Annotated in this window: 81 protein-coding genes and 2 tRNA genes (2 of these 83 only partly in view); 49 read left to right on the top strand and 34 right to left on the bottom strand. The window is 44.3% G+C overall.

From position 1 onward, the window contains the following. Positions 1-776: the 5' portion of an Asp-tRNA(Asn)/Glu-tRNA(Gln) amidotransferase subunit GatB gene (gene gatB, locus AC3WJC_RS09975; protein WP_492398936.1), read on the bottom strand. Its footprint begins 697 nt before the window's first position; 776 of the gene's 1,473 nt are visible here — the first part of the coding sequence; its start codon is at positions 774-776; its stop codon lies beyond the left edge, outside the window. Positions 777-889: 113 nt separating this feature from the next. Between gatB and coaD the strand changes: the two genes are divergently transcribed. Next, on the top strand, positions 890-1,351 hold the full coding sequence (gene coaD, locus AC3WJC_RS09970; RefSeq protein WP_492398935.1) for a pantetheine-phosphate adenylyltransferase: 462 nt from the start codon (positions 890-892) through the stop codon (positions 1,349-1,351). On the opposite strand, the gene AC3WJC_RS09965 is transcribed toward coaD, so the two are convergent. Continuing rightward, on the bottom strand, positions 1,326-1,958 hold the full coding sequence (locus AC3WJC_RS09965) for an NUDIX hydrolase (RefSeq protein WP_492398934.1): 633 nt from the start codon (positions 1,956-1,958) through the stop codon (positions 1,326-1,328). The genes coaD and AC3WJC_RS09965 overlap by 26 nt on opposite strands. On the opposite strand from AC3WJC_RS09965, the gene pyrE reads away from it, so the two are divergent. Together pyrE and AC3WJC_RS09955 are read left to right on the top strand one after the other, a co-directional pair. Next, the gene (gene pyrE, locus AC3WJC_RS09960) at positions 1,957-2,601 is read left to right on the top strand and encodes an orotate phosphoribosyltransferase (RefSeq protein WP_492398933.1); all 645 of its coding nucleotides are present in this window, start codon (positions 1,957-1,959) and stop codon (positions 2,599-2,601) included. The two genes, AC3WJC_RS09965 and pyrE, sit on opposite strands and share 2 nt — an antisense overlap. A gap of 12 nt (positions 2,602-2,613) precedes the next feature. Beyond that, positions 2,614-3,009: an SRPBCC family protein gene (locus tag AC3WJC_RS09955; RefSeq protein ID WP_492398932.1), complete on the top strand. Its 396-nt coding sequence runs from the start codon at positions 2,614-2,616 to the stop codon at positions 3,007-3,009. Positions 3,010-3,366: 357 nt separating this feature from the next. Here AC3WJC_RS09955 and AC3WJC_RS09950 read toward each other — a convergent pair whose 3' ends face one another. Beyond that, a complete protein-coding gene (locus AC3WJC_RS09950) occupies positions 3,367-5,214 on the bottom strand; it encodes a PAS domain-containing sensor histidine kinase (RefSeq protein WP_492398931.1) in 1,848 nt (615 codons plus the stop codon). Positions 5,215-5,393: 179 nt separating this feature from the next. On the opposite strand from AC3WJC_RS09950, the gene AC3WJC_RS09945 reads away from it, so the two are divergent. Further along, positions 5,394-7,019 carry an ABC-F family ATP-binding cassette domain-containing protein gene (locus tag AC3WJC_RS09945; protein WP_492398930.1) on the top strand — a complete coding sequence of 542 codons (1,626 nt, stop codon included), beginning with the start codon at positions 5,394-5,396 and terminating at the stop codon, positions 7,017-7,019. 65 nt (positions 7,020-7,084) lie between these two features. Continuing rightward, complete coding sequence (locus AC3WJC_RS09940; protein ID WP_492398929.1) at positions 7,085-8,512, top strand: ATP-dependent DNA helicase; 1,428 nt, start codon at positions 7,085-7,087, stop codon at positions 8,510-8,512. Here the strand turns inward: AC3WJC_RS09940 and AC3WJC_RS09935 are convergent. Next, positions 8,502-9,764 carry a sensor histidine kinase gene (locus AC3WJC_RS09935; RefSeq protein WP_492398928.1) on the bottom strand — a complete coding sequence of 421 codons (1,263 nt, stop codon included), beginning with the start codon at positions 9,762-9,764 and terminating at the stop codon, positions 8,502-8,504. The genes AC3WJC_RS09940 and AC3WJC_RS09935 overlap by 11 nt on opposite strands. 275 nt (positions 9,765-10,039) lie before the next feature. On the opposite strand from AC3WJC_RS09935, the gene clpB reads away from it, so the two are divergent. After that, complete coding sequence (clpB, locus tag AC3WJC_RS09930; protein WP_492398927.1) at positions 10,040-12,652, top strand: ATP-dependent chaperone ClpB; 2,613 nt, start codon at positions 10,040-10,042, stop codon at positions 12,650-12,652. A gap of 150 nt (positions 12,653-12,802) precedes the next feature. Continuing rightward, positions 12,803-13,528, top strand: a complete 726-nt coding sequence (locus AC3WJC_RS09925) for an RluA family pseudouridine synthase (RefSeq protein WP_492398926.1) — start codon at positions 12,803-12,805, stop codon at positions 13,526-13,528. A 140-nt stretch (positions 13,529-13,668) separates the two neighbouring features. Here AC3WJC_RS09925 and AC3WJC_RS09920 read toward each other — a convergent pair whose 3' ends face one another. The 3 genes from AC3WJC_RS09920 to AC3WJC_RS09910 form a co-directional block, all read right to left on the bottom strand. Beyond that, the gene (locus AC3WJC_RS09920) at positions 13,669-14,379 is read right to left on the bottom strand and encodes an SIP domain-containing protein (RefSeq protein ID WP_492398925.1); all 711 of its coding nucleotides are present in this window, start codon (positions 14,377-14,379) and stop codon (positions 13,669-13,671) included. A gap of 77 nt (positions 14,380-14,456) precedes the next feature. Beyond that, positions 14,457-15,317: a helix-turn-helix domain-containing protein gene (locus AC3WJC_RS09915; protein WP_492398924.1), complete on the bottom strand. Its 861-nt coding sequence runs from the start codon at positions 15,315-15,317 to the stop codon at positions 14,457-14,459. A gap of 132 nt (positions 15,318-15,449) precedes the next feature. Further along, positions 15,450-16,844 (bottom strand): arginine decarboxylase, encoded by a 1,395-nt coding sequence (locus AC3WJC_RS09910; protein ID WP_492398923.1) that lies wholly within the window; start codon positions 16,842-16,844, stop codon positions 15,450-15,452. Positions 16,845-17,042: 198 nt separating this feature from the next. On the opposite strand from AC3WJC_RS09910, the gene AC3WJC_RS09905 reads away from it, so the two are divergent. After that, a complete protein-coding gene (locus AC3WJC_RS09905) occupies positions 17,043-18,149 on the top strand; it encodes an SMP-30/gluconolactonase/LRE family protein (RefSeq protein ID WP_492398922.1) in 1,107 nt (368 codons plus the stop codon). 224 nt (positions 18,150-18,373) lie between these two features. Here the strand turns inward: AC3WJC_RS09905 and ctlX are convergent, their stop codons facing one another. Next, a complete protein-coding gene (gene ctlX / locus AC3WJC_RS09900) occupies positions 18,374-19,288 on the bottom strand; it encodes a citrulline utilization hydrolase CtlX (protein WP_492398921.1) in 915 nt (304 codons plus the stop codon). Between the two features lie 125 nt (positions 19,289-19,413). Next, a complete protein-coding gene (locus AC3WJC_RS09895) occupies positions 19,414-20,850 on the bottom strand; it encodes an arginine deiminase family protein (protein ID WP_492398920.1) in 1,437 nt (478 codons plus the stop codon). Positions 20,851-20,951: 101 nt separating this feature from the next. On the opposite strand from AC3WJC_RS09895, the gene argS reads away from it, so the two are divergent. Next, positions 20,952-22,718, top strand: a complete 1,767-nt coding sequence (gene argS, locus AC3WJC_RS09890) for an arginine--tRNA ligase (RefSeq protein WP_492398919.1) — start codon at positions 20,952-20,954, stop codon at positions 22,716-22,718. 30 nt (positions 22,719-22,748) lie between these two features. Here the strand turns inward: argS and AC3WJC_RS09885 are convergent, their stop codons facing one another. Continuing rightward, positions 22,749-24,086, bottom strand: coding sequence for a sigma-54-dependent transcriptional regulator (locus AC3WJC_RS09885; protein WP_492398918.1), 1,338 nt, complete (start codon positions 24,084-24,086; stop codon positions 22,749-22,751). A 31-nt stretch (positions 24,087-24,117) separates the two neighbouring features. Between AC3WJC_RS09885 and AC3WJC_RS09880 the strand changes: the two genes are divergently transcribed. The 10 genes from AC3WJC_RS09880 (at position 24,118) to AC3WJC_RS09835 (ending at position 48,274) form a co-directional block, all read left to right on the top strand. Continuing rightward, a complete protein-coding gene (locus tag AC3WJC_RS09880) occupies positions 24,118-24,261 on the top strand; it encodes a hypothetical protein (RefSeq protein ID WP_492398917.1) in 144 nt (47 codons plus the stop codon). Between the two features lie 91 nt (positions 24,262-24,352). After that, positions 24,353-26,446 carry a phosphate acetyltransferase gene (gene pta, locus AC3WJC_RS09875; protein WP_492398916.1) on the top strand — a complete coding sequence of 698 codons (2,094 nt, stop codon included), beginning with the start codon at positions 24,353-24,355 and terminating at the stop codon, positions 26,444-26,446. Positions 26,447-26,466: 20 nt separating this feature from the next. Beyond that, the gene (locus AC3WJC_RS09870; RefSeq protein WP_492398915.1) at positions 26,467-27,666 is read left to right on the top strand and encodes an acetate/propionate family kinase; all 1,200 of its coding nucleotides are present in this window, start codon (positions 26,467-26,469) and stop codon (positions 27,664-27,666) included. Between the two features lie 265 nt (positions 27,667-27,931). Further along, positions 27,932-30,817 (top strand): sensor histidine kinase, encoded by a 2,886-nt coding sequence (locus tag AC3WJC_RS09865; protein ID WP_492398914.1) that lies wholly within the window; start codon positions 27,932-27,934, stop codon positions 30,815-30,817. 42 nt (positions 30,818-30,859) lie between these two features. After that, a complete protein-coding gene (locus AC3WJC_RS09860) occupies positions 30,860-31,513 on the top strand; it encodes a response regulator (RefSeq protein WP_492398913.1) in 654 nt (217 codons plus the stop codon). Positions 31,514-31,610: 97 nt separating this feature from the next. Next, complete coding sequence (locus AC3WJC_RS09855; protein WP_492398912.1) at positions 31,611-33,314, top strand: hypothetical protein; 1,704 nt, start codon at positions 31,611-31,613, stop codon at positions 33,312-33,314. Positions 33,315-33,320: 6 nt separating this feature from the next. Then, a complete protein-coding gene (locus AC3WJC_RS09850) occupies positions 33,321-40,886 on the top strand; it encodes a carboxypeptidase-like regulatory domain-containing protein (RefSeq protein WP_492398911.1) in 7,566 nt (2,521 codons plus the stop codon). Beyond that, positions 40,874-42,853, top strand: coding sequence for a fibronectin type III domain-containing protein (locus tag AC3WJC_RS09845; RefSeq protein ID WP_492398910.1), 1,980 nt, complete (start codon positions 40,874-40,876; stop codon positions 42,851-42,853). The genes AC3WJC_RS09850 and AC3WJC_RS09845 overlap by 13 nt, the downstream gene beginning before the upstream one ends. Before the next feature lie 155 nt (positions 42,854-43,008). Next, positions 43,009-45,702: an alpha-L-rhamnosidase gene (locus AC3WJC_RS09840; protein ID WP_492398909.1), complete on the top strand. Its 2,694-nt coding sequence runs from the start codon at positions 43,009-43,011 to the stop codon at positions 45,700-45,702. Positions 45,703-45,790: 88 nt separating this feature from the next. Then, positions 45,791-48,274: a phosphocholine-specific phospholipase C gene (locus tag AC3WJC_RS09835; protein ID WP_492398908.1), complete on the top strand. Its 2,484-nt coding sequence runs from the start codon at positions 45,791-45,793 to the stop codon at positions 48,272-48,274. 50 nt (positions 48,275-48,324) lie between these two features. Here AC3WJC_RS09835 and AC3WJC_RS09830 read toward each other — a convergent pair whose 3' ends face one another. The 8 genes from AC3WJC_RS09830 to AC3WJC_RS09795 form a co-directional block, all read right to left on the bottom strand. Then, positions 48,325-49,173, bottom strand: a complete 849-nt coding sequence (locus tag AC3WJC_RS09830) for a polysaccharide deacetylase family protein (protein WP_492398907.1) — start codon at positions 49,171-49,173, stop codon at positions 48,325-48,327. Positions 49,174-49,256: 83 nt separating this feature from the next. Next, positions 49,257-50,342 carry a Gfo/Idh/MocA family protein gene (locus AC3WJC_RS09825; protein ID WP_492398906.1) on the bottom strand — a complete coding sequence of 362 codons (1,086 nt, stop codon included), beginning with the start codon at positions 50,340-50,342 and terminating at the stop codon, positions 49,257-49,259. 22 nt (positions 50,343-50,364) lie between these two features. After that, entirely contained in the window at positions 50,365-51,387 is a 1,023-nt protein-coding gene (gene ruvB / locus AC3WJC_RS09820) for a Holliday junction branch migration DNA helicase RuvB (protein WP_492398905.1), read from the bottom strand. 122 nt (positions 51,388-51,509) lie between these two features. Next, entirely contained in the window at positions 51,510-53,117 is a 1,608-nt protein-coding gene (locus AC3WJC_RS09815; RefSeq protein ID WP_492398904.1) for a Na+/H+ antiporter, read from the bottom strand. 170 nt (positions 53,118-53,287) lie between these two features. Continuing rightward, the gene (locus AC3WJC_RS09810) at positions 53,288-54,106 is read right to left on the bottom strand and encodes an alpha/beta fold hydrolase (RefSeq protein ID WP_492398903.1); all 819 of its coding nucleotides are present in this window, start codon (positions 54,104-54,106) and stop codon (positions 53,288-53,290) included. A 122-nt stretch (positions 54,107-54,228) separates the two neighbouring features. Further along, on the bottom strand, positions 54,229-55,764 hold the full coding sequence (locus AC3WJC_RS09805) for a ComEC/Rec2 family competence protein (protein WP_492398902.1): 1,536 nt from the start codon (positions 55,762-55,764) through the stop codon (positions 54,229-54,231). A 42-nt stretch (positions 55,765-55,806) separates the two neighbouring features. Continuing rightward, the gene (locus AC3WJC_RS09800) at positions 55,807-56,676 is read right to left on the bottom strand and encodes a hypothetical protein (RefSeq protein ID WP_492398901.1); all 870 of its coding nucleotides are present in this window, start codon (positions 56,674-56,676) and stop codon (positions 55,807-55,809) included. Positions 56,677-57,005: 329 nt separating this feature from the next. Next, positions 57,006-57,572, bottom strand: a complete 567-nt coding sequence (locus AC3WJC_RS09795; protein ID WP_492398900.1) for a hypothetical protein — start codon at positions 57,570-57,572, stop codon at positions 57,006-57,008. A gap of 110 nt (positions 57,573-57,682) precedes the next feature. Here AC3WJC_RS09795 and AC3WJC_RS09790 point away from each other — a divergent pair, with 110 nt between their 5' ends. Next, positions 57,683-58,573 carry a winged helix family transcriptional regulator gene (locus AC3WJC_RS09790; RefSeq protein ID WP_492398899.1) on the top strand — a complete coding sequence of 297 codons (891 nt, stop codon included), beginning with the start codon at positions 57,683-57,685 and terminating at the stop codon, positions 58,571-58,573. 61 nt (positions 58,574-58,634) lie between these two features. Here AC3WJC_RS09790 and AC3WJC_RS09785 read toward each other — a convergent pair whose 3' ends face one another. The 5 genes from AC3WJC_RS09785 to AC3WJC_RS09765 all read right to left on the bottom strand — a co-directional run bounded on the left by AC3WJC_RS09785 (position 58,635) and on the right by AC3WJC_RS09765 (position 61,065). Next, complete coding sequence (locus AC3WJC_RS09785) at positions 58,635-59,288, bottom strand: hypothetical protein (RefSeq protein ID WP_492398898.1); 654 nt, start codon at positions 59,286-59,288, stop codon at positions 58,635-58,637. A 97-nt stretch (positions 59,289-59,385) separates the two neighbouring features. Next, positions 59,386-60,087: a toll/interleukin-1 receptor domain-containing protein gene (locus AC3WJC_RS09780; protein WP_492398897.1), complete on the bottom strand. Its 702-nt coding sequence runs from the start codon at positions 60,085-60,087 to the stop codon at positions 59,386-59,388. Between the two features lie 176 nt (positions 60,088-60,263). Further along, positions 60,264-60,348 (bottom strand) — tRNA-Leu (locus AC3WJC_RS09775). 49 nt (positions 60,349-60,397) lie between these two features. Next, positions 60,398-60,473: transfer RNA gene (locus AC3WJC_RS09770), tRNA-Gly, on the bottom strand. A 109-nt stretch (positions 60,474-60,582) separates the two neighbouring features. Next, the gene (locus AC3WJC_RS09765) at positions 60,583-61,065 is read right to left on the bottom strand and encodes a regulatory protein RecX (protein ID WP_492398896.1); all 483 of its coding nucleotides are present in this window, start codon (positions 61,063-61,065) and stop codon (positions 60,583-60,585) included. Positions 61,066-61,129: 64 nt separating this feature from the next. Between AC3WJC_RS09765 and AC3WJC_RS09760 the strand changes: the two genes are divergently transcribed. The 4 genes from AC3WJC_RS09760 (at position 61,130) to AC3WJC_RS09745 (ending at position 66,527) form a co-directional block, all read left to right on the top strand. Then, positions 61,130-63,592: a bifunctional UDP-N-acetylmuramoyl-tripeptide:D-alanyl-D-alanine ligase/alanine racemase gene (locus AC3WJC_RS09760; protein ID WP_492398895.1), complete on the top strand. Its 2,463-nt coding sequence runs from the start codon at positions 61,130-61,132 to the stop codon at positions 63,590-63,592. 21 nt (positions 63,593-63,613) lie between these two features. Continuing rightward, positions 63,614-64,225, top strand: coding sequence for a DUF502 domain-containing protein (locus tag AC3WJC_RS09755; RefSeq protein ID WP_492398894.1), 612 nt, complete (start codon positions 63,614-63,616; stop codon positions 64,223-64,225). A gap of 79 nt (positions 64,226-64,304) precedes the next feature. After that, entirely contained in the window at positions 64,305-65,789 is a 1,485-nt protein-coding gene (locus tag AC3WJC_RS09750) for a sodium:solute symporter (RefSeq protein WP_492398893.1), read from the top strand. A 30-nt stretch (positions 65,790-65,819) separates the two neighbouring features. Beyond that, positions 65,820-66,527: an LOG family protein gene (locus AC3WJC_RS09745; protein ID WP_492398892.1), complete on the top strand. Its 708-nt coding sequence runs from the start codon at positions 65,820-65,822 to the stop codon at positions 66,525-66,527. 58 nt (positions 66,528-66,585) lie between these two features. On the opposite strand, the gene AC3WJC_RS09740 is transcribed toward AC3WJC_RS09745, so the two are convergent. After that, the gene (locus tag AC3WJC_RS09740) at positions 66,586-68,538 is read right to left on the bottom strand and encodes a TlpA family protein disulfide reductase (RefSeq protein WP_492398891.1); all 1,953 of its coding nucleotides are present in this window, start codon (positions 68,536-68,538) and stop codon (positions 66,586-66,588) included. A gap of 79 nt (positions 68,539-68,617) precedes the next feature. Between AC3WJC_RS09740 and AC3WJC_RS09735 the strand changes: the two genes are divergently transcribed. The 3 genes from AC3WJC_RS09735 (at position 68,618) to AC3WJC_RS09725 (ending at position 71,405) form a co-directional block, all read left to right on the top strand. Continuing rightward, positions 68,618-69,877 (top strand): TCR/Tet family MFS transporter, encoded by a 1,260-nt coding sequence (locus AC3WJC_RS09735; RefSeq protein ID WP_492398890.1) that lies wholly within the window; start codon positions 68,618-68,620, stop codon positions 69,875-69,877. A gap of 71 nt (positions 69,878-69,948) precedes the next feature. Continuing rightward, on the top strand, positions 69,949-70,566 hold the full coding sequence (recR, locus tag AC3WJC_RS09730; protein WP_492398889.1) for a recombination mediator RecR: 618 nt from the start codon (positions 69,949-69,951) through the stop codon (positions 70,564-70,566). Between the two features lie 2 nt (positions 70,567-70,568). Beyond that, positions 70,569-71,405 carry a glycosyltransferase family 2 protein gene (locus tag AC3WJC_RS09725; protein ID WP_492398888.1) on the top strand — a complete coding sequence of 279 codons (837 nt, stop codon included), beginning with the start codon at positions 70,569-70,571 and terminating at the stop codon, positions 71,403-71,405. A gap of 49 nt (positions 71,406-71,454) precedes the next feature. On the opposite strand, the gene AC3WJC_RS09720 is transcribed toward AC3WJC_RS09725, so the two are convergent. Further along, on the bottom strand, positions 71,455-72,318 hold the full coding sequence (locus AC3WJC_RS09720) for an SDR family oxidoreductase (protein ID WP_492398887.1): 864 nt from the start codon (positions 72,316-72,318) through the stop codon (positions 71,455-71,457). A 284-nt stretch (positions 72,319-72,602) separates the two neighbouring features. Here AC3WJC_RS09720 and trpD point away from each other — a divergent pair, with 284 nt between their 5' ends. From trpD to trpA, 4 genes are all read left to right on the top strand, one after another. Next, on the top strand, positions 72,603-73,592 hold the full coding sequence (trpD, locus tag AC3WJC_RS09715; protein WP_492398886.1) for an anthranilate phosphoribosyltransferase: 990 nt from the start codon (positions 72,603-72,605) through the stop codon (positions 73,590-73,592). A 2-nt stretch (positions 73,593-73,594) separates the two neighbouring features. Continuing rightward, positions 73,595-74,215 carry a phosphoribosylanthranilate isomerase gene (locus AC3WJC_RS09710; RefSeq protein WP_492398885.1) on the top strand — a complete coding sequence of 207 codons (621 nt, stop codon included), beginning with the start codon at positions 73,595-73,597 and terminating at the stop codon, positions 74,213-74,215. Positions 74,216-74,220: 5 nt separating this feature from the next. Further along, entirely contained in the window at positions 74,221-75,402 is a 1,182-nt protein-coding gene (gene trpB / locus AC3WJC_RS09705; RefSeq protein ID WP_492398884.1) for a tryptophan synthase subunit beta, read from the top strand. A gap of 71 nt (positions 75,403-75,473) precedes the next feature. Further along, a complete protein-coding gene (gene trpA, locus AC3WJC_RS09700; protein ID WP_492398883.1) occupies positions 75,474-76,250 on the top strand; it encodes a tryptophan synthase subunit alpha in 777 nt (258 codons plus the stop codon). On the opposite strand, the gene AC3WJC_RS09695 is transcribed toward trpA, so the two are convergent. Beyond that, positions 76,245-76,865 carry an L-threonylcarbamoyladenylate synthase gene (locus AC3WJC_RS09695; RefSeq protein WP_492398882.1) on the bottom strand — a complete coding sequence of 207 codons (621 nt, stop codon included), beginning with the start codon at positions 76,863-76,865 and terminating at the stop codon, positions 76,245-76,247. The two genes, trpA and AC3WJC_RS09695, sit on opposite strands and share 6 nt — an antisense overlap. 180 nt (positions 76,866-77,045) lie before the next feature. Next, the gene (locus AC3WJC_RS09690; RefSeq protein ID WP_492398881.1) at positions 77,046-77,276 is read right to left on the bottom strand and encodes a helix-turn-helix domain-containing protein; all 231 of its coding nucleotides are present in this window, start codon (positions 77,274-77,276) and stop codon (positions 77,046-77,048) included. Between the two features lie 143 nt (positions 77,277-77,419). On the opposite strand from AC3WJC_RS09690, the gene AC3WJC_RS09685 reads away from it, so the two are divergent. The 5 genes from AC3WJC_RS09685 (at position 77,420) to rsmD (ending at position 81,416) form a co-directional block, all read left to right on the top strand. Beyond that, the gene (locus tag AC3WJC_RS09685; protein WP_492398880.1) at positions 77,420-78,646 is read left to right on the top strand and encodes an MFS transporter; all 1,227 of its coding nucleotides are present in this window, start codon (positions 77,420-77,422) and stop codon (positions 78,644-78,646) included. 67 nt (positions 78,647-78,713) lie between these two features. After that, on the top strand, positions 78,714-79,490 hold the full coding sequence (locus AC3WJC_RS09680) for an SDR family NAD(P)-dependent oxidoreductase (protein WP_492398879.1): 777 nt from the start codon (positions 78,714-78,716) through the stop codon (positions 79,488-79,490). A 31-nt stretch (positions 79,491-79,521) separates the two neighbouring features. After that, entirely contained in the window at positions 79,522-80,064 is a 543-nt protein-coding gene (locus AC3WJC_RS09675; RefSeq protein ID WP_492398878.1) for a GNAT family N-acetyltransferase, read from the top strand. A gap of 30 nt (positions 80,065-80,094) precedes the next feature. After that, positions 80,095-80,895 (top strand): DUF3822 family protein, encoded by an 801-nt coding sequence (locus tag AC3WJC_RS09670; protein ID WP_492398877.1) that lies wholly within the window; start codon positions 80,095-80,097, stop codon positions 80,893-80,895. Further along, a complete protein-coding gene (gene rsmD, locus AC3WJC_RS09665) occupies positions 80,883-81,416 on the top strand; it encodes a 16S rRNA (guanine(966)-N(2))-methyltransferase RsmD (protein ID WP_492398876.1) in 534 nt (177 codons plus the stop codon). The genes AC3WJC_RS09670 and rsmD overlap by 13 nt, the downstream gene beginning before the upstream one ends. Here rsmD and AC3WJC_RS09660 read toward each other — a convergent pair. Both AC3WJC_RS09660 and AC3WJC_RS09655 read right to left on the bottom strand, forming a co-directional pair. Continuing rightward, on the bottom strand, positions 81,399-81,758 hold the full coding sequence (locus tag AC3WJC_RS09660) for a Rieske (2Fe-2S) protein (RefSeq protein WP_492398875.1): 360 nt from the start codon (positions 81,756-81,758) through the stop codon (positions 81,399-81,401). The two genes, rsmD and AC3WJC_RS09660, sit on opposite strands and share 18 nt — an antisense overlap. Before the next feature lie 2 nt (positions 81,759-81,760). After that, the gene (locus AC3WJC_RS09655; protein WP_492398874.1) at positions 81,761-82,525 is read right to left on the bottom strand and encodes a hypothetical protein; all 765 of its coding nucleotides are present in this window, start codon (positions 82,523-82,525) and stop codon (positions 81,761-81,763) included. A 98-nt stretch (positions 82,526-82,623) separates the two neighbouring features. Here AC3WJC_RS09655 and AC3WJC_RS09650 point away from each other — a divergent pair, with 98 nt between their 5' ends. Both AC3WJC_RS09650 and AC3WJC_RS09645 read left to right on the top strand, forming a co-directional pair. After that, a complete protein-coding gene (locus AC3WJC_RS09650; RefSeq protein WP_492398873.1) occupies positions 82,624-83,247 on the top strand; it encodes a 7-carboxy-7-deazaguanine synthase QueE in 624 nt (207 codons plus the stop codon). A gap of 39 nt (positions 83,248-83,286) precedes the next feature. Next, positions 83,287-85,188 (top strand): OmpA family protein, encoded by a 1,902-nt coding sequence (locus AC3WJC_RS09645; RefSeq protein ID WP_492398872.1) that lies wholly within the window; start codon positions 83,287-83,289, stop codon positions 85,186-85,188. Between the two features lie 5 nt (positions 85,189-85,193). On the opposite strand, the gene AC3WJC_RS09640 is transcribed toward AC3WJC_RS09645, so the two are convergent. Next, entirely contained in the window at positions 85,194-87,110 is a 1,917-nt protein-coding gene (locus tag AC3WJC_RS09640; RefSeq protein WP_492398871.1) for an AMP-dependent synthetase/ligase, read from the bottom strand. 761 nt (positions 87,111-87,871) lie between these two features. Here AC3WJC_RS09640 and AC3WJC_RS09635 point away from each other — a divergent pair. The 9 genes from AC3WJC_RS09635 (at position 87,872) to AC3WJC_RS09595 (ending at position 105,927) form a co-directional block, all read left to right on the top strand. After that, entirely contained in the window at positions 87,872-91,036 is a 3,165-nt protein-coding gene (locus AC3WJC_RS09635; protein ID WP_492398870.1) for a SusC/RagA family TonB-linked outer membrane protein, read from the top strand. 5 nt (positions 91,037-91,041) lie between these two features. Beyond that, positions 91,042-92,667 (top strand): SusD/RagB family nutrient-binding outer membrane lipoprotein, encoded by a 1,626-nt coding sequence (locus tag AC3WJC_RS09630; RefSeq protein WP_492398869.1) that lies wholly within the window; start codon positions 91,042-91,044, stop codon positions 92,665-92,667. Between the two features lie 102 nt (positions 92,668-92,769). Further along, positions 92,770-96,051, top strand: a complete 3,282-nt coding sequence (locus tag AC3WJC_RS09625) for a VCBS repeat-containing protein (RefSeq protein WP_492398868.1) — start codon at positions 92,770-92,772, stop codon at positions 96,049-96,051. Beyond that, positions 96,051-97,397: a vanadium-dependent haloperoxidase gene (locus AC3WJC_RS09620; RefSeq protein ID WP_492398867.1), complete on the top strand. Its 1,347-nt coding sequence runs from the start codon at positions 96,051-96,053 to the stop codon at positions 97,395-97,397. The genes AC3WJC_RS09625 and AC3WJC_RS09620 overlap by 1 nt, the downstream gene beginning before the upstream one ends. Before the next feature lie 25 nt (positions 97,398-97,422). Beyond that, complete coding sequence (locus tag AC3WJC_RS09615) at positions 97,423-98,646, top strand: ROK family protein (protein WP_492398866.1); 1,224 nt, start codon at positions 97,423-97,425, stop codon at positions 98,644-98,646. Then, a complete protein-coding gene (locus tag AC3WJC_RS09610) occupies positions 98,636-100,081 on the top strand; it encodes an alpha-L-fucosidase (RefSeq protein ID WP_492398865.1) in 1,446 nt (481 codons plus the stop codon). Before AC3WJC_RS09615 ends, AC3WJC_RS09610 begins: the two co-directional genes overlap by 11 nt. Before the next feature lie 26 nt (positions 100,082-100,107). Next, the gene (locus AC3WJC_RS09605) at positions 100,108-102,777 is read left to right on the top strand and encodes a glycoside hydrolase family 2 protein (RefSeq protein WP_492398864.1); all 2,670 of its coding nucleotides are present in this window, start codon (positions 100,108-100,110) and stop codon (positions 102,775-102,777) included. A gap of 50 nt (positions 102,778-102,827) precedes the next feature. Further along, positions 102,828-105,080 carry a GH92 family glycosyl hydrolase gene (locus tag AC3WJC_RS09600; protein ID WP_492398863.1) on the top strand — a complete coding sequence of 751 codons (2,253 nt, stop codon included), beginning with the start codon at positions 102,828-102,830 and terminating at the stop codon, positions 105,078-105,080. Between the two features lie 13 nt (positions 105,081-105,093). Next, positions 105,094-105,927, top strand: a complete 834-nt coding sequence (locus AC3WJC_RS09595) for a hypothetical protein (protein WP_492398862.1) — start codon at positions 105,094-105,096, stop codon at positions 105,925-105,927. A 3-nt stretch (positions 105,928-105,930) separates the two neighbouring features. On the opposite strand, the gene AC3WJC_RS09590 is transcribed toward AC3WJC_RS09595, so the two are convergent. Together AC3WJC_RS09590 and AC3WJC_RS09585 are read right to left on the bottom strand one after the other, a co-directional pair. Further along, a complete protein-coding gene (locus tag AC3WJC_RS09590; RefSeq protein ID WP_492398861.1) occupies positions 105,931-108,036 on the bottom strand; it encodes an alpha-L-fucosidase in 2,106 nt (701 codons plus the stop codon). A 26-nt stretch (positions 108,037-108,062) separates the two neighbouring features. Next, positions 108,063-110,372, bottom strand: coding sequence for a family 20 glycosylhydrolase (locus tag AC3WJC_RS09585; RefSeq protein WP_492398860.1), 2,310 nt, complete (start codon positions 110,370-110,372; stop codon positions 108,063-108,065). A 217-nt stretch (positions 110,373-110,589) separates the two neighbouring features. On the opposite strand from AC3WJC_RS09585, the gene AC3WJC_RS09580 reads away from it, so the two are divergent. Continuing rightward, positions 110,590-112,755, top strand: a complete 2,166-nt coding sequence (locus AC3WJC_RS09580; RefSeq protein ID WP_492398859.1) for a glycoside hydrolase family 3 protein — start codon at positions 110,590-110,592, stop codon at positions 112,753-112,755. Positions 112,756-112,824: 69 nt separating this feature from the next. On the opposite strand, the gene AC3WJC_RS09575 is transcribed toward AC3WJC_RS09580, so the two are convergent. Next, positions 112,825-113,124: a CHC2 zinc finger domain-containing protein gene (locus AC3WJC_RS09575; protein WP_492398858.1), complete on the bottom strand. Its 300-nt coding sequence runs from the start codon at positions 113,122-113,124 to the stop codon at positions 112,825-112,827. 132 nt (positions 113,125-113,256) lie between these two features. Continuing rightward, complete coding sequence (locus AC3WJC_RS09570; RefSeq protein WP_492398857.1) at positions 113,257-114,312, bottom strand: nucleoid-associated protein; 1,056 nt, start codon at positions 114,310-114,312, stop codon at positions 113,257-113,259. A 96-nt stretch (positions 114,313-114,408) separates the two neighbouring features. Here AC3WJC_RS09570 and mnmE point away from each other — a divergent pair, with 96 nt between their 5' ends. Then, a protein-coding gene (gene mnmE, locus AC3WJC_RS09565; protein WP_492398856.1) for a tRNA uridine-5-carboxymethylaminomethyl(34) synthesis GTPase MnmE crosses the window boundary here: on the top strand, positions 114,409-115,343 show its 5' portion. It continues 427 nt past the right edge of the window; 935 of the gene's 1,362 nt are visible here — the first part of the coding sequence; its start codon is at positions 114,409-114,411; its stop codon lies beyond the right edge, outside the window.

The following is a 115,343-nucleotide window of genomic DNA, read 5'->3' as shown; positions in this document are numbered from 1 at the left end:
TTCAGGGTATTTTGATCGATATGGCCGCCGGCTTCAATTACACGTACCTGGCGTGCATACTCATGCTCAATAGCCCGCTGCACATTACGTATCGAATTTAAGTTTTTTACCTCGCAACGGTTGCCATATTCCCTTTGGCCATACAAGCGTACAGATATATTGGCATCGCAGCGCATACTGCCTTCTTCCATATTACCGTCGCATATATTAAGGTAACGCAGCAATCGGCGAACTTCAGTTAAAAACTGACCGGCTTCTTCGGCACTGCGCAGATCGGGTTGGGTTACAATTTCCAAAAGCGGAACGCCCGCGCGGTTAAGGTCAATAAGTGAATCGGTGTGGTGCCCGTCATGCGAGCTTTTGCCTGCATCCTCTTCCATGTGGATATGGTGAAGCGCTACGTTCTTTACTGATCCGTTGGCAAGCTTTACGGTTACATGGCCACCAAGGCAAATAGGTGCCTGGTCTTGTGATATTTGGTAACCTTTGGGCAAATCGGCATAAAAATAGTTTTTGCGAGCAAAGGAGTTATTTTTATTAATAGCGCAATTGCAGGCCAGCCCCAGTTTAACGGCATATTCAACCGCTGTTTTGTTGGTAAAGGGCAGTGTACCCGGGTGGCCTAATGATACCATGCTGATGTGATGGTTAGGCTCGGCACCAAAGGCTGCTGAATCGGCAGAGAACATTTTACTTTGGGTAGATAGCTGGGCATGTACCTCTAAACCTACTACCAACTCGTACTTGTCGCTCAGGCCGCCTGTATAATTAGTCATATATATTTTAGTATACCGGTTGCAAAAAGCCAAATATATAAAGTTAATATCATACTTGGCCTTAAATGCTTTTTCAATAACCCGTTTCGCATTTTTTTATCATCTTTACTACCATGAATATCGCCTTGTTTCCCGGTTCTTTTGATCCTGTAACTAAAGCCCATGTTGATATTGTTAAGCGCTCGGTAGGGTTGTTTGATAAGGTTTACATCGGCATAGGTGTAAACAGCAGCAAGCAAAGCTTTTTGAGTATTGAAAAACGGCAGGAGATGTTAAGGTCTGTTTTTGATGATGAACCCAAGATCCACATCATCGCGTACGAAGGCCTAACGGTTGATTTTTGCCGCAGCATTGATGCCAACTACATGATCAGGGGCATACGCACCGTATCCGATTTTGAATACGAGAAAGGCATCGCCCAGATGAACCATACGCTTGCCCCGGATATTGAGAGCATATTTATAGTAAGCAAGCCCGGCTACTCGGCCATCAGCTCAACCATAGTGCGCGATGTGCTGCGCCATGGGGGAGATATAAGCCAGTTTATCCCTAAGGAAGCACTGGCCTTTCTTTAATCAGCTTTGTTTTTACCAGTACATCAACAATAGATGGAAAGGTGTTTTGCAAAATAGGATCTATCTGGCCCTTTTTAAACCAGCGTACATCAGTAATGCCTTCTTCTTTTTGAGGTTTCAGCTTTTCGTTGCCCTTGTGTTTCATGGCATACCAATGCGTTTTCTTTAAAACCACCTGGCGTTTAATGGTATAAACGTGGTAGGTTTTGCAAATCTTGTCGCCCAGTTTACTAACGGTAATGCCGCATTCTTCCTCTACCTCGCGTACCGCGCCTTCCTTGCGGCTTTCATCTTTTTCAAGCTTGCCTTTAGGCAGGTCCCACTTATCATTACGATAGATGAAAAGGTAGTTCCCCTCTTCGTTTTTAACCAGCCCGCCGGCAGCTTCTATCATGGTCAGGCTTTTTTCAACCTCCTTAATAAAAACCCTGGCATCCTCACATATCACATAAAACCGGCTTATGTTGTATTTAAGTATCTTTGGATAGATAGTTTTAAGATTAAAGGTTTGACCGTCAATTAATTGATGGTTCTCTGCATTATCGGGGGCTTTTTCTGTTATCAGAATAACCTTTTCGTTAATATAAATTCTGTATTTTTGGGCCATGTTTAATTATACTGAGACGGAACAACAGGTAGCTGAATTTCTGTTGCAAATTAAAGCAATTAAATTACAACCTAACAAACCTTTTACATGGGCGTCGGGCTGGAAATCGCCAATTTATTGTGATAATCGTATTACACTGTCGCATCCGTCCATCCGTACCTATATCAGGCAAAGGCTTTCAGCCCTTATTCAGGAAGAATTTGGTGCTGTTGGTTGTATAGCGGGTGTAGCAACGGCCGGCATTCCGCAAGGTGCTTTAGTAGCTCAGGAGTTAGGTTTACCATTTATTTACGTTAGGGCTAAAGCCAAAGAGCATGGCCGCGGTAACCTGATAGAAGGCGATGTGCTTACCGGTACAAGGGTTGTCGTAATTGAGGATCTGATATCAACCGGTAAAAGCAGCCTGCAAGCTGTTGATGCCTTACGCGAAGCTGAGTTTGATGTTGCCGGCCTTGCCGCTATATTCAGCTACGGGTTTGATGTTGCTACCGAAAATTTTAAGGAAGCACGCTGTCCGTTCTTCACCCTCTCCAACTATGGCGCACTTTTAAAGTATGCCGAAGAGCATCAGTATATATTACCTGCTGACGTTGAACTGCTAAAACAATGGCGCACCAGCCCTGAAACCTGGGGACAGGATTAATATTTTAATTGCATGACCATTTTTGAAAGCGTAGTACATATTGAAAGGCCGGTTGGCGAGTTGTTTACATTTTTAAGTGACCTGAACAATCACCAGCAATTAATGCCACCGCATATACAGGATTGGCGCTCAACTGCCGATGAAATTAGCTTTAGCATACAAAACATGGCTAACCTGCGCCTGGTGGCAGACTATCGCACCGAGAATTCTGAGATTATTATTACAGCCGTAGATGAGCCACCATTTAAAGTTAATTTTAAATGGCTGCTTGCGCAGGAGGCAGGGTATACCAGCGTGCTGTATACCATTACTGCCGAGCTTAATATGATGATGAAAATGTTTGCATCAGGCCCGTTACAAAATCTGGCCGACCACGAAACAGCCGCTTTAACAGCCTTATTTTCATAATTGGTTGATTAATACAACTCTCTGTGAGAGGTTGATTTGCGTGATACTACCAACAGTATGTTGATGAATATCAATCCTATTATCAGCGTTACCATAACCTTTGATGTTAATTGTTAAACTAATTCACTTATATAGGTCAAAGCTTGTTCCAAATCTATTTAGTATTAGTAAGTAGGTTTATAATTTAGTATTAGTAAGTAGGTTTATAATATGGATATTAACGCTGTAAATTGGGTTTTAGTTTGGTAGTTTGTCTTTAAATGGTCATTAACACATCATTTATATGATAATTAATGATGAATTATATCCCCATTTGAGAAAAGTTGGGATTTAGCCATTGATCTCAAATCTCCACATTCAGGGTAAATATATCCGGAAAGTTGTGCCTGCTCCTTGCTGGCTGTCGACCTCTACTTTGCCGCCCATCGCTTCTATTTGGTTTTTGGTGATAAACAGCCCGATGCCTCTTGCATCATGATTGCCATGAAAAGTTTTATACATACCGAACAGGTCGCTTCCGTACTTCTTCAAATCGATACCGATGCCATTATCGCTAATGGTTAAAAGCTTTTTATCCTTTAGTTTTTCAAAAGTAATTGTAATAACAGGCTGCCTGTCGTTACTGCGGTATTTAATGCCGTTAGTAAAAAAATTGAGCAGCACACTTTCAAGGTAGGCCGGGTGGAAATCTATCTCCGTATCAGCGGCAACCTTATTTTTAATTAAAACCTGGTTTTTATGGATGTCAGGAGTAAGGGTATCTATTGTTTTTATAATATAGTCATTCAGGTTCAAGGTTGCTTTTTGAAGATGGCGGTTAGCCTGTATAGATACCACATCGTTCAGGTTGAGTATGGTTTCATTAAGTTGCTTTGATACATTGCCTAAAAAGGTAAGGTACAACTGCCGTTCTTCAGCATCCGTATTCGGGTCGTTAACGAGCTCAATAAGCGACTGAAAATTGCCCGAATGCGTGCGCAGGTTGTGCGATACAATGTAGGCGAAGTTTAGCAGCCTGTTATTTTGTTCACCTACAATATCCAGTGTTTCCTGTATCTGCTCATCCTGTAATTTCTTTTCAGTAATATCATACACATGCGAAACAAAGTGTAAAGGCATCCCCTCATTATCGCGAACCAATGATACGCTAAGTAATGCCCAAACTATGTTGCCGTTTTTATGGATGTAACGCTTTTCCATCTCATAATTAGGTATTTCGGCATTTACAAGTTTCTGGAGCAGTTCAAGGTCAGCATTCAGGTCATCCGGATAAGTTATTTGTTGAAAGGTAAGTTTGGAAAATTCTTCCGGTGTATAATCAAGGCTTTGCGCTAACGCCTTGTTCACCTTGAGCCATTGGCCCTCGGGCGATACCAGCGCCATACCGATCGGTGAGTTCTCGAAAGCGCTTTCAAACCTGTCTTCACTGTTTTTAAGATGGTGCCTTACCGATACCTGGTCATTGATATCCTGCAGCGTTCCGTAAACTTTTGTACAGCGGCCGTTATCAAATTCAGCGTGAGCAATAATACGTATCCATTTTTCGTGCCCCTGCGCCGTGATCATTATGGTTTCCACATCAAATGATTCGCCCGTTTCAATGATCTTTTCAAAAGCCTCATTCATCATGTGCTGATGTTTGCCCGGTTTATAAAAACGGTATAGATCATCAAAGGCGGGCTTATAATCAATATCCACACCGTACAGTTGCTTGGTAACCTGCGTCCACGCTAATTTTTGGTGTACAACATCTATCTCCCAGCCGCCTAATTTTATGCTGAGGTTAGTTTTATTAACCAGGTCTTTATTGTTGGTTAATTCCTGCTCAGCTAAAATATGGCGGGTAACATCTACATTAATGCTTACCAGGCGCAGGGGATTATTATACTCATCCCATTCCACCACGTTTCCCTTGCAGTTTATCCAGCGTATACTGCCATTGCGATGCCTGAAACGCGGGGTAATATCAAAAGGCTGGCGGTTGCCGTATTCAATATTCAGGTTAATGTGCCGGCATACTATATCAAGATCTTCAATAATAACCAATTCTTGCCAGCTATCCGGTATGGCTTCCTGCGGGTTAACCCCGTAGCCAAGTATCCTGATAAATGATTCGCTGATGTGCCATTTGCCGTTGCGGATGTCGAAATCCCAAAAGCCGGCCATGTTATGGTCGGCTACAATTTTGTAAACGTCATCCCTCATTATATATGTGTGTGGTAACAGCGTGCTTTGTTAATATTTGTTTCAACAAAGCGTAAATAAGCAACCATGCTGTTTTTTAAGGATTAATACGGCGGCTATGGCCAATAGTTGCACCATTTGTGCAATAACTTTTAAGTTGAATTAATTAACCGTATTTTTGCGCCAAATAAAGGTGCAGAATGATCACAGTATCAAATTTAACTTTACGGTACGGTAAACGTACATTGTTTGAGGATGTAAACCTGAAGTTTACCCGCGGCAACTGTTATGGTATAATAGGGGCTAACGGTGCAGGTAAATCAACATTCTTAAAAATACTTTCTAAAGAGGTTGATCCAACTACGGGTTCGGTAAGTTTTACGCCCGGCGAACGTATGGCTGTTTTAAAACAGAACCACTATGAGTTTGACGAATTTTCGGTGATTGAAACGGTGCTGATGGGCCACAAGGAGATGTATGCCGTAATGAAGGAGAAGGATGCCATTTATCTAAAGGAAGATTTTAGCGATGCCGATGGCGAACGTGCCGGTGAGCTTGAAAACCTTTTTGCCGAAATGGATGGGTGGAATGCCGAAAGCAATGCCGCCACCTTATTAAGCAACCTGGGCATCAGGGAAGATTTGCATTACAAGCTGGTGAAAGAGCTTGATGGTAAGCAAAAGGTACGTGTGTTATTGGCACAGGCGCTGTTTGGCAACCCCGATATATTATTGCTGGATGAGCCTACCAACGATTTGGATATTAATACCGTAAGCTGGCTGGAAGACTTTTTAGCAGGTTATGAGGCCACGGTTTTGGTAGTATCGCACGACAGGCACTTCCTGGATTCGGTATGTACCCACGTGGTAGATATTGACTACAGCAAAATGACCATATACACGGGTAACTATACCTTCTGGTACGAGTCGAGCCAGTTGGCGGCCAAACAACGGTCTGACCAGAATAAGAAACTGGAAGACCGTGTAAAGGAATTACAGGAGTTTATCCGTCGATTCAGCGCCAACGCGTCAAAATCAAAACAGGCAACCAGCCGTAAAAAAGCGTTGGATAAGATCAATCTGGACGAAATACAGCCATCAACCCGTAAATATCCGGGTATCATATTCAATAACCTTGGCCGTGAGGCGGGCGACCAGATATTGCAGGTTGATAAATTAGACAAAACGGTTAACGGCGAAGTGCTGTTTAACGATATATCATTCATGGTTAACAAGGGTGATAAAATCGCTATCCTGTCGCAAAACAGTTTGGCTACCAGCGCTTTTTATGAAGTATTGACCGGGCGCGATACAGGTTTTACAGGTGAGTTTAAATGGGGAGTAACCATCAGCATTGCCGATATTCCTATTGAAAACGCGGAGTACTTTGAAGGTAAGAACGAAAACCTGATCGACTGGCTGCGTGAATATTCACCGGGCGAAAAGGATGATCAGTTTATCCGTGGTTTCCTGGGCCGCATGCTGTTCAGTGGCGAGGAAGTGTTGAAAAAAAGCAGTGTGCTGTCTGGTGGTGAAAAAATGCGCTGCATGTTTAGCCGCATGATGCTGCAACACGCCAACGTGCTGTTGTTTGATGAGCCAACCAATCACCTTGATCTGGAATCAATCACCGCGTTGAACAATGGTATGCGCGATTTTAGAGGCACCGTACTGTTCACCTCACGAGATCATGAACTGGTTGAAACAGTAGCCAACCGCATTATTGAGATTACACCGGCCGGTACTATTGATAAACTGATGAGCTACGATGAATACATTAACAGCGAAGCAGTTAAAAAACAACGCGAAGAATTATACGCGTTATAGCGTAACCTCAATAATCATTAATGCAACCCTGCCGGTAACCCGCGCAGGGTTTTTATATTTGTGCCGTGTCGTCAGCAGAAAATATCCGCAAAGCATTTCCGCATGAACCTACCGCCCAGCAATCAGAACTGTTTGGCGTTTTGCACCGTTATTTACTGAGCGATGATGGTGACGAATGCTTTATACTTAAAGGATATGCCGGTACGGGTAAAACCACCATATTAGGCGCGCTGGTAAAAGCCTTGCGAAGCTATAATTATAAATATGTGCTGCTTGCACCTACAGGACGTGCGGCAAAAGTAATTACCGGCTATTCGGGGCGTAAGGCGTTTACTATACATAAGCGTATCTACCGTAAAAAATCAGCTTTAAATGTTGATGAGAGCTTTAGCCTGGCCGATAATATGGCGAGCAATACCATATTTATTGTGGATGAAGCCTCGATGATATCGGATGAGTTGAACGGGAATAACCGCGAAACCCTGCTTAATGACCTGGTAAAATACGTTTACAACACCAACAACTGTAAGCTGATGCTGGTAGGCGATACCGCCCAGCTACCCCCGGTAGGCTCCATGGAAAGCCCGGCACTTGATGTGGAACTGATGCGGGCGCAATACGGGCTAACTATTTTTAGTTACGAGCTTACGGATGTGCTCAGGCAGCAGAAGGACTCCGGCATTTTATACAATGTTACTAACGTGCGTAACATGATCCGCCTGGAGGACTTGCGTATGCCGCGCATCGTAACCAAAGGGTATAAGGATGTTTTCAGGATGGGGAGCGATAGGTTGGAGGATGGGCTTAACTATGCCTATGGAAAATACGGGCACGAAAGTACGCTGATTATTTGCCGCTCAAACAAAAACGCCAACTTGTATAATCGGCAGATCCGCGGCCGCATATTGTGGCGCGAAGAAGAGCTTACCGGCGGCGACCAGATCATGGTGGTTAAGAATAACTACTTTTGGTTAAAGGATCAGGACGAGGGGAGCACCGGTTTTATTGCCAATGGCGATATCGCCCGAATCCGCAAGGTGCGGGGTTTTGAGGATATGTATGGCTTTCGCTTTGCTAACGTGCAACTGGAGTTTATTGACTATGCCGAAGACCCGGTAATTGATTGCAAGGTGCTGCTTGATACCCTGTATTCTGAATCCCCGGCCCTGCAATCTATCGACCAAAAACGTTTTTACTTGGAGGTAATGAAGGATTATGTGCATATACACGGCAGGCGTGCCCAGCACGAAGAACTAAAGCTGAACCCATACTATAACGCCCTGCAAATAAAGTTCGCTTATGCCGTTACCTGCCATAAGGCACAAGGCGGCCAATGGCCGGCGGTATTTGTTGACCAGGGATTTTTAACCGAAGAAATGGTTAACATGGATTTTTTGCGATGGTTTTATACCGCGTGTACCCGCGCGACAGAGGAACTATATCTGGTTAATTTTAACGAGCGTTTTTTTGGCGAATCGCAAGCTACTGATTAATGTTTATGGGTAGCTTTATCACAAAAGCAGAGCCCTCGTTAACCTTGCTTTGTACCTCAATGGTACCCTGATGCTTTTCAATAATCTGCTTTACAATGCTCAACCCCAACCCGGTTGATTGCTCACCACGTAAACCGCTGCGGCGGGCGTTTGAAAAACGGTCGAATATGTGGGGTAATATTTCGTTGGGGATGCCAACACCGTGATCCCTTACTTCAATTTGCAGGTCTGTGGCATCGGCTTTTAGTGTAATGTCAATGGTATCCGTGTCTTTAGAAAACTTGGCCGCGTTACTGATCAGGTTATCAATCACCCTTTGAAATTTATCCACGTTGATATCCGTATAAATATCACATGCAGTTGTATTAAACACAATCCGGTTGGGTATGCTTGCCGCATGGTTCCAGCCGTTAGTTAATTGTCGTAAAAAGCTGCACATTTCGGTACGGGTAACCGCTATTTCGTCGGTGTTTTCATTACGTGCGGTTTCTAACAAATCATCAATAATACTACGTGCCTTTTCGCATGATTGCTTTACCATATTGATATTTTCGATCGTATCGCTATCATTGGTATCAAGTTCCATCAGCATGGCTAATGATTCGATGGCCGCTATAGGGTTACGCAAATCATGCGCCACCATGCCTAACACTTCGGTTTTAAAATTGCTCGCCTGCTCAATTTCACGGTTCTTTTTATTGATCTCGACCAACTGCAAAAAATGATTGGCTTTATAGGTATAGTTATATCGCGATATAAAGAAAAATCCGGTTAACAATACCGAGCAAATAAGCGCATTATACAATATTTCGGTATGGCTGTTTGAAAGTGCCAACAGCATGATTGCGAACAGGATGCCCGTTAACAAAGTGATAAATAAGGTTTGTTCAAGCTCAAAAACGCAAATCACGCTTACCACGGTTAAGGCAACCATAAAACCGATCAGGTTATCGCTGGGGATATACGTTACGATAAAACTTGACACCATACCACTGCAAATGATGTATAAGGATATGACCATTATAGCGACGGTCGTGCCCTTGGTCGCCTTGCGTGTTTTATTAATGTTTTTATAAAGTTTGTCGGTAATAAAATACAGGATTGGCGTTACCGCAAGATGTATCCAGATGGTCAGGTTAAACTCAGGGAAGTTATGCGCCCTTGTAAAAGCATCCGGAACAATGGAAAGAAAGATTCTGAAAAGCAGGTTGAGTATGAAAAATATCAGGCACAGCTTTCTGATACTTCGCAAGTTGTGCCGCATGTAATAGTTACGAAACTCGGCACGACTTTTAGTTGTAATCGTGCCTGCAAAATCAGAATTCAACTTGTATAATAAATAAATGGTCAGCAGTTCAAATGTAACAAAAATATTGCACAAGTCGCAAGCTTAAAAACCTGAATAATTGTCTGCTGTTGTATTTGATATTGATAGTTTTTACGACAAAAAGTCGGTTTAAAACCACCTTGACCGCCATTTTTACTTGAAAGCCGAATTGGTAAGTATTTTGAATAGATGTTACTGCTATGAATTTTAACAACTTTACAATCAAAGCCCAGGAAGCCGTACAAAAGGCTTCGGACATTGCCGCAGGCAATCAGCAGCAAGCCATTGAAAACGCGCACTTGCTGAAAGCGTTATTGCTGGTAGATGAAAATGTTATCAGTTACTTACTAAAAAAACTCAACGTTAACCTGAACAGGTTGGGCAATGTGCTTGATCAGCAGATCGCCTCGTTCCCAAAGGTGGGCGGCAGCAATATATATTTATCATCAGATGCCAACAGTGCTTTGCAAAAAGCACAGGGATACCTGAAGGAGTTTAAGGATGAGTTTGTATCGGTTGAGCATATTTTGCTCGGTATACTTGCAGCTAATGATAAAACCGCTAACGCCTTAAAGGATGCCGGTGTTAACGAAAAGGACCTTAAAAAGGCCATTGTTAGTTTGCGTGGCGATAGCAAGGTGACCGACCAAAATGCTGAGGCTACTTACAACGCGCTCAACAAATACGCCCGCAACCTTAACGAGTACGCCGAATCAGGAAAACTTGACCCGGTTATTGGCCGCGACGAAGAGATACGACGCGTGATACAGATCTTATCTCGCCGTACCAAAAATAACCCGGTACTGGTGGGTGAACCCGGTGTGGGTAAAACCGCTATTGCCGAAGGGATTGCCTTTCGCATTATTAAAGGCGACGTGCCCGAAAGTTTGAAAACTAAAACTGTGTACTCATTAGATATGGGCGCGCTGGTCGCCGGTGCCAAATACAAAGGTGAGTTTGAGGAACGCCTTAAAGCGGTAGTAAAAGAGGTGGTACAAAGCGATGGCGAGATCATCCTGTTTATTGATGAGATCCACACGCTGGTTGGCGCAGGCGGCGGCGAAGGCGCTATGGACGCGGCCAATATCCTGAAACCTGCCCTCGCCCGTGGCGAACTGATGGCGATTGGAGCAACTACGCTTAATGAATACCAAAAATATGTGGAAAAGGATAAAGCCCTTGAGCGCCGTTTCCAAAAGGTGAATGTTGACGAACCTGATCCGCAGGACGCGATTTCCATCCTTCGGGGATTAAAGGAACGTTATGAGCAGCACCATAAGGTACACATTAAGGATGAGGCTATTATCGCCGCGGTTGAAATGTCGCAACGCTATATATCAGACAGGTTTTTGCCTGATAAGGCTATCGACCTAATGGATGAGGCCGCAAGTAAGCTGCGCCTTGAAATGGACTCGGTTCCGGAAGCGGTTGACGAACTGGAACGCCGTATTATGCAGTTGGAGATCGAGCGCGAAGCCATCAAACGTGAAAAAGATGAGCGGAAAGTTGCCGAGTTGAGCGAAGAGATCGCTAACCTGAGTGCCGACCGTGATTCTATCCGTGCCAAGTGGCAAAGTGAGAAGGATCTGGTAGACAGCATCAACCAAAAGGTTGAACAGATAGAGAACTTTAAGCTGGAAGCTGACCAGGCTGAGCGTGCCGGTGATTACGGCAAGGTGGCAGAGTTACGCTACGGCCGCATCCGCGAAACACAGGATGAGGTTGAAAAGCTGAAGATCGAACTGCAAAAACAGCAGGTGGACAGCCGTATGCTGAAAGAGGAAGTTACTGCCGACGATATTGCCGGTGTAGTTTCCCGCTGGACTGGCATCCCGGTTTCAAAAATGATACAAAGCGAGCGCGAAAAGCTGCTGCACCTTGAAGAGGAACTGCATAAACGCGTAGCAGGGCAGGAAGAAGCCATTGAAGCCATCAGCGATGCTATACGCCGCAGTCGTGCCGGTTTGCAGGATAAACGTAAGCCAATCGGGTCGTTCATCTTTTTAGGTACAACCGGCGTTGGTAAAACAGAGCTGGCAAAAGCGTTAGCCGAGTTCCTGTTCAACGATGAAAGCGCGCTGGTACGTATTGATATGAGTGAATACCAGGAGCGCCACGCCGTATCACGTTTGATAGGAGCGCCTCCGGGCTACGTGGGTTATGATGAAGGCGGACAGTTAACTGAAGCCGTACGCCGCAAACCATACAGCGTAGTGTTGCTGGATGAGATAGAAAAAGCGCATCCGGATGTGTTTAACATATTGTTACAGGTGCTGGATGATGGCCGTTTGACTGATAACAAAGGTCGTGTGGTGAACTTTAAGAATACCATCATCATCATGACCTCAAACATCGGCTCAAACATTATCCAGGAAAACTTTACCGACCTGGATGATGACCGTGAAGAGATCATCGCTAAAACCAAGAATCAACTATTTGATTTGCTGCGTGTAACCATCAGGCCGGAATTTTTGAACCGGATCGATGAGATCATCATGTTTACACCGTTAACACGCGATGAGATAGGCGATATTGTTAAACTACAGTTCAGGCAGGTACAGCAAACGCTGGCAGAGATGGGAATAACCATTGATGCTACCGACGAGGCGCTTGACTGGCTGGCACAACTGGGCTACGATCCGCAATTTGGCGCAAGGCCGCTTAAACGCGTTATCCAGAAACGTATACTGAACGAGCTTTCAAAACAGATACTCGGCGGTAAGGTAGATAAGGATAGTGCCATTAAACTGGATATGTTTGATAATCAATTCGTTTTCCTGAATTCAAAGGAAGGTGATGAGGTTGCCGGGTAAATTAGCCGGGCGGTAAATGTTAAATAATGTTAAGGCATTAAACCGTTTACCTGCCGGATGCTCAAACAAGCATAATAACTCCATCATATAGTAAAAGAGCTGCCTGCGGGCGGCTCTTTTGCATTTAAAACCGTACTTTTGCACCCTGTTATGAAGATACCCAAGTTTGCCGACCAGATACTTTTTGAAAACGATGATATAATTGTGGTGAATAAGCCGCCTTTTATCAGTTCGCTCGACGAGCGGGGAGAAGGCAGCAGTGAGATCAGTATGCTGCGACTGGCCAAGGCGTACAGCGATGACGCGCAGATATGCCACCGTTTGGATAAGGAAACCTCCGGCGCGCTGATATTCGCCAAGCATCCGGAAGCTTACCGTTGGGTATCGATGCAGTTTGAACGCCGTAAAATAAAAAAGGTATACCATGCGGTTATTGATGGCACGCATGTGTTTGAAGATCTGCAAATTGACCTGCCGATATTGAACGTGGGCAAAGGCAGTGTTACCATCAGCAGGCAGGACGGTAAACCCGCGGAAACCTGGTTCAATTCGCTAAAATATTATAAGCATTATACACTGGTTGAATGTCGCCCTGTAACCGGCCGTATGCACCAGATCCGCATCCATCTGGCCACACAACGTGCCTCCATAGCAGGCGACGAGATGTACAAAGGCCAGCCGGTATTTCTATCCAAGCTAAAACGCAAATATCATTTAGGTAAAGATCAGGAAGAACTACCTATAATGAAACGCTTTGCCCTGCACGCTTACGAAGTAACCTTTAAGTTGATGAATGGTGAAGATATTACCATCAATGCCCCATATCCTAAAGACTTTGAAACGCTGTTAAAGTTGTTGGATAAGTTTGATAGTTAGTTACTAAGGATTGCTTAATTTGTCATTTCGATGCGATAGCGAGAAATCTGCATGCGTTTATAATCAGGCGACAGATTTCTCCTCGTACCTCGGTCGAAATGACAATAATCATATTTCCCTTATCTAAGGGCTGAAGAGGGCTACTGCCAAAACCCATGTGCTTTGATCTGGCTTGAGCCATAGCCCTGGCTGCGCAGCGTTTTGCGTAATTGCGCTACCATGGTTGAATTACCCGCCAGGTAAAAAATGGTATTCTCCAGATTTTCTGATTGTTGCAACAACCACTTTATCAATGAATGATGGCCAAAGCTATCATGGCGTTCAACGGGTTGTAAAGGCGTTCTAAAATATTCATTAAATAGCTTATGGTTGGCATTATCACTTATCACTACCGCACCGGTAAATCGTGTAGTTGGCTGGGTTAACTGTTGAATAGACAATAAGTGACCGATAGCACTTTCATCACCCAGGCAAACAATGGCCGATGTATTTACCGGACTGTGCCTTGTTGTGGCAATGCCAAGGTATTCAATGGTATTTCCCTTATTTAGCTGCCTGGCCCAAACGGCACCAGGGCCATTATGATTAACGTCGATGTATAAAGTGCAGGTTTGGGTTTCGGCATCCCAGGCAGCGGGTGTGTAATCTCGGTAGGTAAAATCACCTACTTTACACTTAATATGTTGTACTTCGCTCCATTGCATGTTGGCTAATGGCAGATGCAGATCTATTTCAACAATGTCATCAGTATTCCATATTCTTGTTTCTAGTACCTGTCCGGTTTTCAGAAATTGATTTTCTATGATTTTAGTGGCTCTTTTTTTTATGCAGGATAGTAGTAAGGTGCTCATTTTGTAAATGTTTTGTGTTCACAAAATAACGCTGCATAACTCGCGGAAAAAATAGACAGCCCACGGTAATTATTGGACTATTTACGGTACTCTTGCCTGAATGTGAGTGGCGTTTGGTTAGTATTTCGTTTAAAAATACGCGAAAAGTAAGTGTGGTCATCATAACCAAGTGAGTGTGCTATCTCTTTCACATTAAGTTGGCTGTAGTATAATAATCGCCGTGCCTCCAGCATAACTTCATGCGTTATCCAGTAAGTTACAGATAGGCCGGTAACTTTTTTCAAGGCTTCGTTCAGGTATGATTCACTGATGGTTAGTTGACCGGCATACCATGCAGGGCTTTTTTGACTTACGTAATGTTGTTTTAACAGTTTTTTAAATTGTTGTGCGATCTGGTAGGGGCGGTTAGTGGCTCCGGTTGCTTCTTTACTTTCGCAATAGCCTGTGGCTACCAAACCTATAAACACGTTAAGCAGCGAATGTAATAACTGCACATAAAACGGCTGGCTTGCATCGCTGTTGAATTGCTGATGAAGCAGTTTTACGGTAGAGAGAAGTTGCTGGTATTGTTCATCTGTCAACAAATAGGGTTGTTGTATAGCCAATTGATTTTCAAACACATCACGATAGTGAGCCGGTACAAGTAAAGTGTCGGCAGCTATAAACCACCCGGTTACGTTGTAGGAGGTTAACATGTGATGTACTTGTCCGGGCAATAGATAATACAATGCCTGCCCAATAATATTTATCTCACTAAAATCAACCATCAATGAGCCCTCACCTTTTTCAATCAGAAAAAATATATAGTGATCATCACGGTGTATGCCTAACTGCTTACCCTGTTTAGCCGTTTCAGCTTCTTCTGTGCAATGTACCTCTATACCGGCTTTGGTTTTATCGTTAAGCTTGTGCAGCGGTATGTGCTTTGTTTTAGTCATTTGTAAATGGTTCAATAGGCATGGGTAAAAGTAGTCAGCATACCACAAACAAAAGGGCGAAAAAAATAATCTTTTCCGCCCTTTGTATAGTTTCTGTAAAATCAATCACTAATCGCTATTGACCAATGACCATTAAGGTGTATAACCTAAAATCTTCAATACCTGTTTGCTGTTTTGCTCTTCGCCAAACACCTCAAAGTTAAAAGTTTCATCGCGGTTGCGGCGAATAATAACATGTTTAGGCGACGGCAGCAGGCAATGGTGTATGCCACCATAACCGCTCAATACTTCCTGGTAAGCACCAGTGTTGAAAAAGCCCAGATACTGTACCTTCCGGGTTTTAGGCATGTACACACTGTTCATGTGTGCTTCCTGGTTATAATAATCCTGTCCGTCGCAGGTAATACCACCCAGGTTTACGCGGTCATACTCGGCATCCCAGTTGTTAATAGGCAGCAGGATGTATTTTTGGTTCAATGCCCAAACATCAGGCAGGTTAGTAATAAATGAACCATCCAGCATCAGCCATTTTTCACGGTCGTTTTGTTGTTTACGGCCAATAACTTTGTATAATATGCCCGATGCTTCGGCAACAGTGTATTTACCAAATTCGGTAATAATATCCGGTTCAATGGTATCATGTATCGCGCAGATCTCTTTGATACGGCTCACGATCTCGTTGATCATGTATTCGTAATCAAAATCAAACACCAGCGAATCCTTAAAAGGCATACCGCCACCAATGTCCAGCGTATCCAGGTCGGGGTTTACCTTTTTGAATTTGCAATACAGGGTAACGTATTTTTCGAGCTCGTTCCAGTAATACGGCGTATCAGATATACCGGAGTTGATAAAGAAGTGCAATAGCTTAACCCTGAAATTCGGGTTCTTCTCTATCTTATTATGATAAAAGTCGATCACATCCTCCATACGCACACCCAGGCGCGAAGTATAGAACTGAGAATTTGGCTGCTCTTCAGACGCTATACGGATACCCAGGTTACAAGGCTCGTCGAGTTCTATTTCATCATCGTAAATGTTGAACTCTTCCTTGTTATCCAGTACCGGGATGATGTTTTTAAACCCATCGTGCAGCATATCAACAATGTACTGCTTGTATTGATACGTTTTAAAACCGTTGCAAATCACGGTGATATCCTTGGTAAGGGTGCCTTTTTTCTCAAGGGCATCAATCATCGGCATATCAAATGCTGACGATGTTTCAAGGTGAATTTCGTTTTTCAGCGCCTCTTCAACAATGTGTTTAAAGTGCGAACTTTTGGTACAGTAGCAATATTTGTAAGTGCCACGGTAGTTGTTTTTGATGATGGCTTGCTGAAAAAGCAATTTGGCCTGCTGCACTTTTTTCGAGATGATAGGCAGATAGGTAAAACGCAGGGGCGTACCGTACGTTTCAACCATTTCCATCAAATTGAGGTCGTGAAAGTATAATTCATCTTCAATTATTTCAAAACCTTCCTGCGGAAAGCCCACACTTAGATCAAGAAATTCCTGGTAACTCTGCATGCTATAAAATTTTGCCAAAAATGTAATTTTTTCATGGGATTTTTCCTAAAATATTAAAGCTATTTATGTACCGAATGTAATTTGTTGTTAACCGGGTTTATCTGCCACAAATAGTGCCCTTATAAGTTAAAAAGCCGCTTTTTATGATTTTATAAAACATTTACACCGTGTTTGCTGATTATTATAAGAGGAGCATCTATGAAAAAAATATTATCAATTATACTGTCAGCGGCATTTGTTACCAATGCAGCAGCCCAGGATAAAAAATTTCACAGCGATAAATTAATACCTGTAGCCACTTTTGGCGACAGGCGGCCAATCGGCGTAAAGGTATCATCAGCCAATCGCCTTTTCGTGTCTTTCCCTAACCGCGGGGCCAACTACAAACACGGTTTGGCGGAGATCAGGAACGGGAGAGAAGTGCCTTTTCCGGATGACACCTGGAACAGTGCTGTAAGCGACAATAACGGCCGCTTTGTAAATGTGCAGGATTTGTATATTGATACCGATGATAAACTTTGGGTGCTTGATTCAAAGCCATCATCAGGCGGTTCTATATTTGGTAACAATGGTGGTATGCCGGTGCAGGGGTATTTTAAACTGGTTAAAATTGATTTAAAAACCAACAGCGTCAGCAAGGTATACACCTTTGATGACCTGGACAAATCAGTTTCAGGATTGAATGATATCAGGATAGATACTGAAAAGGGATTAGGTTACCTGTCAGACCCCGGGCAGGCGGCCATCGTGGTGCTCGACTTGATTAGCGGTAAAACACGCACGGTACTTAAAAAACAGCCATCAACACTGGCGGATACCAGCGTGATACTAAAATACGACGGCATTGAAATGCGCGATAAAGAGGGCAAGCCTTTCCGCTCGAACGTGAATGGCATCGCGATCACCAAGGATAATAAATACCTTTATTTTAAGCCGATAAATCAGGAACATTTATACCGTATTGAAACCCGCTTTTTAGCGGATGCCAAGTTGAGTGACGAAGAATTATCGGCCAAAGTTCAGGATGTGGGTGCTGTAGGTATTACTCACGGATTGTTAGCTGACCGTAAGGGTAATATCTATCTTACCACTTCAATAGATTACACCATCAAATACCTTTCTCCTGATGGTAAGCTGCACACGCTTGTACAGGATTCACGTATTATTTGGCCAGACTCCATGGGCATAGGTACCGACGGTTACCTCTATTTTTCGTGCGCCCAACTAAACCGGGATCCGCAGTGGAACAATGGTCAAGATAAAACAGAGCTGCCTTACACAATTTATAAGGTGAAGCTACCATAGTTGTTGCATAGCGATGGTCTGTCACCCTGACCTATCGAATGGTGTGAGCGGGGGCTTGAAGGAGGTTAATGCTTCGACAGGCTCAGCATGACATATTCGTAAAAAAGAAGGTCTGTCACCCTGAGCTTGTCGAAGGGTGTGAGCGAAGGCTTAACCAGGCAGTTAATGCTTTGACAGGCTTAGCATGACAGGTAAAGACTAAAAGCCGCCACAGTTATAATTTGTTATTTTCTCGGCAAATGCACTTCGGCCATCATACACCTTGCGCTGCCGCCGCCATTGGTTTCAATGGTACTGATATCAGCATATACGGGTTTACTGTAGCTTGAAAGTACTTCGCGTTGTTCCTCATCCAATGAATTCCACGCGCTTGCCGACATGACAATAAGGCTTTCACCCGCCTCGTTATGCACCTCAAGCATGTTACCGGCAAAATGGTTCATTTGGTCAAACGTAATGTTGATGATCTCTTTGCCTGATGATTGTATGGTGTCAATCACTGCTTCCAACTGCTCGTCCTCCTGTATGCAGTCCAGGCAAATAACCACGTATTTAGTAGCCACCGCCATTAATACATTGGTATGGTAAATAGCCTGGCCATTGGCATCGTAAGCGTTAAATAAAACCGGTTTATAGCCGGCCTGCTCACAAAAAGCACCTAACACCTCTGCATCAGTACGTGGCGAAATGCAGGCGTAAGCTAATTTGTTATCCCTGTCAAGCACCATGCTGCCGGTGCCTTCTAAAAATTTGTTCTTAGCCTCAAAGCGGCTCAGGTCGGTAATATGGTCCACCTTAAAATCATCCATCAAGTCGCGGATAATGTCTTCCCGCCGTTCAAGCCTGCGGTTTTCGGCCTGCATAGGGTACAGGTATACGCTGCCATCATCATGAAATGATACCCAGTTATTCGGGAATATAGAATCGGGCGTATGCGGTTCGGCGGTGTCATCTACAATGATGACATTTACACCGTTATCACGCAGTAACTGTACAAAGCCGTCAAACTCCTGTAAGGCTTTTTGCTGCACATCGGTTTGTTCAGCATTTTTGTTTTGAAAAGCGTTGCTCCCCGCCGTTTGCTCGTTAAAGCCAAAAGCCACCGGGCGAATCATTAGTATGTTGGATGTTGCTTGCATTTGTTAGCTGATAGTCTATAGACCATAGTCCATAGTGATTTTATAGATGATAGATTTTAGCCGATAGCAATTGAACGTAGTCTCATTATTAAATAGTTTTAAGGCTATGGTCTATTGACTATCGACTACCTAATCGCCTCCCGCCAAAGCGGCATACTCATACAGTGGAAACCGCCGCGGGCACGCGATAGTTCTGCTGACGGTATCAGGATCAGCGTGTCTGTAAGTGTTTCAGGGTTTAGCTCATTGTTTTCAAATTTCTGAAGCAGTTCGGCTACGGGGATTATGTTAAATCCTTTATCGATGAATGCTTCTACCGTTTTATCATTACGGTCATACCCCAAAACCACGCCCTCTTTTACGGCCAGCAGGTTGCACGAGTCTGTCCATTGCTCACGGGCATCAAATGGGAAGGTGTTATTACCCGAATAAATAAACTTTACATCACCGTCATAGCCAAGGTCTTTATGGCTAATGTCGGTCAATAATTCCTCAATATTATCAAACGTTTTAGGCTTTTTACCTTGCCTGAATTGTACTATCTCGGTTCTTTCCTTACTTTTTTTATCAGCGAACCAGGCAGCAGGGCCGGCCTCTTTCTCTATCTTATCGGCTACTGCTAAGGAGTGCAGTACTACCCACATATCACGCCTTACTTGTGTAAAAACGGTATCAATGTGCATGTAATCGCGCTTGTTGGGTATTTTAACTACGGTTACTTTTTTAACTACGTTATGCTCAAACAGGAGTTTAATGGCTTCATCGGCGCCGCTGGTTGAGGTGCGTTCGCTGCAGCCAATAACCAGGTGGTCGGGGCTTACCATCATTACATCGCCACCTTCAAGGGTGGTCTTCTGCTCATTATCCTCGCCGGGGCGTAAAAAATGATGTACCGTTTCCGGTATCTCCAAAATGTTGTCACGGAATTTAGTGAATAGCGGATGATTGAAAAATATATACCGCATCAGCAAGGTTTCGCGGAAACGGGCCTTTTTAGCAGGCTTATTCAATAAAATATGGTTGTTTATAGCGATGCCGATATCCCTCGAAAATATCAGGTTGGGTATCGGCGCGAAGATCATCTCGTCATCATTCAGCGCGCCCGAGATAAATATTTTAGCCAGTTGTACCGCGTAGGTATCAATCAACTTTAACTGCATACGGTAACTGCAACCCTCAATGGCGCAAACAGCGGCCACCAGCTTTTTGCGGATGTCCGTTTCCTGCAAAATATCGCTCAATAGCACCTGTAGTTCAAGTACCTTGGTGGACGAGTGGAAATCTTGATTGTCGGGTTTAAAAAATGAGCGGTCAATATCAACCTCATTAAGTTTACCCTTTATCTTATCCGGATCGAGAAAATAAAGCAGCAGTTTTATATAATAATCGTATTCCTTTTTACGGAGCGTATCTAAATGTACAATATCTTCAAACAGCCAGTCCTGCGCCTTAGAGGGCACTACTTTACCCAGTCCGCTATCCGGACTGTGAATTAATACAGCACGCAGGCTGCCAATTTCTGAGGTTACATCTATCCTAAAATCTTTGTCGTTAAGCGTCATAAAAGGTTATAATCAGAACAAATCTATTACAAAATATGGTACAGAAGTGCGCGGTGTTATTTTTTACACCTAACTCGCATCATTTTAATTAATTTTGGCGGATGAATTTTATTACTGATGCCGCCATTAAGGCCGTTAAGGAACTTTATAATACTGATATTACCGCTGATGCCATAAGTTTGCAGGAAACCCGCAAGGAGTTTGAAGGCCAGCTAACTATAGTAACCTTTCCGTTCACTCGCTTCTCACGCAAATTGCCGGAGCAAACCGGTACCGAGATAGGCGAGTATCTGAAAGCGAACGTAAACGAGGTATCGGCTTTCAACGTAATAAAAGGATTTCTGAATATCTCAATTGCTGATGATTACTGGCTGAACACGCTTTACAACCAAATACTATCAAGCGATTTTGCAGAACCACAGTACAATGGACAAAAGGTAATGGTGGAGTATTCATCACCCAATACCAACAAACCGTTACACCTTGGGCACGTACGTAACAACCTATTAGGTTTTTCGGTAGCGCAAATATTAGCTGCAGCAGGGTATGAGGTGGTTAAGGCTAATTTGGTAAATGATAGAGGTATACATATCTGTAAATCCATGCTGGCCTGGCAAAAGTTTGGTGAAGGTGAAACACCGGAATCATCAGGTTTAAAAGGCGACCATTTGGTAGGTAAGTACTATGTTATTTTTGATAAGGAATACAAAAAGGAAATAGAAGCACTAAAAGCCGAAGGCCAAACCGAGGATGAAGCCAAAAAGAACGCCCCACTGATAAAAGAAGCCCAACTCATGCTGCAAAAATGGGAAGCCGGTGACGAAGACGTGATCAGCCTGTGGAAAACCATGAATAGCTGGGTGTATGCCGGTTTTGATGAAACGTATAAGCATCTCGGGGTTGATTTTGACAAGTTCTATTACGAATCAAATACCTATTTGTTAGGCAAGGATATTATTGAGGAAGGCCTCGCCAAAGGCGTATTCTTTAAAAAAGAAGATGGCTCGGTTTGGATCGACCTGGCCGGGGATGGCCTCGACCAAAAGCTGGTACTGCGTGCTGATGGCACATCCGTATACATTACCCAGGATATTGGTACAGCCCTGCTGAAATACAATGATTTCGGTATGGATAAGTCGATCTATGTTGTAGGTAACGAGCAGGATTACCACTTTAAGGTACTCTTCCTGATATTGCAAAAACTCGGCAAGGCCGATACCAACAGCTTGTTCCACTTGTCTTACGGCATGGTTGATCTGCCGTCTGGTAAAATGAAATCGCGCGAAGGTACGGTGGTTGATGCGGATGATTTGATGGATGAGATGGAAGCCACCGCCAAACAACGTACCGAAGAACTGGGTAAAGTTGAGGGTTTCTCGGAAGAAGAAAAGAGCGCCTTGTACCATACTATCGGTATGGGGGCATTAAAATACTTTTTACTAAAGGTCGATCCTAAAAAACGTTTATTGTTTGACCCGAATGAATCAGTAGATTTTCAGGGACATACCGGGCCTTTCATACAATACACCCATGCCCGTATCAAATCGGTACTAAACAGGGCAGGGGTTGATTTTACGGAGCGTACCAGCGTTAGTACGCTTGCCGCAGAGGAACGCGAACTGATCGTGTTGCTTAATCAGTTCCCGGATATAATTGCACAAGCTGCAGAGGCTTACAGCCCGGCTGTTATAGCCAACTATGTTTATGAACTGGCGAAGGCGTACAATAAATTTTACCATGAACACTCCATTTTGCAAGCCGAAGATGAAGTATCCAAAAAGTTCAGGCTGCAATTATCAGCAGCATCAGCCAAAGTAATTAAAAAAGGTATGGCGCTGTTAGGAATTGAGGTGCCGGAGCGGATGTAATATAAAAGGGGCGTATGCCCCTTGTTTGTTTTAGTTCAACTGGTATTCGTCCAGCTTACGGTAAAGGGTTGTAAGCCCGATGCCTAATAAGCGGGCGGCCTCGGTTTTATTGCCGTGGGTATGTTGCAGCACTTTAAAAATATGCTGCTTTTCAACACTTGCTAAATCAAGGGCGGTAATTGGAATGCCACCGGAATTAAACTTATAGTCCGACGGTAGCAGGTCGGCGGTAAGGGTATTGCCTTCAGCTAAAATTACAGCGCGTTCCATGCAATTTTTTAACTCACGGATGTTGCCTTTCCAGTGGTGATTGTTCAGCAAGGTAATAAACTGCTCATCCATTTTTGTGATGCGGCTGTTTACTTTAGCGGCAAACTCGTCCAGGTAATGTTTGGCAAGCAGGTTGATATCGCCCTTCCGTTCGTTTAATGATGGCAGCGTAATGGTAAATACCGAAAGCCGATAGTACAGATCTTCGCGAAAGCGGCCTGCTTCAGCCTCTGTCATCAGGTCGCGATTGGTGGCCGCTAAAATACGTACGTTAACTTTGGTAGTTTGGGTGTCGCCAACCTTTATAAAAGTTTTGCTTTCCAGCACACGGAGTAACTTTGCCTGTAGTTCCAGGCTCATTTCGCCTATTTCATCTAAAAAAATAGTGCCGTACTGTGCTTCCTCAAATAGTCCTTTTTTATCTTTCACGGCACCGGTGAATGCGCCTGCTTTATAGCCAAATAACTCGCTCTCTAACAATTCGGGTGTAAAGCTGCTGCAATTAACGGCTACAAAAGGCATCAGCCTGCGCTCGCTCTCGTAATGTATGGCCGAGGCAAATACCTCTTTACCGGTACCGGTTTGCCCTAATAATAACACCGTGGTATTGGTAGCGGCAACCTTACGGCCTAAGGCTATGGCTTCGGTAATTTGTTTGGACTGGCCTATGATATTGGCGAAACTGTATTTTTTGCTCAGCTTGATTTCAAGCTCGTAAACCTTTAATTGCAGGCCGGCCTTTTCAACCGCCTGGTTAAGCAGCGGTATTATCTTTTCATTATCGTCGCCTTTTACAATGTAGTTAAAAGCGCCGTTTTGCATAGCTTTTACCGCATCGGTAATGTTACCGTAAGCCGTAAGGTTGATTACCTCCACATACGCACGTACTTCCTTTATTTTTTTAACCAGGTCCACACCGTTAACATCCGGCAGTTTAACATCGCTTAATACAGCCAGTATATTTTCACGGGCGAGTATTTTCAGTCCTTCTTTCCCGGTCTCCGCCTCAAACACCTCAAAACCTTCCAGCCCGATGATCCTTGATAATAAACCACGTAGTTTTTGCTCATCATCAATTATCAGTACCTGCGGTTTCATATAGTAAACGTTTTTGCAAATATATCTTAAAATGCCTGATATAAATCAGCCAAAGCAGGATGATAAGCCCGAGGGATTTGTAAAGCATATACTTGCCCCTTTTACTGCCGAATTAGTTGATGCAAGCCGAACAAATACTTCTCCTACAGGTTTAACGTTTAGTGTAAAGGGTTAGCCGTTTGCATAAAAGCATGGTGTAATATCCCATTAAACAATAAAAACAGGCATTTTGGCTATATTTGCGGTGCCTCAAAAATTTATCGACATTGACAAAAACAATATTCATCGCATCAGCCGAACCCTATAGTGGTAAGTCCGTTGTTACACTCGGCATAGTTGATATGCTGCTGGGCAAGGCGCAAAGGATAGGTTACTTTAAACCCATCATTAATACTGATCCCGCGGAGTTTAAGGATGTACACATTCAAACCATTCTCTCGCATTTTCAGTTGCCTTTGGCCTTTGAGGATACTTACGCCTTTACCCGCACCGAGGCTTTACAGCTTTTAAATGAGCAAAGCCAGGGCGAAATGATTGATACGATTATCAGCCGGTTTAAAAAGATAGAGGAGAACTACGATTTTACCGTAATAGAGGGCGGCGATTTTACAGGGCAGGGTACAGGGTTTGATTTTGAAAGCAACCTGCTTATAGCCCGTAACCTTAACGCCCCGGTGATTTTGGTCGTTTCAGGAGATGGAAAATCGATCTCAGAGATTATACAGGATGGCTTGAATTTATTTCATGCTTACCAATCGAGGGAGATACAGGTATTGGCTTTGGTGGCTAACAAAGTTCAGCCTAACCATGCCGATGATGTACGCAAGTTATTGGCATCGCAGTTACCTAAAGGAGTGATCAGCGCGGTAATATCTGCGGATAAGGCACTGCAAAATCCTACCGTGAGCGATATATTCGGGCATTTGGACGGCAGCTTGCTTTTTGGGGGCGAACACCTGGCCAACCAGGTTGATAATTTTGTAACCGGTGCCATGCAGGTACCCAATTTTTTGAGCTTTTTAAAGGATAACGTGCTCATTGTTACTCCAGGAGACAGGGGCGATATCATCATCAGTTCCTTACAGGCGAATCTGTCATCAAGCTATCCGCGGGTTGCAGGAATTGTATTAACCGCCGGGGTAGTGCCCGAGGAGCCTGTAATGCGCCTGATAGAAGGTTTGCAGAACGTTGTACCCATTATCGCGGTTAATGGCGGCACCTTTGAAACCACCAATAAAATAGCATCGGTAAAGGCACGCATAACGCCTGACAATACCAAGAAGATACAGTTAGCCATAGATACCTTTAACCGTTGTGTGGATACCAACGCGCTGGATGAAAAGATGGTGACTTACCACTCCGATGCCATGACACCGCACATGTTTCAGTATCAGTTAAGCAAATGGGCTAAAAAAGAGATCAAGAACATTGTGCTGCCTGAGGGTAATGATGACCGGATCATAATGGCGGCAGGCAGGCTGATCGCGCAGCAACTGGTTAAACTAACCTTGCTGGGTAACCCAACAGAAATAGCGGCATCCATCAAGCGTTTGGGTATCGATTTGGATATTAATGATATTAGCATTATTGACCCGGCAAACTCCGGGCATTATGAGGATTATGTAGAAACCTTGTATGAACTGCGCAAAAGCAAGAACCTGACTATGGAAATGGCGCGTGATTTAATGACCGATGTATCCTACTTTGGCACCATGATGGTTTATAAAGGACATGCCGATGGTATGGTATCAGGCGCGGTACATACCACGCAGCATACTATTCGCCCGGCGTTGCAATTCATTAAAACCAAGCCGGGTATTTCTACCGTATCGTCCATCTTCTTTATGTGTTTAGAGGATAGGGTATCGGTATTTGGCGATTGCGCGGTTAACCCTAACCCAACAGCAGAGGAACTGGCGCAGATAGCCATTTCATCAGCCGATAACAGTATGCGTTTTGGTATTGAGCCACGTATCGCCATGCTGTCATACTCGTCTGGCACTTCCGGTGCGGGCGAGGATGTGGAGAAGGTACGCCGTGCTACCGAACTCGTAAGGCAGCAACGCCCGGATCTGAAGGTAGAAGGCCCGATACAGTATGATGCCGCGGTTGACCCGGTTGTGGGTCAGCAAAAACTACCCGGATCAGAAGTAGCAGGGCAGGCCAGTGTGCTGATCTTCCCGGATCTGAACACAGGCAACAATACCTACAAAGCCGTACAGCGAGAAACCGGTGCCTTAGCTATTGGCCCTATGCTGCAAGGACTGAATAAGCCTGTTAACGATTTGAGCCGTGGCTGTACGGTTGATGATGTGTTCAATACCGTAATTATTACCGCTATACAAAGCCAAAATTCCTAAGCGTATACTATCTATTATATATGAATATTTTTGTGATCAATTCGGGCAGCAGCTCTATAAAATACCAGCTATTTAATAGTGAATCTGCCGAGCCGGTATGCAGCGGTTTGGTGGAGAGGATAGGCCTTACCGACTCGCTTATTAAGCATACCGTTTTTATTAATGGTGAAGAAAAGGTAGTTAAACTGGAAACCAGCATACCTAACCACGAGGCAGGTATGTTTGAGGTGGAAAAGCTACTTATACAACCCGGCATTGCCGTAGTTCACAATCCGGATGACATTACCGTTGTTGGCCACCGTATAGTGCATGGCGGTGAAACGCTTACCCAAACTACTATAATAACTGACGAGGTAAAAGAGAAGATCAGGGAACTTTATCCGTTGGCACCCTTGCATAACCCAGGCCACATAAAAGGTATTGAGGTAGCGCAAAGCATATTTAAAAAAGCTACGCAGGTGGCGGTGTTTGATACGGCATTTCACCAAACCATGCCCGAAAAGGCTTACCGCTACGCCATTCCTGATACTTTTTACAAGGATTATGGCATCCGTGTTTATGGATTTCACGGTATAAGCCATAAATATGTATCGGGCAAAGCTATTGAATACCTGCAAAAGCCGGATGCAAAAATCATCACAATACACCTGGGTAACGGCTGTAGCATGGCAGCTGTTAATGCGGGTAAATGTATTGATACCAGCATGGGGCTTACGCCATTAGATGGCCTGATTATGGGTACCCGCAGTGGTAACATAGATGCCTCGGTGCTATTGTTCCTGATCGAGCAACAAGGGTATGATGCTGCCGAACTTACTGCGCTTCTAAACAAAAAAAGCGGTATGTACGGCCTCACCGGCTATAGCGATATGCGCGATATTACCGGCATGATGAACAATGGCAGCGATGCCGCCGCTTTAGCTTATGAGATGTATGCCTACCGCGTGCGTAAATTTATAGGCGCTTACGCCGCTGCCATGAATGGTTTGGACGCTATCGTGTTTACCGCCGGTGTTGGCGAAAATGATGCCTTGGTGCGTGAAATGGCCTGCCGGGATATGGATTTTATAGGTATTGAGTTAAACGTAGCGGAAAACGCTCAACGTAAACCGGGCCTGCGTGAAATTAGCACCACCGGTTCTAAAGTAAAAGTACTGGTTATACCTACTAACGAAGAACTGGAGATCGCCCAACAATGTAAAGTGTTGCTTGAAGCGTAATAGTCAAATTGTAATAAACACAAAGGCCATGGTTGATCATAACCGTGGCCTTTGTGTTTATTACAAAACCAGCCCCTTCCGGCTAATAGATATTAATATTTTTTTAATAAATTATATCTAGCTGAAATATAGTGTATTAAAACGGTAGATTTGCCCGATAATATATTATATGCCTTCTCGCTCTTGTCATACAATATTAATAACAAATTTTTGTAAGCATTATAACTGCTTATTCAGGGTTTGTTGTTTTTATTGGTTGATAATATTGGGGATTGGCACAGATACGGCTTGCGGCCAAAGTTTAAATGGTACGGCCTACACCTTAAATGCCGATTTTTTAAGCAGCGATAATAACTTCATATCGCAAAATATTCGTGTTATTAAGCAAAACCGCGACGGCCTGCTGTTTTTTGGTACACGTTCGGGTTTAAGTGTTTATGATGGTTACAGGTTTGTTAACTTCAGCAAAACCGGTACGTTAAATATTGGCCGCATAAATGATGTTTATGAAATGCCCGATGGCAGCATGCTTGTAGCTACCGATAATAAAGCCTTATTTAAATATGATAAGGGCAAAATTAAACCCATCTTTCCTGACAATCAGCATACGCTGGCTAATTTTCAAATGGCGGCCTGGGGAAAACTGTTGGCTGCATCGCGCGAGGGTATTTACCAAATTACCGCTAACGGGCCGCAGGTAATTTCAACGCTGCTGCCCGGTAAACGTTTTTTTGACCTGGAACTATTAGGTAATAAATACATAGCGGCCTGCGGCGATAATACACCGCTAATTATTTTCAATTCCAGGCATCAGATAGTAGACAGCCTTTCGATAGGTACCGTTTATGATATGGAGATAGGCAGCGGCAATGATATCTGGCTGGCCACTCCGGAAGGGCTTAAACTGATGGATAAGGCTGCCGCTTTAAAAGGGAAAATAGTGCTCAGGCTTTTACCTGCCGAGTTAATGGCGGCGGGTTTAGATAAAAAGATAATCACCACCGTACGTTCAGATAGTTACCAAAATCTTTGGATCGGAACCATTTATGAGGGGCTTTATAAATATCACGACAGTAAACTGGCCGTGTTTAACAAGTTTAACGGCTTTGCTTATGATAGGGTGATCTGTATTTATGAAGATAAGGAGTACAATATATGGATAGGAACCGATGCCGGGATATTCAAGGTATCAAACCCGGTATTTGACTTTTTTAACCGCAAAAATGGCCTTGCTTCCAGTATCACCTGCTCGGCTATATTACTCAATAATAAAACATATATAGCTACCAACATGGGCATTTCTGTGTTGGACGAAATGGCTATTAACAAATTCACCACGCTTACCGCCACGGAGGATTGTATGTCTACCGATACTATGCAGGGTAAACTGTTGTTCACCAATACCAACCAACTCCATTTGGTTGATCTTGCATCAAAAAAGGAACAGGTACTTTTTACCTTACCTGATGGCGTAACCTTTAACCCCGCTACACGGCCCGTACCGGGTGACCCCAACAAGTTTTTTTTGACCAGTAAAGGCATCCTTAGGGGTTATGGTACAAAGTTCAACTACCTGCCCGCCGTAAACGATGATGTACGGGCCATGCTGATCGACAAAAAGAGGCAATTGCTTTTTGCCGCCGGTCATGATGCCGGTTTAAAGGTTTACAGCTATCGCGATAGCAGCGGGAAGTTATTGGTGAAGCCGCTTTTTAAAACCGTGTTGCCATCATACGCCCAAAGTTTGGTAATAAGCGATAAAGGTGAACTATGGGCCGGAACATTGAAAAACGGCATACAGCTATATTCAGTAAATGCCCAGGGGCAACTCAAGTTATCAGGTAAATATGATTATAAAGGCGGTCTTTCATCCAATATCATCTACTGCTTGTATAAGGATAGCAGGCAAAATATTTGGGTTGGTACCGATGCCGGGGTGGATAAGCTTTGCGGTACAGGTAAGGGCACCCTTATTCAGAATTTTTACAAGCTGTATAATTTTCAACAGGAGGTATACTCTATCTACGAATCCCCTGATGGTAATGTATGGCTTAACGGCTTTGATGGGTTGGTAAAGGTATACCGCTCGCGCCAGCTTAAAAAACCGGGGAGCCCTAATGTTTTGCTCAATATGGTTAGGGTATCGGGCGATAGGGATACGGTATATAATTATCCTGATAACAAACGGATCAAACTAAGTTATGCAGATAATACATTATCGTTTGAATATGCTTCGCCCGGTTTCCGTAAGGAGCGTTCGAGGCTGTATTCATACCGCCTGTTAGGTAGTAACTACACTGCCTGGAGCGAGCCGTCAGCCAAAAATTCCGTCATTTTTGCACAGGTTAAGCCGGGGCGGTACGCGTTCCAGGTACGGGCCGGTGATGCCGACGGGCAATGGTCGGTACAACCGGCAGTATTTTATTTCACCATCCGGCCGCCGTTTTGGTTAACCACCTGGTTTTTTGTGTTGAGTGCAATTGTGTTTTTTGTGGTGGTTTACAGCATCTATCGTTATCGTATCAACCAGATGCAAAAGGTAATGCTGATACGTAACCGCATCTCACGTGATTTGCATGATGATGTTGGTGCTACCCTGAGCAGCATCAGGATATTGACCGAAGTCGCCCGTAAAAAGCTGATCAATAACCAGGCAGAAGAATCGGTAAACCTGCTCGAAAAAATAGGCCACCAGTCTGTTGAGATGATCGATCAGATGGGGGACATTATCTGGTCGGTAAACCCGGCTAACGACAGGCTGGACCGCTTGATAGAGCGTATTCAAAATCAGTTCAACAGTTTGTGTATCGCCAAAGGCATTGTTTTATCTATTGATATGTGCGATGAGCTCCAGGTTCAAAAGCTGCGCATGGAGCATCGCAAGCATCTGTACCTGGTTATCAAGGAGTCGTTAAACAACGCGCTTAAATACGCCGGGGGGAGTAAAATAGCCATGCGGATTTGGGTGGAAGCATCAAAGTTAAGCATCACTATAAAGGATAACGGGAATGGCTTTGACAAAAGTACCATAAACCAGGGCAACGGCCTGCGCAACATGCGCGAGCGTGTTAAGCTGATAGGCGGTGTGTTGGATATCAGATCGGAAAGCGGTGTGGGTACCGAGATCAAAATTAAGTGCCCGCTCACCTGAATGGGGGATTGACAAGCATCCCTTAATTAAGTAAAATTACGTATGCCATCACGAATACTCCTGTTTGAGGATAACACCAGCATTATTGAAGCCTACAAACTGCTTTTAGCCGATGAGGAGGAGTTACTGCTTTGCGCCAGTTTTGTAAATACCGATATGCTGGCGGAACGCATTCAGCACTTTAAACCCGATGTGGTGCTGATGGATATAAACATACCACCTGTTGATGGTATTGAGGCTACGCGTACCATTGCAAGCCGTTTTCCGGAGGTTAAGGTAATTATTCAAACTATTTTTGATGAGGACAACAAGATCTTTTCGGCACTTTGCGCGGGTGCTTCGGGCTATATGCTAAAAAACGCGCCGGCTGAAAACATTGCCGACGCTGTTAAGGATATTTTAAAAGGCGGCTTCCCCATGTCGCCATCTATCGCGCGTAAGGTACTGGCCCTGTTTAAAACGGATGCCATGCGCCAGTTGTTCGCTGCCCGCCACACGCCCGATTACCAGCTAAGTCCGCGCGAAAAGGAAATTCTTAAACTACTGGTAGCCGGTTTGAGTTATAAAATGATAGCCGCCGAATGCCATATCGGTTTTGAAACGGTAAAATCGCACATTAAAAAAATATATGAAAAATTACACGTTACCTGTGTGTCTGAGGCGGTTGCGAAGGCTATACATGAACGTGTTGTGTGATTTTCCCCCGAATGGGGGATTTTAACAGCCTCAAATTCGCCCTTACTTTATAATGCATTTACACCCTGCCATAAAAGGGATCACCTAACTGCATTATATGAAAATTCTTTACAAAGTTTCCTGGTGCGTTATTGTTTTTGCAATGTGTTACAGCATGGTAAATGCGCAGGATCTGGGTAATATTTCGGGCCAGAAACCCTTTACTATCTCAGGTAGTTTAGAAGCCCGTGGCATTGCCTATTCAGTAAGCGGTATTGCTGAAAGACGCTCACCCTTTACCTACCTGTTATCAGGCAGCCCGGTTATCAGCCTGTACGGTTTTACTATTCCTTTCACCATTAATGTAAGCGAATCCGATAGGTCTTTCCGTCAGCCCTTTAACCAGTTCGGCATGAGTCCCACTTATAAATGGATCACTGTACATGCCGGTTACCGCAACATCAGCTTTTCACCTTATACTTTAGGCGGGCACACCATGCTTGGTGCAGGGGTAGAACTTAACCCCGGTAAGTTACGCGTGGGCTTTATGTATGGCCGCCTTAACCGGGCTACTACAATTGATACCACTACACAGGCGCTGGTACCATTCTCCTTTTCGCGCAAGGGATATGCCGCCAAACTGGGCTATGGCAGCGAACGCAACTATTTTGAGCTGAGTTTCCTGAAAGCTAAGGACGACAGCACCTCGGCACCAAATGGTATAGTTGCCGATAGTTTATTTATAACGCCCGAAGCAAACGCCGTTTTGGGCTACCGTTTCAGGTTCTCCTTTTTGAAACACTTTTTTGTGGAGAGCGACGGTGCCGGAAGTATTTATACCCGCGACCTGAACTCGCCCATCCCGCTTGATTCGCTGGATAACGAATTTTTAAAGCGACTTAAAAGCTTCGCTAATATCAATGCCACATCGGAGTTTTATACCGCTTTTGCCGGTTCGATCGGTTTTAAAAAGAAAGGTTATGGATTAAAGGTAAACTATCGCCGTATCGATCCCGACTTTAAATCAATGGGTGCCTACTTCTTTAACTCTGATATCGAGGACTGGACAGTAGCACCAAGCTTCACCATGCTTAAAAATAAGGTGCGCTTTGCCGGCAGTATCGGCTTTCAGCACGATAACCTGAAACAGCAAAAGCAGGCCACTAACCGCCGTGTGATCGGCTCGGCCAACATGTATCTTGATTTCACCCAATCACTGGGGCTTGATGTATCCTACAGCAACTTTTCCAGCAACCAGCGGCCGCAAACCGCCCGCTTTGCCGATTCATTGCGCATCGTTCAAACCACCAGTAACCTGAGCTTTATGCCGCGCTATTTTATTATAACACCCGGTGCAAGCCATGTAATAACAGCCGCGCTTACTTTTAATGATCTGAATGATTACAATACTTATTTTTCTGATCAGGGGATAAGCCGTAACATCAGCACCAAACAGTATTTTCTTAATTACAATATTACGCTCCCGGCAAAGCAGCTTAGCCTGTTTATCAACTTTAACAATACCAACCTTAAAGGGGCTTTATTATCTGATAAATACTATGGCGTTACCCTTGGCGGGAATAAAAGCATGCTGAAAAATAAGCTGCAAACAGGGCTCAATGCGTCGTTCACTCGGGGTATAACCGACCAGGGGCGTTCGCTTATCATCAACAGTAACGCCAACATAGGCTACCAGGTGCGCAAAAACCAAACGGCAAGGCTTAACTGGTTTTTAACCAATAACCGCCCCGCAACGGCCAATCAGCAACTGGCTACTTTTACCGAATCCCGAACCGAGATCAGTTACCTATTTAACTTTTAACATCACATGAAGATCAAAAATATACCCGCCCGACTGATATTGATACTGATTGCCCTGTTAGGGTTTGCCGGTGGTGCTGCCGGTCAGGTTAACGTTTCGGTACAACTACTGCCGCCAGTGCCTAATAAAATTACCGATTATAGCTCAAGGCCGCAACTGGTGGTTATTAATGTTATTAATACATCGCGTACCGCGCAACGCATACAGCTTAGGGGCGCGGTGACGGGCGACAATGGCATTGAATTGCGTACAAAGCCTAATTACAAAAGTAAAACGCCCATGGTACTTAATCCTGGCGAAGTGCGTAACCTGAACGGGAATGACCTGGCTTACTTTTTTGATTATACGCAGCTAAACTATACCGGCATTAACCAAACTGATTTTATTAAGAAGAATGGCCTGCCCGAAGGTACTTACCAGTTTTGCCTGCGTGCTTACGATTTTGATACCAACCAGCCATTAAGTGCCGATGAGCCGCTGGGTTGCAGTGCGCCGTTCATTATCAATAACCTGGAGCCGCCTGTAATTATTAAGCCTTATGCGGATGAAAACCTGTCGGCCAACGTGGGACAAACGTTTGTGATAAGCTGGAGCACCCCCGCGGGTTCGCCGCCAACAATTAAGTACCGCATCCGGATGGTTGAGATATTGGGCAACAGTAACCCGAACGACGCGTTGATGACCGCTACCCAGCCTTACTTTTTTGATAAAGAGGTGATGGGTAATATGTACGTGTACAACCCGGCCGATCCGCAGCTTACACCGGGCAGGCATTATGCAATGATGATCGAAGGGTTTGACCCATTGGGGCAGCGTGCTTTCAGAAACAATGGCCGAAGCGAGGTCATATCATTTAGCTATGGCCTGCAATCAACAGATAACTTAGCGACGATACCCGTATTGGTGCCGGTTAATGGCAGCCAAACACAAGGCGCTGATGTAAAGAACAAGCCCAACCTGATAGAAGTAAATAACAGCCGCGACCTGTACATCCGTTGGGACAGTGTGCCGGGTATCCGGCCCGCTGTTACCAGTTTTACCATGCTGGTAAACAAAGGCGGGCAAACTATCATCAAAAAACAAATGACGGATGGCACCATGTACTACCAGGCACCAAAAGCTGATGTGCCATTACAAAACGGACAACGATATACGGTTAAAGTTGAGGGGTATGAAAGGGCTACCAATAAGCTGATAGGTATATCAGATGAGGTACCCTTTACATACAAAATTATTGCTGATGACGTGCAGCCTTTAAAGGATACGCTGAGCCTTGATGCCCGTATAGCTTATAAGTATGATGGCGAAAGCACTACTTATCCGTATGCGGGTAAGGTGTATCTCTATAAATCATACCGCTTGCGCGATACCGTTGGCGGTAAAATAAACGACCATGCCGTACCGGCCGCCGAAGTATATGGCAGCGAGGATGAACTGGCCGCCACCGGTACTACCGATGCCGAGGGTAAAGTGCATTTTAACTTTGCCAGCTTTAAAACACCCGCGGCACTGCCGGCATCTATTACAAAAGATTATCCGGGAAACGGCAGCTTATCTGCGGTTTACCAGGTTAGGCTGGCTAACCCATACCTGGCTGATCCGGAGCAAAGCATCACATTTGGTAACAAACAAAAGGATGCCGGGGATATGGTGGCCACGGCCTACGCTTACGATCTGAAAGTCAATATCAATAAAGGCTACACAGCCGGTTCGAGTTTAAATGGAAAGCAAATAGTTGTAGTTAATGAAGGCTTGGCTGGGCTTAAAGCAGTGCTATACCGTAAACAAAAAGCTGCCAACATACCAAAATATGAAGCTGATAAACTGGTACAGGAGGGGTTGAAGAAACCTGTACTTGGTGAGGATGCGAAGATTTTGGTGGTGGCCACTGATACCACCAGGGTTGTTTATGACAAGCAAGGCAAAGCCCACGCCGAAGCCAATTTTAAAAACCTGCTGTGTGCAGCGTCGCCTGATGATACGTATTGGATAGGTGTATACAGCGGTACCACCAAGGTTGTTGATGAGCCTTTCAGGTACGAACGGCCTAAAAGCAACATCAAAAGATTTAAAGCAGGGGCGACATCTTCACAAAAAGCAAATAATTTCCGTTATAGTGTAACTACGGATGTTAACTGGGTAACTGCCGATCCGCCGCTGGCTAACCTGAAAGGCCGTATACTCTACCGTTATAAGGATGGGGTAGGCGGCGCACGTCCGTTGGATAATAAAGCGATCAGGCTGGTACCCGTGTATGTACTGTCTGACACCATTAGCCGCAAGCAATATATTGTAAGTGATAAGGCCAGCTTGATACCGGTAAATAGCGACAATACCTACAAGCAAGGCGAGCCCGAAAAGAGCTTTAAGGACCTGCCTGATTTTATAGGTGACGTTAACGGTACCGCCGGACAAACAAAAGCTGACGGTTCGTTCGAGATGAATAATATTCCGCTGTGGGATTCGGTAAAGAACTTTACGGGTTTATACAATTTGCCGGTACCGGTTATTAAAAAGCCCGAAGTGCCTAAAGCTAAAGGCGACAAAAATATTATCGAGGAGATAATGACCGAGCTGATCGATTCCAGGATCAACCCGGTGGATAATTATGCCAATACTAACACCATGAATCCTGGTATGCCTTATGATACCAAGGCCACTAATAACACCAAAGCATTTGGCGGCGGTGTGGTAAATGTAAACAGCGGCAATGTTTTTATTGGCGGCGAAAAGGGTGCTTTTATCAGTAACCAGGTAAACGGCTTTAGCGGTCAAAAAGGCGCGTTACAGGGTAAAATGAATCAGGTTGGCGGCCCGCACCCGGCTTTTGATGAAAGGCCGGCAGATGGGCAATATGTTTCGCCTAACCCCATGAAGCTTGTTCGATGCTATCGGGTTATAGTGAATGAAAAGGATTACCTGAGCCCAGACAACAACATCATCATCAACCCGCTCGAAACTGTTGATGCGGGTACCCTGTACAGCGATGTAAAAACCTTTACCGCCAGGGTTGTAGTAAGGGCTAAGGATGATCATAAAATATTAAACAACGTAGGCCTGTTGCTTAAACGCCGCGGATCCGAAAATGATGTGGTACCCAAAGGCGAAAGTGAACAGGTGCCGGCACGTGTATTTACAGACAGGGGTAAATCAGGAGGGTATAACTACATACTGGCCGATCAGTTATTTACCCAGGCTGATACCAACCGTAACGTATTCAGGCACCTGCTTGCCGATAGGGTTTATGATATGTACCCGTCTATTAATGATACGGCCAACAACCTTTCATCTTACAAAGATGGTTACCCGCGTATGGTTAGCAGCAGCGCAGGGGGCACATTTAATAACGATTATGTAGAGCCGGTTGTTAGCTACAACGTTGAGCTTGAACCCGATGAGCCTATAATTGCGGGCAGGCTGCTGAATACCAACGGTACCAACGGATTGACCGAAGGCGGCGTTTGGATAGCGACAGATAAGGGGGTGCAGATCAGCGTGCCGCTGTTGCCGGGTGGATACTTTGTGTATCAGGCACCAAAAGGCACCAACATTAGTAAATGGACACTAAGTTGCGCCGCTTGGGGTTATGAACCGAATAAGGTCGAAAATCCGCCGGTAAGTTCCGCGGTAACGGTAAACGGCTTCACCTTTACCATGACAACCGTTAACAACGGCGACAAGAATTATAACATCACTAACGGCTGGGTAAAAATTAACCTGCCGGATATGAAGCAGGGTCAAAAGGTATTTAAAAACTTTTACTTTACGCCAAAGGCCACTATAACAGGTACGGTAGTTAACGCCAAAAGCATTGGCATACCCGCGCTTTACAAGGTAGAAGGTAGCGGCTTAATTGAAGAAACAACAAGCAACTGTACTACACAGGCAGGCGGTGCCCCGGCATCAGGCTCCAATACAGTTTTTACCGGGCAAACTATGGCAAACCTGCCGGGCCAGGTGAATATGGGTAATCCAACGGGTTCAAATAAAAACATAACTCCGGTTACTAATACTAATTTTAAGGCAGCTAACAATAATAACAAAACCGTAGTAACACCGGTAGGAGGCATAAATAACAGCGGTACCAAAAATGTGGCTGCTAATGTAGTGATCACCCCTCCGGGCAGCATATTTACCGGTACCATGGCGGGTATGTGCATCCAAAAATTCAGCGCGGCAGTACCAACAGGTAAGCAGGCCAAACTCATCATTATACCTAATGATCTGAAATACTTTAACGATACGGTTGTCATTAACTCCCCGACATTAGGTGAGAACAAGGTTGGCACCCGTACACTGATAACCCGCGAACACCGCATGAACTTTATAGTACGCGGCCGCAGAAAGGACGGGCAGATCGTGCCGCTATCAGGCACTAAAATTAAGCTGTTGGATAGTACCCTGACAGCGGGTGGGGGCAGCAATGTAACCTATCAGTTCGCTAACATTAGCCAGCAAAACTTTTGGGTTAAGGTAACGCCTCCGGCAAACACCAATTTTATCCCGCAAGAGCAAACTATTTTTAATGTGGAAACCAAGAATTTTCAGAATGTATATATCACATTGGATGAGGGCGATGCCGTTTATGGTACCGTAACCCTTGCCGGTGCGCCGCTGCCCAATGCCGAGGTAAGCGTTACGCAAGGTAGTGGCTCAGCAAGCGCTGTTGCCATAACCGGTGCCGATGGCAGGTATCGTATAAACGGTATTAAAAATCCTGTAAAGGGCAAAGTAAATGTGGTGGTATCGGCACCAAACAAGTCTTCTCAGCAATTCATAGTAGGGCAAACCAAGCAGGCAACCATCAACGCGGAAACCAATTTCGATTTAAGCAATTATAACGAGTTGGATATATCGCACCTGCTTGGTTATACCATTAAGGTAACCGGGCTGCAAAAAAGTAATGGCAAAACATACCTCAGCGGAGAAATTATATTGCCTGATGATGCCGAGTTCCGTAACTGGGATAATGCCAATAAGGTAACCTTTACCAACGTGGCTATCAAGGCTAACACGGCGCAAAAACGTAACAGTGCCAATATATCATACGCCGAACCTGAAGCTGATATTGAGCTGGACAATGTAACCCTTAAAAGCCGCTTTAACGAGTATAATGTGATGATAAAGGGCGATGGCGGTAAGTCAAACTTTGTTCGTATGGGTGTCTCGGCTGATAACATGATTATTAAAAAACTGGCCGCTTTTAAAGGGGCGATCAATGGTAAGGTGCATATTGTTGATAACAGCTTTAACTTTCCGCAGAGTTATATGAGCTTTACCAACTCGCAGTTTTATTTTGCTGACAAGCAAAATGATAGTTATACCAACAATTTGCAGATCAACACTACTACAGGTGTGGAAACTGGTGGCCTTGCACCGGTTACAGCCTCGCATGTATGGTATTTTTCAAACAGTACAGGCAAGGCTTTGAGCTTTAAATACCTGGGCTTCAAGGCTACCAGCGAACTGGTTGACAGCTATTTCACTAACAGCAAGATCAACATTAAGCCAACTATAACCGCCAATGTTGAAACGCCTGATGATAAACCACTTGAAGTTAAGATGCCAAAGGTTACGTTTAATACCACGACTGTTGACGCGGTTACCTCGGCACAGCCTATTGAGTTTAACCTCGAGAATTGGAAGGTTAAGATCAGTAAATGGGTAGCCGCTACCGAGGAGGGTGGTATACTGGCCACGACTGCCTCGCAAAACTATGTGCAAACTACGGCAGGGCTCAACATCTCCTTCAAAACATTCAGGCTGCGTAGTGATGAGATGCTGATAGATGATGTAAACCTGAGTCAGCTAAAACTGGGTGGTATAAAAGATGTGCAGGTAAACCCGGGTAACGTAGTGTTCGGGCTGGATGAACGCACCGGTAATGATCTGAAAAAGCACTTTGTACTGAGGCTGCTTGGCCAGTACGGCGGTATTGCCGGTAGCATAAACGGTTTGCCGGGCTTCGCCAAACCGCTTGATCTGGAAGCGGTAACGCTGGTGAGCAACGGTGAGCAGTATATCGATTTTGCTACCAATTCATCATCCGTAAAGGTATTTAATGCGGTAAACTTTAAACCAATAGCGCTTGAGGCTACCGAGGGCGGCTTTAAACTGGCTGGCGATATGGATTTTGGCATACCACGCCTCGAGCCGCAATACGGTGGCTTTAGCTACACCGCCGGAGCAGGTGGCCAGCTAAAGTGGGATATGGATCTGAAAGATATCAAATTTGATATTGGCAAAGGCTATGTAAAATTCACCTCCTTAACTGATCCTACTAAGGATAATGGTAAAAAAGTACTGAGCGATAAACATGTGGAGATATGGGGTACGGTTACCGAGCCGGGCAAACTGGATAACCTGGAAGTAAAACTGGTTAAGGATGTTGACGCGGCAGGCAATGCTACCATCGCTATCAACCAGCGTGCGGCTGTTTATCCAATGGCGATGGGCGGCGGCAGTAACAACAAAATGATAATGAACGTTACCAAAACATGGACAAAAGTTATCAATAACGATTGGGATTACCTGCGCTTTACCGGCAAAATGGATCAGCAATACCAGGGCGGCGGTTTTGGCGATAAGGACATGACCTTTGCCGTGTATGGCGAAATTCAATTGGATAATGGCCAGGTACAGCTATCAAACATAAAAACGCCATTTGGCAAAATGGAACTGGTGTTTGACTGGCCTAAGAAAGAGATCCGTGGCACCGTGCAGATTGAAGGTCCCGGCGGTGAGCCGATCAGCATACCCGGCGGCCTGAAATTTAAGGGCATGGCCGAAACGTTGCTTGGCCCGCAGGGATTTTACTTTGTGTTGGCAGGCGATGTAAACGTGCCTACCGTTCCCCTGATATTTCCTTTTAAGGCGGGGATATTGCTTGCTTACCATAACAGCGTACCTAAAGCGGTTTTTGATAAAACCGCGCAGTTTATGTACAACAAAACCTACCCATGCGGTACGGGTGATGGTAAGGCATTCAAGGGCTTTATGATCGCCGCCCGTAAGGATGTTATTGACCCGGTTAACTTTAAGCTGGATGTACCGCCGGGTTTCCCGATAGCCAGTGCTTACATAAACATTGAAGTAGGGGTTGATGCTACCTTTTACGGCAGCTTTACAAAAAACATTGAACTATCATTTACACCGGCGGTATTTGGTGAAATATCAATGGGCTTAGGCAGTGGTTTAACCTGTACCGAAATGAGCGCGAAAGTAAAACTGAACGCCATGGGCCGCTTCAGCGCTACTATGGTAAATGCCGATCCGTTAGGCGATTATGTGTTTATCGGCGCGCTATGTATGTCGCTGCACCTGGATGGCTACATCAGGCAGCGCACACCGGTGCTGATTGATTGTATATCGCCAACATTGATTGATTTTAATAAAGGATTTACGTTGGGAGCCATGTTTGGCCTGCGCGCCGGAGTAAATGCCGGTGGCGTATTAGCCGGGGCAACCAACCTAAGCCCGAGCCAGGTTTTAAACAACGTTAAAATTGAACCTTTCTTTAAAATACTGATGTCTGACTGTAACGAAAATATGAGCTCGCTATGTGTAAAATAAACATCCTGAAATTGTTATTGCTTGCCTTATGTATAAGTGTATGCAGCGATTTGCTGGCACAAACCAGTGTGGCGGTAAGCGGTGGTAACGGTATATATGTGTACTGTGGTACCACATTACCAAAAAAAGGCAGCTACATTATTAAACGTGCCGATGCCGGTAAAAACAACTGGCAAACAGTGGGCAGTACCCATTTCCCGGCCGACTCAAATTTGTTTTTTGCGAATTACGATCTGACCATGTCGCAAAACCCGGCGGCGGTACCTTTGGAGCCTGCCAAGCGGCCCATCATCTGGCGGATGCTGCAAAGGCAGGCCATTACCGATAGCTTAAATTACTATGCCTCACAACCCGCGTTTTTACAGGCGGCAGGGACGGTTTTTAATGATACATCAGCGGTTAGTGGCAAAACTTATGATTATAAGATCAGCCTTACAGCAGATACCAAAGGCGAGCAACTGGTGCGCTCAGTTACCCGCGGCGGCCGTGTTGACGAATATAAACTGCAAACCATTTACGCTGAACCGTATGAAAATAAGGTGGTGATACGCTATTATAGTCGTTATGCCAAGGTACCGGCCATGATTAAGCTCTACCGCCAGTATTATATGCAAACCGAATATACCGAGGTGCCAGCCACCTTTAATATGGTGACCGATAGCAACCGGCGGTTTTATATGATAACCGATATCAACGTAAAAAAAGACCTGTTATATAAGTATTATGCTGTACCGTATGACGCTTATGGCAATGCGGGGCAACCGTCGGACACGGCACGGCTGGCCAACATGGTGTCAAGCAACCTGCCCTCTGTTGAACGGCTGCAAGCCATAAGCGTAGAAAAGCAGCACGCCATAAAACTCACTTGGAAATATGCTCCTGTAAAATTTTTAAAGAGCATGAATATCTACCGCTCCGAAAGTTATGATACCACGAATTACGATCTGATTGCCAGTTTACAACCAACAGACACCGTGTTTTACGATAAAAAAGTATTGCCTATAAAAACGTATTATTATTTTATGACGCTTAACGGCGACCGTGTATCATCAACCCCAAGCGCGCGTGTACCGGGTATGTTAAAAGCGGACCGGTTAGCAACCCCGCCGCAACGGTTAAAGGTAAATGCGGATGGCACTGCCGCGGTGCTTACCTGGCGGCGCATGTCGGCAGATACGCGGGGGTACTACCTGTTCCGCAGTGAGGGGGATAGCACGCACATGAAACAGGTGTCGGGCTTAATACCGGTTTCGGGCGAATTTGACGAAGTTTACCGGGATAGCGTGGCCGGGAAAGGTAAACGTGATTTTTATTACATGGTTAAGGCCGAAAATAAATCGTATGCTATAAGCGCAGGTTCAAATAAGGTATTTACCACCATCAGTGGTAAGGCAAATATTACCAATGTGGTGAGTTTAAAGGTTAAGGATGTTGGCGGCCACCCGCTGTTGTACTGGCCGTTGTACCAGGATCAGCAAACGGTTTACAGTGCTTACACAGTTTACCGTAAAAAGCTGGATGAGCCTGCATCGGCCTACAAGCCGTTAGGACAGCAATTGCAAAGTACCATTAACTACTTTGAAGATACATCGGCGGTAAAGGGGATAAATTATACTTATTATTTGAGTATGATAAAAAACGATGGTCAGATCAACAAAACAGCCGAAGCTGCTTACCAACCATTCCGTGCAAAAATATTATCACCGGGCGGCATCATTGTTCAGCAGGATGGCAGCAACGCCAGTATTAGCTGGGATGTTACCGGGCAGGTTGATGTAAAGCAATACAAAGTGTACCGCCTTAATGCTGATGGCAGCGCGGCAGTTGTTGCTGAGGTTGAAAAAAACAAAGGTACTTACACAGCGGCGGCAGGTAGCAAACCCTACTTTACCGTGGTATGTGTTGATGCCCAGGGTAATGAAAGTGAAATTGAAAATTGGGTAGGTCTGCCTGCCACAACAAACTAAATACAGATACAGCGGCTTGCTAAAACGGAAAGCAACTGATCAGACATAGAATATATCACTAAAACTAACAAGAGTTTTTACAGCATCTGTCAAAACATATTTCGATATTGGGGGCAATTAAATTATCCTATATCTTAATATCTAATCTGTACCGGATGCGTATAAGAATTACCTTACAGCGTTTTGCCCTGTTTGTTTTACTGTCCATTGCTCTTGTTGCTCCCGCCCGGGCGCAGTCAGGTGCCACTAACCTGCAATGCGAACATTTGGCTTCGCCGATAGGTGTTGACGAGGCACACCCCAGGCTGGCCTGGCAACTGAACGATAAGCGCCAGGGTGCTGTGCAAAGTGCCTATACGGTAGTCGTATCAAAAAATCCGGCGCAGTTGGCCACAGGTAATGAGGTGGTTTGGAATACCGGCAAGGTATCATCGCAAGCCAGCTTAGTTACTTACAAGGGCAAAGCATTACAACCTTTTACCCGCTACTATTGGGCGGTACGCACCTGGGATAAGGATGGCAAGCCTTTAGCCCAAAGCCCAACCGCTTATTTTGAAACCGGCATGATGAGCCAAACCAACTGGACGGGCAATTGGATAAGCGATGGTAAAAGCATCAATCACCTCAAAGCGCCTTATTTCCGGAAAACCTTTAACGCTGATAAAAAGATCCGCTCGGCACGGGCCTACATCGCGGTAGCGGGTTTGTATGAGTTGTTTATAAACGGAACCAAAATAGGCAATCACCGCCTCGACCCGATGTATACCCGGTTTGACAGGCGGAACCTGTACGTAACTTACGATGTTACCCCTCAGCTAAAAAGTGGTGGCAATGCCATTGGCGTAGTGTTAGGCAATGGCTGGTATAACCACCAACCCATAGCGGTATGGAATTTTGACCGTGCACCCTGGCGCCAAAGGCCAACCTTCTGCCTTGATCTGCGGATAACCTATGATGATGGTTCAACCGAAACCATTATTACTGATGAAAGCTGGAAAACCCATAGTGGCCCTATAGTTTATAACAGCATTTACGCGGGCGAACATTATGATAGCAGGGAAGAGATACCGGGCTGGAATACCGTAAATTTTGACGATAGCAAATGGGATGGCACCGGCTTACGCGCCGCGCCTTCCAAAAAAATAGTAAGCCAGGTAATGGTACCCATCAGGAACGTAGAGGAGATTCCGGCGAAATCCATGGTAAAGTTTAACGATACCAATTACGTGTTTGATTTTGGGCGCAATTTTGCCGGTGTTACCCGTGTAAAACTTAGTGGCGATAGTGGTACGGTAGTAAAGCTTAAACATGGCGAAAAACTGTACACTAAAGATCCGGCTAAAAGAGGGCACGTAGATTTGTCGAACATTGATGTTTACTATCGCCCAAAAGATGATACTGATCCTTTTCAAACCGATATTGTGATACTGAACGGCAAGGGCGAGGTTGATTTTATGCCGAGCTTTAATTATAAGGGCTTTCAATATGTAGAGGTAACCAGCAACAAACCCATCCGGATGCAAAAGTCGGATATTACCGGCTATTTTATGCACAGCGATGTAGAGGAAGCCGGTAAACTGAATACCTCAAGCGACTTGGTAAATAAGTTATGGACAGCCAGCAACGCGTCATACCTGTCAAACCTGTTTGGTTATCCTACCGATTGCCCGCAGCGCGAAAAGAACGGCTGGACGGGCGATGGGCACTTTGCCGTTGAAACCGGCCTGTTTAATTACGATGGTATCACCGTTTACGAAAAATGGCTGGGCGATCATCGCGATGAGCAGCAACCCAACGGCGTATTGCCTGATATTATACCAACCGGCGGCTGGGGTTATGGCACAGCTAACGGTACGGACTGGACAAGTACTATCGCCATCATCCCATGGAATTTGTACCTGTTTTATGGCGATATAAAGCCACTGGCCGATAATTATGATAACATCAAAGCTTATGTAAACTATGTAAGCAAGATCAGCCCCAATAACCTGACCAGCTTTGGCCGCGGCGATTGGGTACCGGTAAAATCATCATCATCACTGGAGTATACCTCATCGGTTTACTTTTTTGTGGATGCTACAATACTCGCAAAAACGGCGGCATTGTTAGGTAAAACACAGGATCAGCAGTATTACACCAATCTTGCGGCAAAAATAAGAAAGGCCATTAATGACAAATACTTTGATAAAACCAAGTGTATCTACGGCAGCGGTGTGCAAACTGAACTGAGCATGGCCCTGCAATGGAAGGTAGTGCCCGAAGAATATCGCCTTAAACTGGCTGAAAATCTGGCCACACGTGTAGCACAGGATAATATGCACATTGATGTTGGGGTGCTTGGGGCAAAGGCCGTACTTAATGCGTTGAGCGATAATGGCCAGGCAGAAACAGCCTACAAGCTGGCATCTCAGGATACCTACCCATCATGGGGGTGGTGGATAGTAAACGGCGCTACAACTTTGCAGGAAAACTGGGATATGGATTCGCCGCAGGATATTTCATTAAACCACATGATGTTTGGCGAAATAGGCGGCTGGTTTTTTAAAGGCTTGGGCGGCATCAAGGTAGATGAAAGTAAGCCGGGCTTTAAAAACATATTGCTCAAACCAAATTTTGTACAAGGCCTAAACTACTTTACATCGAGCCATAAAGGGCCGTATGGTAATATTGTTTCGTCGTGGAGGCGGGAGCAGGGCAAGGTGGTTTATGATGTGCTTGTGCCTGCTAATTCAACTGCTGATATTACTTTTCCGGCCGGATCAGCTAATGTGTTATTGAATGGGAAGCGTATTAGTACGGAGAAATCATATCCTATATCTGCCGGTACTTATAGATTTATTGTACAATAATCAGTAAACAAAGTTTAATTATTATAAACTTAATACAGGGTTAAAGCTTATTGCATCTTTGTGATATACTTTCGTTTTTCAGAGAATTATGGCTGATACACGCAGAGATTTTATAAAAAAGGCAACCATGCTGGCAGGTTCCGCCGGTTTGTTTACCGTGTTGCCCGAGTCGATACAAAAGGCACTGGCAATTGATGCCGAAAAGGGTACAACCTATCTGGATGCCGAGCATGTGGTTTTTTTGATGCAGGAAAACCGCTCGTTCGATCATTGTTATGGTACGTTGCAGGGTGTGCGTGGCTTTGATGATCCGCGGGCTATGCGCTTACCCAATAACAATAAGGTATGGCTGCAAACCAACAAAGCAGGCCAAACCTATGTGCCTTTTAACCTGGATATAAAAAATTCTAAGGCCACCTGGATGCAGTCGTTACCGCACTCGTGGGAAAACCAGGTAGATGCCCACAATAACGGCAAAATGGACGGCTGGCTCGAAAGTAAAAAATCGGGCAATAAAGAGTACGCCCACATGCCGCTTACCATGGGTTTTTATGACCGGAAGGATATTCCGTTTTACTATGCCTTGGCCGATGCCTTTACCGTTTGCGATCAGCACTTTTGCTCATCGCTTACAGGCACAAGCGCTAACCGGTCTTACTTTTGGGCAGGCACTATCCGCGAAAAGCAGGAGCCAAACTCGCCGGCGCTCGTATATAACGATCAGTTGAATTACCGTGATCTGACCGCCAAAACGTTTCCTGAAAGGCTGGAAGAAGCCGGTATCTCATGGAAGGTTTACCAAAATGAATTGAGCCTTGATGTTGGCTTTACCGGCGAGGAAGACGACTGGTTGAGTAACTTTACTGATAATAACCTTGAGTTTTATAAACGATACAACGTACGCCTGCACAAAGCCTACCGCGATAATTTAGTTAAGGCCGAGGCTAAGCTGCAAAAGGAGTTGACTGAGCTAAAGGCCAAACCGCAATCGGCAGAGTTTATTATCAGGATCAGCGAAAAGCAAAAACAGCTTGAACAGGTAATTAAGAATAGGGCGGAGTGGACCCAGGAACGGTTTGATAAGTTGAGCGATCACGAAAAAAGTATTCACCAGAGAGCATTCGTAACCAATGTGAATGATCCGCATTATCATGAGCTTGAAACGCTTACTTACGAAGAAGGTGGTGAAAAGCGCGAAGTTAAGGTACCCAAGGGCGATGTGCTGCACCAGTTCAGGGAGGATGTAAAGAACGGAAAGTTGCCAACCGTTTCATGGCTTGCGGCATCATCCAATTTTTCCGATCATCCATCATCGCCGTGGTATGGTGCCTGGTATGTATCAGAGGTGCTGGATATCCTCACCCAAAATCCTGAAATATGGAAAAAGACCATTTTTATTCTGACTTACGACGAGAACGATGGCTACTATGATCACGTGGCACCATTTGTTCCTCCGCATTTGGCCAGGCCGGAGACAGGTAAAACATCGGCAGGATTAGATACCACTGTAGAGCATGTAACCGATGCCGAGCAGGTGCAAAGCGGCATCCCCGAACAATATCGCCGCGAAAGCCCGATAGGTTTAGGTTACCGGGTACCTATGGTTGTAGCTTCGCCGTGGAGCCGTGGCGGTTGGGTTAACTCGCAGGTGTTTGACCATACCTCGTGCCTGCAATTCCTGGAAACTTTTTTAAGCAAAAAAACAGGTAAGGCGGTTAAAGAAACCAATATCAGCGACTGGCGGCGTACCGTGTGCGGCGACCTGACATCTATCTTCCGCCCTTATAATGGCGAAAAGATCAGCTACCCGGTATCGCTTAACCGCGATCAAACCATCAAATCAATTTACGGCGCTAAATTCAAGCAGGCTCCAACAAATTTTAAAGCGCTTAATGGTGAGGATATCGATGCTGTTAACAAGCAATCATCCGCATTAAATATTTTCCCAAAGCAGGAAAAAGGCACCCGGCATTCATGCGCGCTGCCATACCAGCTACATGCTGATGGTAGTTTAAATAGTGGAAAGGACAGCTTTTCTATAAACATGAAAGCAGGATCATCGGCAGGTGCACCCTTTAATGTTTACGCTCCGGGTATCTATCATGACGAAGCCAAGGCCGCCGAAACAATGCGCGCCTGGGCATTTGCTGTAAAAGCCGGTGATCAGATCAGTTATTCATGGCCGGTTAAGGCTTTTGATAAGGGCAAATATCAGCTTGAGCTATCAGGCCCGAACGGATTTTTGAGACATTTCTCAGGTGATAATAACGATCCTTCCCTGTTGATGAATGTGGTTTACAAAGGCGATGGGAATATTGAAGCAGTATTTGCAAATAGCAGTAAAATAAATACTTATAATATTTCAATTGAAGATCACTCCTACAAGCAAGGTATTCAAAAGCTGGCTGTTAAAGCCGGACAAACTGCAAGGCAATTGATTAATTTAAAAAACAGCCACTCTTGGTATGATATCGTGATAACCGTGCAAGGCCACAATACCTTTTCAAGGCGTTACGCGGGCAGGGTAGAAACTGGAAAACACGGCTTTACCGATCCGTTGATAGGCGCATAGATATTTCTACAAAAAACAAGCCCGCGGTAAATTTACCGCGGGCTTGTTTTTTAAAAACTATTCTTGATGCTGTTATGTAACGTTTTAGGGCTCCAGTAACCGCTGCCCAATATGCGGCGAACTGTAAATAGCGGATCTTCCTGATCGCGCTTTTCGGCTAACTGAAAGGCCATTTTAAACCCGCGGCTTTTTAGCTCCGGCAAGCCTTCTTTATTCCATAAACCAAAAGGATAGGCAAAGTAATTTATTTTTTTGCCGGTAATATCCTCAAGGCGCTTGGTCGGCTTATCTAACTGAATTTTCCAGTCTTCGCCTTTAAGCTTTTTAAAGTTATGATGATCCCAGGTATGGCTGCCTATAATATTGCCCGCGTCAGATAGTTCTTTGATCTGCTGGCTGTTCATATAATTAGGCCGCCCAATGGATACCGTCATGATGAAATATACTGCCTTATAGCCATGTTTTTTAAGTTCGGGCGCGGCTATGGTAAACTGGTCAAGGTCGGTATCATCAAAAGTTAACATTATGGGTTTTGATGGCAGGGATTTGCCGTAAACCAGGTAATCATATAGTTCATCAGGCAAAATGGTATGATAACCACTGTCGGCCAGCATTTTAATTTGTGCCTTAAAATTATCAGGCTCAACAATGTAATCTTTGGCAGTTTTTGAATCGCGGGGACGCCAGTTTCGGATCTGGTGATAACAGATAACAGGCACCTGCGGCCTCGATAAAATGGTAGCGGCATCTGCCGCCTTGGAATGTACCGTCTTAATAGTATCACTATCAGCAGCGGTTGTAGCGGTACTATCCGCAGCTACGTTGTTGTTTGATACGGTTTGGCAGGACATAAGCCCCATGCCTGCAAAACAGGCAACAGCAAAAATATGCTTTAGCATAAAGTATAACTAAAAGTTTTAAGAGGGCGCTAAATTAAAATAATTCAAGCGCATTGTAAACGCGTTGAAAAAATAAATGCCGGTTACAATATAATGCGTTTGCCTTGCTGTATGGAACGTTTAGCGGCATCCAGTATCTGCATAACTACCATGTTATATTCAAGCGAAGCCTGGTCATTGTTCGCGTCTATCTTACCATCAATTACTGCCGCGAGGTATACCAACGGATCATTATAAGGAGCAGCCAATGGTTGTGCTTTGCGTGTAGTAGTGCTGTTTTCCTTTAAACGTACCTGCAGGTTACTGCCATCAAAAGCATGTACATATCCGGTGCTGCCAAACACTTCCCAGTCTTTAATATTAAATGGCCAGTTCCATGATGCTTCAATTTGCCCGGTAGCGCCGGGGTATTCAACCAGTATGGTGGCATCATCCTCAACCTTAGGGTAAACCTGCGGTTTGTAATGGCGGGCAATGGCGGTAACGGCTATGGGTTTTTGTCCTTTCATCAGCCAGGTCATCAGGTCGGCACCGTAGCAGCCAAAATCATTGAGTGCACCGGCACCGTTCAGCACAGGGTCGGTAAGCCAGCTTAAAAACTCTTCGCTGCAACCTATTTCGCGCGGGCCGCGATGCCCGTCGTGCACTACCATTTTACGTACGGTACCAAGGCTGTCGTTTTTTACTAAATCGTATACCTCTTTAAATGAATCGTACCAGGTAGTTTCGTAATTGGTGAGCACCTTTATTTTGTATTCAACGGCCAGGGTTTGGATCCGTTTGGCCTGTTGCAGTGTGGCAGCCAGGGGTTTCTCGACCATTACGGGAATATGCAGCGGCGCGCATGTTTCAACCACATCAACATGTTGGGCAACGGCGTTATAACCTAAAACAGCATCGGGCTTTTGGTTTTGCAGCGCTTGCTTCAGGGTGCTGTGAAAAATATTCTTAGGCAGATTATACAGCTTGCTGTACTTGTCCCACAGTTTTTTATCAGGTTCGGCAATGGCGGTTATATCAACCTCGCCTTTGCGGTACTGGTTCATTACATTATGCACATGATCGTGCGACAGGCCGGCAATAACAACCTTCAGCTTACGCTGCCCTGATGCCACGGAGTAAGTACTCAATAGCAGAATAGCCGCGTAGATAATATGTTTAACTTTCATGAGATAGAAGTATTATATCAACCTAAAATAACGAAGGGGTGCCACCCGGTTTTATTTTGCCTAAATGTTTGTAAGCCGCTTCGGTAACTTCGCGGCCACGGGTGGTGCGCATCAAAAAGCCTTCCTGTATTAAAAAAGGCTCATAGACTTCTTCAATGGTACCCTCATCCTCGCCAACGGCGGTGGCAATGGTTTTTACGCCAACAGGGCCGCCCTTAAATTTATCAATAATGGTGGTAAGTATTTTGTTGTCCATTTCATCAAGCCCATGTTCATCCACATTTAAGGCGTTAAGGGCGTACCGGGCAATATCGGTATCAATAGTACCGTTACCTTTTATCTGTGCAAAATCACGGGTGCGGCGCAACAGGGCATTGGCGATACGTGGCGTGCCACGGCTGCGGCGGGCTATTTCGTAAGCCCCTTCATCAGATATTTCAGTATTTAATATTGAGGATGACCGCATTAAAATGGTAGTGAGCAGCTTGGCATCATAATATTCAAGCCTCGAGTTAATACCAAACCTTGCCCTTAATGGTGCCGTAAGCAAACCTGAACGGGTAGTGGCCCCAACTAAAGTGAATGGGTTTAAGGTGATCTGTACCGACCGCGCGTTCGGGCCGCTCTCCAGCATAATATCTATCTTAAAATCTTCCATGGCCGAGTACAGGTATTCCTCAACCAGCGGACTTAAACGGTGTATCTCATCAATAAATAAAATATCACCCGTTTCCAGATTGGTGAGTAAGCCGGCAAGGTCGCCGGGCTTATCAAGCACCGGGCCCGAGGTTATTTTTATACCAACGCCCATCTCATTAGCGATAATGTGCGAAAGGGTGGTTTTGCCTAAACCCGGAGGGCCGTGCAACAGCACATGATCAAGCGCTTCGCCACGCTGACGGGCTGCCTGTACAAATATTTTAAGATTGGCTAATAATTTATGCTGACCTGTAAAATCTTCAAATGCCTGCGGGCGCAATACCTTTTCAATATCACGTTCCACCGGACTTAAACGTTCACGCGCCGGATCAAGATGCTCATTCATTGCCAACGAAATTAGTAATTTTTTATGATTACCCGGTACCTGCCAATGTAATGTCCGGCGTTTAACTTGATTTTTTATTCAATAGGCTATAATGCTGATCTCAATCGCTGCTGCATAAATTATTAATGCTTGGGAGATACACGTATCTCTGCAATATCTACCTGCATTTCTTCCTTGCGTATCGCCTCGTCAGAAAATATTTTTTCCTTACGGATGTGATATAGTTCTTTACGCTGGATATTGTAAATGTCTTTAAGCACATGCCTGTACACCTCTAACTCCTGATTGTCTTTATCAATACATTCCAGGCATTCCAGTTTCCGGCTGTTGTGTTTAAGGTGGTTTTCAAATTCAATTTTCAGCGTATTCAGCAGGTCATTATTGTTTAACTCCGTTTTGTGTTTGGTTTCTAAACGGTTAAGGGCGGCATTGATTATGCGGATGCGTATTTCGGCCTCCTGCTGCTCTTCGGGTATCACCGGGTCTATTTCCTCTATCTTGATAGCCTTTATAATAAAGGGTAAGCTCAGCCCCTGGATAACCAGTGTAACCAAAATTACCACAAAGGTTATAAAGATGATCAGGTTACGCTCCGGGAAGGGTTTGCCATCGCTCAGGGCAACGGGCAACGACAGTGCTGCCGCTAACGATACGACACCGCGCATACCGGCCCAGCCAATAATAAATGACCCCTTCCAGCCGGGGGATGGTTCGTTTTTGCGCACACTTTTAAATAGCCAGCGCGGTATAAAGGTGCCGGGGTAGATCCACATCATGCGGATCGCGATCACCACCAGGCTAACTACCAGGCCATACTTGCAAGCCTCGGCAAGCGAATAACCTTCCAGCCCGGCAACTATGGCAGGCAGCTCCAGCCCGATCAATATGAACACCAGCCCGTTTAAAATAATGGAAAGCGTTGACCATACATTTATGGTTTGCAACCTGCTTTGCCCGTCGGCAAAAACCTCGTGCGAACGGTATGACAGGAATAACCCGCCGCTTACCACTGCCATAACACCCGAAAAGTGAAATTCCTCGGCCGTTAAATACATTACATAGGGTGAGATAAGCGTAAAAGCGGAATCGATACTGGCTGTGGTAGGTAAAAAGCGATGAATGAGGTATACAGCATAGGCGATCCCCAGGCCGATCGCGATCCCCATTAAGGTAACCATAACAAAGCTGATGGATGCCTGCTGAAAGGAGAACTGCCCGGCAATGGCTGTAGCCAAAGCAAAACGGAACACAATTAAGCTGGATGCATCATTCACCAGGCTCTCACCCTCTAAAATAGTTAATATGCGCTTGGGTACCCGTATGGTTTTTAAAACGGATGAAGCCGCGATAGCGTCAGGAGGGGAGATGATGCCGCCTAACAAAAAGCCTGTTGCCAGGGTAAAACCCGGTATAAAGCTGGTTGTAAAGTAAGCCACCACAGTTGAGGTAAAAAACACCAGGCCAAAAGCCAGCAAAGCGATTGGGCGTTTCCATTTCCAAAACTCATTCCATGATGTCCACCAGGCGGCTTCGTATAGTAAGGGGGGTAAAAATATCAGGAATATCAGTTCAGGCTCAATATTAATTGCCGGCATTCCGGGTATATTGCTGATCACCAGCCCGGCAAGTACTAAAAATATAGGGTAAGCGATTTTTAAACGGCGTGCCAGTAATATCAATAAAAAGGCCGCGGATAGTAAAAGTGAAAACTGGAGTAAGCTATGATGCATGTTAAGCAATAATAATTATTATTTAGCTAAATGCATACCTTAAAATAGGTAGACAATTACTTTATGCCTGGAGGATATTGATTGCCAGGAGGAAGAACTAATAAAGTAATGAGCCATCAACTAAACATAAAGGCCATTGTTAAATGGCCTTTATGTTTATTAATTAAGTATTATGATTGTATAAAGGCTAATATATCAGCATTTATGGTAGCTGCCTCGGTAGTAGGCATACCATGTGGAAAACCAGGATAGGAGATCAGCTTGCCGTTTTTTAGCAGTTTAACAGCTTTAAGTGCTGTGGTTGCAAAAGGTACGATCTGGTCATCCTCGCCGTGCAGTACCAGTACAGGTATATCAACGCTTTTCAGGTCTTCCGTAAAATCCGTTTCCGAAAACGCTTTGATACCATCATGATGTGCTTTAACGCTGCCCATCATACCCTGGCGCCACCAGTTATCCCTGATGCCTTGAGATACTTTCGCGCCTTCGCGGTTATAGCCATAAAACGGCATGGTGAAATCCTGAAAATATTGCGGCCTGTTGTAGGCGGTTCCCTGGCGAATCTCGTCAAATACTGAAAGTGGTACGCCGTCAGGGTTGTTTTCGGTTTGCAGCATAAGCGGTGTTACAGCGCTTATTAAAACCGCTTTATCAACAATGCCTTTGCCGTATTTGGCAACGTAGGCAATAACCTCGCCACCGCCGGTTGAATGCCCAACATGTATAGCATTTTCAAGACCCAGAAAATCGTAAAGCTCGGCGGCATCGGCTATGTAAGTTGCCATGTCATGCCCTGTTGCAACCTGTGTCGATCTGCCATGCCCGCGGCGGTCATGAGCGATCACGCGGTAGCCTTTTTCCAGGAAGAACATCATTTGCGCGTCCCAGTCATCGCTTGATAATGGCCAGCCATGGTGAAACACAATGGGTTGTCCTGTGCCCCAATCCTTGTAATAAATTTCGGTTCCGTCCTTTACTGTAAATTTCATAAATTGTTAGTTTAGTGTGAGATGTTATTTTGTTACGGTATTGATAAGTTGATTATCAATCTTGCCTAAATATAAGCATGGTTTAACAATTTATCATAAGCAAATAGTTGTTTTATTAACAATTAATCATCATCCCCAGAGCCTGTTTCAACCCTCACTATTTCCTTTAATTTGGCATCCCATTCAAATTGATGTATATCCCACGTTTGTACACCCCTTGGCCGTTCCAGCTTTTGGGCAATAATTACTTTATCTCCGTCTGTACGCAAATTGATCATGCCGTATACGGTTACTATCCTTTCTTTTTTCTTTTCAGGGTCAAGATCTTTAATCCTAATAAATTCTTTACTTGACCGCATCAATTCCGTACTGAAAATGTAAGATCGTTCACCACGGCTATACTTGCCAATAGTACCCAGTGTATCAGGTCGTGGGTGGCAATGCGGTTCATCATCTCCGCTTGATATGACAGTAGCGAGCGGATTTACGGCCTGCAAAAACTCGTTTGTAAAATCGGCACTGCCGTGGTGGCATGATTTAGCAAAATCCACCTGGAAATAAGGCTTTATCGTTTCTATTACGGCGTCAAGTTTATCCTGCAAAACTTTTTTCTGTGCCGGATCGGTTGCCTGCTGTATTTGCTTTCGTAAGGCGGCAACGTTTTGTCCGGAGTATTTTTCCAGCAAATAATCCTCAGCCGGTGGGTTTAAATCGCCGCCCAGCAGTACGCGCACATTACCCATAACCAGTTTCAGCACTACAGAGTGCCCGTTTTTGGTACGGCCTACATTATCGCTATTCCCGGTTTTCGCTTTAAAATAACGCAGTGCCTGCATACCGTTCACTGATTCTGTAAACGGTGCCAGAATTTCAATATTTATCTTTGATGTTGTATGGAGATATTGAGGTTTTGTTACATCACCTTTTAAGGCAGCCTGAAAATGTATATCATTATTCTGCTTCAGTCCTTTTAGTAAGGTTCTTTCGTGTAAGGAGCCTTCACCCATTTGCTTTAAATGAGTTTTCATCTGCTCATCGGTAATTAACAGTTCTGTAATGTAGTTAATGCCGTTTTGCGGTACCGTAGCCCCCAGTTCATCAGCGCCCTCGCGCTGCACAATGCCGCTATGAAAAATATTTTTAAAAGTAAACTGTTGTAAATTATCAGGCTGCCGGGTAAACAGGTGCCCGAACCCCAAATAATGGTCGCTGTCAGGATGTGAAATAACGGCGTTCAGTTTTGGCGGCGCGTGTTGGCTGAATTTGGTATTAAAGCGCCATTGCAAAAAGCGGAACATGTTATCGCTGCCACCGGCATCAATCACAAAGTGTTCATCATCCGGTGTTACTACATGGCACCCGTCACCCTGGCCTACGTCAATAAAATTTACTTCAAGCACCCGGTCATGCCTTATCTTTGACTTTAGGATATAACCGGTACAGCTACGGCTCCGTACCTTGATGTACAGGTCTTTTTTAACGGTCTTTTCTACAAAAGAGCCATCGGTAGTTTTAAATACGCGGATATAGTCGCCAAAAAGCAGGTTTTTTAGATGCTTCCATTTGGTACCTTTGGCATCGGTAATTTCATCATATATTTTTACGGATGGATAAACGGCAAAGCCGCACCCATTTTTAAGTATTAATTGCTCGTTCATAATTGTATGATCTGATGGCGTGTTTAATTCGGTTAATACCTGTTATTTTTTAGTTGTCGCGGAATCCTTCCCATTATCATCATTTTTGCCTTCACCTCCCTGTGAGTCGGTGTTAGAGAAAAGTGATATGCCTACCGCGAGGCCAAACCAGGGCTTTCCTTGGTATTTCCAATCGCGGCCTAATGTACCCGGTATATAATCGGTGCCAATAAAAAGGCCTATCTGGAAATTATTGTGTGCATATAAAGCACCTACGTTTGCTGAAAATGCTGCGGAATTGCTGCTTGCCGGCGTAATACCGCTTTTAAGGCTGAGGCTGTCTGTACGAACGTTAGCTATGCCCAGTCCCATCAGGTAATTCAGGGAGTGCTTGGTTTTACCCTCTAACTGGTGCCGTAAACCAAATACAAAGCCGAGGTTAAGGCTCTCCTCATAACTGAAGTATCTGTTTTTTGAATCGCCCGTTCGTAGCTTTATAGGCAGCGTCATTACACCCCAGGTAAATTCGTTTTTACTGCCATAATAGGGTATGCAGGATGAACTGAATACCTCCGGTTTAATTACAAATTCCTTGTAGTTAGCCCATCTGCCAATATAGCCTTTGGTTTTGCTGAAATTATAAAGTTCCGATTTGTTTTTAACGCTATCAAAAAAAGCGGTGGTCTTTTCAGATTCTTTGTAATAGCGCCAAAAGGTAATTTTAATGTTGTGGGCACTGTCAAAGCCGGTAACAGTAAATTTGGTGTTCTTGCTTGCCCTGTATACAGCGGTATCAATAATGTGGTTGCTCTTGTCAACCCCGTAAACCTGAATAAAATCAGGCATAATGGTGTACATTTTACCGATGATCTCCTGGGCATGGCTGCCCTTGGCCATAATAGCCAAAATTAGCATAATGAGTAGTTTTCGCATTGTGTTTAAGGTTAGAAATAAAAAAATATAGTTATTGGTAAATTACCATGCCCGAAGCTTTGTAAGTTTCAACACATAGTTATATTATTATAAGAAAATGAAATATACAACAATCACTAAAAGATCATTAAGTGATTGATTTAAAGATCATTGGGGTGATGTAAATATAGTATATAACTATTTAATACAAATGTTTTTAAGAAAAAATATTTATCGGGATCATTCCATTTATGGGTAAAAACTATAAGTAGCCACAATGGTAAGCCCACAAACAAAAAAGTCCTTTATCTTTAGATAAAGGACTTTGATAATGTTAAATGCGGTAATGCTTAGCAACCGCCTGTTTGAGGGGCGCGTTTATAAATTATTTTGCTATCCCTTTCCACGTAGTCGGCCGTTACAATGGGGAATGAATATTTGGGTGCGTAAGATATGCCGTGGCTTTTGATGATGATTTTGTCGTTAACCTTGAGGCTGCGTAATCGCTTAAATTCATCATTAAAATTTAAAAAATTATTGTCAGACTTTTCAGGACCAAAACTGAGAATATAATCATCGTTGTTGATCTTTACCATCACGCCTAAACCTAATAATGAGCCCGGCGGAAGAGAAACAGAGGTTACAACTCCCTCCATGTTAGTATAATCAGTAATGTGCCTCCTTATTTTAGCAGCACCGGCAAATACTTTTTTACCTTCGGCAGAGGCTTTCCATTCTTTGAACTTTATTCCATCAGGCGTGCCCTCCCATTTCTTCCGTGCAGCTTCCCTTTCGGCAGCAGTGAGGGGCTTTGGGGTTGATTTTTTAAAAAGTTCATTTTTCATTTTACCATTGGCAAATACAAGTCCGCTTACCACAACCAGCGGTAACATCAGCGCATAAATAATTTTTTTCATATTTTTATGTTTTATCGAATTGATACGGCGAAACTACACTGATATCTTTTTATCCTAATAATCAGGATTGTAAATAAAAATGTAAACTTTGTAAATATAAATTTGACACTATGGCTGATAGCCAAAATCCGCTTTCCGTAAACCGCAAGTATCTGTTTGGATTGGTAATACTCTCGTTTATCGCTGTGGTAAGCGTTGCTTTCGGTTTTTCAGGCGGCGACGACTTCGACTTCGCGCGGAGAGAGGTTCTGCTCCGCAGGATAGGGCATGAAGTGCTGTTACAATCGGGCGATAGTACATCAAGGGTTTTACCGGTAAAAAAGATCTCGGAGAACGAATACCAGATCAGTTTTGAAAATAAACTCACCTTTAAACCTGCCCTCATGGCGAACACTGCCAGCCGTCTGCTGGCTAATGATCCGCTCTCCAAAGATTTTCTCGTTAGCGTTTTTAACCAGGGCACCAATAGTGTAGCTTATGGCTTCGCGATATCCAAAAACAAAAAAGATGATATTGTGCCATGCAAAGGAAGAAGGCAGCCCAGGGCAAATTACGTGATCGACGTTAAGTTTAAACCCACAGGTATAACCGCGATAAATAAGGCCTACGTTTTGGGCGGACTGCCGTTTTTAGCGCTTGTTGGCTTTATTTATTTCAGATCCGCAAAGCCTAAAAGTACATCTCTCAAAACCCCTGCTACTGATATATTAACTTTGGGCGCGGTACGGTTTGATGCCCGAAACCGCAAATTGATGATAGCCGGAAGGACGATAGACCTTACCGGAACCGAAACGCGCCTGCTCCTTATTTTAGCGCTGTCTCCAAACTGCACCATCGAGCGGAACCGCCTGCAAAAAGAGATATGGGAAGACGAAGGGGTTATTGTGGGCCGCAGTTTGGATATGTTCATATCAAAACTCAGAAAAAAGCTTGAACCTGATCCCAACATTAATATTGTGGTTGTACGAGGAAAAGGTTATAAACTTGAGGTTAGTGCTTAAAAGAAGAGAATAACCAATTATACAGTCCCAAAACCATATTCACTTATTATAATTAAAATTATTATAAGAAAAGGTTACGCGATAAGGGTGTAGGATCACCCCAATCTTGACTTGGTGGCCTGACTTTAAACAAGTCGTCAACCTGGAACTCTCTTGTATGTGTTCCAAAATCGGTATGAATAGAGACAGTTACAACACTACCTAATATTTGGCCAAGATTATGAGCCATTACTTTGACATCTATTGTATCTGTTTTTGCTGTTGCGTTAGGAAATAGTTTAGAAGAAACACTTTCGCTAATTATATAGTATCCATCCTGAACAGTTTCATAATAGGATTTTGTAATAAGTTCCCGTTTAATTTTAATTTCATAAGCGAACCCTTCAATAGATTTGCCAAAGATGTTCTTAAATCCAAATGTGACTTTGAATCCAATTTCCCTGTAAAGACCACCTGTGCTGCTCGAGTTATCTATTTTCACAGCGGGGTTTTCGATACTAATTACTTTCGTTGGATTGATAGCTTTAAAATCAGCAATCTGGACACTTTCAAGATTGGGTTTTTCAGCACCAACCTCAGAAAAAATGTATTTGTCTTTTTCAGACAGCTTGCGGTATAACGTTTCAAGCCCAATAGGAAGTGAAAGATCTATGATATCACGTCCCTGTAAACCAAATGGAATAATTTCATCGGAACGACCTTGAAAACTAACCAAGATGTATTTTTTTGGGTTTTTAGAAATATCGGATAACAGTAACTGGTATTCTTCTCCTACACCTCCAGTAAAAGTATCTGCCTTTTTTTTATATCCTTCAGAAAGTACAACAATGATTTTGGTGGTTCAACATTGCAATATGCATCATCTTTACAAAATTGGTAGCAGTTTCCTGTTGGCTAATCATTTTGTCAATCTTTGCATCATAACCATTCTTACGAAGGTGATCAGTAAATTCTAAAACCCTTAGTTCGTGTTCTTCATTATCCCAACTGTAGGAAATAAATACATCATCCATATTTATATTTCGCTTTAAATTCCGATCAATTGAAGCTATTTCTGAGTCCGCTTGATCCATATCCAAATTTACTACTTTATTCATTTGGCTTTGAACCTCTCTTTTTTCATTAAGCCATTCATTTACAAGGTCAACGTATACCCTATGTTGTTTGTATTTTTCCAACAGAGGTACGACCACATATTTAATGTGTCTTAAAAACAATTTGTGTCCGTTGGGATTTACTACAATAAATTTATTGTAGTGATGATTTAAAAGCAGCTCAATATCATAAGGCGGATTGGTTTTGTAGATCATATTGGCAAACAATCTGTCATAATCTCCGGCAACAGTATCACGTTTGATTGTGTGGTTGCTATATGATCGCTCACCATAATCATTGCGTTTAGGGATGCCGAATGTTGCCACATGCTGCTTTGGGCCAAGGTGTTTTAATTGAAAAGAATTGTCTGATAGATGCTCTTCCGTAGCTATATCATAAAATTGACGTAAATTTTCCAATTATCAAATGCATTCTATCATTAGATGAGTGTACAAAAATAACTTGGCTTATAGTGAGGAAGTGTTTAGAATACTTTGCATTGTATCCGACATATAAAGGTAATTAATTGATTGTTAAAAAGAAAGGGTTGCTTTTAAAAAGCAACCCTTTCGGAAACCGGACTAAAACCGATAAGTACCTGGGGCGGGAATCGAACCCGCACTCCTTTGACGGGAACAGGATTTTAAGTCCTGCGTGTCTACCAGTTCCACCACCCAGGCAGGTGATTAACCTTTTAAAAATAAATCCCTTCTGATTGAGAGAAGGGATTGGAGCGAAAGACGAGATTCGAACTCGCGACCCCGACCTTGGCAAGGTCGTGCTCTACCAACTGAGCTACTTTCGCATTTGTTTTGCTTACAATCGCTGTTCGTATTTCGTTCGTTGATTGTGGATGCAAAGATAGAGAGAAAACCATTTTACGCAAGCAAAAAGTGTAAATATTTTAAAGTTTTTTATAACTCGCTGTTTTTCAAAACTTCTAAAATTACATTGCTTTCAAAACCACGGCTTAAAGCGTATTGCTGTAGCTTGTAACGGCGTTTTAACGGGTGTTTTTCATTTACTGATGTCGCTTTTTTATCCAGCAAATGTTGTAAGGCGGCCATGTAATCATCCAGATCAATACCGGCCAGGGCTTTTTTTATCAATACCTCAGGCACCCGTTTCAGTTTCAGGCCTTGCTTTATTTTAATTTTACCCCAGTGCTTCTGGTTGAATTTGCCTTTGGCATACAGGCGTGCAAAGCGTTCCTCGTTCAAAAAATTCTCGGTGATCAACCGGCTGATCACGATCTCGATAATGCGCCCGGCAACGCCCCATTCATACATTTTATCGCGTACTTCCTGCTGCGAGCGCTCCTGGTAGGCGCAATACCGCATGGCTTTGGTAAGGGCGGTATTTTCGTCGGTAATTTTTATGGGGTTATCGCGTTCCATTTCAAAACCAAAATTCGTTAAATTTTCTTCTATTAACAGGAAATATAAGCAACTTAGCATTGTAATGTACAAAAGCCGATATACTACCGCCCAGGTTAAACAAATATTAAACGCTACAGGTGATGTAGTTAACGATAACCACATCAGCCTGTTACTTACCGATAGTCGCCGCATCAGCAACCCGTCCGGCGGATTATTCTTCGCCCTTAGTGGCAGGCGTAACGGGCACGAATTTGTGGCTGAGGCTTACAACGCCGGCGTGCGCGATTTTGTGCTAAGCGCCAAACCACAAGGTTATTTCCCTGAAGCTAATTTGCTGATAGTTGATGACGTATTAGCTGCATTGCAACATTTGGCGGCGCAGCACCGTGCCGCGTTTAACTTACCGGTAATTGGCGTAACCGGCAGCAACGGTAAAACCATTGTAAAGGAGTGGTTATATCAACTCATGTCGCCCGATAAAAATGTTGTACGTAATCCTAAAAGTTATAATTCGCAGATAGGGGTGCCGCTATCGGTATGGCAAATCAATGAAAAAAATGATCTGGGTATATTTGAAGCAGGTGTATCAACCACAGGCGAGATGGATAAGCTGGAAGCCATCATCCAACCCGAAATAGGTGTGCTTACCCACCTTGGCTCGGCGCACGACGAAGGCTTTGCTGACCGCGATGAAAAGGTGGCCGAAAAGCTTCGGCTGTTTAAAAATAGCCGTTTGATGGTATACAATTACGAGCAAATGCTCGATCATAAAAAACTGATCGCCACGCCGCAAACTTTTATTTGGAGCCGCAAGTTCAACCAGGCCGATCTGTATGTTTTTAGTGAAGTGGTGATCGCCAAAAACTATTACATGCGGGCCGTATTTAAGGGTGCAGAAATTGAATGCATCATCCCTTTTCGTGACGAGGCATCAATTGAAAACGCTATCATATGCTGGGCAACTATGCTCGCACTGGGTTATGATCCGGCTGTTGCCGATGACCGCCTGGAGCGCTTGGCACCGGTAAGCATGCGCCTGGAGTTAAAGAACGGTATAAACGATTGCTCAATTATTGATGATACCTATAACTCCGATATCCAATCCTTAGAGATCGCGCTTAACTTTTTGAGCCAGCAAAATCAGCATCAAAAAAAGACGCTCATCCTGTCGGATATCTACCAGTCGGGTTTGCAGCAAGATGTGCTGTACAGGCAAGTGGCCGAACTGGTGAAAGCACGCAAAGTTGATAAATTTATCGGCATAGGCACGGCAATATCAAGCTATCGCGATGAGTTTGAGGTAGCCGAAAAACAGTTTTACCCGGATACCACGAGCTTTTTAGCAAAGCTGCAAACCCAGCAATACCGTAACGAAACCATATTGGTAAAAGGTTCGCGCAGTTTTGAGTTTGAGCGCATCAGCAGGGTATTTGTGCAAAAGGCGCATGAAACGGTGATGGAGATCAACCTGAACGCCATGCTGAACAATCTCAACTATTACCGTTCAAAACTTAAGCCCGGCGTTAAAGTAATGGCCATGGTTAAGGCCTTTTCGTATGGTAGTGGTACTTACGAGCTGGCCAATGTGCTGCAATATAACAAGGTTGATTACCTGGCCGTAGCTTATGCTGATGAGGGGGTATCCTTACGGCAGGCAGGCATCAGCTTACCTATTGTAGTGCTGAATACCGAGGTAGGCGCATTTGAAAAGCTGACCAGTTTTAAACTCGAGCCGGTTATTTACAGTTTCGGTTTGTTTGATGAGTTTATTAAATACGTGCAGGATAGTAATATTTTTAACTACCCCGTACACATCAAAATAGATACCGGTATGCACCGCCTTGGCTTTGAGGGTTTTGAGGTAGAAACATTGTGCGATATGCTGGAGGAGAATCCTTATGTAAGGGTGCAATCGGTATTTTCGCACCTGGTAGCGAGTGATACCGCGGAACACGACCTGTTTACCCAAAAGCAGATCAATTTATTTGAGAAGGCTTATATTGAAATAGAGTATGCACTGGGCTATAAGGTAATTAAACACATCTGTAATACTTCAGGCATAACCCACTGGCCGCAGGCGCAGTATGATATGGTGAGGCTGGGCATCGGCCTTTATGGTGTTGATGGTGCCATACCTGCCGATGAGGGTGTGCTTCAACCTATCGCGACGTTAAAAACAAGTATATCACAAGTAAAAAAAATGCCGGCAGGCGAAACCGTGAGTTATATGCGTAACGGCAGTTTAGCTAAAGACGGAAGAATAGCCACCGTGCGTATCGGTTATGCCGATGGTTACCTGCGCGCTTTCGGCAACGGGGTAGGGTGTATGCTGGTAAATGGAGTGCTGGCGCCAACGGTAGGCAATATTACCATGGATATGTGTATGATCGACGTGAGCCAGGTGGAGGTAAAGGAGGGCGACGAGGTGATCGTTTTTAACGACAAGCTACGCATCGAGGAATTGGCCAAACAGATAGGCACCATCCCTTATGAAATACTTACCAATATTTCGCAAAGGGTTAAAAGAGTGTATTTTTACGAGTGATTTGTTACTTAGCTCTACGATATGAAAAAATTATTCGGTGCCATATTAAACTACTTTATCAAAGGCCTGCTGGTGGTAGTGCCTTTGGGTGCCGCGTTTTTTTTGATTTATTGGGCGGTATCAAGTATTGATAACGCGCTTAATCTGAGCGATGTATTCTGGACGGATAAGCACGGCAAACCCATTTATATACCCGGCCTGGGTATTTTAAATGTACTGGTTATTATTTTTATAGCAGGGGTGCTGGTAACCAACGTAATAACCGACCCAATAAAACGCTGGATGAGCCGCTGGCTTAACCGCTTGCCCTTATTTAAGTTTCTATACTCATCCATTAAAGATTTAACCGAGGCTTTTGTGGGCGAAGAAAAGAAATTCAGCGAGCCGGTACTGGTTGAAGTTAATGAGTTCGGCCTGAAAAAGATAGGCTTCCTGGTAAAAAAGGATCTGAGTTCTATTGACCTGCCGGGCGAGGTTGCGATTTATTTTCCTTTATCATATTCTTTTGCCGGACAGGTAGTTATCGTCCCGAATGATAAAGTAAAACCTATAAACAGGAGCGCTGCCGAGGTAATGAAATTCGTGGTGTCCGGTGGTGTGAGCGGGTTAGACGATCATCATAAAAAGCATTAAACAAACGCATCATTGCCAAACTAACCGAAAAATTTATACATTCGGATGTTAACAGGTAATCTCTAAAAACAGCATCTGCATGGAACCCGGAATACTGCTTTCTTTTATCATTGGGTACTTTTTAGTACTGATAGTTATATCGTGGCTTACCTCGCGCAACTCAGCCGATAACGATACCTTTTTTGTGGCCAACCGCAACTCCAAATGGTACCTGGTAGCATTTGGCATGATCGGCACCGCGCTAAGCGGGGTAACGTTCATATCCGTGCCGGGTAAGGTAGGTGCCGCCAGTGGCGACCAGTTTGCATACTTTCAGTTTGTGCTGGGTAATGCCGTAGGTTTCATCATCATTGCAACCGTATTGCTGCCCTTATATTACAGGCTTAAACTCACCTCTATCTACAGCTATATTGAAGGTGCTTTAGGTACCTGGAGCTATAAAACTGCCGCGGGCATATTCTTGATTAGCCGTACCATCGGTTCGGCGTTCAGGTTGTATCTGGTAGTAATCGTTTTACAGCGTTTTATATTTGATGCTTACCACATACCATTCGCCGCTACCGTACTGATTTGCCTGCTGTTAATATGGTCGTATACTTTTAAAGGCGGCTTAAAAACCATTATTATAACCGATAGCCTGCAAACGCTGTTCCTGGTATCGTCGGTGTTTTTGTCTATTTACTTTATTTGCGATAGCCTGGACATGACCATCTTCCAGGCTGCCGACGAGATAGCCAAAAGCAGCTATTCCAAAATATTTTTCTTTGAAGATTTCATGAGCAGCCACTTCCACTTCAGCAAACAATTTTTGGGTGGTTTATTCATTACCGTAGCCATGACCGGGCTGGATCAGGACTTGATGCAAAAGAACCTCAGCCTTAAAAACATCCACGAGGCACAAAAAAACATGTTCAGTTTTACCAGTGTTTTTGTGGTGATTAACATCTTCTTTTTATGTGTCGGCGCTTTGCTGTACATCTATGCCGCTAAAAACGGTGTAACGGTCGAAAAAACAGATTACCTGTACCCAACCATAGCCCTCAACTACCTGGGTTTGGCACCGGCTATTGTATTTATGCTGGGCTTAACGGCGGCGACTTTCGCTACTACCGATTCGGCACTTACCGCACTTACTACATCCTTCTGTGTGGATTTTTTGAACTTTAACAAAAAGGCCGACATCAACAGTAAAAAAATGGTGGCATTAAGGCATTATGTGCATATCGCTTTTTCAGGGTTAATGTTTTTAACTATCATCATTTTCAACTCTATAAATAACGATGCCGTGGTGAGCGCCATATTCAAGGTGGCATCATACACTTACGGGCCTTTATTAGGGTTGTACTCTTTCGGCCTGTTTATGAGTGGCAGGCAGGTTAATGATAAGCTGGTGCCTTTTATCTGCCTTATTTCACCCGCTATCTGTTTTTACCTGAGCACCAATTCGGCCGCCCTGTTTAATGGTTATGTTTTTGATAACGAACTCATCATTGTGAACGGACTCATTACCTTTACCGGCCTGCTGCTTACCTCCAGGGCTAAAACAAAAGTAGCCGCCTTGTAATTATAACTTCGAAAAAATATATATGTGATTATGACTGGTGATGATAAAATAAGAAACGCCTTTGAGAACAAGAACTGGCCCGAAGTTAAGGTAACCGACTCGTGGCAAATATTTAAAATAATGGCCGAGTTTGTGGATGGATTTGAAAAGCTGGCCCGTATTGGCCCGTGCGTATCCATCTTTGGTTCGGCACGTACCAAAACCGATCATCCTTATTACGGCCTTGCCGAAGATATTGCCAGCCGCCTTACCGAACGTGGTTACGGTGTAATAACAGGCGGCGGTCCCGGTATTATGGAAGCCGGCAACAAAGGCGCTTACGAAGCAGGTGGTAAATCCGTAGGGTTAAATATTGAGTTGCCCTTTGAGCAATTCCATAACAAATACATCGACCGTGATAAGCTGCTTACGTTCGATTACTTTTTTGTGCGTAAAGTAATGTTCATGAAGTATTCGCAGGGTTTCATTATTCTGCCGGGTGGCTTTGGCACCATGGATGAATCATTCGAGGCGATCACCCTGATACAAACCGGTAAGATAGCTCGTTTTCCCATCGTGTTTGTGGGGCGCGATTACTGGAAGGGATTGTTTGACTGGGTAGAGGAGAAGATGCTGAACCAGGAGAACAACATTAGCCCGGATGACCTGAACCTGTACCGTGTGGTTGATACGGCTGAGGAAGCTACCGAACACATCTTCAGGTTCTACGACAAGTATATGTTGAAACCGAACTTTTAATTATAAAAAGAGCGATAGTTGCCTATCGCTTTTTTTATGTGTTGTATGCTACCGGTAATTACTTGCCTGTAGAAATGGCTTTTGAGTTGATACCGGCTTTGGCGGCTGTAGGGCTGACCAGCATATCTACCATGCTGCTTACCTCGTTCAGTACGCCTTCATCTGTACCAGAAAAACCTACGTGTTTAAAGCGGATATTACCGGTTTGGTCGATCACAAACTTGGTTGGTATACCTGATACGTTGAATGACGATACCACTTTTGACTGGCGGCCATCACTTCCTTTTTCATCTAACAAAACATGGAAAGTGTATTTGTTATCAGCAATAAACTTTTTAACGCCGGGTACAAAGTTATCACCGCTTTCCCAGGTATCAATAAACAGGAATTTCACGTTAGGGTTGTCCTTGTATTTATTAACAGCTAACTGCATACCCGGGAAGGATGCCTTGCACGGGCCGCACCAGGTAGCCCAAAAATCAATGATCACCACTTTCCCTTTCAGGCTGGCCAATGATACTTCTTTACCATCAAAATCCTTTAAAGCGAAAGCAGGCGCGGTTTCATTGATCATGGTTTTGGCCAGTTCTTCACGGGCTTTTTCTTTCGCGGCTTTATCAAACGCGCCAACATAAGCGTCGAAGCCGGTTTCGCTGCCTTTTTGCTTTACGTAGATCTTTTTTAGTTCTTCGCGCAGGGCGCTTGAGCCTTTACCGTCTTGTAATGATTTTTCAATGATTTCCTTAGCTTTATCCGTTTTTCCGCTTGCTGACAGGATCAGGGCATAATGCTCCGTGATCTCCGCATCAGGGGTAGGGGTGCTATCGTAAACCATTTGCTGATATTTTAAGGCCTCAGCATAATTACCTTGTTTATATTTAATAAAGGCATAAGTATCGGCATACATGTTATAGGATGCGCGGTTGTTGGCCTTTGCCTGTTTTACCGACTGGAAAGGAGCCGGTTTTGGATTAGCATAAGCGGCATCTAATAAATCTAACGATTGCTTTGAGTATTTTTCGGCCTGCTCAAGGTTAGTGCCTTTTTCGGCCATTGGCCAGGCCACGTTATTTAACGCACCTGCAAGGCCCGATTTATCTTTCATTTGCGCGGCATATTTTTGATAGCCTGCATCATTTCCGGCCTGTAAGTAGGCTGATGCCAATTGCATCCTATAGTTATCTATAAGGGTTGCGTTATCCTTATTTTCAGGATATTTAGCCAGGTAGGCGTTAAATGATGCTTCCTTTTTAGCCGGATCTTTTTCCATATTGAAAGCCATGCCTTCCTCGTTCTTAGCAAGCTCACCTTTAGGGAATTTAGCTTTAATAATGGCGTTAACTGAATCAGCCTGTGTTTTTTTACGCTGACGGGCATACCAGTTGCTCAGGGTCAGCAAGTCTTTTTCATCCTTGCTTTTGCCTAAAGCGGCTATCTTGCTGTCAATTATTGTTTTGTTAGCTTCATCTTTAGTAGATGATAAGGCGGCAAGATAATTCAGCAGGTGTTCTTTTTCACTTTTAGGATAGGCGGCAAACTCTTTTTTATAAAGCTCGTTAGCCCTCGCTATACTTGCGGGTATTTTAGCAAAATAATCACCCATGCCTGTTTGTATGAGGTATGCCTCATTAGCATAAGCGCCTTCAACAGGCTTACCGCCTTTGTAAACCTCGTATATATATCCCTTACCATCGTTATTGTCAATATTTTGGCCGTTAGCCAGGCGTACATAAAAAGCGGTAGCGGTGGCAGGTACGGTAAACTCGCCTTTAAATAGTTTGCCATCCTGAGTAAGGTCAACATCGCTCACCGAGTAGGTTTTCTCTAAAAAATGCACGGTGGCTTCCGGTTTGCCGCCCAGGTTTGCGCCGGTAGTATCGTATGTAAAAGTGATTTTTTGATTTGCCGCGGGATTTGATACCGATAATTTCATTCGTTCAGCGGTTTGCGCGAAGGTGCTTTGCGCCAGCAGGGGGAGCAGCAAAGCGGATAAGAGTTTAAAGTTTTTCATGATAACTATAATTTTAGTGAATCTAAAAATTATATAATTAATAACCAAAAATTTAATCGATACTTCATTACTTTGCACAATGGAAAAATCTGCAACGCAAAACCAGCAGCGTGGTTTACTATTTATATTTATAACGTTGCTGGTTGATGTTATTGGTTTAGCTATCGTAATCCCGGTTTTCCCTAAACTTATTGAAAAGCTGATACACGGTAATGTAAGCCAGGCATCAGGTTATGCAGGCTGGTTACTGGTGGCTTACTCCATTATGCAGTTTTTGTTCTCGCCGGTAATTGGCAACCTGAGCGATAAATATGGCCGCAGGCCGGTGCTGCTTATTTCATTATTGGGTTTTAGTGTTGATTATTTGTTTTGCGCCTTTGCGCCAACTATAGGCTGGCTATTTTTGGGGCGGGTAATTGCCGGTATTACTGGTGCCAGTTTTACTACCGCGTCTGCCTATATAGCCGATGTTAGCGCCCCCGAAAAACGTGCCCAAAATTTTGGCATGATCGGCGTGGCTTTCGGTCTTGGTTTTATCATCGGGCCGGTATTAGGTGGCATACTGGGTAAAATAGATACCCATTATCCGTTTTACGCGGCAGCGGCACTGGCATTACTGAATGCGCTGTACGGCTATTTTATATTACCCGAATCATTAAGTAAAGAAAACCGCCGCGAGTTTGATATTAAACGGTCAAACCCGATGGGCTCCTTATTGCAGCTCAAAAAATATCCATCAGTTGTAGGTTTGGCGCTGTGCCTGTTCATTGTATATTTTGCCGGTCATGCCGTGCAAAGCGTGTGGACTTATTATACCATCGAAAAGTTTAAATGGAGTGAAGACCTGATCGGCTATTCATTAGGCTTTATCGGTTTGATGATCGCCATAGTACAAGGCGGATTGATCCGCATCACCATACCTAAGCTGGGGCAGGAGCGGAGTATATGGATAGGGCTGTTGCTGTACGCTATTGGCATGTTATTGTTTGGGCTGGCCAATGAAAGCTGGATGATGTTCGCTTTCATGATCCCTTACGCCCTGGGCGGTATTGCCGGCCCCGCTTTGCAGGGCATCATGACCAGCGAGGTGCCGCCTAATGAACAAGGCGAACTGCAAGGCGGCTTAACCAGCTTAATGAGCCTGAGCTCCATATTCGGCCCGCTGTTCATGACGCAGATCTTCTCCTATTTTACATCCGGAAACGCGCCCATTCACTTACCGGGCGCGCCGTATTATGTGGCATCGGCACTCATGTTACTGAGTGTTTGGCTGGCCGTGCGCAGCTTTAAAAACGTACATAATCATAATAAGCAAGTTGAAGTTATGGTTCCCGAATAATATTACATTCGGCTTGCCGCAGGCCATTAATATGGAGAAAAAGCTTGGCTTAAATTAGCTATTTTTGCAGGATGAATTTTTCTTCAAAACTGCTGGAAGATGCTGTTGCAGAATTTGCCAAACTGCCGGGTGTAGGTCAAAAAACCGCGCTGCGTTTGGTATTGCACCTGCTTAATCAGGATAAACCGGAAGTAGAGAAATTCAGCCGCAGCATTAGCAAGCTGCGTAATGAAATACAGTTTTGCCGGGTTTGCCACAATATTTCCGACACCAACATCTGCGAGATCTGCGCGTCGCACAAGCGGGATAAAAGCCTGGTTTGCGTGGTTGAGGATACCCGCGATGTGATGGCTATTGAAAACACCAACCAGTACAATGGTATATACCATGTTTTGGGCGGACTGATATCACCGATGGATGGCATCGGTCCATCAGATCTGCAAGTAGATACCCTGGTTGAACGCCTGGGCACAGGTGAGGTAAAGGAGATCATTTTCGCGCTGAGTGCCACCATGGAAGGAGATACTACTATCTTCTATCTTAATAAACGTGTAAAACATTTAAATATAACTATCTCAACCATCGCCCGTGGCATAGCTTTTGGTGGTGAATTAGAATACGTGGATGAAATAACGCTTGGCCGGTCCATTGCTACGCGCGTTCCGTATGAAAATTCGCTAACCCGGTAGTTATGAAGTTATCCGTAATAATAGTTAATCACAACTTATGTATGTGGTTAAGGCAGTGTATTAGTTCTTTAATAGCTGCCCGTGATGGTGTTGATTGTGAAGTACTTGTGGTTGATAATGCATCTGCTGATAAGTCGGTAGAGATGGTGGAGTCAAAATTTCCGGATGTACGTATCATAGCTAACGACAGAAACGAAGGCATTGCCAGGGCATTGAATCAGGCTATAGAATCATCAACAGGGGAGTATGTTTTTCTGGTCAGCCCAGATACAATAGTGAGCAAAGACACCCTGGTTAAGGTAATTGATTTTATGGATAGCCACACGGATGCAGCCGGTTCAAGCATACGCATGGTTACGCCGCAGGGCAATTTTATCCGTTCATCAAAATACGGACTTACCCGCAAATGGAACCTACTGCTTAAATGGGCAGGCCTGTCAAAATATTTTGCCAAATCGCGCATAACCTCTTTAAATTATTCGCAGCCGGATGAATTTGAAACCGCCGAGATCGATGTGCTCAACCGTTCGGCCATGCTGCTGCGCCGGTCGGCACTAAATAAGGTGGGTTTGTTTGATGAGCGTTTTACCATGTTTGGTTACGATGTAGATCTGTCCTTCCGGCTAAAGGTTGAGGGTTTTAAAAACTACTATTTTCATAAAACCTACGTAATCAACTTTAACATTAAGCCGGTTCAAAAATACACGTTCAGTTATCTTAAATATTATTACGGGGCAATGTTCGCGTTTATCTCAAAGTACCTGTTTGAGACACCAAAACTTACTTTAGGAATGCCCGTTAAAACACTGTATACACCCAAGTACGAAATTGAGCAATAAAAAAAGCGGCTGTGTGATTCACACAGCCGCTTTTTTATCAAGGATAAAATTAACCGTTAATTACTTCGCCGCCGTTAACGTGCAATATCTGGCCGGTGATGTATGATGCATCATCAGATGCGAGGAATACATAAGCAGGGCCAACTTCGGATGGTTGCCCGGCACGGCCAAGCGGCACATCCTGCCCGAATTTCGAGATCTTTTCTTCGTCAAATGTTGATACGATCAGCGGTGTCCAGATCGGGCCTGGTGCTACACCATTCACACGTATCTTTTTCTCGGCCACGCTTGTCGCCAACGACCGAGTGAAGGTGGTTATGGCACCCTTAGTTGATGAATAGTCGATCAACCCCGGCGATGAGCGGTATGCGGTTACCGATGTGGTGTTAATAATAGTGTCACCCTCTTTTAGATATTCCAGCGCGGCCTTTGCAAAGTAAAAGTAAGCGAATATGTTGGTGCGAAAAGTGGTTTCCAGTTGCTCATCGCTAATGTTCTTAACATCCTCCTGCGGAAATTGCACGGCGGCATTATTTACCATAATGTTGAGCTTGCCCAATTCGTCAACAGTTTGTTTTACTGCGTTCGCGCAAAACGAGCTATCCTTTACATCGCCTTTAATCAATAAGCATTTACGACCTGCTGCTTCTACCAGTTGTTGGGTTTCTTTAGCATCGGCATCTTCATCAAAGTAAACAATGGCTACATCAGCACCTTCTTTAGCATAATGTACGCTTACGGCACGGCCAATGCCGCTATCGCCGCCGGTAATCAGGGCTACTTTGCCGTTCAGCTTATTGGCAGGTTTGTAGTTGCTGCTGATATATTCCGGCTTTGGGTTCATTTCCTGTTCGATACCAGGTTGGTGCTGTTGCTTTTCACCAGGTGAAAATGATGTTGGTTTGTTTTCCATAGTCTATGTTTTGTTCTACCAGAACAAATAGATCAGGATTGAGTTTCCTTTAAATAAAAAATATTAATTATAAATAGTTGTTTTGATGTTTCAGGACTATTCAGATTATTTTTATAAAAATTGCTTTTCAAAAAAATATTTACATATTTGTGCTGTAATGAAAACGACAATATTAAACAACAACTGGTGGTGGCTTAACGAGTAATCGTAAGGCAATTCCGTTTTTGTTTTTTTTAAATAATATTCAGAAGGGTTGCCACAAGGCAACCCTTTTTTGTTGGCACATGAAACAGATATTAAATTATTTATTTGAGCATAAAACCTTTAGCCGCGAGCAGTCAAAAGAAATTCTGACCGACATAGCGCAGGGTAAATACAATACATCGCAAATGGCCGCGTTCATGACGGCTTACTGCATGCGCAGCATTACCGTGAGCGAGCTGGAAGGCTTTCGTGATGCAATGCTGGAGCTTTGTCTGCCGGTGGATATAGAGCATGACACGCTGATTGACCTTTGCGGTACCGGCGGCGATGGTAAGGATACCTTTAACATATCGACCCTGGCCTCCTTTGTAGTGGCAGGGGCGGGTTATAAGGTAGCCAAGCACGGTAATTACGGCGTATCCTCGGGCTGTGGTTCATCAAATGTGATGGAGTACCTGGGCTATCAATTTACCAGTGATATGGATACCCTGAAACGTAATGTTAACGTGGCTAACATTTGCTTTTTGCATGCCCCGCTGTTTCACCCGGCCATGAAAACCGTTGCGCCCATCCGCCGCGAGTTGGGGGTGAAAACATTTTTTAACATGCTGGGTCCGCTGGTTAATCCGGCAAAGCCGAAAAACCAGTTGGTAGGTGTTTTTAACCTGGAACTGGCAAGGGTGTATGCTTATTTATACCAGCAATCAAAAGCAAAATACACCATTGTAAACGCGTTGGATGGTTATGATGAGGTATCATTAACGGGCGATTTTAAAACTTTTTCTGCCGATGGCGAAAAGATAAATGATATCGAAAGCCTTGGCTTTGAACGTTTGGATGCGGCCGAAATAGCAGGCGGGCACACCGTTGCCGATTCGGCAGCTATATTTACCGGCGTACTTAACGGGGCTGGTACGGCAGCTCAAAACAATGTAGTATTATGCAATGCGGCACTGGCTATACGGACTATCCATCCCGAAAAAAGCTTTGCTGATTGTTACTACGAAGCCGAAGAAGCTTTACATAGCAAGCGCGCACTTAATAGTTTTAAACAGCTAATTGAAAACTAAAGGTGAAGATCAAAGTTTGCGGTTTAAAGGAGCCCGGTAATATTGCCGAAATAGCGGCATTGCAACCCGACTATATGGGTTTTATATGTTACGAAAAATCGCCGAGATATATAGATAGACTCGAGGCGGAGGCTTTAAATCAGGTATCCGAAAGCATTATCAGAACTGGTGTTTTTGTTAATGAAGAGGCCGAGCAGATCAATGCGCTGATCGAAAAATATAAGTTTAAAGCCATCCAGCTACACGGCAGCGAAACACCTGAATTTTGCGCCTTGTTTAAGGGTAGGGCACAGGTAATAAAGGCTTTTGGTATTGATGCTGATTTTGATTTCGATACCCTAAAACCTTATGAAAAGGTGGTTGATGTATTTTTGTTCGATACCAAAACCGCGGCACATGGCGGCTCGGGCAAAACGTTTGATTGGCAGGTGTTAAGTAACTATACGTTGGATGTACCTTTCTTCCTTTCGGGCGGTATCGGTTTAGAGAACCTGGAAGAAGTGGAAAAAGTTGATCATCCGCAGTTAGCGGGACTTGACCTCAACAGCCGGTTTGAACTATCGCCGGGAAATAAAGATATAAACAAGCTGAAACAGGCTTTTGAAATAATTAAGCAACTATAATGCACATGAAATACGGAGTTGATGAACATGGTTACTACGGCGATTTTGGCGGAGCTTACATTCCCGAAATGCTGTACCCCAATATTGAGGCGTTGCGCGCGCAGTACTTAAAGGTACTGGATGATGATGATTTTAAAGCGGAGTATGACCAGTTACTAAAAGATTACGTTGGCCGCCCTTCGCCGCTATACCTTGCCAAACGCTATTCAGAAAAATATGGCGCTAATATATTCTTCAAACGTGAAGATCTGAACCATACCGGCTCCCACAAAATAAACAATGCCGTAGGGCAAATATTACTTGCCGAACGCCTGGGCAAAAAGCGTATAATCGCTGAAACCGGCGCGGGGCAACATGGCGTTGCAACGGCTACCGTTTGCGCCTTAAAGGGGCTTGAGTGTGTGGTATACATGGGCGAGATTGATATGGAGCGCCAGGCACCAAACGTTGCCCGTATGAAGATGCTGGGCGCTAAGGTGGTACCTGCCACATCAGGCAGTAAAACCTTAAAGGATGCTACAAATGAAGCTTTGCGCGACTGGATAGGCAACCCGGAAGATACGCACTACATCATTGGCTCGGCAGTAGGGCCGTACCCATACCCGGAAATGGTGGCCAAGTTTCAATCGATCATATCTTATGAAACAAAAAAACAATTGCTGGAGCAAACCGGCAGCGAATTGCCGCAATATGTGTTGGCCTGCGTAGGCGGCGGCAGTAATGCTATCGGTATGTTCTATAATTTTCTGGATGATGAATCGGTGAGGCTGATAGCGGTTGAGGCAGCGGGTAAGGGTGTTGAAACCGGCCACTCGGCTGCTACCACCTCGTTAGGTAAAGAGGGGGTATTGCATGGTACCCGTACAATTTTAATGCAAACAGAGGACGGGCAGGTGGTTGAACCTTATTCTATCTCTGCCGGACTGGATTACCCAGGCATAGGCCCGCAGCACGCCCATTTGTTTAAAGTAAACCGTGCCGAATACGTAAGCGCGACAGATGATGAGGCGTTGAATGCCGGTTTATTAGCCTGCCAGTTAGAAGGCATCATCCCGGCAATTGAAAGTGCCCACGCGTTGGCGCACCTCGAAAAAATGACCTTTAACCCCGGCGATAACGTGGTGATCTGCCTGTCGGGCCGTGGTGATAAAGATCTGGATACGTACATAAAGCACTTTGGATATTAATTAGTCCATAGTCCATGGTCGATAGTCAATGGTGGCTATGGACTATGGTCTATCGACCATCGACTAAACACATGAACCGTTTACAAACTCTTTTCGCGAATAAAAAAAGTAACCTGCTGTCTATCTATTTTACGGCAGGGTACCCTGAACTGAACACTACGCTTGATATTGCTGAGGCACTGGAAAAAGCCGGGGCTGATTTCCTGGAGATCGGTTTTCCTTACTCTGACCCGGTGGCAGATGGGCCGACCATTCAGAAAAGTTCAGAAAAAGCACTGGAAAACGGCATGACGCTGAATGTATTATTTGAGCAATTAAAGCAACTGCGTGAACTTGTTAATATCCCGGTTTTGCTGATGGGCTACATCAACCCGATAGTGCAATATGGCATCGAACGTTTCTGTAAAAAAGCTGCCGAAGTAGGGGTGGACGGCGTGATCGTACCTGACCTACCTATTTACGAGTACGAAAAGCTTTATGCTGATACCTTTAAGCAGAACAACCTGAGCAATATATTCCTGGTAACACCCAATACCAGTGAGGAACGTATCCGCAAGATAGACGGGCTGAGCAACAGTTTTATTTACCTGCTGTCATCGTCATCCATAACCGGCAGTACGTTAAATGTATCAACTTCTATTGAGGATTATTACCAGCGGATAAAAGAGATGGAGCTCGCTAACCCGACTATCATTGGTTTTGGTATATCAAACAATGCATCCTACACCAAGGCTTGCGAGTATGCCAACGGCGCAATTGTAGGCAGCGCGTTTGTTAAACACCTGGCCACAGATAATTACCTGCAAACCATCCCTGATTTCATTAATAACATCCGGCCGAAATCATAGATACAGGTCGAGGTCGCCTTTGCCTTCGCGGATCACTTCAAAGTCGCCCGAGGTGCAGTCGACAACGGTAGAGGCCAGGTTGCCGCCATATCCGCCGTCGATCACCAGGTCAACCAGATCCTCGTATTTCTCGTGGATCAGTTCCGGGTCGGTGGAGTATTCCATGATCTCATCCTCATCCTTAATAGAGGTCGACAGGATGGGGTTACCTAACAGGCGCACAATTTCGCGGGCAATGCTGTTATCAGGCACACGTATACCCACTGTTTTTTTGTTGGAGCTTAGTAACTTAGGTACTGCATGGCTCGCGTTAAAAATAAAGGTAAACGGGCCAGGCAGCGCCTTTTTTAATACCCGGAAAGTGGTATTGTCGATAGGCTTGATATAGTCGGATATATGGCTCAAATCATAACATATAAATGAAAAGTTGGCTTTCTCCGGCTTAATGTTACGCAGGCGTGCAATACGCTCAATAGCTTTATGATTGGTGATATCGCAACCCAAACCATAAACGGTATCAGTAGGGTAAATGATGATGCCCCCTTTACGCAGCACCTGCACCACCTGTTCAATAGTGCGCTCGTTAGGGTTTTCGGGATATATTTTAAGTAACATTTTATTATTAATAATGAGCGTATTGAAACTCTTGAGCAGTTTCGGCAAAAGTACTCAATTATTAAACGGCTGCATTCATTTACTGTTTTGCGGAAGTCAACTTTTAGTGAGCCGCTATAGGTTGTTTTCAGTTAGGAGTACTATCAATTAAAAAGCATCGTGTTACCGATGCTTTTTAAGTTAAGCTTGAAGCCTGTTTTCTACGGGGTCTATCAGTTGGGTATAATCAACTTCAAGGGCATCAGCTATTAAAAACAACCTGTCTAAACTTATTTTTGAATAGCCAAGCTCGATTTTACTGTAGGCATTTTGCGAAATATTAATTTTCATGGCTACATAGTCCTGCGAATAATTACGCGCTTCACGTATCTTCCTGATATTGGCAGCTACAAATTTGGTTTTGGAATGCATAAGTTTAATTCCGTTTTTATTTATAATGGTAATTAAATTAACTACGAGATAATAAGCCGGATGGATTTTGAATAACTATTAAATGTAGATAGCTCACTTTTACAGGCGATAAAAAACTTAAAAAGCTATCTTTGCCACCGGCGATGAATGATGACACGGAAATATATCCTACCCCGGTAACTACACCCCAAAAAAGTATCTATACCCTGCAATTTGGCTTGCTGTGTTTAAGTTCCCTGTTGTTTTCGGCCAGCTTTAATATGCTGATACCGGAGCTGCCGGCTTACCTGAGCAGTTTGGGCGGCGCGGAATACAAGGGATTGATCATTGCCTTATTTACACTTACCGCCGGTATATCCAGGCCATTCAGTGGTAAGTTTACCGATACTATTGGCCGTGTGCCCATCATGGCTGTTGGCTCCGTTGTTTGTTTTATATGCGGGTTTTTGTACCCGTTGCTGGCTACCGTTAGCGGCTTTTTATTTTTACGGCTGATACATGGTTTTTCTACAGGTTTTAAGCCAACCGCTACCGCAGCTTACGTTGCGGATATTATACCGCAAAGCCGCTGGGGCGAAGCGCTGGGCATACATGGCTTGTGTTTTAGTACAGGCATGGCCATTGGCCCTGCAATAGGCAGTGCCATAACGTTATATTACTCTATTAATGTGTTGTTCTACAGTTCATCGGCACTGGCATTAATGTCTATAATTATACTGATGAATATGAAGGAAACACTAAAGCCGAAACAACGCTTCAGCATGTCCCTGTTCCGCATATCAAAAAGTGATATTATCGACAGGCACGTTATCCCGGCAGGGGTAGTTACTTTAATATCCTACATGCCGTATGGCGCTATACTCACATTAATTCCTGATTGGTCAAAGCATTTAGGCATCGCCAATAAAGGCCTGTTCTTTATGGTATTTACCATCGCCTCGCTGCTTATCCGTTTTATAGCCGGAAAGGTATCTGACAGGCATGGGCGTGTTAACGTGATCCGGGCGGGTATAGCTATCATTACGGTATCGTTAATAGTGGCGGGCTTTGGTACCACGCCATTTGTGTTGATGACCGGTGCGGTGTTATTTGGTATTGGCTCGGGCATTGCCTCACCGGCCATTAACGCCTGGACGGTTGACCTGAGCGATCCGCAATACCGGGGCAAGGCGGTGGCTACCATGTACATCTCGCTTGAGGCCGGTATTGGTTTAGGCGCGCTGCTGGCTGGTACGTATTACCAAGATGTAATAGCGCGTATATCCATAAGCTTGTTTATTTGTGGTGGCATAGCGCTTGTTGCCCTATTGTACATGTTTATATGGCAGCGTACGCCTTTATACAAACCACGCGCTTTAAACCAGTATTAATTTAATTATTACTCAAAACATTTTAGTTTTTAAGGGTTTATTTTAACAAACATTAACCGTTAAAAACATGGGTATATTACAATCAAAAATAGCGTTTATAACAGGTGCTGATTCCGGCATCGGCCGTGCGACGGCCATCGCCTTTGCAAAGGAAGGCGCATCAGTAGCCATCTGTTACCATTCTGACGAAGAAGGAGCTAACGAAACCAAAGCACGCATACAGGAGCAGGGAGTTAAAGCATTAGCATTTAAGCTTGATGTAACAGACGAAGAAAAGGTGAACGAAGCCATAGATAACATTATCAGCGAACTTGGCGGACTGGATATATTGGTAAACAACGCGGCCGTTAACGGCTCAAATATAAAAGTGGCCGATATGGATACCAAAACGTTCGACCTTTGTATCCGCACCAACGTTTATGGGCCGTTTTTTACCAGCCGTAAGTTTGCCAGGCATCTGGCCGAGAAAAATATAAAGGGTAAGATCATCAATATATCATCCATACACGAAGAGATCGCTACCCCTGGCAATGCGGATTACAACGCCTCTAAAGGCGCGCTGCGTAACTTTACCCGTTCGCTGGCGCTTGAACTGGCCGAAACCGGCACCACTGTAAACAACATCGCTCCGGGTATGATACTTACTCCCATGAATCAAAAGGCGATGGATGACCCGGAACAGTTGAAAGAAGCTACTTCACACATACCGGCCAAACGCGCCGGCAAGCCCGAGGAGATAGCTGCCGTGGCTTTATTTTTAGCATCGCCTGCGGCAAATTATGTTACCGGCTCAACTTACACCATGGATGGCGGGTTGATGATCAACCTGGGACAGGGTGCATAACTGTTAAATTTATAATTATATTGGCTGTACAATGGCCAATATAATTATTGAAACAGAACGTTTGGTTCTGCGTGAGCTTACGTTAAATGATGCCGGATTTATATTGGCTTTATTAAACACGCCCGGCTGGTTAAAAAATGTTGGCGACCGGAACGTGCATACCATTGCCGACGCGGAAAAATATTTGCAGGGCCCTATAAAAAGTTATGCCGATCACGGCCTGGGTTTATGGGCCGTAACCCTAAAAACCGATGGTGCCGCAATCGGTTTATGCGGGTTGATTAAGCGGAACGATCTGGAAGATATTGATATAGGGTATGCCTTATTTGAAGAATATTCAGGCTGGGGATATGCTTTTGAAGCAGCAGATGCTGTGGTTAAAAAAGGGTTTACTGATTTTGGCCTCAACCGAATTGTAGCTATAACCATTCCGCAAAACAACCGGTCTCAAAGGTTATTAAACAAGCTTAATTTTACGCTTGAAAAGGAAATGTATATGCCGGGCGATACCCAATTGCTGCAACTTTATAGTATAAATAAACCGCCTGTAAACATGCTTTATCCTGAGCAATAAAAAAATATTACTTTTGCTGCTACTGTATACATGAACAATCCTGCATTTAATTATCATGACGAAGCTTTCGGGCTTGATGCCGCGGCAAATTATACCTTACTGGTACAATTACACCGCGATAGTTTTACCTACGCTGTAACAGAAGGCAATAAACTGCTGGTATGCGAAAGCGGCCATCCGCTCGAAGAGCTTTCGGCACCCGAGGAGTTGACCGATATTTTTGAAGCGGGGTACAAGCAGTTGGTTGTTGGCGTGCCTGCAACCGGTTTCTCATTGCTGCCGGCACAAATTTATGATGCGGCTAACGTTACAGATTACGCCCGTTTGCTAAATGTACAGCCAACGGAAAGTGTATTAACGCAAAAGCTGGATGCCGAAAACTATATCATTTATAAAGCAGATACCAAACTTGTTGATCTGGCTAAAACGCGCTTTGGCCTGGAGAATACCGTATTCAATTCAAACGGTTGGATAAAGGCGGTTAAAGCTATCCCGGCTGATGATGTGCTGTTTATCAACCTGCTGGATAGCCGTGTAGAATTACTTTATTATCGGTATCAAAAAATACGCTATTACAATAGTTTTGAATACGGCAATAACGATGATGTGATTTATTTTGCCGCCCTTGCCGCGAAAGCGATCAATATGGAACCCGCCGATCTCCGTTTATATGTAAGCGGGGCGGTAGAAAGTGATGATACGTTGATCGGGTCAGCACTGCAATACTTCAAATCTGTTGAGCTTAATACCATCGGTTTAATGGAATTGCCGAAGGAGATTGAAGCGCAGCAAATACTCTCGTTAACAGCCTTGTCATTATGCGTATTATAGGCGGTACGCTGCGCGGGTTACGCTTAAATCCGCCTAATAATTTACCGGCGCGCCCAACTACCGACCTTGCTAAGGAAGCCTTGTTCAATATCCTGCAAAATCAAATTGAACTTGAAGAGATAAAAGTGCTCGATCTGTTTAGCGGTACGGGTAACCTCTCGCTTGAGTTTTCGTCAAGAGGAGCGAGCCATGTTACAGCGGTTGACCGAAACATAGCAGGGCTTAACTTTTTGAAGGATATGGCTAAAAAACACAGCCTCGAAAATATCAAAACCTACCGGGCCGATGTTTTTAAGTATCTGGATATGGAAACAGAGCAGTATGATATTATTTTCGCTGATCCGCCTTATGATCTGAATCGCATACCTGAAATTGTTAAGGTGGTATTTGAAAAGGATCTGCTTGTTGCGGATGGCCTGTTAATTATCGAACATCAATCCATGCAAAACCTGAGCAATCATCCGGCCTTTGTTGAGCAGCGCAAATATGGCCACTCCTCATTCTCATTCTTCAAAAAGTGAGTTATCACGGCTGAATATATTCCGTACTTTTAGCCAGAACGAGCTGATCCCCACGTAAATATTACCCTTAATTATTTTAACCGGATAGGTGCGTACATAATCGCCTTGACCGGTACTGCCACGCCCATTTTCCAGCGAGTAAGAGAAACGGTGTACAGGGCATACCAGTTTGCCCTCATTACACCAGCCCCGGCTCAAATCTTCACCGGCATGTGGGCATCGTGCAGCTAAGGCGTATACCTTTCCCTCATACCCAACCACACAAATGCTTTTGCCTTCTGCTTTTATCTTTTTTATAAAGGTATCTTCAGGATTTACATCATCAACCTTAAACCAATTCATGCTTAAAAATCAACTTGTAAATTCATTACCGCCGGGTTGCGTATAATTTCGTCCATATCAGTGGTTAGGGTAACGCTTCGCCTGTCGGCGGATAGTATGGCCTTTGGATTGTTGACCTTTTTCACCGGTTTCGCAAAATTAAGTACCACCTTGTAAGGCATATCAATCAGCATAGCCTTGGCCATTACCAGGGTTGATTGCGTTTTCTTTAAAAAAGCGTTGAACTTTATCTTGTCAACTATCCGGCGGAAACGGGTAGGCGTAATCTCGTAGGTATAATAATCTTGGCTGCCTATTAATGATTTGGAGTCCGCCTCGGTGTTGCGGCCTTGTCCTTTGGTGAGCGAGCTGAGCTGGCTGCTTTGCGATATTTTAGAGATGTTTTTAAGGTAATATTCCAGGTCGGCGGTATTTTTAGCATAGTGGCTTACCTTTACATTCATCAGGCTTTTTTGCAGATCCATCTTAACGGCAAGGTCACTGGTTTGTGCCAGCTTAACGTCCTCGGCCGTCATGGTACGCTGAATGCTATCAGGTATCGCGCTGTAAAAGTTAAGTACGGTATCCTTTTTCATGGAGAATTGCGGTGTGGTGCGTAACGAGTCGGTCATCAGGTTTTGCAAAACCGATATAGCGCGGCTCATATCAAAACCGTAAACTACCCTGCAAGATCCATCGGCGGCAAAGCTGTAACGCTCCTCAATATCAACGCATGACGATAGCAAGAACATGGCAATGAGCGTGATAGGCAGGTAGCGTTTTTTCATCAAGGTAAATTTAAAGTAATAATAATCAATATTCATCAAAATAAAAAAGCTTTAAAAAACGGCTAAGCCGCTAATGTGTATATTTGCCGATTATTACTATGGCACATCAAATTCCGGACGACGGCACATTGCTTCCCTTAATGGAAGAGTTTTATACGATACAGGGAGAGGGGTATAATACCGGTAAGGCTGCATACTTTATCCGTTTAGGCGGGTGCGATGTTGGTTGCCATTGGTGCGATGTAAAGGAGAGCTGGGATGCCGAACTGCATGCGCTTACCGCCGCAGATACCATAGTAGCCAATGCTTCAAAGTTTCCGGCTAAAAATGTGGTGGTAACCGGCGGCGAACCATTGATCTATAATTTGGATTACCTTACTACACAGTTACAGGTAAATGGTATCCGCACTTTTATCGAAACATCCGGTGCTTATCCGCTTTCGGGTAATTGGGATTGGATTTGCCTTTCTCCTAAAAAATTCAAAGCGCCATCGCCTGATGTTGCTTTGATGGCGCAGGAGTTAAAAGTGATCATCTTCAACAAATCCGACTTTGAATTTGCCGAGCAGAATGCCAAAACCGTATCGCCGGATTGTAAGCTTTATTTACAGCCCGAATGGTCGCGCGCAAAGGAAATGACGCCGCTGATAGTAGATTATGTAATGAATAATCCGCAATGGGAAATTTCCCTGCAAACGCATAAGTTTTTAAATATTCCCTGATTGTTGTAACTTGGTTTACGTAACATCGTAACAGGGTTTATGCGCTATGTATTTCTGCTGTTCTTATTATCATTAATTGCCTTTAACGCATCCGCCCAAAGCGGGCAATATACCAGTACTGACAAGCAGGCAATAAAGCATTTTGTGGCCGCCAACCGTTTAATGGACGAACGGCTATTTGATGAAGCCGCCGCCGAACTTAACAAAGCCGTAGCCGCAGATAGTAAGTTCATTGAAGCCCATATTCAGCTTGCCGACCTGGCGCGGAGAAAAAGGGATTACACCACCGCGATAACCCATTACCGTAAAGCCATAGCCATTAATGTCGACTTTAACCGTGCCGTATACTTAAAAGTGGGAGAGGTTGAAGTTACCGAGGCGCAGTACGATCAGGCTAAGCAACATCTGCAAAAATACCTTACGTTCGGCAACATCACCCTGCAAAACATGGCTTATGCCCAAAAGCTGATAGCCGATTGTGATTTCGCTGTCGTGGCGGTGAAAAATCCGGTTTCGTTTAAACCGGTAAATCTGGGTATGGGCGTAAACTCAGCCGATGATGAATATATGCCGGTGGCTACTGCTGATGAAAGCACACTGATATTTACCCGGAAAGTAAATAACAATGAGGACTTTTATAAAAGCGAAAAGAAAGGAGATAAATGGCAAACCGCTGCTTACCTGAGCAGTAATATTAATACGCCAAATTATAACGAGGGGGCACAATCCATATCTCAGGATGGGCATTATCTTTTTTTTACAGGATGCAACCGGCCGGATGGGCGGGGCAAATGCGATATTTACATCGCGCAAAAGCGGGGCGATGGTTGGGGAAAACCTGTAGGCATCAATCCACCGGTTAACACCGGTGCCTGGGAGTCGCAGCCATCCATCAGCGCTGATGGGCGTACGCTGTACTTTGTAAGCAATAAGGCCGGTGGCCTTGGGGGGTATGATATCTGGAAAACTACCTTAACCGATAAGGGGTGGACAGAGCCTGAAAATCTTGGCCCCAATGTTAATACGCCTTATGATGAACAATCGCCGTTTATACACCCGGATGATAATACGCTGTATTTTTGCTCGAACGGCTGGCCGGGTTTAGGTAATAAGGATTTGTTTGTTAGTCGGCTTGATGCTAACGACAAGTGGCAAAAACCCGAAAACCTTGGCTATCCCATCAATTCAAGCGGTGATGAAAACGGGCTGACACTCACCGCCCATGGCGATTATGCTTTTTTCTCATCAAACAAATTGCAAGGCAGCGGTGGCTTTGATATTTATACTTTTGAGATGCCTGTAAAGGCACGCCCCAAACTGGTTACTTATGTAAAAGGTAAAGTTACCGATGCCAAAACCAAAAAACCTATTGAGGCAGATGTGGAGATTGTTGACCTGGAGCGTAACCGTATAGTGTACCAGGATTACAGCGGAGCGGATGATGGCGGTTTTTTAGCTACTTTAACATCAGGCAAAAATTACGGACTGAATATATCTAAAACCGGTTACCTTTTTTATTCCGAAAATTTTTCGCTGGTAGGGCAGGTGCCTAAATCGCCGTTTATTATTAACGCGGAACTATCGCCAATTGAAGTAGGTAAAAAAGTTATCCTGCGTAATATATTTTTTGATACCAATAAATATGATCTCCGGCCAGAGTCAAAAGCCGAACTGGCTAAACTGGTACAGTTTCTGAATGATAATCCTACCGTTAAGATAGAGATCTCCGGCCATACGGATAATGCAGGCAATGATGATCTTAACAAAGTGCTTTCTGAAAACCGCGCTAAAGAAGTATATAATTACCTTACGGCTGCAAAGGTACCGGCAGCACGAATGGTATACAAAGGTTATGGCGAAACACAACCCATTGCAGATAATACTACTGAAAACGGCCGCCAGCTAAACCGGCGTACCGAATTCAAGATCATTTCGCAATAAATGGTTTACAACGCGTCATCCGCGTCGGCAGCATAAAGTTCGTCAATAGCCTGCGCGTATTTCTTTTCAATAACCCGGCGTTTAGCTTTCATGGTAGGAGTGATCTCACCCTCTTCCATACTGAAAGGCTTGCGTTTGATCCTGAAGTTTTTTATGCGTTCAAACTTAGCCAGTTCGTTAGAGAACTTGCGGATATCTTCGGCTATCCATTTTGTAATTTCGGCATCTTCGATAAATGTTTCATCTTGTTCAAAAAAGCTTTCGGGCAAGCCAAATTTAGTTTGCAACGCGTCTTTTGATGGGATGATGATGGCTGTAATATATTCGCGCCTGTCGCCAATTAAAAACACACCCTCAATACGCGGGCTTTTCAGATAAGTATTTTCAACCGGGGTTGGATAAACATTTTTGCCGTATGCGTTTACCAGCATGTTCTTCAACCTGTCGGTTATCTGGATGTTGCCTTTAAAAAAACGGCCAATGTCGCCGGTATGAAACCAGCCATCTTTATCAATAGCGGCGGCAGTATCTTCAGGCTTATTCCAGTAACCCTTCATCACACAATGCCCCCGAACAATGATCTCACCTTCTTCCGATTCAAAACCCGGCTTAAAGCTTTCGTGTGTTTGAATGGTATATATCTTTTGGGTGTCAATATTTTGTATGGCCACTTCAATACCCGGTATTACACGCCCGGCGGTACCATAAACCTGCCTGTCTTGCTCGTTAACGCTCATTACCGGCGATGTTTCGGTAAGGCCGTAACCTTCCAGTACCTTGATGCCCAGGTCGCCGAAAAATTCACCTACATTTTTCGGCAAGGCCCCGCCGCCCGAGATCATGAATTTTAGCCGTCCACCGGTTTTCTCTTTTATTTTGCTGAACACCAGCTTATCGGCAAGTTTATTCTGACTGTTTAATATCAGGCCAGGCGATCTGCCAGCTTCAATAGCGTAGCGGTATTTGCGGCCAATGCCAAGCGCCCATAAAAATATCCTGGCTTTCATACCACCGGCTTCAGTGCCGGTTTTCATGGCCTTATCCTGTATGCGTTCAAGCAGGCGGGGCACACAGTTCATAATGGTGGGTTTTACCTCACCCATGTTTTTGGCCAACAGCTCCAGGCTTTGCGCGAATACTATTTTACAACCGGCTGCCAGGCAGATATGGTATGTAGCCGTACGCTCAAACACATGCGATAGGGGCAGAAATGACAAAAATACATCTGTTTTTTCAACCACGGTGATCTGCATCAGGCTGGCCCATACATTAGCGGTGAGGTTGTGATGGGTTAACATGGCACCTTTAGGTGTGCCCGTAGTGCCCGATGTATATATAAGGCATGAAAGATCAGACGGTAAGATTGCCTCACGTGCGATTTTTATCGCGGCTTTATATTGCTTTAGTAACGATGTGCCTTCGGTAATTACCTGTTTAAAGCCTACAATGCCGGCATTTAATTTAGCGCCCGACAGGTGTTTTTCAAAATCATCAAAAGCAGGTATAATACGGATCAGCGCCGGGCAGTTATTAGCTATCTTTTGAATCTTACGAAAAAGGAAGGGATTACCCACCAATATAGTACGCGCTTTAGAATCATTCAGTATATATTCCACGTCGGCTTCGCTAAGGGTAGGGTAGATAGAGGTATTAACCCCGCCTATTTGCTGTAAAGCCTGGTCGTAATAAATATAGTCGGGCCCGTTCTCAATAATCAGCGCGATATGATCGCCTTTTTTAATGCCGATGTGCAGCAACCATGCCGATACGGCGTTGATTTTTTCAAGTGCTTCCTGGTAGGTAATATCAACCCAGTCGTTTTTTACCTTATGGCTTAAAAACGGATGTGTAACCGGGTGAATAGTTTCAACAATATTATGCAGGAGGCTTGGTACCGTGGAAAGTTTGCTATCAAAGTTCATTCAGGATAATTGATCGGTTATAATTAACACAAATCTAAATTTTATTTTGATTTATTGTTTAGACAGGGAATGTGAGCACGATGAGTTATAAAACGTTTTACTAATTTTTTCACTTTGTTATTATGTGATTTGCATCATAATTGCCAATTTATTAAAATACATTTTATCAAATTGTTATTTAATCAAACCTGATAATTCGATTTCTTAAATAAAATTATAATCTATATCTTGGTTAATAATTAAAATATTTAAAAAGTACTGTCAACATTACAGTTTTTTAATATTTTGAATAATGTTTATAAAAAAAAATTAAAAATTGTTTTGCATATGTAACATAAATGTTAAATTGCCTCAACATTTTTAAAATAACTATTGTAACCGGATAATTTATGTACAAAAAAATTACTAAGTACAACAGTATTCATCTAAAACAAAGCAACTACAGTACTGCTGCGATAGCGTATGAAATTGCCTTTAATACGATTGGGTTATTTTATAAAACTTCCGCTATTAATCATCCAATATAAATCATGGTCTCCGTTATTATCAACGGCAGGGCGTTTACAGTGCTAAAAAGATGTGTATGTTTATTAATTAAGTATTAACCTTTTAAATGAAATTTTAAAATATGAAATAAACGGTACTCCACAAATAAGTCAGAAAATACAAATCCTGTTTTCTGCAACAAACTAATTAACAAACGGCAATACCAGTAGCACCTGTTATTGCCTCATAATCAAGTCACTTTAACCGAGTAAATTATGAAATATTTTGAACATCCATCGGGTGTAAGGGATAAGTATTGGCTTAAAAAAGCCTCACTAATTTTTAAGTTTTCCATGTTAGCCGTGGCCGCTACCAACTTTAATAATGTTGTTGCGGCGCCGGTATCAGTAAAAGCCGTTGCTCCCGTTGCCGTAACCGGTAAGGTAGTTGACGAAAAAGGCGCTCCGCTTCCAGGCGTATCAGTAGCTGTAAAAGGCTCAAGTGCCGGTACTGTTACTGATGCATCAGGCAAATTCTCTATCAATGCGCCCGACAATGGTACATTGGTATTCTCATTTATAGGCTACACCACTCAGGAAGTAGCAGTAGCCGGTAAAACGGTAATCAACGTAACCCTTCAGCCAGCGCAAAACGATCTAAAAGAGGTTGTTGTAACGGCTTTAGGTATTAAAAAGGAACAACGTACGTTAGGCTATGCCGTAACTACAGTTGGTGGCGATAATCTTAACAAAGCCCGTGAAACTAACGTAATGTCATCACTATCTGGCCGTGTTGCCGGTGTGAGCATTGGCCAGGCAGCCGGTGGTCCGGGCTCGTCAGCGCGTGTTTTATTACGTGGTTTAACCAGCTTTAATGCCGGCGGCCCGTTATACGTAATTAACGGCGTGCCAATGGATAATACTCAGCGTGGCGCATCAGGTGAATGGGGTGGAGCCGACTATGGTGATGGTATTTCAAACATCAACCCTGATGATATTGAAAGTATGACCGTTTTAAAAGGTCAATCTGCATCTGCGCTATACGGTTCGCGCGCTGCTAACGGCGTTATATTAATAACCACTAAAGGCGGCAAAAAAAATTCGGGCTTTGGTGTTGAAATTAATAGCAACGTACAATTAGATAAACCGGTTGATAATACTGATTTTCAAAATGTTTATGGCCAGGGCCAAAACGGATTAAAACCTGTTACCGCTGATGGTGCTTTACAATCAGGCAACCTGGCCTGGGGTGCAAAAATGGATGGCTCGCAAGTAATTCAGTTTGATGGTAATAACTATGCTTATTCACCTGTTAACAACTACTTGTCTTTTTATCGTACGGCGCCTACCACAACTAATACTGCAACCTTTACAGGCGGTGGCGAAACGGGCAATTTCCGCTTATCAGCGTCAAATATGCGTGCAAATTCAATTGTGCCTAACAGCTACCTTGATCGTAAAACGATCAACTTTAACGGTATGCAATCGGTAACAAAAAAGTTAGACATATCAGTAATGGCTAACTATGTATATGAAACCAGCAAAAACAGGTCGGGGCTAAGCGATGGTCCGGGTAACCCTAACAACGTTACATTCCTGGCACCAAATGAGGATCAAAATATACTTTCAACAGGCGAAGGTACTTTAGCTTCAGGCCGTGAAATGACGTTTACAAATGATACTTATGTAACTAACCCTTACTTTGCAGCATATAAGTTCCAAAATAATGTTAGCAGAAAACGCTTGATATCTGCCTTAAGTGCAAAGTACAACTTTACTAACTGGTTATACGCACAAGGCCGGTTTGGTTATGACAACATTGTTGATAACAGGATAAGTATTGAGCCTACCGGAACCGCTTACCGTACAGATAATGGTACCATGACTCAAACATCTACTCAGATTAACGAGATCAATGCCGATTTATTGATTAATGGTAAGCATGATATAGTGAAGGATTGGTTACGTGTAGATGCATCAGTAGGTGGTAACATCCGTACTTCTATTTATGACCAAATGGCCATTAGTGGTATAGGCGGCTTTTTATTACCATACTTTTACAGCCTTAAAAACTTTTCAGGCCGTAACGGTATAATACCTGATAATCCTTACCCTAATAAATTACGTGTTAATTCGGTTTACTACTCTGCGGATTTTTCCTTCAAGGATTACTTAGTATTAAGTACCAGCGGACGTGTTGATGCTTACAGCAGCATTGCAACAGACCTTGGGCCTCGTAGTTTCACTCCATCCGTGTCTGGTAGCTTTGTATTCTCTGATCTGTGGAAAATGCAAAATGTTGATTTCGGTAAACTACGTTTGTCATACGCGCAAACAAGTGGTGCCGCTCTTCCTTATGCTAACAGAGTTTATTATAACGTAAATAACTCAATTAATGGTGTGCCTACCGGTGGTTTCAGCAGCCAGTTAGCTAACTTGTTTTTAAAACCTTACAGACTTTCAGAAATTGAAGCAGGTTTGGAAATGAAGTTTTTTGGTGATCGTTTAGGATTCGATCTTTCGGTTTTCAAACGTAAAACAACAGATGAAATTATCAACACAAACCTTGATTGGTCAGCAGGTTATAGCAACAGATATTTAGGCACCGGCTCAACACAAAACAAAGGTATTGAGTTGGAAATTCACGGTACTCCGGTTCGTACAGAATCATTTAGCTGGACACCATCATTTAACTTTACATTTGTTCAGAACAAAATTCTGGCAACTGATCCTGCAGAGAGTAACGTAAACTTTGGTACATACCGTCCTCAAAATGCAAGTACAGCGCTTGTAGTAGGTATGGCCGGCCCGCAAATACTGGCTTATGATTACCAGCGTAATGATGCAGGGCAGATTGTAGTTGATGCAAATGGTATTCCGGTTCAAGGAGCACTTACTCCAATGGGCTCGGCATTACCAAAATACTATGGTGGCTTTAATAACAACTTTAACTACAAACAGTTCAATCTTGCGTTTCTGATCGATTATCGTTACGGTAACAAAGTATTATCAGCAACAAATTATTACAGCATATTCCGTGGTTTGAATAAAATGACCTTAGAAGGCCGTGAGGGCGGGATAACAGTTGATGGTGTAACTGCTGATGGCGCAGCGAATACTAAGTCAGTTGAAGCGCAGGTTTACTACCAGGAGCTCGCACGCCGTATCTCATCATTAAATGTTCTTGACGGTAGCTTTATCAAATTACGTCAGGTTACATTTGGTTACAACATTCCAAATCAATCATTATCCCGTACACCATTCAGCGCGATCAACATCTCATTTGTTGCACGTAATTTATGGACAATAATGAAACGTACAGATAACATCGACCCGGAATCTAACTTCTCAAACGATGTAAGGTATGCCGGAATTGAGGGTACAAGTTTACCGTTTACCCGCACATTCGGCCTTAACCTGAACTTAAAACTTAAAAACTAACGACAATGAAAAAGAAATATATAATAGGTTTTCTGCTTGCAGGTGCCACTTTCATAGCCGGATGTACCAAGAATTTTGAAGAGATCAATACTAACCCTAATCAGGCGACAGAAGAATTTTTTAATCCGAATTATCTGTTGTCTCAGGCTCAGTTTACCTTTTCGCAAACAGGTTATGACCAATTGCTTTTTCAAAGCATGTGGACACAATCGCTGGCATCAACATTCAGCTATTACAGCAATGGTGATAAATACGTATTAGGTGGCAGCGGTACCGGTTATTACAACCGTACCTGGAACAGAGGCTACCAGGCTTTAACTTTAGTTGATGAAATGAAAAATCTGATTAAAGACAAGCCCGAATTAAGCAATCTTGATGCCTGCGGTACCATACTACGCGTAATGTTTATTCAGCGTATCACAGATCTGTATGGCGATGCTCCGTATTCAGAAGAGGGTAAAGCTAAAGAAGGCGTATTTACGCCTAAATTTGACAAACAGCAGGATATTTATACTGCTATGCTTAGCCAGCTTGAAACAGCAACCGCTGCGCTTGATGGAGCCAAAGCCGCCCCTACAGCAGATTTGTTTTATGGTAGCGCCGGAACCAACGCGGTTAAAATTGATAAATGGAAAAAGCTGGGTTATACTTTGATGCTTAAAATAGCTATGCGTATGACGAAGGTTGATGCTACCAAAGCACGCGAGTGGGCTGAAAAAGCTTACACAGGCGGTACTATGGAAGACATAACTGATAATGCCAAAGTTTATGCTGATTTTGCAAACGGTAACGGTAATGATAATGCCGCTGCTTTACTGGTTACTGATGATTTTCGTGAAGTACGTTGGGCTAAAAGGTTAATTGATTACATGAAATCAAATAACGATCCGCGCGTATCTGCCATTGCTGAAATTACCGAAGGCAACGGTAAAGCGAATAATGAAAATCGCGATAAACCGGGTATCAATACTTACGATCTACAAATTGGTATGCCAAACGGTTATGACCTTTTGGGTGGTACACGCGATATTTCAACCGCAACAGGCTATCCGGGTGCTACACCTGCTGATCCGGCTACAGAAAAGGATGCTCCGGCTCCGTTAGGTAAATATTCTCGTCCCCGTTTACGTGTATATGATGACCGTAACAGCGCGAATGTTATCTTAACCTATGGTGAGGCCGAGTTATTGTTAGCAGAAGCAGCCACACGTGGCTGGAATGTAGGAGCTGCTGCTACACACTGGACTAATGCCCTTACTGCAAACATGCAAACTTTGGCTCAAATGAACAGTTCAGGTTCTGTAGCTGTAGTAAGCAATGGTGATATATCTACTTATGTTGCAGCGCATCCGTTAGTAAGCGGTAGTGGTGCATTAGAGCAGATCAATATGGAATATTGGGTACACACGTCTGCTACGTTCAACTTTAACGAAACGTTTGCCAATCTTCGCAGATCAGGTTTTCCGGCTGTTACTGTTCCAAGCTACCCTGGCCAGTACAGTACAACATTGCCACGCAGGATGCCATATCCGGTAACTTTACCACAAACCAACGCGGCCAACTATCAGGCAGCCGTTACAAGTATGGGTGGAGATAATTTCAACACCCGTGTTTGGTGGGATAAGCAATAATTAAACTCTTTAAAGCACTGTTGAGCCTCCACCAATACGGAGGCACAACAGTGCTTTAATTTTTTAAGATAATTTCCATTCATTTTTCCTGATACAGTTATTATGTTCGGCTTGAGATCGTTCGCTTTGTGTGTTACGGCGGCATTTGCGGTGCAAAATGTTGTGCTTGCCCAGCAGCCTTTGTTCAGGCAGCTTGATGCCAAACAAACCGGCATCGCTTTCGCAAACGCGATCAATGAAACGGAATCACTCAATGTACTCTCGTACGAATATTTTTATAATGGTGGGGGCGTAGCCGCGGGCGACATTAATAATGACGGGTTGATCGACCTGCTGTTTACCGCTAATATGCAGCCCAATAAATTGTATCTCAACTTAGGCGGATTAAAATTTAAGGACATCACTAAAGAGGCCTGTAAAGACCTGCCCGGGCGTTCCGGCTCATGGAAAACAGGTGTTACCATGGCCGATGTTAATGGCGATGGTCTTTTAGATATTTACGTATGCTACTCCGGCAAGGTTGAAAATAACCAGCGCCGCAATCAACTCTTCATCAACCAGGGCAATAATAAATTTAAGGAAGAGGCAATCGCCTACGGCCTTGACGATCCCGGTTACAGTACACAAGCCGCGTTTTTTGATTACGATAACGACGGCGACCTCGACATGTTTTTGCTGAACCATAACATCAAGAAAATTGATAACATGGAGCTGGCCCGTTATAAGAGCGAAACGGATATGCTGGCGGGTAATAAACTGTTTGAAAATAATAATAACAAATTTACCGATGTATCAGCTAAAGCCGGCATCATACAAAACCCACTGACTTTTGGTTTGGGTATTGCCGTTGCCGATATTAACAAGGACGGCTGGCAGGATGTGTACGTTACCAACGATTACAACGAGCCCGATTACGTTTACCTGAACAATCACAACAAAACTTTTACCGATGCTTCAAAAAAAATGCTGAGGCATTTGTCGCACTTTTCGATGGGGGTTGATATTGCCGATTATAATAACGATGGCCTGCCCGACATCCTGACTCTTGATATGTTGCCCGAGGATAACCACAGGCAAAAATCATTACAACTGGAAGAAAACTATGAGTCGTTTGAGCTGATGCTTAAGCAGGATCTCTACAAACAATATATGCGTAACATGCTGCAGCTAAACAATGGCGACGGCACCTTTAGCGAAATAGCCAATATGGCCGGCGTAGCCGCGACCGACTGGAGCTGGTGCCCGCTGATAGCTGATTTTGATAACGATGGGTATAAGGACATCTTTATCAGCAACGGTTACTTGCGCGATTATACCAATAAGGATTTTTTACGCTACTGGGGCGATTATAAGATCAAAAAAGCTATGAACAAGGAGCCCTTCCTGCTGATGGAACTGATCAAGGCGATGCCTTCAACCAAATTACCTAACTATATTTTCAGCAATAACCATAACCTCACGTTCAGCAATAAACAAACAGAGTGGGGTATAACCGAATCGGCTATTTCAAATGGCGCGGTGTACGCTGACCTGGATAACGATGGCGATCTGGACCTGGTTGTTAACAACATTAACCAGCCAGCATCCGTGTATGAAAATACCCGCAATACGGCTAACAACAACTATCTCGCTATAAAATTAAATGGCAAAAAGCCAAACACCAATGCTATTGGTGCAAAGGTGTACTTATACAGCACAACAGGTGTACAGTACCAGGAGGTAAACCCTAACCGTGGATATTTAAGCTGCACTTCAACCATACTGAACTTTGGCTTGGGTGATGCCAAAAAGTGTGATTCGGTTAAGGTGATCTGGCCGGATCAAACGGTACAGCTTATAAGCAATCCGGCTATCAATCAGCGGCTGCAGGTTGAGCAAAATTCATCAGCACCATATAAAGAAACTATAGCCGCTGATAAACCTATATTCAGCAAGCAAAAACCGCTGTTGGATTTTACTCAGCAGGCGCTTGCCGTAAATGATTTTAAGCGCCAGTTGCTGATGACGTTTATGTACTCCAAAACATCACCGGTATTAGTAACAGCCGATGTAAATGGTGATGGTTTGCAGGATCTGTACATCAGCAGTGCTGATAATACGACTATTGGCAAGCTGTATTTACAACAGCAAGGCGGTACGTTTAAGCAAACTGACCTGAAACGCAGTAATGATCAAAACATAGGTACCGTTGCCGCGGCTGCTTTTTTTGATGCCAACGGCGATAAATTCCCTGACCTGTACCTCGCTAAAGGTGGTTATGCCAATTACGAGGCAAATACCGGTAACCTGGAAGATGAACTTTATATAAACGATGGTAAAGGCAACTTTACTTGGGCAGCAACAGCTTTGCCATCGCAAACAGGGGCCAGCAGTAAATCATGCGTTCGTTCGTTTGATTTTGATAATGATGGTGATCTTGACCTGTTTGTAGGCGGCAGGGTAGTGCCGGGCAAATATCCAACAGCGCCCGAAAGCTTTTGGTTACTGAATGATGGCAAAGGTAAATTTACCGTCGCCACATCAGCAAAACCGGGTATGGTTACCGATGCGCAATGGGTTGATTTAAATAACGATAAACGTGCAGACCTGGTTGTTTGCGGCGAATTTATGCCGATAACGGTTTTTATGAATACCACGGGCGGCTTTGTTGATAAAACAACCGACTATTTTGCGTCACCGCAAAAAGGCGTGTGGATGTCACTAAAGGTTGCCGACGTAAATGGAGATGGTAAACCTGATATTATAGCCGGCAACATGGGGCTTAATTCGCCGCTTAACGCTTCGGATAAGCAACCCGTAGAATTGTATTATGCTGATTTTGATGGCAATGGTTCCATTGATCCTTTCCTCAATTTTTATGTGCAGGGCAAAACTTATCCGTTTGTGAGCCGTGATGAGTTGAACGAGCAGATCTACCCTATGCGCCGCCGTTTCGCATCATACAGTGCCTATTCAGATGCTACGATGAAAGAAATTTTAACGGCGGATGAACTTTCAAAAGCCGCTAAGCTCGACATCAACACAACACAAACCGCCTGCTTTATTAATAATAACGGCAAGTTTGAAGCAGTTGCTTTACCTCAGCAAGCACAATTTACCGTAACTACCCAAATTTTAACCGGAGATTTTGATAACGATAAAAATATTGATCTGCTATTGCTTGGCAACCACTCTGACAATCGCCTGAAGTTCGGCAGTATTGATGCCGGTTACGGCACACTGTTAAAAGGTGACGGCAAAGGCAAATTTACCTATGTGCCTCAGCAGGTTTCGGGCCTATCAGTAATTGGTGATGTAAAATCGGCAATTGAAATAAAAGCAGGTAAGGATAAGTATTTGATTGTAGGCACAGCCGAGGGGCCGTTGCAATTTTATAACTATTAATGAATAGATTTTTACAAACATTTGGGCTTATAATTTTTCTGTTTGTTGCCACAGCAAGCCGGGCGCAGCAGCGGGCTAAAAGCACCCCCGATTTTATGTGGCCGGGGCACGCCATTAACAATGTAAGCATGGTTATGGTGCATGATGTAGTTAGTCCGCCGGTTGCGGCGAGGTACTACGCTTATTGTATGCTTGGAGCCTATAATATTGTAAGGGCACATAACAATAATCTGCCTCAGCTAAATAAAATTATAAAAAGCTACATACCGGCACATGGCATTGATACGGTAAAAGCGGCCTACGATTACCGCATTGCCAGTTATTACAGCATACTCGAAACCGCTAAACTCATGCTGCCGTCCGGCTTTTTAATAAAAGATGACGAGGACGCTTTTATTATGCTGGTTAAAAAAGCGGGTGTAAAACAGGAGATCATTGATAACTCGATAAGAGTAGGGCAGCAGGCAGCAGCCGACGCGGTTAATTTTTCAAAAGGTGATAGATACAATAAACTAAGCGCCCTAAAACGCTATACCCCATTACAGGGTGAAGGCTACTGGTACCCAACACCACCCGGTTATTTTGAAGCGGTTGAGCCAAACTGGCGCACCATACGCACCATGGTGCTTGATACCGCAACCCAATGTAAACCGGCTCCGCTTACACCATTCAGTAAAGACACATCATCGGTATTTTATAAACAGGTGAAAGAAGTATATCAAGCCTCAAAAAAGCTAACCGACGACCAGATCAACCAGGCCTTGTTTTGGGATTGTAACCCGTTCGCGATAACTACATCGGGGCACATGTCCATCGGCTATAAAAAGATCAGTCCGGGCGGGCATTGGATGCACGTTACCGCCCTGGTGTCTAAACAGGCAAAGCTATCATTTGATGAAACCACCGCTTTGTTAACGCTACAAGGCTTAACCCTGATGGATGCCTTTATTTGTTGCTGGGAAGAAAAATTCGCTACTAATCGCATACGGCCGGAGACATTTATCAACAGGTACATGGATGTTAAATGGCAGCCTATATTACAAACACCGCCATTTCCGGAGTATACCAGCGGGCACTCGGTTATATCAGCCGCGGCGGCTGAGGTGCTAACCTATATACTGGGCGATAATTTTAAATACGATGATGATACCGAGATACCTTTCGGGAGCGGAAAAAGGTCATTCACCTCATTCCGCCGGGCCGCGGATGAAGCAGGCATGTCAAGATTTTACGGAGGAATACACTATATAGAAAGCATAGAAACAGGCAGTACACAAGGAAAAAATGTAGCTGGTTTAATTATAGCCAGGATGAAGGAAGCGGGTATAAGGCCCGGTGTTAAATAATGAAAATATTAGTAAGCGAGAGAATATGTTACACCCTGATCTGTCTGTATTGAATGATAACGCCGGCATTATACAATGTTTGTGTTACAACAACTCGTTATCGGGCACAGAAATAAGTAATTACATCAATAAAAGTATACCTTATACCGTTAAGGTTATAAACGGCCTCATTAAATCGGGCGTTATCGAGAAAAAGGGTTACGCTGATTCAAACGGTGGCCGTAAGCCACTAAAGTATTCGCTCGTGCCCGATACGTTCTTTATCATATCCGTAGCCATGAGCCAGTACGATATTGAATACGCGGTGCTCAACCTTAACAACCAGTTTGTTAAGCCAACGGTTAAGGAAAAAATTGTGATCTATGATATGCAGGCCGATGAACTGGTAAGCCGTATAGATCAGTTTATTAAAAGTACAGGCATATCGCATGACCGTTTTTTGAGCGTAGGAGTAACCATGCCGGGCTTTATAGCTACAGAGCGTGGTATAAACCTGAGCTATCTGCATGTTGATGAAGATACTACCCTGGCTGACAAATTACAGCAGGAACTGGATCTGCCTGTGTTTATTGAAAATGATTCGACTGCGATAGCCCTTGGCGAACAAAAGTTTGGCGCTGCCATGTTGCAGAATGATGCCATGATACTCAACCTGGGCTGGGGCATAGGCCTGGGTATGATACTGGATAACAAGGTATTTCGTGGCCATAGCGGTTTGGCGGGCGAGTTTAGCCATATATCGCTGGTTAATAACGGCAAAATTTGCAAATGCGGCAAGCGTGGCTGCCTGGAAACGGATTCATCGCTCATCGCCATAACAGAGAACGCGGTAACAGAAATGCAGAGCGGCCAGAAAAGCAGCCTCAAAAATTACGAGGTTGTTGATGTGGATGCTATAATCACAGAGGCCATTAAAGGCGATATGCTCTCGGTGAAACTGATCTCCGAAGCGGCATATAACATCGGGCGGGGACTGGCTATGCTAATCCATATCATGAATCCCTCAACCATCGTGTTAAGCGGCAAAGGCAGCGTAATAGGTAAGCTATGGCTGTCGCCCATACAGCAGGCAATTTATGAGCATTGCATACCGCAACTGGCTAATGAAACGGAACTGGTTATCTCTAAATTAAATATGAAAGCCCAATTGTTGGGCGGCTCGGTACTGGTGATTGAACATTTGGGGCAGCCATTAGTGAATAAAATAAACGCGTTACAAAATAAAGCAGTTACCATTTATGATAAGTAGATCTACTATATGCAAAGTGTTTGCAGCAGCGGCAATGCTGTACAGCACCGGTGTTTTAGGGCAGGCGCACAACCTGTCTAAAAAGTACGAAAAACCAACCGATCCGCTGGTAGTGGCCAAACTGGCCGAGTGGCAGGATCTGAAATTCGGCCTATTTATGCACTGGGGTACTTATAGCCAATGGGGCGTGGTTGAAAGCTGGAGCATTTGCCCCGAAGATGAAGGCTGGACACAACGAAAAGGCCCGCATTCAGACACCTACAATAATTATCTGAATGCTTATGAGAACCTGCAAGCCACCTTTAACCCGGTAAAATTCAACCCCGAAAAATGGGTAAAGGCAGCTAACGAAGCCGGTATGAAATACGTGGTGTTTACCACCAAGCATCATGACGGTTTCAGTATGTTTGATACAAAGCAAACGGATTATAAGATAACGGATAAGAAAACACCGTTTTCAACCAACCCAAGGGCGAATGTTACTAAGGAGATATTCAACGCATTCAGGAAACAGAACTTCATGATCGGCGCTTACTTTTCAAAACCCGATTGGCACTCTAAGGATTACTGGTGGCCATACTTTCCCCCAAAAGATCGTAACGTGAACTATGACCCGGCTAAATATCCGGAGCGTTGGGATGCTTTCAAAAAATTCACTTACAACCAGATAGAGGAATTAATGACCGGCTACGGCAAGGTTGATATTTTATGGCTGGATGGCGGCTGGGTTAGGCCGAAAGAAACTATTGATACGGCGGTTGACTGGCAGCGCGGCATTAAATTTAACCAGGATATTGATATGCCCAAGATTGCCGCTATGGCAAGGCAGCACCAGCCGGGTTTAATGGTGATTGACCGTACCGTTGCCGGACAATACGAAAACTATACAACGCCGGAGCAGGAAGTACCCGAGAAACCATTAAGCTATCCGTGGGAGAGCTGTATCACCATGGGGAACTCCTGGAGCTATGTACCCGGCGATAAATACAAATCGGCACGTGATGTTATTGACCTTTTGGTTAAAATTGTATCGCGCGGTGGTAACCTGCTGATGAATATCGGTCCCGGACCTGATGGCGATTGGGACCCTGTCGCTTACGATCGTTTGAAATCGATTGGCGAGTGGATCAAAATCAACGGTGAGGGCATCTATAACTCCCGCGCCGTAGCACCATATTCAAATGGCAACGTGTTCTATACCAAATCAAAAGATAAAAAAATTGCTTATGCCTATGTGTTACCCGAGGGCGAACAAAGTGATAACGTAACTATTAATATTGAGGGTATGGGCAAACCTAAACAGGTAGTGCTAATGGGCGGCAAACAAAAGGTAAAATGGAAGGCCGGTGCTAATGGTATAGTGGTGAGTAATTACCAAGCGCTTTATCAGCAGGCGGGTTTAAAAGAGGCCGCAGGGTTTAAAATCATCTATTAATAAAGTTTAAATAATCATTTATCGTTTTGAAGATCAACAGGAAAAGTATTTTAAAAGCACAGATCGGTTTGGGTTCAGCCTTACTGATGACCCTGAGTCTATCTGCTGCAAAAGCACAAACCACATACGAATTAAATGAAGGCTGGTTATGCAAAAAAGCATCAACCGTACAGGCTGATGGCGTAAAAATGTCGCAAGCGTCATTCGCTACCTCGGGTTGGGAAAAGGCTACCGTACCGGGTACCGTATTAACCACCCAGCTCAATAACAAGCAGGTGCCTGATCCGTTTTACGGGATGAACAACCAGCGCATACCTGATATTTATAAGGTTGGCCGCGATTACTATACTTACTGGTTTGTAAAGGATTTTAAGGAAGCTGCTCCGCAAGGCAATAACCAGATATATCTGAACCTGCGCGGTGTTAATTACAGCTCAGATATTTACCTGAACGGCCATAAACTGAACGCGAAGCTGCATCAGGGTATGTTTTTGCGTCAGCGCTATAATATCAGCAAATGGTTATCTAAAAGCGGTAATAACCGTTTAGCCATTATTGTTCACCCGCCCGATGTGGTGGGCAACCCTAACGGTGGCCAGGGTGGCGATGGTACCATTGCCAAAGGCGTAGGCCTGCAATATACCGCCGGTTGGGACTGGATTCAGCCCATGCGCGACCGTAACACCGGTATTTGGGATAAGGTGATTATCGAAAAAACAGGTGCTGTCGCGGTTATCAATCCACATGTAATTACATTGGTTCCGGGGGTGCGCAAGCCTGAAGGCCCGCAAGCCCCGGCTACTATTAAGGTGGCTACTACGGTACAAAACCCAACCGCGCAGGCGGTAACCGGTACGCTGCGTTACACCATTGCAGGCGGTACGGTTTCAAAAAAGATTACCTTAAAGCCGTCATCTTCAATGGATGTTCAGTTGGATGATTATGTACTTAAAAACCCGAAATTGTGGTGGCCTAATGGTTACGGCGAGCAAAACCTGTATAACCTGCGGGTTGAGTTTGTTACTGCCGATAACAAGGTATCATCAAAAGAAGATGTTGAGGTAGGCGTTAGGCAGATCACCACCAACTGGAACGAAAAGACCGAAAGCCGCCAGGTTAATGTGAACGGCCAAAAGATATTCATCAAAGGCGGTAACTGGATCATATCTGATGCGATGTTGCGTTTTTCGGATATGCGTTATGATGCCGAGGTTCGCTATCACCATGATATGAACCTGAACCTCATCCGCATCTGGGGCGGCGCTATTGTAGAGCGCCCCGAGTTTTACAAGGCCTGCGATAAATATGGTTTACTGGTATTCCAGGATCTGTGGGGATCGGGCGATTGTAACGGTCGTTGGGTTGACCCAATGAAGGCTGAAGACCAATGGACACGTCGAAAATACCCGGATGATCATGATCTGTACATGCGTTCCGTGTCTGACCAGGTGAAAATGGTGCGTAACTACCCGTCGCTGGCCTTATGGTGCGGCGGTAACGAGATCACGCCTCCGCAGGATATCCTGGCCGCCTTGCAGGATACCGTATTCCCTAAGCTTGATCCAACCCGTTGGTTCGTATCTTACTCAAACTCTGAGCTAATGTCGCGCAATGTATTGGGTGGTAATGGTGATGGTCCTTACGGCATCCAGCCATTATCCGTTTTCTGGGATTTTAAAACTTATCCTTTCAATTCCGAGGTTGGCTCGGTAGGCGTAAGTGATTATACCTCATTAAAAAGGTTCATCCCTAAAGAAAATATGGTTGCGCCGGAGTTTGACGCGTCGACCGGTAAATCAAAGGTGGATTCGGTATGGGATTATCATAAGTATATTGGTTATGATGGCTTTATTGATAAATACGGTAAAGTTAAAGATGCTGAGGACTTCGCCAATAAAGCCCAGTTAGTTAATTACGATCAGTACCGCGCCCTGATGGAGGGCTTCAGCTCGCACATGTGGGATTGGTATACCGGTGTTATCATCTGGAAAACACAAAACCCGTGGACCGCCATGCGCGGCCAGATGTATGATTATTACCTCGACCCGAACGCTTGCCTGTACGGATTGACCAATGGCAGCCAACCGCTGCACATTATGTATAACCCCGGCGATGGTATGGTGATGGTAGCCAACAATACCTTTAAAACCCACACCAACCTGATGATCGTGGCCAAGATACTTGACCTTGATGGTAAGGAAACACCGATCACGCAAGTATTCGCTGATGTTACGCCGACCACAACCAAAAGGTACTTGTCGGTTAAAAAGCAATTGGATGAAGTAGCAAAGGATAAGGGCGCGTTCCTGGTATTGCAATTACAAGATCATACGCAAAAAATAATCAGCGAAAATATTTACTGGGTAGCTGATGCCAAGGGCGAGTATTCAGGTTTAAAAAACATGGCCGCATCAAAAGTAACCGCTACGGCTAAAAAGGTAGCTAACGGTAAGGTTGAGGTAACTTTAACCAACCCGGCTAACGCGCCGCTGGCATTCTTTAACCGTGTATCATTAGTAAACAGTAATACCAAAGAGCGCATGTTGCCTGTTTTTTATAATGACAACTATGTATCGGTATTACCGGGTACAAGCAAAACAATAACAATTGATTACGATCCGAAACTGCATACCGCCACACCGGCAGTAACCGTTAGCGGATGGAACTTAAAGGAAACAAGCATCGCCGTTAATTAAAAATTACGGCTAAATCGGCAGGCTGTTTAATAGCCTCTAAATAAAAAAAAATGAAAAAAAATATTTTCTTGCTGTTTGCCTTTGCAGCCTTATACGGTGGAGTATATGGGCAGGGCAAACCAACGGGCCTTTCAAAATATGTTGATCCGTACATCGGTACGGGTTTTCATGGTCACGTATTTATGGGGGCAAACGTGCCCTTTGGCGCGGTACAGTTAGGCCCGGTAAATGTATCTGAGGGTTGGGATTGGTGTTCAGGCTATCATATCAGCGATACCACCATTGTGGGCTTTAGCCATACCCGCCTGAGTGGTACCGGTATCGGCGATCTGGGTGATATCGCCCTGATGCCAACTACAGGCCCTATCAAGGTTGCCAAAGGCAGCGTTGAAAATCCAGAATCAGGTTTTATCTCCACATTCAACCGTTCATCCGAAACTGCGCAGGCCGGTTTTTATGCCGTAAAGCTAAATCGTTATAATATCAGCGTTAAATTAACTACAACACCACGAGTAGGCTTTCATGAATACACCTTCCCTAAAAACGATCAGTCACACATCGTGATCGACCTGCAGCAAGGTATAGGCTGGGACAGGCCGGTTAAAACATCGCTTACCCTGGTTAACGATACCACCATCACCGGTTACCGTTTCTCCGAAGGTTGGGCGCAGGATCAGCGGATCTATTTCACAATGATCCTTTCGAAACCTGTTAAAACCTTAACCGTTTATGATAGTACCACGGTTAAAACCGGTACCTCTATCGAGGCTGTTAAGGCTAAGGGGGTAGTAACCTTTGCTACTAAGGACGGTGAAAAGGTTTATGTTAAGGTAGGTATATCGCCGGTAAGTGCCGAGAACGCAGCGCTTAACCTGAAAACCGAATTGCCGGGCTGGGATTTTGCAGGTACCGTAACCAAGGCACAAGCCGCCTGGGATAAAGCACTGGGTAAAGTGGCCATTACCACGCCCGATGAGGATAAGAAAAAGGTGTTTTACACAGCGATGTATCACACTATGATAGCGCCATCTACCTTTAATGATGTTAACGGCGATTATTGGGGAACCGATAAAAAGGTGCATAAAAACGAGGGTTTCAATAACCTGACCACCTTTTCGCTATGGGATACCTACCGTGCTGCCGACCCGATGTATACCCTGCTTCATCCTGAGCGAGTGAGCGATATGGTGAACACCATGCTGGCCATCTATAAGCAACAGGGTAAACTTCCTGTATGGCATCTTATGGCTAATGAAACCAACTGTATGGTGGGTTACAGTGCTATACCTGTAATGGTTGATGCATACCTGAAGGGTTACAAAGGTTTTGACGAAAAGCTGGCCTGGGAAGCGGTAAAAGCTACGGCCATGGGCGATGAGCGCGGCATCAAATTCGTAAAATCAATGGGTTATGTACCTGCGGATAGTACAGCCGAATCGGTATCAATGGGTTTGGAGTATGCTTTGGCAGACTGGAGCGCGGCGCAGATGGCCAAAAAGATGGGTAACACGGCCGATTACGAATACTTTATGAAACGCGGTAATTATTACAAAAACTACTTCGATAGCAAAACCGGTTTCTTTCGTGCTAAACTGGCTGATGGTAAGTTTAAGGAACCGTTTGATCCGTTCCGTTCCATACACGAGCGTGGCGATTATACCGAGGGTAATGCATGGCAATACCAATGGCTGGTGCCGCAGGATGTTGAGGGTTTGATTAAGCTGCTGGGTGGCGATAAAAAATTCACCGCCAAGCTGGATACGTTTTTTGTGGCCAAAGGCGATATGGGATCCGAAGCATCAAATGATATTTCGGGTTTGATAGGCCAGTACGCGCACGGTAACGAACCGAGCCACCACATTACTTACCTCTATACTTATGCCGGTCAGCCCTGGAAAACGGCCGAAAAGGTACGCTTCATCATGAAGGATTTTTATACTACCAAACCTGATGGCATCATCGGTAACGAGGATGTTGGGCAGATGTCTGCCTGGTATGTTTTATCATCATTAGGTTTTTACCCGGTTAACCCGGCTAACGGCAACTATGTGTTTGGTAGCCCGCTGTTTAACGAGGCGGTGATCAACCTGCCGGAGGGCAAAAAGTTCAAACTTACCGCACGAAATAACAGCGACGAAAATAAATACATTCAAAGCGTTACTTTAAATGGAAAACCATACACAAAAGCTTATATTAGCCATACCGAATTAATGAAGGTCGGCGAACTGATTTTTGTAATGGGCAACAAACCCAACCTTAAGTGGGGTACAAAAGCGGCGGATCGCCCGTATTCCATGAAGTAAACTGATTGATGTAATGATGCCGCTCAAGGCAATTTTGTTAAACCGTACTTTAAATACCGGCGCTGTAAAGCCGGTATATATCATACTGCAATGCGCCGTAGCCATGTGTTTTATTGGCCACGGCGCATTTGGCATTATAACCAAACCCATCTGGTGCAACTATTTTGCCGTAGCCGGGATAGGTGAGGCTATGGCTTACAAACTGATGCCTGTGATTGGTGTGGTTGATATTTTAATGGGCATCAGCATACTGATCTACCCGACACGGGCAGTTACGCTCTGGTTGGTTATCTGGGGTTTAATTACCGCATCCATGCGCCCACTCTCCGGCGAGCCTTTTGCCGAGATGATAGAACGAGCCGGTAATTACGGCGCGCCGCTGGCATTACTTTTATTGTGCGAATTCAGGCCGGGTGTTAAATCATTATTTAGTAAGATGAAACAGCCGGTTGCTGTGGGCGCTGATCGTTTACAGATAGTGCAATTAGCTTTGCGCATAGCGGCGTTTTTGCTGCTAACCGGGCATGGCTGGTTAAACCTGCTGCACAAAAAGGGATTGATTGGGCAATACAATGCGCTGGGTTTCCGCCAGGTTGAAAACGTGGCTTTGGTGAACGGCATTGTTGAAATAGCCGCGGCTGTGTTTATTTTGGTTCGACCGAATCGTACGGTATTGCTGATATTCTTTATATGGAAAGTAGCAACCGAGCTTTTATATCCGCAACACGCTGCTTTTGAGTGGATAGAAAGGGGCGGAAGTTACGGTGTTTTATTGGCTTTATGGTTTATTTGCGCGCCGCATACCAAAGCAGTACACGGCGCACAAAAAACAGTTATTATATCCTGATAATTACTTAGAGCGAACGCCAACCTCGGCAACTGCTACCCCATTTCCGCTGACCACATGATCGGCCCGGAATTTGAAATACCTTGCTTTTACCGGTGCATTCAGCTTTACCTCCTGCTCAACAGGGTTGGCTTTGATGTTGGAAAATTCGCCTTTGGCGGCTTCTTTCCAGTCGGTACCATTATCGCTTACATAAAAGGTATAGCGGTCAACAATTCCCTCGGTTTTCTTATCCTGTCGTGGCAAGTAGGTAAATGTGCTGATGGTTTGCACAGTGCCCATATCTACAACCAGCTCCGTTGGTTTAAAACTTGCTGATGTATCCTTTTGCAAGGTGTTCCAAACCGAACGGTAATTCTCGTCAATAGCTTGTGCGGCATCGTTGTTAACGGCGTTTAACAGTTTCCAGTCTTTTTTATTGAGGCCGAATTTTACATTAGCAACCTCGCTGGTTACATCGCCATCCACTGCTATGGCCTTAACAATACCGCCATCGGTCAATACAAATGTCTGGTTATATGGGGTGGATGATTTGGTTGGTGTGCTGCCATCCAGCGTATAATAAATTTTTGATACAGGCGCATCGGTACTGATAGTAACCTCGCCGCTGCTGGTTTTACTGATAGTTGGCGCGGTAACGTGTACCGGCTCCTTATACAAACCAAAATCGCTCAGCGCGATGCTTACCGGCGATTTTACAATACGCAGCCTCACCTTATTAGCCGTAACGTTTTGCGGTAATCGAATTAATCGTTTTGAGCCGATGCTGGTGGCCGTAGCTACCTGTTTCCACTCGCCGTTTTGATAAGCATCAACAGCAACTTCCTCAATACGCTGCCCTAACTTAATATTTTCGCGCAGTTGGATCACGTTAAAGCTAACCGGCTTTTTAAAGCTCAGGGTAAGCGTAGGGGTATTCACCTGGTCATCCGTTGCCCAGTACGAGAAAGGGTCAGTATCCGTCAGGAATTTAGTGCCATATAATTTGCTGTTCTTACCACGAGTGTTACTGGCTGTAATTTCGGCATCCTTAGCAAAATTAACCGAGAATGTTTGCTTCAATAATTCGCCGAAGGCCTTCAGCTTGGCTACATCATCGGCATCTATCACCCCATCACGGTTAGGCGATAAACCCAGATCCAGCGCCGCGCCACGGCCAACACTTTTGTAATACAGATCAAGCAGGGTATAAGGCGATTTAGCCATACCATCCTGACTGGCATGGTAAAACCATCCCGGACGGAAAGGTACATCACACTCCGCAGGCATCCAGTATTTACCGTTGCGTGTTCCCTCAATACCTAATTCATACAGCACCTCGCCGTTCGCCGGTTCTTTACCCGGTTGCGAAGGCTTTGGTGTGTAGGTTGCCCAGCTTGTTTCGCCGGCATGGCCTTCTTCATTACCTACCCAGCGCACATCGGGCCCAACATCGCCGAATATGGTTGCACCGGGCTGCATTTTACGGGTAATGGCCCAGGTGTTTTGCCAATCGTAATAAGTGGTGCGGTCTATTTTGCGTGACTCGTTAGCGCCGCCATAGTAGCCGTCGCCACCGTTGGCACCATCATGCCATGATATAAATAACTTGCCGTAGTTGCTGTATAATTCGCGCAACTGCTGCTGGTATATCTTCAGGTATTCAGGCTTGCCATAAAAGGCATTGTTCCTGTCCCAGGGCGAGCAGTATAAGCCTAACTGCATACCCAGTTTTTCACAGGCTAACTGGTATTCTTTAACCATATCGCCCTTGCCGTTTTTCCAGGCGGCTTTGCTGATATTGTGTTCGGTAGTTTTGGTTGGCCACAGGCACAGGCCATCGTGGTGTTTGGCCACCATAACAATCCCCTTAAAACCTCCATCCTTAGCCGCCTGTACAATCTGCACGGCATCAAACTTTGCCGGGTTGATGAGCTTTGGGTCTTCATTGCCAAAACCCCATTCTTTATCGGTATAAGTATCAACGCCATAGTGTATTATGCAATACATCTCCAGCTTATGCCAGTTAAGCTGCGCTGCCGATGGCGTTACACCATAAGGCTTAGGCGCAGGCTGACTAAAGGCCAAAGCACTTTGTAACAATAGGGAGGCGAGAGCGATTTTTTTCATTCGGTGTATCGATCTAAAAAGTTCAATTAATGTTTTAACCACGATGCCGGTATTTCGGCAGGTGCGGAACCGTCCTTACTGTAAAGCAGTTTTAGCGCGTAACCGCCGCCGCCTTCTAAAAAGTTAAGCTCAAAAGGTTGCTGGCCTTTTTTAAGCGCTACCTGCCCGCTCTTTTCAATTGCCGAGTGCATTGCCTCGTTATCCACCACCAGGCGGTCGGCTATTTTAAGCACGCCGCCATCATCGCAGGTTAAGTAAAAGGTGTATACGCCATCCGCAGGAATATCAAGATAGCCCCTGTATTTCAGGCCGAAGCTTGGCGCAGTGGCCTCTTTGGGTACAATAACAGTGCTTTCGGTTAAAGCCTGATTCTTCGCCGTGTCAGGTATCAGCGTGGTTTTTTTATAGAACGCCGGGAAATAGCGCACCGCCAAACCTGCCTGTAAGCCTGTTTTGTTCACCGGTTCGGCAAGGGTTTGCTTTACATATTTTAGATTATACAGATCACCGCGAACGCCCGATGCGGTGTATGCCGCCAAACGAATGTTTTGCGATTGCGTGATCTTTAACGGGCCGGTCAATTCGGTCGACTGCTGCGTTGGCAAAGAGCCATCGGTAGTATAAAATATTTTTAAGCCCGATAACGGTTTGTTCACACTCAAGGTAGTTTCATCGGTAAATACACTGCTTTCAACCAGCTCGGTAAAGTCGGGCAGGCGATAATGTATTTTCAATGCATCAAAACGTGGATATTGTTTCAGCAAACGTTCCTGATAGCTTTTGTAATCCTTTTTATTGGTCCATAAAACCTCGGCAAGGGCAGTTATCCGTGGAAATACCATATAATCCGCGCGGTTTTCTGTCGGGATGCGTTCGCTCCAAACATTGGCCTGTGCGCCGATCACGTTAGCGGCTTCCTGTTTATTCAGTTTTTCGGGTATCGGGTTAAAATGGTACACATTGTAAACCGAGTTCTGGTCCGGATCGTTATCAAAATACAGCGGGTTTCCCGGTGTCATGATCACCTTGTTGCCATTCTTAGCTGCCTTTACCGGTGCATTAGGTACCCAGCTACGCCAGTACATTACTACGGCGGTCGAGCTGATGCCATCCTCCAGTATCTCATCCCAACCGATCAGTTTTTTGCCATTCCTATTAAAGAATTTCTCCATCCGGTTAATGAAATAGCTTTGCAGTTCGGCTGATGTTTTCAACCCCTCTTTGGCCATCATGGCTTTGCAGGCTTCAGATTCGCCCCAACTGGTACGGTCAACCTCGTCGCCGCCAATATGAATATACTTGCTCGGGAACAGCACGAATATCTCTTTAAAAACATTCTCGGCAAATTCGTAAGTGCTCTCGTTACACGGGCATATCGGCGTAGTAAAAAGCTCGCCCCATTTGCTGCCCCCGGTGCACGAAAGGAAAGGATAGTTATTGATCGCCGCCATCATGTGCCCCGGCATATCAATTTCGGGGATGACGTCAATATGTCTTTTCATGGCGTAGGCAATCACATCCTTCATTTGCGCCTGGGTGTAAAAGCCGCCGTAAAGTGTTTTGCCGTCGCGTTTGATGATGTGTTTCGGGTCGATGGCAAAATCCGGGTTATCCTTTGATCTTTCGATACAAGCTGAATCCTGGTTGTTAAAGGTGCGCCACGCGCCAAACTCGGTAAGCTTGGGGTATTTCTTGATCTCGATGCGCCAGCCCTGATCGTCCGTTAAGTGCAGGTGCAGCTTGTTGAATTTATATAAGGCCAGGCGGTCGATATATTTCTTTAAATAATCAACAGAGAAAAAGTGACGGGATACATCCAGATGCATACCACGCCAGGCGTAAGCAGGCTGATCGGTAATTTGAACAGCAGGCAAGGTAAGTGTGTAGCTTTTATCTTTTTCAATACGTTCCACAGCAACAGGTAATAACTGGCGCAAGGTTTCAACCCCTCTGAATATACCTGCCGCAGTTTTTGCCGCTAAAGTTACTTTTTGTGATGTGATAGTTAACCTGTAACCTTCATCAGCAGTGATGGTATTATCCGTAACAAACCGAATCACATTATTTGATGCTGCGCCATAAGCAAGCGGCATATCACCATTGCCAATAAGCTGATTAAGCAGCTCCGCCTCCTGCAAATACTTACCGGCCGGAAGCATAATTTTAGTTTTACTATTAATAGTAAATGTGCCTCCACCTTTAATTACCGATTGCGGGTAGGGTATAAGGTTAACCACGGGCGATACCGTTTGGGCATTAAGTATTGAAAAGTGCGCTATAGTATTAAGAAGTGCAACTCCTACAGCAATAATAAATTTCGACTGTCTGCTTATCATTATACAGATTTATGATTGAGGTTAAAATCAGATAAAATATTACTAATAATTTCTGATAACTATAAAATCCAATTATCAATTCAGATCTTAAAACAAATTAAAATATTTATAAAATCCTATTTAACTTTTATAAAAATTTAAAATGTATTTATTTTCCGAAATTTATTAATATTCTTGTATATCTCAATGCAACCGATTGCATTAATTTTGATGAACTATGACAATTAAGCCAAATATTAAGTACGTGCTGTTAGCCGCGACTTGTACATGTAATTTTATCAGTAACGCGCAAAAACAACCCAAGTTCAGGGATGCAAGCCAACCCATTAATACAAGAGTAAAGGCACTGATCACTGAATTGACCTTACCCGAAAAGGCTTCATTGATGGGTTATCGTAGCGCCGAGGTACCACGCTTGGGTATACCCGCTTATAACTGGTGGAATGAAAGTTTGCATGGTGTGGCAAGGGCAGGCGAGGCCACGGTTTTTCCGCAGGCTATTGCCATGGCGGCAACGTTTAATGATGATCTGGTAAATGAAATAGCAGGGGCAATTTCAACCGAGGCGAGGGCTAAATATAATCTGTCAACTGCTCAAAACAGGCGTTTGATGTATATGGGGTTAACCTTTTGGTCGCCCAATATTAATATATTTCGTGACCCGCGCTGGGGACGTGGACAGGAAACTTACGGGGAAGACCCGTTTCTGACGGGTACCATAGGCAGCGCTTATATTAAAGGTATGCAGGGGAATGATCCGGCTCACCTCAAAACATCGGCCACAGCTAAACACTTTGCCGTACACAGCGGCCCGGAGGCGCAGCGTGATTTTTTTGATGCCAAGGTTGATGAAAAGGATCTGCGTGAAACTTACCTATACGCTTTTCATAAATTGGTTGACGCTGGTGTTGAATCGGTAATGACGGCCTACAACCGGGTTAACGGCGTACCAACATCCACCAATAAAAAACTGATAACACAGATATTACGTGGCGAGTGGGGCTTTAAAGGCCACGTAGTTACCGATTGCGGCGCACTGGACGATATTTATTTAACGCATAAGGTACTACCCGATAAAGTATCGGTTGCGGCGGCGGCTATAAAGGCTGGTACCAATTTGGATTGCTCAAGCATTTTTCAGAGTGACATTGTAAATGCGATCAATAAAAAACTGATCACCGAAAGAGAGGTTAACGAATCCCTTTCGCAGGTTTTGCGTACCCAATTTAAGCTCGGCTTTTACGATGAACCGGCAAAATCACCCTACGCGGGCTACGGTGCAGATAGTGTACATAACGATTACCACATAGCCCTTGCCCGCAAGGCGGCGCTGCAAAGTATGGTATTGCTTAAAAACGAAAAGAATATTCTGCCTTTAAATAAACAAGACTATTCAAGCATTATGGTGGTTGGTTCGAGCGCGGCTTCGTTAGATGCGCTGGTAGCCAACTACCACGGAGTGAGCGGCCGTATGGTGAATTTTGTGGAGGGTATAACCGCTGCAGTTGGTCCGGCTACCAGGGTTGAGTACGATTTAGGCTCAGGCAATAAAGATACCACCCACTTTGGCGGTATATGGGCTGCCGGAAACGCGGATGTTACCGTGGCCGTAGTAGGTTTAACACCGGTTTTGGAGGGTGAGGCGGGTGATGCTTTCCTATCTGAAAGCGGTGGCGATAAAAAGACTTTGAGCCTTCCGGCAGATAACATCGCTTTTTTGAAGGAACTGCGTAAAAAGGTTACCAAGCCTATCATCGCGATAGTCACTTCAGGCAGTGATGTTGATATTGCCGAGATTGCCCCTTATGCCGATGCCATTATACTGGCCTGGTATCCCGGCGAGCAGGGCGGTAACGCGCTGGCTGATATATTATTTGGCAAATATTCGCCATCAGGCCACTTACCGCTTACTTTCTATAAGTCGATCAATGATCTGCCTGCGTATGATAATTACAATATGAAGGATCGTACCTACCGTTACTTTACAGGTCCGGTGCAGTACCCGTTTGGTTTTGGTATGAGTTACACCTCATTTAAGTTCGACTGGAAAATGCAGCCACAAAAAAGCTACAGCGCTAAGGATTCAATCACCGTATCTGTTAACGTAACCAATACCGGCGCTATGGATGGCGATGAAGTGGTGCAGGCCTACATCAAGTATCCGCAAGCCGAGCGCATGCCGCTAAAGGAGTTAAAAGGCTTTAATCGTGTAACCGTTGCTAAAGGCGGCCAGCAAACGGCTACTATCAAAATACCGGTAAGTGATCTGCAAAAGTGGGATATGAAAGCCAATAAATGGAAATTATATCCGGGTAACTATACGCTCAACATAGGTAATAATTCGGCTGATGAAAGTTTAACGGCAAGCTTTACTATCAAGTAACTATAAAGTACATTAAACAACAAAGGAGAAGCTGATCAGCTTCTCCTTTGTTGTTATGATATATTATTTTTATACCGCGCGAAGATCATGAACAAGGCCAAGTTTAACAGCCAACCGACCGGCAATTTCATCACGACCTTTACCTTCAACGGCCATTAAAAACTCAATAGGGCCGCCCTCTTTACCGCAGCCAAAGCACTTAAAAGTATTTTTTTCCTGCGATACCATAAGCGATGCAGACAGATCAGGATGGAACGGACAGCGGCCTTTTAAGGCTTTACGGCTATCCTGCAAAGGCAGGTAGGCAGAAATGATGTTAACAATAGAGGCTTTGGCTTGAATATGTAAGATCAGTTCGTTAGACGGCATGGATATAATCTTGTTTTGCAGGTATCAAAAATAATAAAAAAGCCTTATTTATAGTGGTTAAAGCATAAATAAGGCTTTTCATTGTATTTAATTGAATGCCAGTTTCATCAAATGGTATTAGCAAGAAAAGTACTACTGCTCTTCCTTAAAAAATACTTTGTAATAGTTCATGGCCTTATCATCATCAAACCCTTTTTCAATCAAATCCTTATCGCCATGAATATAGATATGGAAGTTGCGGTCGAGTTTTAACACGCTTTTGTACACGCGCGCCTGTTTTTTTACCGCGTTAGTAGAGATTTCAAAACTATCGGCAATGGGCGTTTCAAACTCATCCTCGTATTGCTGCTTATAGTTTTTGAAGGATTCGATGGCCTGCTCATTACCAATTACTTCACCGGTAAACTCATCCATATCAAAGGTTTCTTTCTCCTTAAAATATTTCATGCTGCGGTTCAGCAGGTCAATCTTGTCGGCCTTGCTCATTTCAAACTCATCATCCATTTTTTGGGTAACAAAGTTTTTATATACGCTGAGCGTGTTGGCGGTTTGGTTAAAATTATCATTACGGATTTTTAATTTCAGAAAATCGTCCTTCCAGTATACCGCGGCATCCTGACTGTTGCCGGTTTTATCAATTACCACTACTTTATAGCCATCTTCTTTAGCGGAGTTAAAAATGAGGCAGCCCTTGTCCAACTTATTAATGTTGATGCCATTTTCCTCGTAATCCATTTTAAAGCCGCCCTTGTCGGGGTATACTTTAAGGTAAGTTTCCTTAGTTTCTGATTTAAAAATGCCAATGGCATCCAAAAGCTCGCCCTCTATCTGTACATTGTTAAATAAGCCAATATATACTTCGCCCGATTTTATTTTAGGGTGATTGGAAACGCTGTACAAATGCTTGGCCATCTGTTGCGATAGTTCATGAAAGCACTCATTAACCTCAAATATCTGCGTGGCAAAATTGTAAATCTCGTTCAGGTTGATATCGCTATGATGCATCAGGTGATATACCTCGTTCGTTTTTTCAAATGGTGTTAAAAAATACTGCATCAACAGGCGGGGTATCATCTCATCCTTCAGGTCAAGCGGTTCATCGGAGAGGGAGTACATTTCATCCTGTGTCTGGTTGCCTACGTGGTGAACGGATAGGATGTCTAAAAAAGTTTCAAAAGAGGTAATCATAATCAGGCTTCAAAGATGCTGTTTTTTTCGGGATGACATACGCCTGATGCTGCATTGTTGAAAGTTGACGATTTATGCCGAACTTTGCCGCTGAATATGATATTTCAGGAAGACACAATTGTAGCGCTTGCCACACCTAACGGAATAGGTGCAATCGGCGTTATCCGCCTTTCAGGCCCCGAAGCCATTAACATTGCCAACAATGTTTTTAAAGGAAAGGATTTAACCACCCAAGCATCGCACACCATACATTTTGGTCATGTGGCCGATGGCGATGTGTTGCTTGATGAGGTGCTGATGTCGTTATTCGTAGCGCCACGCTCATATACCCGCGAAAACGTGGTGGAGATATCATGCCATGGATCGAATTATATTTTAGAAAGCATTATCCGTTTGCTGATAAAAAAAGGAGCAAGGGCCGCCAAACCGGGTGAATTTACACTCCGTGCTTTCCTGAACGGGCAGCTCGACCTGTCGCAAGCCGAAGCGGTTGCTGACCTGATTGCCGCCAATTCAAAAGCATCGCAGCAGGTAGCTTTGCAGCAATTACGTGGCGGTTTCAGCAACCAGCTAACTGCGTTGCGCGAGCAGTTGGTACAGTTTGCATCGCTGGTTGAACTGGAACTCGATTTTTCGGAAGAAGATGTGGAATTTGCCAACCGCGGTCAGCTAAAGCAACTGGTGGTTGATACCCTGAAAGTTACAGGCGGACTGATACGATCATTCGAGTTAGGTAACGTTATAAAGCAGGGAGTAAACACGGTAATTGCCGGCCGGCCTAATGCCGGTAAATCAACTTTGTTGAATGCGCTGCTGAATGAAGAACGCGCCATTGTGAGCCACATTGCCGGTACTACCCGCGATACGATTGAAGAAGTGCTGAATATAAATGGCATCAATTTCAGGCTCATAGATACCGCCGGCATACGCGAAGCTACCGATGCCATTGAGCAGATAGGGGTAGAGCGTACCATGGAAAAGATAAGCCAGGCACCATTAATTATTTATGTTTATGATGTCGCGCAATTGAG

The organism is Mucilaginibacter sp. FW306-07-L (genome assembly GCF_058782065.1).
The sequence above is the reverse complement of the archived record's forward strand: the minus strand, read 5'-3'. Positions and strand labels throughout refer to the sequence as shown.

Coding starts and splice junctions, on each gene's coding strand:
- AC3WJC_RS09640 (WP_492398871.1), bottom strand. CDS start 87,110: ATGAACTTTGATAGCAAACTTTCCACGGTACCAAGCCTCCTGCATAAT.
- AC3WJC_RS09685 (WP_492398880.1), top strand. CDS start 77,420: ATGAATGATGACACGGAAATATATCCTACCCCGGTAACTACACCCCAA.
- AC3WJC_RS09610 (WP_492398865.1), top strand. CDS start 98,636: ATGATAAGTAGATCTACTATATGCAAAGTGTTTGCAGCAGCGGCAATG.
- AC3WJC_RS09750 (WP_492398893.1), top strand. CDS start 64,305: ATGGAACCCGGAATACTGCTTTCTTTTATCATTGGGTACTTTTTAGTA.
- AC3WJC_RS09880 (WP_492398917.1), top strand. CDS start 24,118: ATGCCTGATATAAATCAGCCAAAGCAGGATGATAAGCCCGAGGGATTT.
- AC3WJC_RS09860 (WP_492398913.1), top strand. CDS start 30,860: ATGCCATCACGAATACTCCTGTTTGAGGATAACACCAGCATTATTGAA.
- AC3WJC_RS09695 (WP_492398882.1), bottom strand. CDS start 76,865: ATGTTACTTAAAATATATCCCGAAAACCCTAACGAGCGCACTATTGAA.
- AC3WJC_RS09915 (WP_492398924.1), bottom strand. CDS start 15,317: ATGACTAAAACAAAGCACATACCGCTGCACAAGCTTAACGATAAAACC.
- AC3WJC_RS09725 (WP_492398888.1), top strand. CDS start 70,569: ATGAAGTTATCCGTAATAATAGTTAATCACAACTTATGTATGTGGTTA.
- AC3WJC_RS09675 (WP_492398878.1), top strand. CDS start 79,522: ATGGCCAATATAATTATTGAAACAGAACGTTTGGTTCTGCGTGAGCTT.
- AC3WJC_RS09645 (WP_492398872.1), top strand. CDS start 83,287: ATGCGCTATGTATTTCTGCTGTTCTTATTATCATTAATTGCCTTTAAC.
- recR (WP_492398889.1), top strand. CDS start 69,949: ATGAATTTTTCTTCAAAACTGCTGGAAGATGCTGTTGCAGAATTTGCC.
- coaD (WP_492398935.1), top strand. CDS start 890: ATGAATATCGCCTTGTTTCCCGGTTCTTTTGATCCTGTAACTAAAGCC.
- AC3WJC_RS09895 (WP_492398920.1), bottom strand. CDS start 20,850: ATGACGCTTAACGACAAAGATTTTAGGATAGATGTAACCTCAGAAATT.
- trpD (WP_492398886.1), top strand. CDS start 72,603: ATGAAACAGATATTAAATTATTTATTTGAGCATAAAACCTTTAGCCGC.
- trpB (WP_492398884.1), top strand. CDS start 74,221: ATGAAATACGGAGTTGATGAACATGGTTACTACGGCGATTTTGGCGGA.
- AC3WJC_RS09745 (WP_492398892.1), top strand. CDS start 65,820: ATGACTGGTGATGATAAAATAAGAAACGCCTTTGAGAACAAGAACTGG.
- AC3WJC_RS09680 (WP_492398879.1), top strand. CDS start 78,714: ATGGGTATATTACAATCAAAAATAGCGTTTATAACAGGTGCTGATTCC.
- AC3WJC_RS09600 (WP_492398863.1), top strand. CDS start 102,828: ATGAAAAAAAATATTTTCTTGCTGTTTGCCTTTGCAGCCTTATACGGT.
- AC3WJC_RS09765 (WP_492398896.1), bottom strand. CDS start 61,065: ATGGAACGCGATAACCCCATAAAAATTACCGACGAAAATACCGCCCTT.
- AC3WJC_RS09795 (WP_492398900.1), bottom strand. CDS start 57,572: ATGAAAAAAATTATTTATGCGCTGATGTTACCGCTGGTTGTGGTAAGC.
- AC3WJC_RS09760 (WP_492398895.1), top strand. CDS start 61,130: ATGTACAAAAGCCGATATACTACCGCCCAGGTTAAACAAATATTAAAC.
- AC3WJC_RS09755 (WP_492398894.1), top strand. CDS start 63,614: ATGAAAAAATTATTCGGTGCCATATTAAACTACTTTATCAAAGGCCTG.
- AC3WJC_RS09870 (WP_492398915.1), top strand. CDS start 26,467: ATGAATATTTTTGTGATCAATTCGGGCAGCAGCTCTATAAAATACCAG.
- AC3WJC_RS09570 (WP_492398857.1), bottom strand. CDS start 114,312: ATGATTACCTCTTTTGAAACTTTTTTAGACATCCTATCCGTTCACCAC.
- AC3WJC_RS09660 (WP_492398875.1), bottom strand. CDS start 81,758: ATGAATTGGTTTAAGGTTGATGATGTAAATCCTGAAGATACCTTTATA.
- AC3WJC_RS09905 (WP_492398922.1), top strand. CDS start 17,043: ATGAAAAAAATATTATCAATTATACTGTCAGCGGCATTTGTTACCAAT.
- AC3WJC_RS09825 (WP_492398906.1), bottom strand. CDS start 50,342: ATGAAAGTTAAACATATTATCTACGCGGCTATTCTGCTATTGAGTACT.
- AC3WJC_RS09955 (WP_492398932.1), top strand. CDS start 2,614: ATGACCATTTTTGAAAGCGTAGTACATATTGAAAGGCCGGTTGGCGAG.
- AC3WJC_RS09590 (WP_492398861.1), bottom strand. CDS start 108,036: ATGAAAAAAATCGCTCTCGCCTCCCTATTGTTACAAAGTGCTTTGGCC.
- AC3WJC_RS09910 (WP_492398923.1), bottom strand. CDS start 16,844: ATGCAGAGTTACCAGGAATTTCTTGATCTAAGTGTGGGCTTTCCGCAG.
- AC3WJC_RS09720 (WP_492398887.1), bottom strand. CDS start 72,318: ATGGAAAACAAACCAACATCATTTTCACCTGGTGAAAAGCAACAGCAC.
- AC3WJC_RS09945 (WP_492398930.1), top strand. CDS start 5,394: ATGATCACAGTATCAAATTTAACTTTACGGTACGGTAAACGTACATTG.
- AC3WJC_RS09670 (WP_492398877.1), top strand. CDS start 80,095: ATGAACAATCCTGCATTTAATTATCATGACGAAGCTTTCGGGCTTGAT.
- ctlX (WP_492398921.1), bottom strand. CDS start 19,288: ATGCAAGCAACATCCAACATACTAATGATTCGCCCGGTGGCTTTTGGC.
- trpA (WP_492398883.1), top strand. CDS start 75,474: ATGAACCGTTTACAAACTCTTTTCGCGAATAAAAAAAGTAACCTGCTG.
- AC3WJC_RS09925 (WP_492398926.1), top strand. CDS start 12,803: ATGAAGATACCCAAGTTTGCCGACCAGATACTTTTTGAAAACGATGAT.
- AC3WJC_RS09815 (WP_492398904.1), bottom strand. CDS start 53,117: ATGCATCATAGCTTACTCCAGTTTTCACTTTTACTATCCGCGGCCTTT.
- rsmD (WP_492398876.1), top strand. CDS start 80,883: ATGCGTATTATAGGCGGTACGCTGCGCGGGTTACGCTTAAATCCGCCT.
- clpB (WP_492398927.1), top strand. CDS start 10,040: ATGAATTTTAACAACTTTACAATCAAAGCCCAGGAAGCCGTACAAAAG.
- AC3WJC_RS09585 (WP_492398860.1), bottom strand. CDS start 110,372: ATGATAAGCAGACAGTCGAAATTTATTATTGCTGTAGGAGTTGCACTT.
- AC3WJC_RS09790 (WP_492398899.1), top strand. CDS start 57,683: ATGGCTGATAGCCAAAATCCGCTTTCCGTAAACCGCAAGTATCTGTTT.
- AC3WJC_RS09635 (WP_492398870.1), top strand. CDS start 87,872: ATGAAATATTTTGAACATCCATCGGGTGTAAGGGATAAGTATTGGCTT.
- AC3WJC_RS09920 (WP_492398925.1), bottom strand. CDS start 14,379: ATGAGCACCTTACTACTATCCTGCATAAAAAAAAGAGCCACTAAAATC.
- pyrE (WP_492398933.1), top strand. CDS start 1,957: ATGTTTAATTATACTGAGACGGAACAACAGGTAGCTGAATTTCTGTTG.
- AC3WJC_RS09690 (WP_492398881.1), bottom strand. CDS start 77,276: ATGCATTCCAAAACCAAATTTGTAGCTGCCAATATCAGGAAGATACGT.
- AC3WJC_RS09855 (WP_492398912.1), top strand. CDS start 31,611: ATGAAAATTCTTTACAAAGTTTCCTGGTGCGTTATTGTTTTTGCAATG.
- argS (WP_492398919.1), top strand. CDS start 20,952: ATGAATTTTATTACTGATGCCGCCATTAAGGCCGTTAAGGAACTTTAT.
- AC3WJC_RS09850 (WP_492398911.1), top strand. CDS start 33,321: ATGAAGATCAAAAATATACCCGCCCGACTGATATTGATACTGATTGCC.
- ruvB (WP_492398905.1), bottom strand. CDS start 51,387: ATGAATGAGCATCTTGATCCGGCGCGTGAACGTTTAAGTCCGGTGGAA.
- AC3WJC_RS09630 (WP_492398869.1), top strand. CDS start 91,042: ATGAAAAAGAAATATATAATAGGTTTTCTGCTTGCAGGTGCCACTTTC.
- AC3WJC_RS09740 (WP_492398891.1), bottom strand. CDS start 68,538: ATGAAAAACTTTAAACTCTTATCCGCTTTGCTGCTCCCCCTGCTGGCG.
- AC3WJC_RS09595 (WP_492398862.1), top strand. CDS start 105,094: ATGATGCCGCTCAAGGCAATTTTGTTAAACCGTACTTTAAATACCGGC.
- AC3WJC_RS09845 (WP_492398910.1), top strand. CDS start 40,874: ATGTGTAAAATAAACATCCTGAAATTGTTATTGCTTGCCTTATGTATA.
- AC3WJC_RS09885 (WP_492398918.1), bottom strand. CDS start 24,086: ATGAAACCGCAGGTACTGATAATTGATGATGAGCAAAAACTACGTGGT.
- AC3WJC_RS09840 (WP_492398909.1), top strand. CDS start 43,009: ATGCGTATAAGAATTACCTTACAGCGTTTTGCCCTGTTTGTTTTACTG.
- AC3WJC_RS09580 (WP_492398859.1), top strand. CDS start 110,590: ATGACAATTAAGCCAAATATTAAGTACGTGCTGTTAGCCGCGACTTGT.
- AC3WJC_RS09800 (WP_492398901.1), bottom strand. CDS start 56,676: ATGCGAAAACTACTCATTATGCTAATTTTGGCTATTATGGCCAAGGGC.
- AC3WJC_RS09830 (WP_492398907.1), bottom strand. CDS start 49,173: ATGCTAAAGCATATTTTTGCTGTTGCCTGTTTTGCAGGCATGGGGCTT.
- AC3WJC_RS09735 (WP_492398890.1), top strand. CDS start 68,618: ATGGAAAAATCTGCAACGCAAAACCAGCAGCGTGGTTTACTATTTATA.
- AC3WJC_RS09835 (WP_492398908.1), top strand. CDS start 45,791: ATGGCTGATACACGCAGAGATTTTATAAAAAAGGCAACCATGCTGGCA.
- AC3WJC_RS09620 (WP_492398867.1), top strand. CDS start 96,051: ATGAATAGATTTTTACAAACATTTGGGCTTATAATTTTTCTGTTTGTT.
- AC3WJC_RS09965 (WP_492398934.1), bottom strand. CDS start 1,958: ATGGCCCAAAAATACAGAATTTATATTAACGAAAAGGTTATTCTGATA.
- AC3WJC_RS09625 (WP_492398868.1), top strand. CDS start 92,770: ATGTTCGGCTTGAGATCGTTCGCTTTGTGTGTTACGGCGGCATTTGCG.
- AC3WJC_RS09655 (WP_492398874.1), bottom strand. CDS start 82,525: ATGAAAAAACGCTACCTGCCTATCACGCTCATTGCCATGTTCTTGCTA.
- AC3WJC_RS09650 (WP_492398873.1), top strand. CDS start 82,624: ATGGCACATCAAATTCCGGACGACGGCACATTGCTTCCCTTAATGGAA.
- AC3WJC_RS09810 (WP_492398903.1), bottom strand. CDS start 54,106: ATGAAATTTACAGTAAAGGACGGAACCGAAATTTATTACAAGGATTGG.
- AC3WJC_RS09805 (WP_492398902.1), bottom strand. CDS start 55,764: ATGAACGAGCAATTAATACTTAAAAATGGGTGCGGCTTTGCCGTTTAT.
- AC3WJC_RS09615 (WP_492398866.1), top strand. CDS start 97,423: ATGTTACACCCTGATCTGTCTGTATTGAATGATAACGCCGGCATTATA.
- AC3WJC_RS09575 (WP_492398858.1), bottom strand. CDS start 113,124: ATGCCGTCTAACGAACTGATCTTACATATTCAAGCCAAAGCCTCTATT.
- AC3WJC_RS09950 (WP_492398931.1), bottom strand. CDS start 5,214: ATGAGGGATGACGTTTACAAAATTGTAGCCGACCATAACATGGCCGGC.